Raw genomic sequence first — 113,025 nt, 5'->3', positions numbered from 1 at the left:
AGGTGCTGAAGGCGCTGGCCTCCGAAGTGCGCGTGGCCATCCTCAAGCTCCTCCACATCGAAGGGGCGATGAACGTCAATGACATCGCCGCCAAGCTCCAGCAGCCGCAATCGACGGTCAGCTCGAACATGCAGACGCTGGTCGAGGCCGGGCTGGTGCGCACCGAGACCCAGAAGGCACGCAAGGGCAACCAGAAGATCTGCCACAGCCTGTTCGACGAAGTGCTGGTGATGTTCAAGGAAGACATCCGCCCGCTCAAGGCCAATGTCATCGAAGTGGCGATGCCGCTGGGGCTCTATACCAGCTGCGAAGTCTCGGCGCCGTGCGGGTTGTGCTCCACCGAGGGGATCATCGGGCTGCTCGACGTGCCCGACACTTTCCTCGATCCCGAGCGCATGAAAACCGGCCTGATCTGGTTCACGCGCGGCTATGTCGAGTACCAGTTCCCCAACAATGCAAGGCTGGCGCAGCAGAAGATCAACTCGATGGAGTTTTCCATCGAACTGAGCTCCGAGGTGCCGGGCACCAGCGCCGACTGGCCATCGGACATCACCGTCGGGGTCAACGGCCAGGACATCGGCACGTGGACCTCGCCCGGCGATTTCGGCGACAAGCGTGGCGTCTACACCCCGGATTGGTGGAAGCTGAAGGGCAGCCAGTACGGCAAGCTGAAGAGCTTCCGCGTCAACGGCTCGGGCACCTATGTCGATGGCATGAAGATCTCGCCGGTGTCGCTGAAGGACCTCGATCTCGATACCCACCACTCGATCCGGCTCAGGATCGGGGTGAAGGAGGATGCCAAGCACCCGGGCGGCATCAACATCTTCGGCCGTGGCTTCGGCAACTACGATCAGGACATCGTGCTCCGGATCGAGACCGAATAGCAGGCTTTCGACTGGCCTAAACCGGCCCAAAGTCCACGCCTGGACCGTGAACTTCTGCCGGTGGCTCTGCCCCCTTGACGCGTCGCCGTCGGTTCCATATCAAGCTAGACGATATAAATCACCAAAACGGGTGACATAGGAGGAGCCGATGCGGGCGACGGTCACGGCGCACAAGGACTACACCATTTCGAAGATCGACGATCGCGTCTATGGCGCGTTCCTCGAACACCTCGGGCGCGCCATCTACACCGGCATCTACGAGCCCGGCCACGAGACCGCCGACAAGAACGGCATGCGTGGCGACGTCGCCCAGCTGGTGCGCGAGCTGAAGGTGCCGATGGTCCGCTATCCGGGTGGCAACTTCGTTTCGGCCTATAACTGGGAAGACGGTGTCGGCCCGCGCGAGCAGCGCCCGACCCGCCTCGATCTCGCCTGGCACACCTCGGACAGCAACGCCGTGGGCGTCCACGAATTCGCCGACTGGTGCGACCTCGTCGACACCGAGATGATGCTCGCCATCAACCTCGGCTCGCGCGGCCTCGACGACGCCCGCAACTTCCTCGAATACGTCAACGGCCCGACCGGTTCGTACTGGGGGGACCTCCGCAAGAAGAACGGCCGCGCCGACCCGTTCAACGTCAAGCTCTGGTGCCTCGGCAACGAGATGGACGGCCCCTGGCAGGTCGGCCACAAGACCGCGCACGAGTACGGCCGGCTGGCCAATGAAGTCGCCAAGACCATGCGCGCCTTCGACAAGAAGCTCGAGCTGATCGTCTGCGGTTCGTCCCACGCCAACATGCCGACCTATCCCGATTGGGAACGCGAGGTGCTCGAGCACACCTACGACAACGTCGACCACATCTCGCTGCACATGTACTTCGCCAACCGCGAAAACGAGCAGGCCCTGCTCGACGGCGCCGGCCCGGACGTGCTGGCCAAGAACAGCGCCAACTACCTGGCGCTCAACGAAAAGCTCGACGGCTACATCGCGACGGTCGCCTCGACCATCAACTTCGTGAAGGCGAAGAAGCGTTCGAAGCACAACGTCTATATCAGCTTCGACGAGTGGAACGTCTGGTACCACTCCAACAAGCAGGACCGCGTCATCCTCGACGGCAATGGCGGCTGGCCGCATGCGCCGCGCCTGCTCGAAGACATCTACAACTTCGAGGACGTGCTGCAGGTCGGCCTGATCCTCAACACCTTCATCCGCCGTTCCGACGTGGTGAAGCTCGCCTGTATTGCGCAGCTGGTGAACGTGATCGCGCCGATCATGACCGACCCCAAAGGGCAGGCCTGGCGGCAGACCATCTACTACCCCTACTACTTCGCCTCGGTGTTCGGCCGTGGCACGACGCTGCAGCTCAATGTTAAGTCGCCCGGCTACGACTCCGTGCATGGCGACAATATCGGCTATGTCGACGTCTCGGGCGTCCACAACGAGGAAGACGGCACCATCAGCTTCTTCGCGGTGAACCGCCACGCCACGGAATCGATCGATGTGGACCTGAGCCTCGAAGGCTTCGGCGCTGCGACCGTGATCGACCACCAGGTGATGACCCACGAGAATCTGCGCGCGGTGAACACTGCGACCGCCCAGACCAACGTCGCCCCGGCCAAGGGTTCGGGCGCCAAGGTCGACGGCAAGACGTTGAGCGTGAAGCTGGCGCCCTACTCGTACCAGATGATCCGCGTGAAGGTCTGACCCGACCCGGCTTTTGGTCTAGCTTTTCTGGGGGTCCTCCCGGAAAATGTCCTCCGACGCGCTCTCCCGGCGCGCCGGAGGGCGGCAATTTCGCGGGCCCGTCGAGGTGCCGCGTTGCCGAAATTCTCCGCCAACCTGTCGTTCCTCTATCCCGAGCTGCCGTTCCTCGACCGCTTTGCCGCGGCCGCGGCTGATGGCTTTCGGGCGGTGGAATATGCGGTGCCCTATGTGGCGGAGGTCGAGGAACTGGCAGCGCTGCTCGCCGCGCACGGCCTCGAACAGGCGCTGTTCAACATGCCGGCGGGTGACTGGGACGGTGGCGAGCGGGGCATCGCCTGCCATCCGGATCGGGTGGACGAGTTTCGTGCTGGTGTCGACGTGGCGCTCAGCTATGCGCGGGTGCTCGGCTGCCCCAGGGTGAACTGCCTTGCGGGGATCGTGCCGGCGGGTGTTCCGACTGAGGCGCTGGAGGCGACCTTCGTCGCGAACCTCCGGTACGCCGCGCCACGTTTCGCCGCGGCCGGGGTGCAGTTGCTGGTCGAGCCGATCAACACCCGCGATATTCCCGGGTTCTATCTGTCGACCGAGCGCCACGCCGAGCGGGTGCTGGATGCGGTGGGTTCGAACAACCTGTTGATCCAGTACGACATCTACCACCAGCAGGTGACGGCCGGCGACCTCGTGCCGACCTTTGAGAGGCTCAAGCACCGGATCGGCCACATCCAGATCGCCGATACGCCCGGCCGGCATGAGCCGGGCACCGGCGAGATCAACTATGGCTTCGTGCTCTCCGAGCTCGACCGTCTGGGCTATGGCGGCTGGGTCGGCTGCGAGTACCGCCCGCTGGCCGGGACCAGCGAGGGGCTCGGCTGGATGACGTCCTACCGCTGAACCATGTCCCGAGTTGCCCCGGCCTAGCCCCCGAGTTGCCCCCTCCTGCCCCGAGTGACCAGCTACGACACGGGCGGCGGCCCTCCTAGTCTCGACCCGGTTGGCCGGACGTGGGTAGCTGGGGATGCATCAGTCGAAGGGGGCAGCGCGGCGCGCGTTCGCCGTGGCGATCGCGATTGAGCTGTCGCTTGGAGTGGCGTTGGCGCCGGTGCGGGCGGCCGACGTCGACATCGCCGCCAATGTCACGACCGGGGTGAACCTCAACCTCTATGCCGGCACGACCGTCGACATCCTCTCCGGCGTGTCGGTCAGCGGCGCACCGGCCGTCGGCGGGACCGGAACCTGGACGCTCAGCAACAATGGCAGCGTCAGCGGACAGATCAAGCTCGACGGCGCCGGCTCCAGCGTCACCAATCTGGGCACGCTCACCGGCGGCAACGCCATCACCTTGGTCGGCGGCGGCACGGTGGTCAACGCGCAGGGCGCGACGATAAATGCCACCAGCAGCGCCATCAGCATCGGCAAGTTCCCGAGCGGCGGGAACCCGGGAGTCGGTCCCGGGATCGTGACCAACTCCGGCACCATCACCCAGGTCGTCTCTGGCGGCGACCTGGTGCTGCTGCAGTTCGGCGGCTCCGTCACCAATACGGCGACCGGCGTCATCACCGGCAACAGCGCCGGCAATGCGGTGTCGATCGGGCAGGGCACGGAGCGCACCGTCATCAACTCGGGCAGCATCATCAACACCCGGCTCACCGGCTTCTCGACCGGCGTATTCGTGCAGGGCGGACCGAGCACCATCACCAACGCGGCCGGCGCCGTCATCAAGGGCGGCTACAACGGCGTCTATGCCAGCGCCACCGCGATCCTGACCTTCACCAATGCCGGCACCATCGAGTCGACCGGCAGCAACGCCAACTCCAAGGCCGTGGAGGCGACCGGCGGCGGCACCTTCCTCAATTCAGGCACCATCAAGTCGGCGGCGGGCGATGGACTCTATCTCGCCCGCGCGGGGACAGTGACCAATTCGGGCACCATCACCGGTGCGCTCAACGCCATCAATTTCAGCGGCAACTATGCCCGGACCCTCAACCTCGACACCGGTTCGGTGCTGAATGGGCTGGTGCAGGGCGGCACCGGCACGGACAACCTGGTGCTGCTGGGCAGCGGCAGCGAGAGCCTCGCGAAATTCCTCAGTTTCGAGACGTTCTCGATGCAGGGCGGCGCCTGGAGCATCAGCAATGCCGGTGCCTTCACCACCAGTGCCGAGGTGCAGGCGGGCGTGCTGAACGTGCAGGGCACGCTGACCAGCCCGAGCATCGACATTCGTGCCTTAGGGACTGTGAAGGGCATGGGGACGCTGGTCGGCGCGGTGAAGAATGCCGGCACAATGGACCTGACGGCTGGCACGCTCAACGTTACCGTCACCTATGGCAACGAGGGCGGCAGCACCTTCAGGGTCGGAGTCACCCCGGCGGCCGTTGCCGGGAAGCTCGCCGTTTCAGGCGTCGCGACGCTGAGCGGCGGCACGGTGAGCGTCATCACCGGTTCCGGCTCCTACGCACTCGGCAGCGGCTATCAGATCCTCACCGCTGGGGGCGTTGCGGGCGGCTTCACCGCCGTATCACGAACCTCCCCGCGATCGCCGAAACGCCAAACCAGTTCGCCACCGCCACGACGCTGCAGGCCATGCCGGCGACCCCGGTGTTCGACGCCGTAGTGCCGTTGAGCGCGGCGGATGCGTTGGAGGCGTTCGATGACCTCTCGGGCGAGATCCATGCTTCAACGCTGCGGGTGCTGCTCGACGCCAGCCGGCATCCGCGCGACGCAGTCTTCGATCGGGTCGATGCGGCGTTCGCGGCGATTGCCGAAAGCCAGGTCGGCGCACGCAACATCTGGGTCCGCGGCTATGGCGCCGGCGGTGGAGGGCGACGGCAATGCCGCCGGTTTGGACTACGGCACGGGCGGGTTGCTGGTTGGCGTCGATGGAGTGGTGAGCCGCGAGGTATTCCTGGGCGTGCTGGCCGGCACCGGCGCGGACGCGATCCGGATACCGGAGCGGGACTCGCAGGCCGAGGCGGTGAGCTACCAGCTTGGCATCTATGGCGGTGCGGCGCTGGGCGAGGTGCGTGTGGCATTTGGCGCGACCATGGCCTCGCACCAGGTGTCGGTGACCCGCATGCCTGATTTTGTCGGCTTCAGTGAGACGCTGACCGCGGATTACACCACCACCACGGCGCAGCTGTTTGGCGAACTCGGCTACGCGTTCGAACTCGGCGAGGCGACGCTGACGCCGTTCGTGCGCGCGGCACTGATCGGGCAATCGGGCGGCAGCTTCCGTGAGAGCGGTGGCGACGCGGCGCTTGCCGGCGCCTCGGGCGATCTTGGCGCTGCGGTGCTGATCGCCGGGCTGAAGGCGGCCCAGGATTTTACGCTCGGCGACGGGGTGGTGGTGCACGCCAGGGGGATGGTCGGGATGCAGCACATGGCAGGCGACCAGCCGTCGGCGACGCACGGCTTCGACAGAGGTTCGCCGTTCACGGTGACGGGGGCGGGGATCGGCGATACCGCCTTGCTGCTGGATGCAGGGTTAGGCACCGAGCTCGCACCTGGGGTGAGCCTTGATCTCGGCTATCAGGGGCAGTTCGGCGGCGAGGCCTCGGCGCATGCGGTGAAGTTCACGTTGTCGGGCAAATTCTAGGGACGGCTTGCACCGGTGCGAGCTGACCGCCCTCCTGTCCCCTTAGGGGTCGGGTCGGCACGCATCGCGAGGTGGTTTGTTTCCTGTTTGTTCCTGTGGTAAGGTTCCATCGAACGAAGGAACTGACCGATGGCCAATCGAGGCGGAAGCGCCGATCTGCCGCTGCATGGCGGGCGGGTGCCGAAATGGCTGAGCGAGCGGATGGCGCGGCTCGGGGCGGTGATCTGCCAGGCGATCGTCATGGAATATGGCCGGGACGAGCTGCTGAGCCGGCTGGCGCATCCATTCTGGTTCCAGTCGTTCGGCGCCGTCATGGGCATGGACTGGCACTCCTCGGGCATCACGACCAGCGTCATCGGCGCGCTGAAGGGCGGGTTGCGGCCGCTGGAGCGCGAACTTGGGCTGCATGTCTGCGGCGGGCGCGGGCGGCATTCGCGCAAGACCCCTGATGAACTGGTGGCGATCGGCAACCGCGTCGGCTTCGATGGCGCGGCGCTGGCCAAGGCAAGCCGGCTGGTGGCGAAGGTCGACAGCGCCGCGGTGCAGGACGGGTTCGAGCTCTACCTCCACGGCTTCATCGTTGCCGATGATGGGCATTGGGTGGTGGTGCAGCAGGGGATGAAGGGCGATGCCAAGACCGCGCGGCGCTATCACTGGCGCTCCGAGGGGTTGCGCAGCTTTGTCGAGCAGCCGCATGCGGCGATCGAGGGGGCGGGCCAGGGGACGATCGTTAACCTGACCGACGTGCGGGCGGCGCGCTCGCGGACCTCGCAGGTTGATATCCTGGGCGGCATGGGGCCGGATGCCATCGTGCGAGAGGTCGGCCGTATCGAGGGGATCGCCGAGCCGGCGCCGGTGGCGGATGACCAGCTGATGCTGCCGCACCTGGTGATGCCGGAGCATCACGATATCCGCCCCAAGGACGTGATGCTGCGCCGGCTGCACGGCAGCCTCGCCGCGGCGGCCGACCGCGCACCCACCGATTTCACCGAACTGCTGCTGGTGCCGGGCGTCGGCGCGCGCACCGTGCGGGCGCTGGCGCAGGTGGCCGAAGTGGTGCACGGCGCGCCGCACCGCTTCGCCGATCCTGCCCGCTTTGCCATGGCGCATGGCGGCAAGGACGGCCATCCCTTCCCGGTGCCGCTCAAGGTCTACGACGAGACCATCCGCGTGCTGAAGTCAGCGGTGGGCAAGGCGAGGCTCGGCCGCGACGAGGAGCTCGATGCGATCAAGCGCCTCGACCGCCAGTCGCGCCAGCTCGAAGCCGGCGCCACCGGCCCTAGCTTCCACGAGTTCATCGCCGAAGAACGCCGTCGCGCCCCGGAATATGGCGGGCGAACGGTGATGGACGACCTGCCGAACGCCTATGCCCGCGCCAAGATGCGGTCTGAGCTAGAAGAGGAAGGACGAGGTGGCCTTGAAGCCGCGGGCCGCCGTATCCGGGTCGCTTGAATAGACGAACTCCTCGTAGCTCAACCGCAGCGCAACGGACGGACTAAGCGACAGGCCGAGTGTTGCCCCGAGCGCAAGCGTCTCCAGTGCGTCACCCTGCGCGACGCCGTCGAATGAGGTCTCACCGCCGGCGATGTAGGCACCGTCGAGGGAAGCCCACACGGTCGGGCTGAAGTTGCGGGTGATATGGCCCTCGAGCCCCCATATCGGCTCCTGGCTGGTCACAGTGATCGGGCCGGGCGTATCCTCGTTGTCACCGAAGATCTGCACGAACGGGACGATTTCGAACGTCATCAGCTCGGGGTCGATCATCGAGTCTGCTAGCACGTAGCTGATCGGCACGCTGGCCTGCAGCGACCACCGGTTTTGTCCCAGGTTCACGAACTGGTCCGAGTCATAGGCACCGGTCGGCAGGAACAGCTTTGCGGCAAGGTTGGCGCGAAAACCTGGCTTGTACTGGACGAAATCCATCGGCGAGAGCGATGGCGACCCGACGAGCCCCAACACGCCGCCCACGAAGAGATCGCCCTGGACGAGGCCAGTGCTCTGCTCGATGACGCCCCCCATGAGGGAGCCGGACAAGCCGCCAATCGGCATGCCGATCAGAATGGCGCCAGCGTTTCCGAACACGTTGATCGACTGCCGATACGATGGCGTCACGACGCCCACGTCGTACACGCCAGAGGGAAGTTCCGTGTGCAGGCCCGTCGCAGTCAAGCTGATGATGTCGGTGCCTTCAGGAAGCAGATGATAGGCACGCGCTCCATCCTGAGAGAGCGCACCGGTGATCATCAAGAATGATGCCACCACGAATGCAATTGATCTCGCGAGCACGATTTCCCTCCACAGCCCAAGCGGATGTACAGTGCACCGGCCGCGAAGGAGTACCAAAGAGATTCTCCACGTTCCACAGGCGCAGCGGCGTAGGAGTGGCACGATGTCCACAACAACCGTTCAGCGCCGGAAAGCGAAGGCCCTCACACCACGAACCTGAATGCGTCGCCGTCGCGGACGATGTGGCCGGCGGTGGGGGCCGCGAAGTGGGTGCCGATGACGAGGATCGGCTGGTCGGCCCATTCGGCAAAGAGACGCGAGCGGGTGAGCACGGCGGTCTTGGGGGCGATGTCCGCGAGCATCCAGTCGGGATGCGCCATCTGGCATGGGTGGTGGGTCATGTCGCCGGTGATCACCGCCCGCTGGCCCTCGGACTCGATCATCACGCTGACGTGGCCGGGCGTGTGGCCGATGGACGGCGCGAGCCGGACCTCCGGCGAGACCACATGGTCCTGTTCTACCAGTTGGACGAGGCCGGCCTCGAAGATCGGCTTGATGCTGTCTGCCATCGCCGCCACCTGTTCGGCTTCGTCGACGCCCTTCCAGAAATCGTATTCCTGCCGGCCGATGAGATAGCTCGCCCGAGGGAAGGTCGGCACCCATTTGCCGTTCTCGAGCATGGTGTTCCAGCCGATGTGGTCGACATCGAGATGCGTGCATACCACGGCGTCGACACCGTCGCGCGACCAGCCCGCCTTGCCAAGCTGCTCGAGGAACGGCGTCGACAGGGCCTCACCACCGGTGAACTCGCGCGGCCGGTCGTTGCCGACGCAGGTGTCCACCACCAGCCTTAGCCCTGGAGCCTCGACCAGCAGCGCGTGGACGCTGAGGTTGAGCGTGCTGTCGTCCGCGCTGACAAAGTGCGGATAGAGCCACGGCAACTTGCGCAGCGCCTCAGGCGTCGCCCCTCGCATGAACTCGGCAGGCACCGGCAAGTCCATCTCGACAATGCGGGTGATCTTCACCCGGCCCACCTGCCAGCTCAGCATCGCTCACGCCTCCTCAGGCCGGCACGTAGGTCAGGAGGATCACGTCCTTGTCCACCTGCTCGCTAGCGGCAAGGTGGAGCGGCGGCCGGGGGCCGGCGAAGAAGGGGTCGCCGGACCCGAGCACTACGGGGTGAAGGTAGATGCGATACTCATCGATCAACCCGAGGTCGGTGAGGCTTCGCGCCAGGACCGGCCCGCCAACTTCGATCACGCCGTCATGCTCGGCCTTGAGCTTGCGGACCGCCGCCTCGAGGTCAGGCTCGACGAGCGTGGCGTTGGGACCGACCGACTTCAGGGTTTTCGACACCACCCATTTCGGCGCACGCCGCCATGCCACCGCGAAGTCGCGTTCGTCCGCCCCCCAATCGGCCTGGTCTTCGTCCCAATACTGCATGATCTCGTAGAGGCGGCGACCGTAGAGACTCCCCGCATTGCTCTGCGCCTGTTCGATGAAGTGGCGGAAAAGCTCGGGGCTTGGTGCAAACGCGGTGTAGTCGACATAGCCATCCAGAGACTGGTTCATTCCAAAGACGAGCTTTGCCATGCGCTGGCTCCAATCGATTGGCGGCGGTCCGCCGGGACCGCGTTCATTTGCGCCGAACACTGTGCTAACAGTCGGTCTCGGCCCGGAACCACCTCTATTTTGCAACCAGTTTTGGCGGATGGATGCGATGAGCTACCGACGCGCGGGATGCCCGATCAACAATACGCTTGAGACCTTCGGGGATCGCTGGAGCCTTATCATCCTGCGCGACAGTATGTTCGGCGGCCGTCGCCGCACTTTTCGGTCTTATCTCACCGAGAGCATCGAGGGGATCGCGTCAAACATCCTCACTGACCGCCTCAAGCGCCTGACCGCCAATGGGCTGCTCACGCGCAGTGCTGATCCGGGCCACAAGCAGAGGGTTGTCTACAGCCTGACGGAGAAGGCGATCGAACTCGTGCCCCTGATGGCCGTGATGGGCAGCTGGGGACTGCGTCACACACTACCGGCGGCAGACCTCGCGACGGGCGCACAAGTGCTCGAGGATGGCGGCCCGCAGCTCTGGTTCGAGTTCATGCAGGAGTTGCGGCATATCCACCTCGGAGCGCCGCCGCCCGAGGTATCGGCCTTCGCCAAAATGCAGGTGGCTTACGAAGCTACCCTGACGCCGTAGCGGTGCTCACTCGTCCTGCAGGTTGTAGGTGAGGCGCGGCCAATCATTGCCGGACAGCCATTCCAGCAGAAGCGCCCGGAAGGATTGGTTGGAAACCGCCACGCCCGTGCGCCACCACCAGATGACATCTGCCGATGCCTCGCCGGCGATCGATGGATAGACATAGAGGCACCCGAGGTACGTCCCGTCGGTGTTCTCGATCACCCACGCAAAGCTCCGCTGGGCCTCGAACTCTCGCTGATGCCAGGCGAGATCGACGAGGTTCTTTTCCTTGGTCAGGCCGTCCGGCCACTTCGAACCTGGGTTCGCGGCCTTGATATCGGCCGCGCTTTCCGTGACCGCGCTGAAGTCTCTCTCGAGGTCATTGATCGAGAGCGCCCTCAGCGTGAGATCCCCCAGGGTACGGACGGCGGGAATTGATCTGTTCTTGAACTGCGGGTGCGGCTTCATCTCGTAATGGCTCGCATTGGGGTGTCGCTGCTCAGACCGCTCGAACTTCGGCAAGTCGCTTGATTGAGTACTCGTCGTCCCAGCAGACGGCGGCTTCCCACGCGGCCGACGCTTGCCCGGCGATGTCACGAGCGGCGCCATCGAGGCCGGCGGCGTTGTGGGGCAAAGAACCCAGGTCAAGGTCGGGGACGTCGACATGGGCCTCGTCCCAGTCGATTAGCGCGACCTGGTTCGTAGTCATGCGCACATTGGCGGGACTGTTGGGGTTGCCGTGGACAACGCATGTCTCACGTCCGGCGAGACGCGCCCACGCTGCTCGGCATCGCGCAACGCCGTCGGGCGGCATCGCGGTGAGATCGATCCTCGTTCCGGTCTCGGCGACGAGGAGGTCGGTCGATGATCGCCAGCCCGGGCGCTGCGGCCAGCCCTGCGTCGACCGATGCAGTTGGCGCAGCGTATCGGCGACGCGACGCCAGTCGGCCGCCGTCTCGGGCGGTCCGCCCTCCATGTACTCCATCACCACCAGGCCGTCCGCGAACAGCCGGCCGTCGGTGGTCGGGATCGGCACCGGCACGATCAGACCCGCGCGGTCGAGGTGCTGCATGAGCCCAGTTTCCCACGCGAGATCAGCGTCGCTCCTGCTGCCGAGGCGGCCGACCGCCAGCTGCCCATTGATCCGCACGCTCCACACGTCGTTGGCTACGCCGCCGGTAAGGGGTTCGATGCGCGCTACGTCATCACCCCACCGCGCGAGTGCCCCCCATCCCCCTGACGACATTCCCGATTCGACCCCGATAGTGCTCAACTCGAACACAAGCCTAACGCGGATCAGCCCGAGCGCCACACTCAAAACCGGCCGCAAGGCAGATCCCTGATATTGCGATGGACACCAGCGTCCGTCTCAGTTTCCTCTGACGAGAAATTCGCAAGGACAGTGTCCTTTTCTGAAAGCCCCGTTCGTCGTTCCATTGCTAGGCCGATCAGGGCCGGCTCTGACAAAGGAGACAATCGATGCGTGTGATGGTGTTCGGGAAGGCCACCGAGGGCAGCGAAAAGGGCGAGGCGCCCACGCCCGAGGCGTTTGCGGCGATGGACCGGTTCACCGAGGAGCTGGTCAAGGCGGGGGTCCTCGTGGCAGGCGCCGGGCTCAAGAACAGCGCGGAGTCCAAGCGCATGACCATCGAGGGCGACCGGCGCACGGTCATCGATGGGCCGTTCGCCGAGACCCGCGAGCTGGTCGCCGGCTTCCAGATCTGGGAGGTCAAGGACATGGACGAGGCGGTGGCCTGGCTGAAGCGCTACCCCAACCCCATGCCGGGCAAGAGCGAAGTCGAGATCCGCCCGTTCCTCGAGGCAGCGGACCTGGCCGAGTTCCTGACGCCCGAGGAGCTGGCGACGCCGCGTGACGGCGAGCGCGGCAAGCTCGGGGTCGCGTGATGAGAGAGTTGATCCTGAAGCTGTCCATGTCGATGGATGGCTTCGTGAGAGACCTCGCGGGCACGAACACCTGGATGTACGGCGATGATCCGGAAGCTGTGGCCTTTGGCGTAGCGACCACCTGGAACGCCAGCCTGCACATCATGGGCAGCCGGAGCTTCGAGGTGATGGCGCCCTTCTACCCGACCTCCACCATCGAGTTCGCGCCGCCGATGAACCAGATCCCCAAGGCGGTCTTCTCCAAGCGGGGGTCGGCAGTCGTGAAGGCGGCGACAGAGAGCAAGCGGCTGCCCGGGGCCGAAAGCTGGGCTGAGGCGGATGTGCTGGGCGGCGACCTCGAGGAGGAAATCGCCAAGCTGAAGGCAGGGGAGGGCAAGCCGATCCTCGCCCATGGCGGCGTCGGCTTCGCCCGCAGTCTCGTCGCCCGAGGACTGGTCGACGAGTTCGTCCTGTCGGTGCACCCGATAGCCCTCGGCAACGGCCTGTCGCTGTTCTCGGACCTAGCGGCTCCCCTGCCGCTGAAGCTTGTGGGCGCGAAAGCGTTTCCCGGGGGCATGGTGGCGCAGGTCTATCGGCCGGCCTGACCAGATCCGTGGGCTAGGCGGCTTGTCTCCCCTGCGGTCTTGGCCGACAACAAGGCATGACCGCGGACGAGGCACACCGGGCGATCGAAGCGACCTTTCGCATTGAACGGGCGAGGCTCATCGCGGGCCTCGCCCGGCTGCTGCGCAATATCGATCGTGCCGAGGAGCTGGCGCAGGACGCCTTGGTCATTGCCCTTGCCGAGTGGCCGAGGACCGGCGTTCCCGCCAATCCCGGCGCATGGCTGATGACGACTGCCAAACGGCGCGCCATCGACGCAATCCGCCACGACAGGATGCGCCAGCGCAAGCACGAGGAAATCGCGCGGACGCTGGACGAGGCGTCCGATGACGCCGCCGATGCGATAGCGGCGTCCATGAGCGACGATCTCGGCGACGAGCTGCTAGGCCTCATCTTCACCGCCTGCCATCCCATGCTGTCGGCCGACGCGCGGGCCGCGCTCACCCTGCGGGTGATCGGCGGCCTGACGACGGACGAGATTGCCCGGGCATTCCTCACCAACGAGGCGACGATTGCCAAGCGCATCGTTCGCGCCAAGCAGGCGATCGCCAAGGCAGGATTGAGCTTCGAGGTGCCGCGGGGCGACGAGCGGGCCGCGCGGCTGCCCTCGGTGCTCGAGGTCATCTACCTCATCTTCAACGAAGGCTATGCGGCCACGGCGGGCGATGATCTCGTCCGGCCGGGCCTCTGCCTCGAGGGTCAACGGCTGGGCCGGATGCTGGCCGCGCTGCTGCCCGGCGATGCCGAAGTGCATGGCCTCCTGGCCCTGATGGAGATCCAGGCATCGCGCCTCGTGACGCGCATCGGCCCCGATGGCGCACCGGTGCCGCTGACCGAGCAGAATCGCGCCCGCTGGGACCAGTTGCTGATCCGCCAGGGGCTCGACGCGCTGGCCCGTGCCGAAGCACTGGGCGGCGATGGCCCCTATGTGCTGCAAGCCGCGCTTGCCGCCTGCCATGCCCGCGCGCCCAGCGCGGCCGATACCAATTGGCCCCGCATCGCCGCGCTCTATGACCGGCTGCGCCAGGTGATGCCCTCGCCGGTGGTCGATCTCAATCGTGCCATCGCCCACAGCATGGCCTTCGGGCCCGAAGCGGGCCTCAGGCTGGTGGACGAGATTGCCGCTGATCCGGCCCTGCGCAACTACGCGCCGTTGCCGGCAGCGCGGGGCGACTTTCTGTTTCGGGCCGGGCGGCGCGCCGAGGCCCGCGCCGAATTCGAGGCAGCAGCCAAGCTCAGCCGCAACGCGCGGGAAGCGGCCTTCCTTGTCGCTCGCGCGAACGCTTGTGACGCGTGAGGCCAGGCGGATAACCCCACCGAAATCAGCCTCGATGGCGGGCGGCACGGAAAGGGCCATCGTCGTCCTGCGTCTACCTGGCGCAGGATATGAATGTGAGCCTCATCCCGCCCGCGAGCTGAACGACGATCCGGCTACGCACCCGGAGCGACGCCGCTGGACGATCGGATCTTGAGTTCGACTGGCAGCTGGATGTGCTGCGGGGGGCCGCCGGAGAACAACAGGCGGGTGGCGAGACGAGCCGTCTCGGCGACCGGGGCGGCGATGACGGTCAGCGGCGGGTCGGTGAGGGCTGCTTCCGGCGGATCGTCGAAGCCGACGATTGAGAGCTCAGTGGGGACCGCGATGCCGCGGCGCCTGGCTTCGGCGACCACGCCGATCGCCAACTCGCCACCAAGCGCGATGACCGCCGTGGCGCCGTCCAGCGCATCGAGAACGAGGTCGGCAGCGGCGCCGTAGAGCCGGGTTTCCTCATCACTGCCACAGGCCTCGATGATCGGCATGTCGTGGAGGGACAGGCCCGCCTCGGCAAGCGCGTCGCCGATGCCGGCGATGCGCTGCTCGTCGATCTCATAAGTCGAGACGAAGCGGCGCGGCGCCCCGGTAGGAGGGTGCAGGATCGGCGCGACATAGCTGCGCCCGAGCGTCGTGACCATGAAGCGCCGATGGCCGAGCTCGAGCAGGTGGCGAGCGAGGGCGTAGGCGCCGCCGCGATCGTCGATGCTGACCGAGCTGACGTCGGCATCCTCGATGCGGTCCATCACCACGATCGGCATCTTGGCCCGCAGCGCTGGGTCGACGGCACGGACCTGATCGGCAGTGTGGAGGATCAGGCCATCGACGATGGTGCGCCGGATGGTCTCGGCGCCGGCCTCGCCATAGCCATCGATCAGCTGAATGGCGGTGCGGTGCTCCTGGCACTCCTCGGCAACGGCGGCAAGGAATTGCCGCATGTAGGGATTGTCGAACACCCAGCTGATGCCCTCCCCCGAGGGCACGACGCCGATGACGTTGGCCTTGCCGCTGCTGAGCAGGCGCCCCCGCGGATCGGGCCCGGCAAAGCCGAGGTCACGGGCGATCTGCTCGATGCGGCTGCGGACTTCCGGCCGCACCCGTTCAGGGTGGTTGAAGACATTGGCCACCGTGGACTTCGACACCTGGGCGGCGTCGGCAACATCGAGAAGCGTTACGGGCGATTTCATGCGCGGCACCCTAGCACACGATTGCACCGGTGCAAAATTGTGCTTGACTCTATCCCCGGAAAGGCGCATCTGCCGCGCCAAGGGGTATTGCACCGGTGCAAAAGCGTAGCAGACGCCGTTTGCACGATAAGGAGAAAGCGCCATGCTGCGCCAGATCGTAGACCCGACCACCCGGCGGCTGCCGGATCGCAACGGCTCCAGACGAGCCGTCATCGCTGCAACTCTCGCCGCCGTGCTGATTGCCGGCCCGGCGTCGGCCCACAATGGGGAGACGCATGGCGTCGCCTCCAGCTACATGCCGTATCTGGATGGCGTCGGTGACCCCGCCGGCCTCACCAGCCCGCGCTATCGCGAAGCCGGCAAGGCCGTGTTCGTTGCCCATGCCGCGCATGCCGGGGTCGAAGCGGCAAACCCGCTTGCCGCGAAGGTGCGCGAGGTGAACGCCCGCTTCGCCGACGTCAGCGTGGCGACGGCGGAAGGCTATGCTCCGATCCCCTGCGTCTCGGGCATCGAGGGCGGCGCCATGGGCGTCCACTACGTCAACGGCGCCCTCATCGAGGATGGGCTCGTGGACATCGGTAAGCCCGAGGCGGTGATGTACGAGCCGCAGGCCGACGGCAGCATGCAACTGGTGGCGGTCGAGTACATCACGACCACCGGGCCGGCCAATCTCGACGGCCACCTGTTCAGCTTCACCAACTCGCCCAACCGCTACGGCCTGCCGCCCTTCTACGAGCTGCATGTCTGGGCCTGGCGGGCGAACCCCACCGGCACCTTCGCCGACATGAACCCCAACGTCTCCTGCGACGCCACTGTCGCAGCCACCAACTGAGGAGAACTACCAAATGAAGCGCTATGTGATTGAACGCATGATCCCGGGCGTCGGCAAGCTGTCGGCCCAGGAATACCGCGACGCGGCCGCCGTCTCGAACGAGGCGCTGGCCAAGCTCGCGCCGAAGGTGCAGTGGGTGCACTCGTACTTCGCCGACGACATGACCTACTGCGTCTATCTGGCCGAAGACCCCGAGGACATCCGGCGCCACGCCGAACTCAGCGGTTTCCCGGCCAACAAGATCACCCAGATCAAGGTGGTCGTCGATCCGGCCACGGCCGAAGCGGCCTAGAAATGAGCGGGCCGGGCGGTGATGATCCGCCCGGCCCGAACTCTATTCCAACGGCAATCAGTCGAAGAAGCCGGCGTCTTCTTCCTTGAGGTAGCGCTTGGCGGCCTTGGCATCGATATCGAGGCCGAGGCCCGGGCCGGGCAGCAGGTCCATCATCGAGTCCGTGACCAGCGGGCCGGAGGGCAGGCCCGTGACGATCTCGTTCCAGAAGTCGTCGGAAGCCGATGGGTACTCGAAGGCGATGTAGTTGGCCGGGAGCGTGGCGCACACGTTGATCAGCGCGCCGAGGCCGAGGAGGCCATTGGCCGTGCCGTGCGGCGCCATCATGATCGAGTGCATGTAGGCGTGCTCGGCCACCCACTTGAGCTCGGCGATGCCGCCGATATCCGCCGGATCGGGCCCAACCACGCGGACCGCCTGGGTCTCGATCAGTTCCTTGAAGTTGTGCCGGAGGTAGATCTGCTCGCCGGTATGGATCGGCGTGGTGGTCGAGGTGGTGAGCTCGCGATAGGCCTGTGGGTTCACCCACGGCACGTAGTCGCCGGTGAGCATGTCCTCGAGCCACATCAGGTTGTACTTTTCGACCGCGTTGGCGAATTTGATCGCGTCGTTGAGGAACCAGCCGGGGCCGCAATCGAGTGCCAGCGAGACCTTGTCGCCGAGCACTTCCTTCATCGCGATGACGCAGTCGAGCATGTGGTTGAAGCCGTGCTCGCTGATCTGCCCCTGGTCCATCGCGCCGTGATAGCCGGCCTTCCGGCCGACCGGGCCGTAGTGGAAGTCGGCGACCGAGTCCTTCATGTTGGAGTGGAAGCTGATGCCCTGCTTCACCATGAAGAAGCCCTGCGGCTGCTCCATCATCCACTTAACGTCGGCGGCGTAGTCCTCGGGCCGGTCGCCCTTGCGCTTGCCGCGGATCGAGCCGTTATAGACGCGGACCTGGTCGCGCACCTTGCCGCCGAGCAGCTTGTAGGCCGGGACGTTCGCGGCCTTGCCGGCGATATCCCACAGCGCATGCTCGATCACCGAGACGGCGGCGCCATAAGGCTTGAACGAACCGCGTTGGCGGATTTTCATCATGCAGCGCTCGACGTCGGTCGGGTCCTCGCCGATCAGCGCATCGCGGAAATGCAGGATGAAGGGCTTCAGGTAGGTCTTGGTGTATTCCACCTCGCCGATGCCGTAGAGGCCCTCGTCGGTGACGATGCGGACGATCGGATGCTTGCCGATGACGGCAACGCGCAGGTCGGTGATCTTCATGATGTCTCCTCGTTCCTGCCAGAGCAGGCGTCCCAACTGTCAAACTTCTGCCTTCTCCCCTTGTGGGAGAAGGTGCCCGAAGGGCGGATGAGGGGTGCTCTCCACCCGCACTCAGCCCGTCGCTCTGCTCCGGTCTCGCGACACTTCGTGCCGCGGACCCCTCATCCGGCGGCTCGCACCACCTTCTCCCACAAGGGGAGAAGGCAAACGGCGGTAGCCGTCCGGGTCAGCTCCAGGTGCGGTCCCACGAGAAGTCGTTGTCCCACTGGTCGGTGGGCTGCCAGATGTCGGTGACGCCCGGCTGCAGGTGCTGCCGCAGCAGCTCGTCATTGAGGTCGTCGATGCCGAGGCCGGGCTTGTCGGTCAGCGTGATGAAGCCGTTGTCGACCACTGGGCTACCGACGGCGATGTCGGCCCACCAGTCGACGTCGACCGAGTGATACTCGAGCGCGAGGAAGTTCTCGGTGGCGGTCGCGACATGCGCGGCGGCGATTGCGGCGATCGGGCTTTCGGCCATGTGGATGGCCATGGCGATGCCGTGCTCCTGCGCGGCGTCGCCGATCTTCTTGGTCTCGAGGATGCCGCCGCTGGTGAGGATGTCCGGATGGATGACCGAGATGCCGGCATTGAACAGCGGCTCGAAGCCTTCCTTGAGGTAGATGTCCTCGCCGGTGCAGATCGGGACCGAGGTCGCTTCCTGCAGCCGCCGATAGCTCTCGGCGTGCTGCCAGGGGATCACGTCCTCGAGCCAGGCCGGGGTGTACTTTTCGATCCGCTGCGCGAGGCGGATGCCGTCCTGCAGGGAGATATGGCCCAGGTGGTCGATGGCGAGCGGGATCTCCGGGCCGATCTCGGCGCGGACCTCGGCCATGTACTGATCGAGCAGGTCGAGGCCCTTCTCACTGAAGTGCAGGCCGGTGAACGGATGCATGACGTTCTGCGCGTCGTAGATCAGGTTGCGCGCCTTGCGCTCCTCGAGGGTTTTGGCCTCGATGCCGCCGGCATGGTGGTGGAAGGCTTCCAGCACGCCGGCAGGGCCGACCACCGCGCCCGGGACATCGGCGATCTGCATCAGGCCGAGGTCCATCTTGAGGAAGGTGAACCCCAGGTCCATGCGCTCCTTGAGGCGCTTGCCCATCGCCGTGCCGCTCGGCCGGTCGGCATCGGTGTCGCAATAGACCCGGACCTTGTCGCGGAACTTGCCGCCCAGCATCTGGTAGACCGGCACGCCATAGGCCTTGCCGGCGAGGTCCCACAGCGCGATCTCGATCGCCGATACGCCGCCGCCCTGGCGCCCATGGCCGCCGAACTGCTTGATGCGGCGGAACAACCGGTCGATGTCGCAGGGGTTCTCGCCGAGCAGCCGGCTCTTCAGCATCAGCGCATAGGTGGCGCTGGCGCCGTCGCGCACTTCGCCGAGACCGACGATGCCCTGGTTGGTGTAGATCTTGAGCAGTGCCGATCGGAACGGCGCGCCGGTGATTTCGGCCACGCGAATGTCGGTGATGCGCAACTCACTCGGCCGCGAAGCCGTGCGCACGGAACTATCGATAGTCACTAGTCTCTCCTCCAAAATGACTTGATCGGTTGCCCGCGGGTTTCAGTGCGGAAGCCGGCGACTTATGGTCGCCGCTGTGTTCCGCCCCTCTGGGCAACGCCCATCTGCTCGATGATGTGACGGCCCGAGCCCTCGACGTGCCGGGCCACCACCGCAGCGGCGCCGTCGGCATCCTGTTGGCGGATGCACTCGATGAGTTCGCGATGCTCGCGCAGCACCGCCACGCGCCGGCTGAGCGAGGTCGGAAAGCGCCGGCTGATGGCGCGCAGGATCTCGCGATGCTTCCACCACAGCTCCGCGGCATGCCGGTTGTAATGACGGTCGTAGATGAACTGGTGGAAACGGGTATCGAGCTGGCCGTGCCGCACCCGATCCTCGAAATTGTTGGCTTCGAGCTCGGACTGGATGCGCTCGAGTTCGACGATGTCGGAATCCGACGCGATCGAGACAAACCAGCGCGTCAGCGCCGCCTCGATCAGCACCTCGATCTCGATGATGTCGCGCACGAAATCGGCGTCGATCGGCCGGACCCGCGCCCCGCGATTGGGCTCCATCAGCACGAATCCCTCGCCGCGCAGCTGCTGCAGCGCTTCGCGCACCGGGTTGGTCGATGTCTCGTAATGCTCGGCGAGGTCGGCGACCTTCAGCCGCTCATTGGGCCCCAGCCGTCCCGAAACGATGTCCTCGCGGATCATCTCGTAGACGGAGGCCTGCTGCTGCTCGAGGCTTTCCTCGGGCTGGTCCGGCTTGACGGTTACCTCGCTCATCAGTTCTGTCTATGCATATTTTTTGAGCAAGCCAAGCCCCGTTAGCACGTAAACTCGCCGAAATAATGTACGACTTTGGCAAGGTTGACATACACAGGCTTTGCTGGAACTCTGCCATACCAGTTGGGAAAAGCCGGCGCCAAGTCCGGTTCCGGAGGCGAGGAACAGCGCATGCTGTAGGAGCTGACCGCGGCCATGAGCCGGGCCCGCTACCGATTTGAGGAGGAGTATTCTCAATGCATAACAAGACCGGCCGGCGTCTGCTTGGCCTTTCGATGGCGGTGCTGAGCGCGGCCACCATGCTGACCACCGCGACGACCGCGTCCTACGCGCAGAGCGTGGACCTCAGCAAATGGTCGCCGGAATACGTGAAGTCGATCGCCGGCACCAAGCAGTTCGACGCCGCCAAGGATTGCGGCGCGGTGGTGCCGAACGACTACACCGGCAATGTCAGCTATTGGTACACCGGCCCGTTCGAAGCCGATCCGCAGATCGCGCACGACATGGACAAGGCGTTCTGGGACGCCTTCAAGGCCGCCTATCCGAACATCACCACCGACGTGCAGTCGATCACCTATAACGAGTTGCTCGACAAGTTCCGCACCTCGCTGCTCGGCAACTCGGCTCCGATGGTCATCCGCCTGCAGATCCTGGGTGGCGTCGAATTCGCCGCCAAGGGCTACCTGCAGCCGCTGAAGCCGGAAGATGTCGGCTACACCGCCGCCGATTTCTGGCCTGGCGCGCTGAAGTCGGTGACCTACGAGGGCGTCGGCTACGGCCTGCCGACCAACAACGAAACCATGGCGATGATCTGGAACGCCAAGGTGTTCAAGGATGCCGGGCTCGATCCGGAAAATCCGCCGGCTACCTGGGACGACGTCGTCGCCTATTCCAAGCAGATCCACGACAAGCTCGGTATCCCGGGCTACGGGCTCGTCGCCAAGCAGAACGCCGGCAACACGCCGTTCCGCTTCATGCCGCAGCTCTGGGCCTACGGTGGCGGCGCGCTCGACGAAGCTTCGGCCGAACCGACCTACAAGGATGTCTGGATCAACAACGAGGGCTCGAAGAAAGCCCTGCAGGCCGCCTACCAGATGTACGCGGTCGACAAGTCGGTTCCGACTTCCGCACTGACCAACACGCAGGGTGAAAACCAGGCGCCGTTCATCGCCGGCAAGCTCGGCATGATGATCGCCCACCCGGCCGAATACGCCAAGATGAACGACCTCGCCAGTAAGGCCACTGGTACCGACAAGGCCGTCGCCGACGACGTGGTCGCCAACATGCGCTACGGCCTGATCCCGACCGGCCCCGACGGCAAGCGCGCCGTGGTGTTCGGCGGCTCCAACATCCACGTGGTGAAGCCCGAGTTCGTGCAGGGCGGCAAGGTCGACGAGCAGGCCGTCAAGGCACTGATCTGCTTCTGGGACAGCCCGGAATGGTCGACCAAGCTCGCCTGGGTCGGCTCCAACCCCGGCAACATCAACGGCTTCTTGACCGATGCCATGAAGGAACGCCTCGACACCATCAAGTTCCTCGATGTCACCACCTCGATGCTGCCCAACGGCATCCCGTTCCCGGTGATCCCGCAGGCTCCGGAAATCATGAACATCATCGTTCCTGACATGCTGCAGAACGCCCTCACCGGCAACATGACCGTCGACCAGGCGGTCGAGGATGCGGCCACCAAGGTGAAGGCCATCGTCGACGGCGGCGGCGGCATCTGATCGCCGGACTGCACAATCCCGGACCGGTGGCATCGCCGCCGGTCCTTTATCTTCACAACCAGGGTATGCGCTGTGAGCACCGTTCAGGGACAAGCCATCTTTCGTGACGTGCCCGAGCCCAAGCGCATCGGCCTGCGCCAGAAGGTGTGGAACAGCCGGTTCGACTATCTCTATGTAGCGCCGGCGATCCTGGTGATGCTGGTCGTCATCGGCTACCCGATCTACTACACGATCGAGCTGAGCTTCTTTAATACGCCCGCGAGCCTCGCCCTGAGCGACAAGACGTTCAACGGCCTCGACAATTACATCACCATCCTCACCAGCCCGATCTTCTGGAAGGTCACCTGGCAGACGGTGCTGTGGACGGTGCTTTCCACCTGCTTCGCTTTCCTCCTCGGCCTCGGTGCCGCGCTTGCCTTGCATCGCGAGTTCATCGGCCGCGGGTTCCTGCGTGCGCTCCTCCTCATTCCGTGGGTGGTGAGCGCGGTGGCGGCCTCGTATGTGTGGAAGTGGCTCTATCACTCCGATTTCGGCGCCATCAGCGCGATGCTGAGCCAGATCGGCCTGACCGACAAGCCGATCAACTTCGTCGACAACACCAGCACCTCGCTCTACGCCCTGATCGTCGTGAACGTGTGGAAGGAATTCTCCTTCGCCATGATCATGCTGATGGCGGGCCTGCAGACCGTGCCCGATACGCTGCTGCGCGCCGCACAGGTCGATGGCGCGAGCCCCTGGCAGCGGTTCTGGCACGTGACGTTCCCGCATCTGCAGGGCGTGTCGATGGTCACCCTGCTGCTGCTCGCGGTGTCGAACTTCAACTCCTTCATCATCCCCTGGATCATGACCGGCGGCGGCCCGGCCGGCTCGTCGGACATCTGGATCACCCATATCTACCAGCTCGCCTTCGGGCGGCAGCGCTGGGGCGTCGCCTCGGCCTACGCGGTGATCCTGTTCATCGTGATGATGGTGCTCGGCTACTTCTATGTCCGCGCATTGACCAAGGGCGACGACGCGAGGGCCGCCACATGACCGCCATCACCGAAGCTGCAGTGACCCAGCGCAAGGGCGCGGGCGGCTGGCGCTGGGCCGGACGCATCTTCCTGGTGCTGCTGCTCGGCTTCACCGTCATGCCGATGATCTGGATGTTCATCACCTCGCTGAAGACGGGCTTTGCCGCGATGCAATACCCGCCACAGTGGTGGCCGGCTTCGCCGACGCTGGAGAACTACTGGCGCCTGATCGACCCCTCGGGCAGCGTCGGCCGCGACTTCCTGCAGTATTTCTGGAACAGCGTCTGGGTCTCGACCCTCACGACCATCCTCGCGGTGGTGGTGGCGGTGCCGGCGGCCTATGCCTTCTCGCGGTTCCGCTTCCCGGCCCGCAACTTCCTGTTCTTCGCAGTGCTGCTCAGGAACATGTTCCCGGCCGTGGTGTTCCTCGTGCCGCTGTTCATCCTGATGAAGGCGCTGGGGCTGGTGAATACCCACGGCTCGCTGATCCTCACCTACCTGACCTTCGGGCTGCCGCTTGCCATCTGGCTGCTCAAAGGGTTCTACGACAACATCCCCGTGCAGCTCGAACAGGCGGCCCGCATCGATGGCGCGACGCGCTTCCAGGCGTTCTTCCTGATCGTCATGCCGCTCTCGACGCCGGGCATCATAGCGACCTCAATCTACAGCTTCATCGGCGCGTGGAACGAGTACATCTACGCCTACACCTTCCTCACCCGGCACGATCAGATGACCCTGCCCGTCGGCATCCAGCGCTTCTTTTCGGAGAACGCCACGGACTGGCCGGGGCTGATGGCCGCCACCTTCATGATGAGCATCCCCGTCGTGGTGCTGTTCCTCGTCCTGCAACGCTACTTCGTGCGCGCCCTGACCGAGGGCGCCGTGAAGCACTAACGGAAAGCTCAAGGAAACCCACATGGCTCAGGTTCTCCTCAAGGACGTGGTGAAGAACTACGGCGACGTCTATGCCGTGAACCACGTGTCACTGACCGTCGAGGATGGGGAGTTCGTCGCGCTGGTCGGCCCGTCAGGCTGCGGCAAGACGACGACGCTCAACCTCGTCGCCGGCCTCATTCCGATGTCGGGCGGCACCGTCAGCATCGGCGACCGAGACGTTACCGACCTCGATCCCAAGGACCGGGACATCGCCATGGTGTTCCAGAACTACGCGCTCTACCCGCAGAAGTCGGTCTACAAGAACCTCGCCTTCCCGCTGCAGATGCGGAAGATGAGCAAGGACGAGATCGACCGCCGCGTCCAGGCGGCCGCCAAGACCCTCGACATCACGCATCTGCTCGAGCGTAAGCCACGCGAACTCTCCGGCGGCCAGCAGCAGCGCGTCGCGCTCGGCCGGGCGCTGGTGCGCGAGCCGCGCGCCTTCCTCATGGACGAGCCGCTGTCGAACCTCGACGCCAAGCTGCGCGTTCAGATGCGTTCCGAGATCAAGCGCTTCCACCAGGATCTCGGCGCCACCATCATCTATGTGACGCACGACCAGCTCGAAGCCGTCACCATGTCCGACAAGATGGCGGTGATGAACGGTGGGTTCCTGCAGCAGTACGACAGCCCGGCCAACGTCTTCGCCAATCCGGTGAACATGTTTGTCGCGAGCTTCGTGGGTTCACCGGCCATGAGCCTCGTGCCGCTGACCGCGGTGAGCAAGGGCACCGATGTGGTGCTCAGCAGCCCCGAGGGCTGGGAGTTGCCGCTCTCCGCCGCCAACGCCAGGAAGGCGCTGAGCGCCAAGTCGAACAAGGTGGTGCTTGGCGGCCGGCACTCGACCATCAAGGTGCACAAGGCGCAGGTGCCGGGTTCGGTGCCGGGCAAGGTCTATACCGTCGAGCCGACCGGCGACGTCACCTTCGCCCAGGTCTTCGTTTCTGGCGCCGTTGTCAATGTCAGCGTCGAGCCGACCTTCCAGCTCAGGCCCGACGAACCGGTGTTCCTCGAGTTCGACCAGAACCGGATGCACCTGTTCGACGGCGAGACCGAGATGGCGCTCAAGGCGAGCTGACGATGCGCGCAGGGACTAACGCCACCAGACGGCCCCCTCCCATCCTCCCCAATGAAGGGGGAGGTGCCCCGCCGGTGCGTGCTGCACGATCGAGCCACAGCCTCGACTCTTCACCTCCCCCTTCATGGAGGAGGCCGGGAGGGAGCCGTCTCTCTCCGCCAACCGCCTGAACATCGCCGACCCCGCCGACTACCCGCTTCCATTGCCGGAAGCTCCAGCCAGCATGGACGCCCCATGAAAATCAAAGAGATCAAGGTCATCGTCTGCTCGCCCGGACGGAACTTCACCACGGTGAAGATCATCACCGACGAGGGCGTCTACGGCATCGGCGACGGCACGGTGAACGGCCGCGAGCTGTCGGTGGCGAGCTATCTCGAGGATCACGTTGCGCCGGCGCTGATCGGCATGGATCCGCTCAGGACCGAGGACATTTGGCAGTATCTCTACAAGGGCGCCTACTGGCGTCGCGGCCCGATCACCATGGCGGCGATCTCGGCCATCGACATGGCGCTGTGGGACATCAAGGCCAAGGTCGCCGGCCTGCCGCTCTACCAGCTGCTCGGCGGCCGCTCGCGCGACAAGGTGATGGTCTACCGCCACGCCTCCGGCCTCGAAATCTCCGAGGTGGTCGAGGGTGTGTTGGCCATCAAGGAAACCGGCGTCCAGGCAGTCCGTGCCCAGGTGGCGATCCCCGGCCTGCCGCCGATCTACGGCACCGGCGATTCGACCGACACCGCGGCGCTGAAGGGCCGTGGCGCGATCGTGCCGCACGAGGAAGTGTGGGCGACACACAAGTACCTGCCGCTGGTGCCAAAGCTGTTCGAGAAGGTCCGCGACGCGGTCGGCTGGGACGTGCACCTGCTGCACGACGTGCACCACCGGCTGACGCCGATCGAAGCGGCCCGGCTGGGCAAGGACCTCGAGCCCTACCGGCTGTTCTGGCTGGAGGACGCAATCCCGGCCGAGCTGCAGGAAGGCTTCCGCATCATCCGCCAGCACACCACGCAGCCGCTGGCCGTGGGTGAGGTGTTCAACTCGATCTACGACACCCACACGCTGATCACCGAGCAGCTGATCGACTATGCGCGCGTCACCTCGACCCATGCGGGCGGCGTCACCGGCATCAAGAAGATCTTCGACCTCGCGGCGATCTACCACGTCAAATCGGCCTGCCACGGCCCGCAGGACGTGTCGCCGATCGCCATGGGCTGCAACATCCATGTCGACGTGGCGATCCCGAACTTCGGCATCCAGGAGTTTGCCAACTACACCGAACAGATGTTCGACGTGTTCAAGTGCGCCTGGTCGTATGACCGCGGCTACCTGCAGCCGGGCGAGGTGCCGGGCCACGGCGTCGATTTCGACGAAGGTCTCGCTGCCAAATATCCCTACAAGCAGGCTTACCTGCCGATCGCCCGTCTCGAAGACGGTAGCATGACCAGCTGGTGAGGAGACCAGAGTGAAGATCACCGCCATCAAGCCGTTCCCGGTCTGGGTCGGCCATCGCAACCAGCTGATCGTCAAGATCGAGACCGATTCGGGCATTTTCGGCTGGGGCGAAAGCGGGCTGAGCGGCCGCGAGAAGGCGGTGGGCGGCGCGCTCGAGCACTATGCGCAGTTCCTCGTCGGCCGCGACCCGATGCAGATCGGCGCGTTGTGGCAGGAAATGTACCGCAGCCAGTATTTCGAGGGCGGGCGCGTGCTCACCGCGGCGCAGTCGGCGCTCGACATCGCGCTCCATGACATCAAGGGCAAGGCGCTCGGCGTGCCGGTCTACGAGCTGCTCGGCGGCAAGCACCGCAACGTCATCCCGACCTTCGCCTCGACCGGCTCGATCACCGGCGACGAGACCATCGAGGATGCGCGTAAGCTGATGGATCGCGGCTGGTCCACCATCCGCTTCTTCCCGGCCGAGTGGAACGACGCGCAGGGCATTTTCGAGCCGCGCGAATCGATCGGCAAGACCGCGAAGTTCCTCACCAGGGCGCGCGAGGCGCTGGGCGAGACCGTGGTGCTCGGCATCGACTATCACCACCGGCTGTCGGTGGCCGAGGCCGCGAGCTTCTGCCAGAAGATGCCGTCCGGCACGATCGACTTCCTCGAAGAACCGATCCGCGACGAGACGCCGGAGGCCTACGAGAACCTCAGGAAACTCACCGACGTGCAGTTCGCCATCGGCGAGGAATTCTCGTCCAAGTGGCAGTTCCTGCCCTACATCGAGCGCGGCATCCACCAGTACAACCGGCTGGACCTCTGCAATGTCGGCGGCTTCACCGAGGCGATGAAGGTGGCCGGCTGGAGCGAGGCGCACTATGTCGACCTGATGCCGCACAACCCGCTGGGGCCGATCTGCACTGCGGCGACCATCCATTTCTCGGCGGCAACGCCCAACTTCTTCGCGCTCGAAGTGCGCGCCAACGCCACCGACCTCTATGCCGGGACGCCCACCGCGGACCTGTTCCCGGTGATGCCAATGCTCGATGGCGCAGTGTTCCACGTGCCGGATGCGCCGGGGCTCGGCATCGAGATCAACGAGGCGCTGCTCGACAAGGACAGCTTCAAGTTCTGGGAGGCGCCCCATTTGAAGCGCCGCGACGGTTCGGTCACCAACTGGTAGACCCACATCTCATTTTGGAGGAGACATACATGGTCCACGTCATGCAAAGCCCGATCCCGGCGTTCAAGCGTCCGAGCAAGGACATCATCGCCGCGCTGAAGGATATCGGCACTGCCACCGTCGCCGGCTCGCTCGGCCATTCCGGCTTTCGCAACCCGCACATGGTCGGCCCGGTCAGCCAGTATAAGGGCAAGTCGATCGTTGGCACGGCGCTGACGCTGCAGTTCATGCCGCAGCGCCCGGACCTGTTCAGCGAGGGCGAGTATTCGGATCCCGAAAAGCAGCTGCACCGCCACGTGCTCTACGAAGTCGAGGAGAACGACGTGGTCGTGGTCGACGCGCGCGGCGACCTGAGCTCGGGCGTGTTCGGCGACATGATGTCGACCTACTTCAAGGGCCGTAAGGGCGCCGGCATCGTCATCGACGGCGTGATGCGCGACAAGCCGAACGTGGACAAGCTCGATCTCGCCATCTGGATGCGCGGCTGGACCCCGAACTACCACGTCCAGGTCTCGATCTGGCCGTCGGCGGTGAATGTGCCGATCTCCTGCGGCGGCGTCATGGTCATCCCGGGCGACATCATCATGGCCGATGACGACGGCGTCGTGGTGCTGCCCCAGTCGATGGCCGAAAAGGTCATCGAGGATTCCAAGAAACATGCCGAGTGGGAAGTGTTCAGCCGCGAGAAGCTGACGGCCGGTGAATCGCTCCGCCGCTACTACCCGCTGCACCCCGATGCCGAGGAAGAGTACCAGGCCTGGCGTAAGGCCAAGGGACTGCCGCCGAGCCCGAGCCACTGAGGCAGCGGACTCCACTGAATGAGAAGGGCGCCACAGTGGCGCCCTTTGCGCTTGCGGGAGGATGCGCATGAAGAGCGACACGACCAAGGGCCTGCGCCAGTTTCTCACCCCGGAGCAGCAGAGCGACTGGCTGGACGGCAAGGCGGACTTGCCTGACGCCGAGGAGCGCCCGGAGTCGCTGGAGTTGCGGTTCAAGTACCTCCCACGGTTCGAGAAGCTCCTTCGTCGCCCGCAGGCACAGGACGTCCTCGACATCCTGCGCCGCTACGGCGCGAGCTGCCTCCCCATCCCGCGCCAGACCGAGCGCTATTACTGGTCGGTGTCCTGCCTGCCGTCGACCTCCGACAAGCCGCTGGTGCGGGTCAATGCGAGCTGGATGGAGCTGTTCACTCTCTACGCGGACGGTGAGGGCGTGCGCTCGAGATTCATCCTGCATCTCTCGGATTTCACCACGGACAACTCGCTCGATGAGGCGCGCGTCGACGAGGGGGTGATCGAGCAGAGCGTCGAGAGGCCCGAGGATTTCGGCTATTTCTTCCCGCGCGGCCAGGACATGTTCGGCATCACCGTGCGGGGCGCAGCCTCAATCCGCAAGTTCCTGTCGAACCCCACCGCGTTGCGGGCCATTCGACGATTCAACCTGACCCACATGAACCGGGGACGGAACGCCTATCAGGCGAGCCACAGCTACAGCGTGGCTGACCGCATGCTGGGAGGGTGAGACTACGGGCATCGAGCCCGGCTCGCACCCCCTCCGAGCTGCGCTAGGTCGCAGCGCTCCCAAGCTCCGCTTGCCTCCTCCGTCAAGGGGGAGGTGGGGCTGGTGGGTTTGGCTGGGCCCGGCGATCAAGCCTTCCCGAGGAACTCGGCCATCCTCAACAGCCCCTGCATGTAGCCGATGGCGTGTGAGCGGCCGCGGTGGTTCCAGTCGCTGTCGCCGTCCATCTTGGGGACGTGGTCGTCGAGCAGGAAGCCGTCGAACCCGTTCTTGGCGAGGAGCACGATGACTTCGGCCGGGTCGAAATTGCCGTCGCCGATGAAGCACTCGACGAAGTTCGGCACCGAGCCCTTCACGTCGCGGAAGTGGATGTAGGAGATGCGGCCCTTGGGCGCGAAGTACTCGATCATCTCGTTGACGTTGGCCTTGCCGCCTTCCATTTCCGAGCAGCAGCCGAGGCAGAGGTCGAGCGACCAGGCTTCGGAGCGGCCGACGAGGTCGTAGGCCTTCTTGAAGTTCTCGGGCTTGTAGAAGAGGCGCGCCACGCCGCCCAGCATCGGCACCGGGGGATCATCCGGGTGGAGGGCGAGCTTCAGGCCTTCCTCCTCGGCGACCGGCAGCACGGCCTTCATGAAGTACTCGTAGTTGCTCCACATCTGCGCTTCGGTGATCAACGGGCCGTCCTTGCCGAATAGCGGCATAGAGGATGCGCGGCCGAGCGTGGTCGGCATGAACGAGCGGAGCAGCTCGAGATTGTCGATATTGGCTTCGACCACGGCCATGTCGAACTGTCGGGCCACGGCGCCGCCGCGGGTCGCGGCGTCACGCTTGGTGGTCCACACCGAGTTGGGCATGAAGTGGAGGCCGAGCACCGGAATGCCAGCGCGGGCGACGGCACGGATGGTCGCCTGGTAGTTCTCGATCTGCTCGTCGCGGCCGTCGAGCCCCATCATCGCCTTGTGGTAGAAGTGCGTCGGAACGTTCTCGATCGCCTCGAACTTAAGGCCGGCGGCTTCGACCTGGTCGACCAGCGCCCGCACATCCTTCTCTTCCCAGCGGCTGTCGCCAGGGAGCGTAGGGTTGTTCATCTGCAACCCGGTGGCGCCGATCTGCGCCGCGAAGCGGAGCCTCTCCTCGCTCAGTTCGTGGAACTGGCCTACCGCAACCCTGATACCCATCGTCGTATGTTCCTGTTGGCTTGAGATGTCTCGCCGGGTGTTCAGCCCTTGACCGATCCCTCGGTCATGCCCGCCACCATGAAGCGCTGGGCGACGAAATAGAGGATCATCAGCGGCACCGACGAGATCACCGCGCCGGCCATCAAAGGCCCCCACGGCAACACGTCGCTGGTGATGAGATAGTTGAGTGCCAGCGGCGCGGTGCGCTGGCTTTCGGAGGTGATGAGGACGAGTGCGAAGAGCAGTTCGTTCCACGCCCCGGTGAAGGTGAAGATGGCCACCGCCGCGATACCCGGCGCCGAGAGCGGCAGGACGATGCGGATCAGCGCGCCGAAGCGACTGAGCCCATCGATCATTCCCTGTTCCTCGAGCTCGCGCGGCACGCCGCGGAAATAGCCCTGCAGCAGCCAGGTGGAGAGCGGCAGCGAGAAGGTGAGATAGACCAGCACCAGCCCGACCAGCGAATTGCCCAGGTGCAGCTGCGCCATGACGATCGACAGCGGGATGAACAGCAGTGAGCCCGGCGTGAGGTAGGCGAAGAGGATCAGCCGCCCGAACACGCCACGGAAGCGGTAGCGGAAGCGCACCATCGAGTAGGCGGCGAAGGACGAGATGGTCACCGAGATCAGCGTCACGATGGTCGAGACGATCAGGCTGTTGCGGATGGCGAGGAGGAAGCCGCCGTCGGCGAGGAGCTTCGAGAAATTGTCGAGCGTGAAGGTCTTCGGCCACAGCGAGGGCACGCGGTAGATCTCGCGCGGCAGCTTCAGCGAGGTGATGATCATCCAGTAGATCGGGAACAGCACCAGCAGCACGGCGATGGCGAGGACGAGATAGCTGAGGCCGCGGCCGATCCACAGGCGGCGCAGTGCGGTGTTCGGGCTGGAGGCGGCGGGCGCCACGACGTCTGCGAGGGTGCTCACTCTTCCCTCCGCATCATCAGCGAGGTGGCGAAGAGGACGAGGATGGCGAGCACCGGCAGCATGTAGACCGACACCGCGGCGGCCTCACCGATGCGCTGCGTCTGCATGCCGAAATAGGCCAGCACCGGGAACACCATGGTGGCGTCGGATGGGCCGCCGGCGGTCAGCAGCCAGACGTGCTCGAAGCCGTTGGCGGTCCAGATCGAACTCAGCAGCGTCGTCACGATGATCACCGGCAGGATGCCAGGGAGGGTAACGTTCCAGAAGCGCTGCCAGACATTGGCGCCATCGACGATGGCCGCCTCGTAGAGCTCCTTGGGCACCGATTGCAGGGCGGCGAGCAGGGAAACGAACCAGAACGGGAAGCCGCGCCAGACCGAGGCGGTGATCACCGCGCCCATGGCGGTGGAGCGCGAGCCGAGCCAATCGACCACATGCGGGTAGAGGCCGGTCTGCGTGAGGATGAGATTAATGCCGCCGCCGATCGGCTGGTACAGCACACGCCAGGTGAGGAAGGCGACGAAGGCCGGCATCGCCCAGGGCAGCATCAGGAACGAGCGGAAGATGCCGCGGCCGGGGAGTTTCTGGTGGACGAGCAGCGCGAGGCCGAGCCCGATGCAGAGCTTCAGTCCGTCCGATACCAGGACGATGACGATGGTGTTCCAGATGGCGCTCCAGAACGTCGCCGTGCCGGCGAGATACTGGAAGTTCTTGAAGCCGATGAAGTTACCGACGCTGCCGATCACCTGGTCGGTGAACGACACCCAGATGGCAAAGAAGAACGGGTAGGCGACGAGGCCGATGATCAACAGGATCACCGGCGCGACCAGCGCATAGGCGAACAGCTTGATCCGGAAGCCGCCGCCGAAGCCGGAGCGGGAAGGGGGACCTGGCTCCTGATCGATCGCCGCTGTCATGCGTTCTCTGTCCTCGATGCGGAAGAAGCCCGCGGATGGCGCGAGGCCATCCGCGGCAGGGAGGAACTACGGGATCAGTATTTGTCGTAGATCGCCTGGGCCGAGGCTTGCGCCTCATCCATTGCCTTGTCGAAGTCCCAGCCGTCGACGACCACGCGCTGCGCCATCTTCGGGATGACGAAGTTAGAGCCGACATCGACATAGGCGGCGTTGAGCACGTCCGGGTAAGCCGGCGCAGTGCCCGCCTTGGCGAGGCCGAGCAGGCCCGTCAGGATCGTGTTCTTGCCATCGAAGGCGGCGAGCTGTTCCTGGTTCTTCAGCACCGGGCCATAGATCGCCACGTTGAAGTAGGCGTTCATGAACTCCGGCGAAGACAGGTGCTCGAGCAGGGCCTTGGCCTCGTCCTGGCTGGTGCTGCCCTTGGTGATGGCACGCGTCTGCGGGGTGATCGGCGAGACCTGGCCCTTCGGACCGGCCGGGAGCGGCGAGAAGGCGCTGGCTTCGAACAATTCCGGATCGTCCTTCTTGGCCGCGATGCCGACCGAGCCGGTATTGGCGATGAAGGCGGCCTGGCCCGAGAGATAGGCCTGGTTGTCGCCGGCCCCATCCCACGTGGTGGCGCCGGGCGGGAACAGGCCCTTGTCCCAGGCGTCCTTCAGCCAGGTCAGGTAGGTCCGGGTTTCCTCGGACTTGATGGTGACTTTCTTGCCCGCGTCGTCGGCGATGCGGCCGCCATAGGACTGCAGCACGTTCACCTGCACGTTGGCATCGCCGACATTGGAGAGCGCGAGGCCGAGGCCGGAGACCGGCGGGGCGTTGACGGCAGTGGCCTGGGTGACCAGCTCTTCCCAGGTCTTGGGGGCCTCGGTGAAGCCCGCGGGCTCCAGCAGATCCTTGCGACGGAGCAGCAGGTTGCCGTTGACGCCGAAGGGCAGGCCGGTGCGGCCGCCGACGATTGCCGTGGTGTCGGTGGCGCGATCCGGACCCTCGAACCAGCCGCCCTGGGCGTCGCCGACCTTCTTGTAGAGATCGTCGATGGTGATGAACTGGTCCTGCCGCGACAAGAGCAGCAGCAGGTCGAGGCCGACATCCAGCGCGTCGGGCATGGTGTTGGAAGCGACCGCCGCCGACACTTTCTGCACCGTCTCGTTCTGGTTGATCATCACCACCTCGGTGGCAACGCCGTTGGCGGCGCCCCAGGCCATGATGGTGTCGGTGAGCAGCTTGTTGGCATCATCCGAGAAGATCAGTCCGCCCCAGTAGGTGAGCTTCTTGCCCTGCGCGATGGCGGGCATCGGAAAGCCGCTGGCAGCGGCGAGGGCAAGGCCGCTCGCCGCGGTCGTCAGCACGCGGCGGCGCGACCAGCCGGACGTCTTCTGGGTGTCGGTTTTGTTGGTCATGGGCTCTCCTCCAAGATGAGCTCGTTGCGGCTTGGCAATTGGAAAGAACAGTGCCGGACCGATCGCCCGGGCGATCAGTTTTCGGTGGGCGGCCCGCCTCCCTGCGGGATCCCGATTTGAATGGAGCGGGAAGGGCCAAAACGGCCGGCCGCTCACAGTTTTCTCGCTGCGCTGGCTTTTAAATATATTTAATAGCGCTATTAAGAGCGTATTATGGGGCTCAAACTGCTGTCAATGCGCGCGGGATAGGAGAAAAGGATGAGGGGGGAGATCGAGAATGCCGGATACATGGCATTCTTCGACGCGCTGGTTGCGGGGCGGCTGAAGCTCGGCCAGACGCTGACGCAGGACGAGCTGTGCAAGGTGCTGGGGCTGTCGCTGTCGCCGATGCGCGAGACCACGACGTTGCTCGAGGCCGAGGGGCTGATCACCGTCCGCCGCAAGGTCGGGATCACGATCTTCTATCCGGACGTGAAATTCGTCGGGAACTGCTTCCAGTTCCGCGGCCTGCTGGAGCGCGAGGGGCTGCGCAAGTTCGCCCAGACGGTGACGCCGGAGTGGACCACGACGATGCGCAACGAGCATGTCGAGATCATCGACTTCGTTCGCCGGGTGAATGAGATCGAGCGCTACCGCATCCCGGTGAAGCTGCTGGAGCGGAAGTTCCACGACACCTTCGTTGCGGCTTTCGACAACGACCAGATCCGCGTCAACTACGCCCGGCTGACGCAGAAGATGTACCTGCTGCGGCTGCACAACCTCAACGCGGTCGGGCCGGCCAACACGGTGACCTCGATGGAGGAGCACATGGTGATCATCGACGCGCTGAAGTCAGGGGATGTGGACGCTGCGTGTGACGGGTTGGACCGACATTTGCAGGGCGTGTTGCACCGGGTGCTGACGACGTGAGACCTCTGCGCTCCTAGACTGCGTCGTCGACCGGTCGCCTGCTGCCGCGCCTGAGGTTGGCTTCGTGGTCGTGCAGCACCACAAGCACCGAGGTTATCAGTCCCGCGAACAGGCCGGCCAGGAGGCCGATCATCATGCTGTCCTGGATGCCCATCACCTGGCCGATGCTGCTGGTGGCGAGACCGGCCGCAACGGCGGTAACGAAGGCGCCGACCCACACTGATAGCGGCGCGTTGCGTTCGCGATCGCTGAGGAAGAACTGCGGCAGCGATCGCCCCAGATAGCGGCGGATCAGGATCTCGGCGGCCACGGCGACGAAGGCGGCGACGATGCCGACCGACGCCCGTCCGGCATCAGTATCGGCAAACATCGCACCGATCAGCGCGCCGACAAGCGTGCCGATGATTATCGTGACGATAATGTAGGCTGTTACTTCGTAGCGAGACTTCGATGGACTTGGCATTCCGCACTCCAGTCACTCGCGCTCCTCTCAAATACTAGCCTGAACTATAGCCTCGGACAATGGCGGGGCCGGCGCCTCTCATCCGCAAGTCGAATCTCGGTCCCCGTTGACAAGCACCGACACCGGCGCTTAGCTGTCCCTAATATGAAACGCTCGTTCCAATATTGGAACACAGAGAAGCGTTGGGAGGAAGGCTCATGGGGAACGAGGCGCACTCGCCTGTCCTTGAGGCACGCAATATTTCGCGGCATTTCGGTGCGGTCGTGGCGCTCGCTGATGCATCGCTGCAGCTCTATCCGCGTGAAGTGGTGGGGCTGGTCGGCGACAACGGCGCCGGCAAGTCGACGCTACTGAAAATCCTCTCCGGCATCCTCACCCCGTCGGGTGGCGAGATCGTCATCGACGGCAGGCCGGTGGTGCTGAAGCGCGCCCAGGATGCCATGGATGCGGGGATCGAGACGGTCTACCAGGACCTCGCGCTGGTCGACACCATGTCGGCCTACCAGAACGTCTATCTCGGGCGCGAGGAGCTCTCGAAGAACCCGCTGGCCCGGCTGTTCAACCTCGTCGACGACAAGCAGATGCGCGAACGGGCTCGCCAGGTGCTGGACTCGCTGAAGGTGAAGGTGCCCTCGATAAACGTGTCGGTGAAGGGCATGTCGGGCGGCCAGCGCCAGTGCCTCGCCATCGCCCGCGCCCTGCTCTGGGGCCGCCGCATCGTCATCCTCGACGAGCCCACCGCGGCGCTCGGCGTGCGCGAAACCGGGCAGGTGCTCGAGGTGATCCGGAGCCTGCGCGAGCAGGACGTCTCGGTGATCATCGTCAGCCACAACATGCAGCAGTTGATGAGTGTTGCCGACCGCATCACCGTGATGCGGCTCGGCCGCTCGATCGCCACCCGCACCGTCAAGGACACCGAGGTCAACGAGATCGTCGGACTGATTACCGGCGCCATCCCCGGCGATTCCGCCGAGGCGCGCGCTGCGCAAGCTGCGGCCTGAGGCAACAAGCCCGGGGCCGCAAACACGATCGCATTCCACGTTACCGCAAAGGGAGGAGACCATCTTGCGTAACTCAGCACGTGCATTCGCCATCATGGCGCTATCGATACCCGCGCTCATCGGCTTCGCCGGTGTCGCTCAAGCTCAGGACAAGTTCAAACTCGGCATGATGGTGGGTGGAAACACCTGCTGCGAGTGGATGAAGGCGCAGGGCGACGTCGCCCGGGCGCTGGCCGAGAAAATGGGCTGGGACTATGTCGAACTTTCCAACAACAATGATCCGGCCACGGCGCTGAAGAATGCCCAGATCATGGTGCAGGAAGGCGTCGACGCTGCCATCCAGTTCAACGGCCAGCCCTCGACCAACCCGGCCATCAGCGCCGTGATGAAGGCCGCCAATATCCCGATCGTCACCTACGACATCGCCGATCCCGGCATGTATTTCGTCGGCATCGACAACCTCGCGGCCGGCATTGCCGGTGGCGAGCAGCTCGGCAAGATCATGAAGGAAAAGTGGAACTGCGAACCCGACCTGGTGATCTCGTCCGAGGGTGCCGGCGCCGGCATCGTCAACGAATGGCGTACCGGCGGCATGCGCACCGGCGTCAAGAACATCTGCCCGGACATCCCGGCGGAAAAATACATCTCGTTCGAGGGTAGCGGCGACGCAGCAGTCGCTCTGCCGGCGGCCCGCGATCTGCTTGCCGCCAATCCCAACGCGGTCAAGATGGCCGTGGTCGGCATCAACGACGGCGGCGTGCTCGGCCTGATCAATGCCGCCGAACAGCTCGGCCGCGCCGATGAAGTCATCGGCTGGGGCCAGGACGGCGCCTTCATCACCGGCGACAACGTCAACCCGCACCTCGCCGGGTCGGTGTTCTACTTCCTCGAAGGCTACGCCGTTTACGCCATCAAGGACGTTATCGGGCCGATTGCCGAAGGCAAGGAAGTTGCCCTCAAGGCCGATGCCGGCGATCCGGCGTCGAAGGTCCAGCCGTGCCCGGTCTCGGCCGAGCAGGCCAAGGCCGTGCCGGATATGGCCGAGCGTGTGACGCAGCTGCTCGCCGCCCCGGCCGGCACGACGGAATACGACCTGTTCTGCCCCAATAAGTAAGCTCGCCCAATAGCGGCAGCCGGCGATCCTCGATTGCCGGCTGCCGGCCTTTGTCGTTCAGCCACTCAGGAAGCGCCTATGTCCATGGACCGCGCCATCGATGCTACGCCTGCCCCGACCGCGCTCGGGGTCCGGTTCCAGGGTTGGGGCACGGCAATAACGCTGGTCGCGGTGTGGGCACTGCTGATTGCCGCCACCGGCATCTACCGGCCGGATTTCTTCGCCCACCAGACGGTGCTGGCCATCGCCTTCACCATGTCCATCGTCGGCGTGCTTGCCATCGGCCAGGGCATTATAGGCATCTCCGGCGGCTTCATCGACCTGAGCCAGCCAGCCGGCCTCATCCTCACCAGCCTTGTCGCCGTTCGCCTGTCGGAAGCCGGCCTGCCGCTGCCGTTGGTGTTTGTCGGCTCGGTGCTGGTCGGCATGGCATGGGGCGCATTCAACGCCGCAATCGTCGTTTTCGCCAAGCTCAACCCGGTGATCGTGACGCTGGCCACCAACTTCATCGGCCTCGCAGCGCTCTATCTCGTCTTCCAACTCGCCCAGGTGCCCAATGGCAGCGAAATCTACCACATGGGCCGCGCCAGCTTCCTTGGCCTGCCGGTCATCTGGTGGCCGATGCTGGTGCTCATCGTCATCGTCGGTTTCCTAATGCGCTTCACCCGATACGGGCGCCGCATCACCGCGGTTGGCGGCAACCGGTTTGCGGCACAAGCACGCGGCATCTCGCTGAAGAAAACCCGGTTCGCGACCTTCATGGCGGCCGGTGGGTTCGTCGGCTTTGCTTCGGTGCTGTTCGCCTCTGCCGCCGGCCCGTTCAACCCCAGTTCCGCTAGCACCTTACAGCTCAACGTGATCGCCGCTGTCATCCTTGCGGGGATCTCACTCGCCGGTGGGCGCGGCAGCTTCTGGATGCTGCTGCTCAGCGTCGGGTTCTTGTCCACCATCCCGACCTCGCTCGTCTTCTTCGGGCTCTCGTCCGATACCCAATCCATCTTCCAGGGCATTCTGCTGATGATCGCTGTGGCCATTGACGGCTATCGGGCGCGGAGGGGCACGCCATGACCGACACCGCCGCTGCAAGCCGCACGCTGCCCGCACACCTGCCGCACCACCCGATCCGCGACGCGCTGACCGGGTCGGTAGCGAGCATCGCCTTCACCTTCATCGCGGTGATCGCCGTCGGGCTGATCTGGATCGGGCCGAAGTTCGTCTCCTTCGGCAACGTCTCGATCATCGGCAGCTTCCTCATCGTGCCGCTGGTCGTCGGGGCGTTTTCGGGTTTTGCCCTGCTCGCCGGCGTGGTCGACCTCTCGATCGGCTCGATCGTCGGGATTTCGGCGGCGATTTTCGCCTGGCTCATCACCCATGGTTGGGGCATCTGGCCCGCCGCGGGTGCGACGCTCTCGATCTGCCTCGCGATCGGCGGCCTGAACGCACTGGCCATCGTGCGGTTCGGCGCCGATCCGATCGCTGCGACGCTGGGCATGCTTACGGCACTGCGCGGCATCACCTGGGTGCTATGCGGCAACCAGCGCATGATCCCGGCCTTCGACATCGACTTCTTCACCCTGATCAACCAGCAGGTCTTCGGCCTGCCGCTGTTCTTCCTGCTTGCCATCGTGCTGACGCTGATCGCCGCGGTGGTCGTCACCAAGACGCGGGTCGGCCGCCACATACAGGCGGTTGGCGGCGACGACCGCGCTGCAGCACGCGCCGGTATTTCGGTCAGGGGCGTGCGGACCGCGGCGCTGCTGCTCAGCGCTGTTGGTGGCGGGCTAGGCGGAATGATCTATGTCGGCCAGCTCGGCAGCGCCGCCGGTGCGACCGGTCTCGGCCTTGAGTTCCAGGTCTATGCCGCGCTGATGATCGGCGGCTACTCGATCCTGCGCGGCGGGGTCGGCAACCCGGTGGGCGGGGCGCTTGGCCTGCTCGCCGTGGCCGGGGTCGCCAACATTCTCGATCTGGGGCGCATCAGCCCGTACTACGTGAACATCATTGTCGGCCTGCTGCTGCTTGCCGCGGTCCTGCTCGACCGCCTGCGCGGCGGCGACGCCTACGAATAATAACCAGTTATCACTCGATCCAAGGATACTGTGCCGTGAAGATCTCGGACATCACCATCAAGTCGTTCCGCACCTATGCCGACCGCTGGGATGTCGGCCATGCATTGCCGCTGCCCAATACGCGGATGATGCAGACCGTGCTCACCATCCACACCGACGAAGGCGTGGTCGGGCACTATCTCGGCGGCGGTTCGCACGGCGACAACGAGGGCCTGAACGTCGTCGACCAGCAGCAGATCCTCTGGCGCATCAAGGACCTGCTGGTCGGGCAGGATCCGATGGATCGCGAGATGATCTGGAAGTGGATGTGGGTCGCCAACGTCCAGGAGAATGTCGCTTCGGTGATCGACAACGCGCTTTGGGATCTCGCAGGACGCTACACCAACCTGCCGGTCTACAAGCTGATGGGCGGCGCCGGGCGCGAGAAGGTGAAGGCCTACGCCTCGACCTATCCCAATATCGGCAAGCCGCACGTCTATGCCGAGCACGCGCTCGCCTGCAAAACCGAGGGCTACCAGGCCTACAAGATCCATCCGCACTATTTCTGGAACCCCGAGACCGGCACCCCGACCCCCGGCCGCCCGTCCAACATCAAGGCTGATATCGAGACTTGCCACCTGGTGCGCGAGGCCGTCGGACCCGACTACGTGCTGATGTTCGATCCGTGGGGCACCTACATGACCATGGAAGAGGCGATTCAGGTCGGCCGCGAACTCGAGAAGCTCAACTTCTACTGGTACGAGCACCCGATGCCGGAATACCGCACCGAGAGCTACGTGCGCTTGAGCCGTGAGCTGTCGATCCCGATCCTGTCGCCCGAGATCATCGCTGGTGGCGTGTTCTCGCGCGCCGAGTGGATCCTGCGCGGCGCCGGCGACATGAGCCGCATCGACGTGGTCCGAGGCGGCATTACTGGGGCGCGCAAGACCGCCATCGTCGCCGAGGCCTATGGGCTGCGCTGCGAAATGCACATGGCCGGCTGGGGCAACCTGCAGGTGATCGGCGCGACCTCGGAAGATACGTCCGAGTATTACGAGAAGGGCCTGCTCGCACCGGGCGTCGATTACGACGCGCCGCATCCCTACCTCAAGAACACTGTCGATAAGATCGATTCCGAGGGCTACGTGCACCTGCCGAAGGGCGCTGGCATGGGCTACGAAATCGAGTGGGACTACATTGACGACAATCTGATCGAACCCAACGCCACGACCAAGAAGACCCACTGGTAACGAGCTAGCGAGGCCCTATGTCGAGCATCACCCGGTCAGTCCAGGCCATGGACCTTCTTGCACGCAAGGGTCCGCTGGGAGTGCGCGCCGTGGCGCAGCAGTTGCAGCTGCCGCTCGGCTCGGTGCACCGGATGCTGCTAGATCTCGCCGAGGAAGGGGTGGTCGACCGCACCCCTTCGGGCGAGTGGGAGCTATCGTTCCGCCTGCTCGAGATCACCGGACTGCAGCTCGAGCGCATCGACCTGCCGCGGCTCTGCCGGCCCTTTGCCGAACAGATCGCCGAGGCGACCAGGGAGACGGTCAACGTCAACGCGCTGAGCGGCCTCTACGGAGTGTGTATCGACAAAGTACGCGGCAACGAGGGCATGCAGCTCGACCTGCGCATCGGCTCGCGTGGGCCGCTCAACTGCGGTGGTGCGGGGAAGGCGATGCTCTCATACATGCCCGAGGAACGGCGCGAGGAGGTCTACACCCATCCGCTGCCTGCGCTCACCAGCCACACCATCGTCGATGCCAACAAGCTGCGCGAGGAGATCGGGCGCATCCGCGACCGCTTCTATTCGATCGACGACCAGGAAGTGGTGATGGGCGTCTATTGCGTCGCCGTGCCGTTGCTCGACCGCACCGGCCACTCGGTGGGCGCGATGAGCGTCACCGGGCCTTCGGTGAAAAAACCAGGCGGCGACAACGTGATGCCGATCGTCGCGCAGCTCTGGAACGCCTGCGAGCACGTGAGCCGCCGGCTTGGATATGCCGGTGAATGGCCGCCGGCCGCCGCTTCAGCGGCTGCCCGCCTCGCCGGCTAAGGAGAAGACTTGTGGTTCGCCTCGCCTGGATGATGAAGCTGAAGCCCGGCAACGAGGCGATCTACAAGCAGAAGCACGACGAGATCTGGCCCGAGATGCTCGCGGCCATGAAGCGCGATGGCGTGCGAACCTTCTCGATCTACCGCAACGGGCTCGACCTCTTCGCCTACATGGAGCGCGACAGCGAACCGGTTCCCGGCACGCCGATCAGCGACCTCACCTGGCGCTGGTGGAAGATGATGGCGCCCTACATGGAAACCAATCCTGATTTCTCGCCGGTGCAACGCCCGGTCGAGGAAATGTTCAACTTCGAAAATCGCTGAAAGAGCTATTGTCCATGAGTTCGGCTGCCATCAGGGGCGTAGTGCCCATTCTCGTCACACCCTTTCTTCTCGATGGGTCGATCGACGAGGAGAGCCTTTCGCGCCTGATCGACTTCAACATCGTAGCGGGCGTGCATGGCCTTGGGGTGGCGCTGGGCAGCGAGGTGTTCAAGTTCAACGAGGCCGAGCGGGCGCAGATCACCCGCGCCACGATCGAGGCGGTGAATGGCCGGGTGCCGGTCATCATCAACTCGGGTGCCGCCGGCACCGACCTTGCGGTGTTCTACTCGAAGGCAGCGGAAGCGGCCGGGGCTGACGCGCTGATGGTGATCCCACCCTCGTTTATGCCGGTCAGCTCGGAGGAGATTTTCGACTACTACAAGGCGATCGATGCGGCTGTCGGTGTTCCGATCATCCTGCAGGACGTGCCGCAGGGGCCGATCTCGCCCGGACTGGCGCTCCGCATCGCCGACACCTGCAAGAACGTCAGATACATCAAGGTCGAAACCGTGCCGGTCACCGGCAAGGTGCAGGCCATGGCCGACGCGGTCGGCGATCGGCTGACCATTTTCGGTGGCGCCGGTGGCAGCTACTTCATCGAGGAATTGCGCCGCGGCGCCCACGGCACCATGCCGTTCTGCAGCCAGCCGGCCGATTTTGTCGCGGTGTGGGACGCCTTCAAGAAGGGCGACGAAGCCACGGCGCGCGTGCACTTCGATGCGACGATCATGGCGGTGAACCGGCTCGGCAACCAGGGCGGCGACATCTTCTACGCCATCCACAAGCAACTGCTGGTGCGGCGCGGCATCATCCGCAGCGCGCTGGTGCGTTCGCCGACCACGGCAGTCGATCCGATCACCCAGCGCGAGATCGATGAGTTGCTCGCGACCATCGTGCCGACGCCGGTCGCTTTCGGGGGTTGAGATGGACCCGTTCAAGCTGCGCCGGCTCGGCCGGACCAATCTCGAGCTGCCGCAGCTCGGGTTCGGTGGCGCAGCCTTCGGCAACATCTTCAACGTGATCCCGGATAGCCAGGCCGATGCCACCATGGACGCGGCCTGGGAGGCGGGTGTGCGCTTCTACGATACCTCGCCCTGGTACGGCCGCGGGCTCAGCGAACACCGCACCGGGCGCGGGCTGTATCTCCGTCCACCGGGTGAGGCGATCGTTTCGACCAAGGTCGGCCGGGTGTTGTTCGCGCCCGACGATGTCGCGGCTTTCGAGGTCAGCGAGCGGAGCTGGCCCAACGGGCTGAAATTCGAGCACCGGCACGACTACACCTATGCCGGGGTGATGCGCAGCTACGAGGACAGTCTGCAGCGGCTGCGGCTCAACCGCGTCGATCTGCTGGTCATTCACGACCTCGACCTCGCCAATCTCGGCTCCGAGGAGCTGGTGGCAAAGCACCTCGACGAGCTCGATGCCGGCGGCGGTATGCGTGCGTTAAGCGAGCTGAAGGCGGCGGGGCTGATCAAGGCGATTGGCGCGGGGGTCAACCGCATGGGCACCATCCCGCGCTTCCTCGAACGCTTCGATCTCGATTTCTTCCTCGTGGCGTTGCCTTACACGCTCGCCGAACAGCCGGTGCTCGATACCGAGTTTCCGCTTTGCGAGGCGCGCGGCGTCGGTGTGATCATCGGCGGTGTCTTCGCCTCCGGGATCCTCGCCACCGGCCCGGTGCACGGTGCTCGTTACAACTACCAGATCGCCAACGAGGAACAGTTGGCCCGTATCGGCCGCATGCAGGCGGTGTGCGAGCGGCATGGCGTGCCGCTGGCCGCTGCCGCGCTGCAGTTCACCCTGCATCATCCGATCGTCGCCTCGGTGATCCCGGGCGGGTTCCACCCGGATCACCCGCGCCGCAATGTCGAGAGCATGCGGGTGCCGGTGCCCGACCAGCTCTGGGCAGCGCTGAAGCACGAGGGCCTGTTACGCCCCGATGCGCCGACGCCGTAGCCGCGCTCGCCTGCAATCAGCAGAAAAATTGAGTCAACATCTCTGGCAATGGTCTGATATGTAATTAATGTCGATCTATGCACGTTGGATCACACATTACGCATGTGGAGATGAAGATGTTCAAAAAGATATCGATATCTATCGTCTGCGGCATTGCATTTGAAATTGCGACAACATTGCTGACGGTGCCGGCAATGGCACAAGTCACCAGCGCCACATTGTACGAAAACGTACGAATATTTGACGGAAAGGGCGACGCGTTGACAGAGCCCAGCAATGTGCTGGTCCGCGACGGCGTTATCGAAACCATCTCCGCCGATGCGATAACCGCCGACGACGCTACGGTGATCGACGGCGATGGCCGGGTGCTGATGCCGGGCCTGATCGACGCGCACTGGCACGCCATGCTCATCAGGTCGACGCCCGAGGAAGGTCTTAACAACGACTCCGGCTACACCACCCTGCAGGCCGCCGCGGAGGCCGAGGCGACGCTGATGCGCGGCTTCACCACCGTGCGCGACATGGGCGGCTACAGTTTTTCGCTGAAGCGCGCCATCGATGAGGGGCTCGTCGCAGGTCCCCGGATCTATCCCTCAGGCGCCATCATCAGCGTCACCAGCGGCCACGGCGATTTCCGCCAGCTGCACGAGCTGCCGCGCCGGCCCGGTGAATTGAGCCGGATGGAAGAGCTCGGCATGGCGATGATCGCCGACAGCCCCGATGAGGTGCGGATGCGGGCACGTGAGCAGTTGATGCTGGGTGCCTCGCAGATCAAGCTGACGGCGGGAGGTGGCGTCGCTTCACCCTTCAGCCCCCTCGACGTCTCGACCTTCACCAGCGAGGAACTACGCGCCGCCGTGGAGGCGGCGGAGAACTGGGGCACTTACGTGGCGGTGCATGCCTACACGTCCGAAGCGATCGAGCGCAGCCTGGCAGCCGGCGTAAAGGTCATTGAGCACGGCCATCTGATGAATGAAGCCGACGCGAAGGCGATGGCCGAAAAGGGCGTCTGGCTCTCGACCCAGCCGTTCGATTCGAGTTTCGAGGAGGGCACCCCGCTTTCCGACGAGAGCCGCCGGCAGCTGCGCCAGGTGATTAGCGGCACCGACCGCATCTATGGCTGGGCCAAGAAGTATGGGATCAAGACCGCCTTCGGCACCGATGTCCTGTTCTCGCCCGCCATGGCGCAGATGCAGGGGCACATCCTGACGCTGCTCACCAACTGGTACACCCCGGCCGAAGCGCTGGCGATGGCCACCGGCACCAACGGCGAACTGCTGCAGCTGACCGGCCTCCGCAACCCCTATCCGGGCAAGCTCGGCGTCGTCGAGGAAGGCGCGCTGGCCGATTTGCTGCTGGTCGACGGCGATCCGCTCGAGAACATCCAGCTGGTGGCCGATCCCACCAACTTCGTGGTGATCATGAAGGCCGGCAAGATCTACAAGAACACTCTCGCGCCCTAGCCGGCCCTTCCGTCAGGTGGCCGGACGCGTGTCGTCCGGCTTCGCCTTGGCGTTGTTCGCGTCCTCGCGGAACTCGAACCACATGGCGTTGAGGATGCCAAAGCTGCAGGCGAGGCCGACGCCGAGGATCCAGGAAAAATACCACATCGGAGGGGCTCCCTAATAAGCGTTGGGGTTGCGGCCGAAGCTCTGCGTCGTCACCGGCCCGCGCATCACCCGGTAGACCCAGCCGGTGTAGGCGAGGATGATCGGCAGGAAGACGATGGTGGCGCATAGCATGACGAAGAGCGTCAGCTGGCTCGACGAGGCGTCCCACACGGTGAGGCTCGACTCCGGGTGGATCGAGGAGGGCAACAGGAACGGGAACAGCGTCAGTCCGGCCGTGACGATGATGCCGGTGATCGCAGCGCTGGAGCCGAGTATGCTCACAATTCCAGCGCGGGCGCCGAGCCCCCACCAGGCGACAAAGCTGCCGAGCAGCGCCAGGATCGGCGCTACCGCCATCCACGGCATCGCCGCATAGTTGCCGCGCCAGGCGCCGGCCTCGATGACCACGTCTTTGCCGAGCGGGTTCGACGGGGCGAACGGCTCCGGCGCACTGGCGAGCCGGAAGCCATCGAGTCCGTACATCGCGTAGAGCCCGCCAAGGACGAACAGCACGATGGTGGCCAGCGCCGCCCAGCGGCCATAGCGGCGGGCCCGCGCCGCGATCTCGCCCTCGGTGCGTCCGGCAATGACGGTGGCGCCCTGGGTCACGATCATCGCGAGGCTGGTCAGCCCGGCCAGCAGCGCGAACGGCGTGAGGAGGCCGAAGAAGTTGCCCGAATAGGTGATGCGCAGGGTGGCATCGACCTGGAACGGCACGCCGATCAGCACGTTGCCGACCGCGACCCCCAGCACCACCGATGGCACGAAGCCGCCGATAAACAGCGCAGTATCCCACACGGCGCGCCAGCGCGGATTGCTGACCTTGCCGCGGAACTTGAAGCCGACCGGCCTCAGGATGAGCGCCAGGAGGATGACGATCATGGCAATGTAGAAGCCGGAAAAGCTCACTGCATAGAGCGGCGGCCAGGCGGCGAAGATCGCGCCGCCGCCAAGGATCAGCCACACCTGGTTGCCCTCCCAGGTGGGTCCGACGAGGTTGATCAGGACGCGGCGCTCTTCATCGGTGCGGGCGACGAAGGGCAGCAGTGCGCCGACGCCGAGATCGCGGCCGCCCATGATGGCAAAGCCGATGAGGAGGATGCCGAGTAGCGCCCACCACAGGATGCGCAGCGTCTCGTAGTCGAGAGGAATAGTGCTCATCTTGCTGCTCCTTACTTGGCGGGAATGACGGCTGCCGTTTCGACCGGCTCGACCGACTGATCGAAGTTCAGCTTGTCGGATGGGCCATGCTGGATGGTGCGCACCATCAGCCAGATCATGACGACGAGCAGCGCGGTGTAGAGCACCATGAAGAAGCCCAGCGAGATGACGAGGTCCGAGAAGTGGAGGCCCGAGGCGGCATAGAAGGTGGGCAATACGCCCTCCACCACCCACGGCTGTCGCCCGTACTCGGCGATGAACCAGCCCGACTCGATGGCGATCCAGGGCAGCGGCAGCACGGCCACAGTGATCCACAATAGCCAGCGCGGCCTCTCAATGCGGTTGGTCGAGGCCTTCCAGAACCACAGCGCGAAGAACGCGATGAAGAAGAACCCAGCGCCCACCATGATGCGGAAGCTCCAGAACAGCGGCCAGACGTCGGGTACGGTGTCGAGCGCCGCCTGGGCGATCTCCTCGCCGGTGGCGTTCTCGACATCCGGCCGGTACTTCTTGACCAGTAGCGCATAGCCGAGGTCGGCCTTGCGCTCGTCGAAGATCCCCCGCGCCGTCGCGTCATTGGGGTCGGCCTGGATCGCGTTCAGCGCCTTGTAGCCTTCGATGCCGCTGGCGATGCGCAGCGCCGCATGCTCGGTCAGCTCGGTAATCCCCGGCAGGTCGCGATCGAGCGAACGGGTGGTGATGAGGCCGAGCACCCACGGGAACTGCACCTCGAAGGCAGGCCGTCCGTCGCTGCCTGGAATGGCGAACAGGGTGAGCGCGGCCGGGGCCGGCTCGGTCTCGTACATCGCCTCCATCGCGGCGATCTTCATCTTCTGGTGCTCGGTCGCGACATAGCCCGACTCGTCGCCGAGGACGACCACCGACAGCGCCGAGGCGAGGCCGAAGCTGGCGGCGACCACCATCGAGCGCTTGGCCAATTCAACGTGCTTGCCGCTGAGGAGGAAGATGGCGCTGACGGCGAGCACGAAGATCGAGCCGCAGACATAGCCGGCCGAGACAGTGTGGACGAACTTCGCCTGCGCCACCGAGTTGAACAGCACGGCCATGAAGTCGGTGACTTCCATGCGCATGGTATCGGGGTTGAAGGCCGCGCCCACCGGGTTCTGCATCCAGCCATTAGCGATCAAAATCCACAGCGCCGAGAAGTTTGCGCCCAGCGCCACCAGCCAGGTGACGGCGAGATGCGTCACCGGCTTCAGCCGGTCCCAGCCGAAGAAGAACAGCCCGACCAGCGTCGCCTCGAGGAAGAAGGCCATCAGCCCTTCCATGGCGAGCGGCGCGCCGAACACGTCGCCGACATAGTGGCTGTAATAGCTCCAGTTCATCCCGAACTGGAATTCCATCACGATGCCGGTGGCGACGCCCATCGCGAAGTTGATGCCGAACAACACGCCCCAGAACAGTGTCGCCTTGCGCCAGACGACCCGCCCGGTCATCACGTAGACGCTCTCCATGATGGCCATGATGAAGGAAAGGCCGAGGGTGAGTGGTACGAACAGAAAGTGGTACATCGCTGTCGCAGCGAACTGGATGCGCGACAGATCGACGACGATGGGATCGACCATGGGGAATGCCTCGTGTTGTCCGGCTGTCGCCGGCATGCTTGCCGCAATAGCTGCATTCGCGTCGCATCGCGTTGATCCAGATCAACGCAACGCCGCGCTACTATTACTTATGCTAGGAGACCTTCTCCAGACGGAAGCTTGATGGAAGATAAGGCTCAAATTGCCGCACAGGGCCGCTGGCTGAACCGCCTCGCGGCCGCCGACAGGCCGTTGCTTGCGGCAGTCCTCGGCTTGCCGCTGCTCGCCGGTGCCTTGTTGGTGGCGCAGGCCCTGGTGCTGGCGGCGCTGCTGCATCGGGCCATCGTCGACGGGGCAGGGCTGGCGACGCTGATCCCGCAGGTGCTGCTGCTCGCGACGATCCTCATGATCCGCATCGGGCTCGGCACGGTTGGCGAAATGGCGGCCGTGCAGTTCGGCGAAGCGATCAAGCAGCGGCTGCGCGCCGGGTTGGTGTTGGATTTGCTGCGCCGCTCGCCGACCTGGACCGCGTCGAAAAGTTCTGGCGCGCTGTCGAGCACCGTCCTGGAGCAGGTCGAGGCGCTGGATGGCTATTTCACCCGCTATCTGCCCGCGATGGTGCAGGCGGCGATCCTGCCAGTTGCGTTTGCCGCCATCGCTTTCTCGGTCGATTGGATCGTCGGGTTGCTGTTCCTGATTTCGGCGCCACTGATCCCGGTGTTCATGGCGCTGGCCGGCTGGGGTGCCGAAGCGGCGAGCCGTTCGCAGGCGAGTGCCCTGAACCGGTTGAGCGGCCGCTTCGCCGACCGGCTGCGCGGGCTGGTGACGCTGAAACTGTTCGGGCAGGACGAGGCGGAGACGGCGCGGGTGCGGCTGGCGTCGGAAGAGCTGCGGGTCCGCACCATGCGGGTGATGCGGATCGCATTCCTCAGCTCGGCGGTGCTCGAGTTCTTTGCCGCGCTCGGGGTCGCCGGCGTGGCGCTGTACGTCGGCCTCACCTTCCTCGATCTGGTGACCGTGCGCGGCACCGAACTCACCCTGCAGGCCGGCTTGTTCTGCCTGCTGATGGCGCCCGAGGTATACCAGCCGCTACGCCTCCTCGCCGCCCACTACCACGACCGCGCCTCGGCCAGGGCGGCCGCCGCCGCGATCGAGCAGGAGTTCGATGCATTGCCGGAGGCGGCGCCGCCGGCCGTTGCCGCGGCCCCGGCGATTGGATCGAGCGGGCCGGCGACGCTCGAACTCAGCGGCGTGACGATTGCCGATCCCGCCGGTAGGCCAGTGATCGAAGCGGCCCATCTCCTGCTCGAGCCGGGCGTGCAAATCGCCATCCTCGGCGCCAGCGGCATTGGCAAATCGACGCTGCTCGAAGCCATCGCCGGGTTGCGTGAGTTCACCGGCGATATCCGCATCGACCTCCACCCACTCGCCGCCGTCGCCGAGCCCGACCTGCGCAGGCGCGTCGCCATGCTCGGCCAGCGCCCGCGCCTGTTTGCCGGCAGCATCGCCGACAATATCCGGCTCGGCCGCCGGGATGCTGACCACGCGGCGGTCCGGCTGGCTGCGCAGCAGGCGCGCGTAGCCGATTTCGCGGATGCACTGCCCGAAGGATTGGCGACGCGGCTGGGCGAAGATGGGCTCGGCCTCTCCGGCGGCGAGATCCAGCGCATCGCGCTGGCGCGCATCTATCTCCGTGACCCCGGCCTGGTGCTGCTCGATGAACCGACCGCCCATCTCGATGCCGCAACCGAGGCGCTGGTGCTCGATGGGCTCGCGGAGTTCGCGGCAGGTCGCACGCTGATCGTCGCCACCCACTCGCATGCCGTCGCCGCGCGCATGGACAAGGTGTTCCGCATCGCCGGCGGCAAGCTGCTCCCTGCGCCCAAACCGGTGGTCGCCCACCGCACTGCGGGGGCGGCATGAAAGCCATTCTCGCCTTCGCCCCGCTATTCGCCCGGCTGAAGAGGCCGATGCTACTGACCCTGCTGCTGTCGCTGCTGACGCTTGCAGCGGGCATCGGGCTATTGGGATTGTCGGGCTGGTTCCTCACCGCGGCGGCACTCAGCACCCTGGGCTCGGCCTTCAACATCTTCGCCCCGTCGGCAGGGGTGCGTGGCCTCTCGTTCATCCGCATCCTGTCGCGCTACGGCGAAAAGCTGAGCGGCCACGACATGACGTTGCGGCTGCTCTCCGATCTCAGGGCATGGCTGTTCGCAAGACTGTTCCCGCTGGTGCCGCTGGGCCGCCGCTTCGGCCGCGGCGATCTCGTCAGCCGGTTGCTGGCCGATGTCGAAGCGCTCGACACGCTGTTCCTCGTCGCGTTGGGTCCGATCAGCACCGCCGTGCTGGCCGGGCTGGCGATGACCGTCGTCCTCGCCTGGCTGCTGCCCGGCGCGGCGGTGGTCTATGCGCTGCTGTTCTTCGCAGCTGTGCTGTTGGTACCGGTCGGCCTGGTGCTGGCCTCGCGAGCTGTCGGCGCCGAGGTGGTTGCTGCTGGTGCAGCGCTGCGGCGGTTGGTGCTCGACGGTATCGATGGCCACCAGGACCTCGCGCTGTTCGGCGCGCGCGGCGAGGCGATTGCGAGCTCGGGGCAGGCGGCTGATCGATTGTCCGGCGCGCGACGTCGCCTCGGGCTACACGCGGCAATTGCCGCGGCGCTGGTGCAGCTATTAGCCGGCGCCGCGTTGATTGGCACCTTGGTCGCCGGCTTCGGCGCCCTTGAGGCGCAGCAGATCGGCGGCCCGCTGCTGGCCGGCTTGCTGCTCGCTATCATTGCCAGCTTCGAAGCCTCGGCCTTGCTGGTGCGCAGCGCCACCCGTCTCGCCGGCGCGGCTGCCGCCGCCGATCGGCTGCAGGCCATCGCCACCAGCGCACCGGCGATCACCGAGCCCGCGACGCCCCTGCCGATTCCGCCGGGCGGATCGGTGCAATTCGAAGCCGTCCGTTTCGGCTACGACCCAACCCGCCCGATCGTTGACGACCTGAGCTTCTCCATCCGCACGGGCGAGTGTGTGGCGATCGCCGGCCCAAGCGGCGCGGGCAAGTCCACCATCGCGCAACTGCTGCTCCGCCTCGCCGATCCTGATGCCGGCACCGTCCGCCTCAACGGCAGCGACCTCCGCGATCTGGCGGGGGCCGACCTGCGCAAGCGCATCGCGCTGATGACGCAGGATGCGCCGGTATTCCTCGACACCATCCGCGCCAACCTCCGCATCGGGCGCGACACTGCCGACGATGCAGACCTCTGGCACGTGCTCGAAGCCGTGCACCTCGCCGATTTCGTCCGCACCCTGCCGGCGCAACTCGATGCCGTCGTTGGCGAGGCCGGCCGCACCTTGTCGGCCGGGCAGGCGCGCCGCATCTGCCTTGCCCGCACCCTGCTGTCTGAAGCCGATGTCGTGGTCTTCGACGAGCCGAGCAGCGGCCTCGATTTCGAAACCGAGGCCGCCTTCCTTGCCGAACTGCCCGTGCTGACCCGCGGCCGCACCGCCATCGTCATTACCCACGCTGCGGTGCCGCCAAGTTTCACGCGCGTGCTGGAACTGCGTGCCGGCAAGCTGTCCGAGCGCCGTCACGCGGCGGCCTAGCCGCAGCGCACCCGGAGCGAGGCGAGATCGTCCACCTCGATGGTGCGGTTGTTGGTGATGCTGATCGTCCCGAGCTGGCGCAGCTTGGTCAGCTGCCGCGATACTGTCTCAACGCGGCGCGGCCGTGGTGAGGTTTGTCGCACGCGGCAATCAGTCCCGGGGGCCAGGTTTGGCGTACCACAGCACCCAGGCCAGCGTGCCCATCAGCAGGCTGAAGGCGATGATCACGGCGGTAACGACGATGATGGCTTCGGGCGGCATTTGGCGGTCCTTGCTTGAAGGGGCCAAGGCGATCATGCGCAACGACGGATCGCTTTGATCCAGATCAAAAGTTCCGCCGCTTCCGTCACTTAGCCGGTGCGTGTCGATAACCGACTATCGGACCGGTTGAATGTCCGGCGCCAATTGCAGATGGTGCGGCAGCGCTCGCCTCGGCGCCACACTCAGCAGACAGCAAGGACGGACGACAAATGGTGAAAGCAGCATTCCTCGGGCTCGGCGTGATGGGCTATCCGATGGCGCGCCATTTGCAGGCCAAGGGGCACGAGGTCACCGTTTACAACCGCACCACCGCCAAGGCCGAAAAGTGGGTTTCGGAGCATGGCGGGAAGCTCGCGAAAACGCCCGCCGAGGCCGCCGAGGGCCAAGACATCGTGTTCGCCTGCGTCGGCAACGACAACGACCTGCGCGAAGTGACGCTGGGCGACAATGGCGCCTTCAAGAGTGTTCGCAAGGGCGCGATCTTCGTCGATCACACCACTGCCTCAGCTGGCATCGCGCGCGAACTGCACGCTGCCGCTACCGCAGCCGGCTTCGGCTTTCTCGATGCCCCGGTATCAGGTGGCCAGGCCGGCGCCGAGAACGGTCAGCTTACCGTGATGGTGGGCGGCGACCAGCCGGTTTTCGACGCGGCGCAGCCGACCATCATGAGCTTTGCCAAGGCGGCCCGGCTGCTCGGGCCGTCCGGTGCCGGCCAGCTCGCCAAGATGATGAACCAGATCTGCATTGCCGGTGTAGTGCAGGGCCTCGCCGAGGCCATCCATTTCGGTAAGCAGTCGGGCATGGATATCGAGGCGGTGATCGACGTGATCTCGAAGGGCGCGGCGCAGTCCTGGCAGATGGAAAACCGCTACAAGACCATGAATGCCGGCAAGTTCGATTTCGGCTTCGCCGTCGACTGGATGCGCAAGGACCTCGGCATCGTGCTCGAGGAAGCCCGCGCCAATGGTGCCAAGCTCCCTCTGACGGCGCTCGTCGATCAGTTCTACGCCGAAGTACAGGCAATGGGCGGCAGGCGCTGGGATACCTCGAGCCTGCTCGCCCGGCTCGAGCGCTGAGCGCGCTCGAGTCCTGTCGCGTCGTGTCGGATTACCGGGCGAACGGCACCGAGGCAGTGAGGACCTGGCCGGAATCGTTGAACTCGACCTCGAAGTCGACGGTGATGGAGCCGCCATTCAACAGGATGCGCGAACCGATGCGGACATCGTTTCCGCCGCGATCCTTCTGCTTTTCGCGCAGGTCGAAACTGACCGTGTCGCCAGCGATGCGCCCAACGGCAACGCCGGTGAAGCCAGCGTTCGAGCTCATCGCTGCCTGATAGCGCTGGGCCTTGTCGTCGTAGGCAATCGTGCCGCTGACTGACAGCGTCATGTCGACCAGGCTGCAACGGCCGGCGTAGTTGATCTTGTTCAGGTTACCCTTCGATATGCCAAGCCGGCACTTGAACGGTTCAGGGTTCTGGCCCCCGACCAGCGCTCCCGTGCCCTTCCAGTCGCCGACATAGGACTCCAGCAGTTCTACCGGCCCGGCCAACGCCGGCCCCGTCAGGGCCATCGCTGCCACGGCTACGGCTGCTTGCAAATGCCGTCTCATCTTCACACGCCCTCCATCGGCGCACCGCGTCCCCAAGAACACCGAAATCTGTAAGCGACCGGGTATTCAGCTCGGTTCCATTTTGACTTGCCCGCCCGGCGATGCCAGAGATCATGCCGCGGACCGAAATAAGCAAGATCGGCCGCACATTGTTTTGCTTTGGCCCCTACCGCAAGTCCCAAATGGCACTGATCCAAGACCACAACGCCAGCCCGCTCCCTTCGGCAGCACAGCCGATAGTTGACGCTTCCGGCGTGAACTACACTTTGGAGGTCGCCTCACGCCCGCTGCACATTCTTCGCAATGTCGGGCTTCGGGTCGAAGCCTCTGAAGTTGCAGCGATTGTTGGGCCTTCAGGCAGCGGCAAAACCTCGCTGCTGATGCTGCTGGCGGGGCTCGAGCGGGCCACCTCCGGCAAGGTGGTCGTCGCCGGACAGGATCTTTCCTTACTGACCGAAGATGAACTGGCGGTGTTTCGGCGCAACACTTTGGGAATTGTTTTCCAGAGCTTCCATTTGATCCCCTCGCTGACAGCCTTGGACAATGTTGGCCTCGCCCTCGAGATCGCCTCGCCAGACCTGCCATTGGCCCAGGTGCGCGAGGCTGCGGCTGCGGCGCTGGCCGCCGTCGGCCTCGGCGATCGGCTCGATCACCGGCCTGCCGCGCTCTCGGGCGGCGAGCAGCAGCGCGTCGGGCTGGCCCGCGCCATGATCGCCAAGCCGCGCCTGTTGCTGGCCGACGAGCCGACCGGCAATCTCGACCAGCAGACCGGTGCCGTCGTGGTCGACCTGATGTTCGACCTAGCCCGCCGCCAGGGCACAGCGGTGGTCCTCATCACCCACGATCCGTCGCTCGCGGCGCGCGCCGACCGGGTGTTCACCATGACCCAGGGCGACCTGGTCGAGACGGTCCGCGCCTGATGCGAGCCCTGCTGGCAGCCATCCGCATCGGCCTGCTCGATATGCGCGGCGACATGCGCCGCTTCGGCTTGTTGATCATCTGCCTCGCCGTCGGCACGGCGCTGATCTCCGGCGTCAGCTCGGTCGGCGCCAGCATCCGCCAGGCAGTCGAGGAGAACGCCGCGGTGCTGATGGGCGGCGATGTCGAGTTGTCCCGCGCCGACCGCCAGGCGACCCCCGAGGAGCTCGCGCTGATCTCGGGCTTCGGCAAGGTCTCCAGTGTCATCGACACCAACGTGCGCGCCGAAGTCGGGGACGCGGACGCCTTTGTCGATCTGATCTCCGTCGGCGACAGCTACCCGCTGCTCGGTGCTGTCGGCAGCGCGCAATTGCCGGCAGGTGAAACCCCGTTCGATTTCCTCGCCTACCGCGACGGCATGTTTGGCGCGCTGGTCAATCCGCTGATGCTCGATCAGCTAAGCATCTCCATCGGCGACACGCTGCAGATCGGCGGCACCGATTTCCAGGCCCGCGGCGTGCTGGCCAGCCTGCCCGATGCCGCAGTGCGCGGCTTCCGCCTCGGCCTCCCCGCCGTCATCACCACCGACGCCCTTGCCATCCTCTCCGATCGCACCTCGCCGCTACCCGGCCTCGGCACCTTCTTCCGCTACAAGGTGCTGCTCACCGAAGGCGATGCCGATTCCGGCAAGGCTGCGCTCGAAGCCGCGCTCGCCGACCCCAGCTGGACCGTGCGTTCCGCCCGCGAAGGTCTGGGCCCGATGGTGCGCTATTACGACCTGTTCATGCGCTTCCTGGTCATCGTCGGCCTTGCTTCGCTGCTGATCGGCGGCGTCAGCGTCTGGACCAGCATCTCGGCTTATGTCGCCGAACGCGCCAATGTCATCGCGGTGCTGCGCAGCATGGGCTCCGGCAAGGCACGCATCTTCATCCATTTCTTCGCCCAGATCGCCGCCCTGGCCGCCATCGGGGTCGGCATCGGCCTCGTGATCGGCGCCGGCACCGCGCTCCTCGCGCTGCCGATCATCGGCGGCGCCGTCGGAGTGCATCTGGCGCCAACCCTGCATGTACAGCCGCTGCTGGTCGCCGCGGGCGTCGGCCTCATCACTGCCTTTGCCTTCTCTTACTTGCCGCTGCAGCAGGCGCAGACCATCAGCCCGGTGACGCTGTTCCGCTCCAAGGGCCTCGCCGCCCCGCCGATCGAGTGGGGCAAGCTGCTGCTCTCCGCGCGCATCCTGCCGCTGCTGTTCGCCGGCGCGCTGTTCCTGTGGCTCGCGATCGTCATGACCGACGACCCGATGCTGGTCGCCGCCTTCGGCATCGTCAGCATCCTGTCGGTGCTGCTGTTCCAGCTCGGCATCGTTGTCGCCCGCTACGCGCTGCACCGCCTGCCCGAGCCCCGCAACCGGGTGCTGCGCTACGCCCTGCGCAATATCGCGACCACCGGCAACAACGCCTCCTCCGTCGTCGTCTCGGTCGGGCTGGCGCTTGCCATGCTGGTGGTCGTGCTGGTGCTGCAGGTGAACCTCCGCAACGAATATCTCGGTGCCTCGGTGTTCGACGCTCCCACGCTCGTTGCCTCCGACCTCTTCCCCGACGAAGTCGAAACCCTGCAGGCCATGGAAGACTCCGGCGGCGACGTCACCGCCTTCTCCGCCACCCCGATGCTGCGCGGCGCCCTCGGCGCGTTGAACGACAAGCCGGCGGCCCTGCTGCAGCCGCGCGGACCCGAAGCCTCGTTCCTGCTCTCGGGCGAAATCCCGCTGACCTACCGCCAGCACCTCCCGACCACCTCCAAACTCGTGGCCGGCCAGTGGTGGGCCGACGACTACCAGGGCCCGCCGCTGGTTTCGCTGCACCAGAGCCTCCGCTCCGGGCTGGGCGTCAACCTCGGCGACAAGCTGTCCTTCCAGATCTTCGGCGAAACCATCACCGCGGAAGTCGCGAACTTCCGTGACTATTCCTGGCAGGGCGGCATCGATTTCCTCGCCACCTTCTCGCCCGGCGTGCTCGAGGCCTACCCCTCGACCCTGCTCGGCGCCGTCACCGCCGCCCCCGGCCGCGAAGAGGCGGTGGAGCGCATGCTCGCGACCACGCTCCCCGATGTCCGCTTCATCGCCATCGGCGCCACGCTCGAGCAGATCACCCGGGCCCTGGGCCAGCTGTCCCTCGCCGCCTCGCTGGTCGGCGGCCTAGCCGTCGGCAACGGGCTGCTCGTCCTGATCGGCAGCCTCGCCACCGGACGCCGGCAGCGCCAGGCCGATGCCGTGATCACCAAGGTGCTCGGCGCCAAGCGATTCGACGTGCTCGTCGTTTCCGTGCTGCACTACGTGCTGCTGGCCGCCTTCGCGGCCTTGCTGGCGACGCCGCTCGGCATCGCCCTCGCCTGGATCCTCACCATGGTGCTGCTCGACGTCGATTTCGCGCTCGACGCCGCAACGCTGGCCGCCGTCGACCTCGGCGCTATCGTCATCACCGGCTTCCTCGGCGCCACTACCATTATCGGCGTGCTGTCCGCCCGCTCGGCCGGTTTCCTGCGCGAGCCGTAAGCTCCCGCCCCGCAAGCGTTTCCTACTCGAAGCGAACATATCCGCGGCGAACGCTGAGGTACGTGTTGCAGCGGAAGGAAAACTGTTCAATGTTGCAGAGGCTACGATCAGCAAGGCGGGCACGAAGAACCGCCAGATCGAGCCGTGACTAGGAGAGACTGCTACACCAGGAGGAGAAATCTTAATGACTTTCAAGAAGTTAAGCCGTCGCGACGTCCTGAGGGGGACAGTTGCTACAGGCGCCGGCCTTCTCGCCGCGGGAAGCGGCCTGCCGGTTTTCGCTCAGGATGCAGCCAAGCCCGCACCTGACGCGCCGCTTCCGGTGGGCTCGGCCGACAAGCTGACCGTCATCCACCGCACCGAATATTTCGAAGCTGCGCAAACCGCCTTCCGCGACACCGTCAGTGCTTTCGCGAAGGCCAACAATGTCGAGCTCGATATCTCGACCACCAACCCGGAATCGTTCGGCGATTTCCTCGGCAAGATGTCGGCGGCCGTCAAGGCCGGCAATCCGCCCGATTTCGCCTACACCAGCAACGTCTCCATCTCGCAACTGCACCTGCTCGACCTGGTCGAGGACATGACCGACGTCGTCGACGAAGCGGTCAAGCTTTATGGCGACATCATGCCGGGGCTGAACGCGGCCAAGACCGCCCAGTTCGACGGGCGCTGGGCGGCGGTTCCGCTCATCGGCACCACCACGGGCTACTATATGCGTGGCGACAAACTGAAGGAAAAGGGCATCGATCCGGCCTCGCTCAAGACCTTCAGCGATCGTCGCGAAGCGGCCCTGGCGATCTCCGGCCCGGATTTCTACGGCTGGGGCGTTACCCCCAACCAGTCCGGTGACGGCTTCGGCTTCCTGATCCTCCTGATCCAGGCCTTCGGTGGTCACTTCACCGATAAGGCGGGCCAGATCGTGCAGTTCGACTCGCCCGAGACGGTTGCCGCTTACGAGTGGCTCAAGGAGACCTACGACCGCAACGGCAAGTACGCCGCCATGCTGCCGCCGGGCGTCGAAAGCTGGACCGATACGTCCAACAACGAGGCCTTCCTCGCTGGCCAGATCGGCTACACGCATAACGCGTTCAGCGTCTATGCGCAGTCGAAGCGCGACAACAACCCGGTCTATCCGAACATCGTGCTGCTGCCGGCTCCGACGGCCAACAACGGCGACAGCCGCAATGGCGGCCAGGTCGGCGGGTGGATGACCGTGTTCAAGGGCGCCAAGAACGCCGACCTCGCCAAGAAGCTCGCCCTCGACCTGCTCGATCCGGTGAACTTCGGCAAGATCGCGGCGCTCGGCAGCGTGCTGTTCACGCCGGCCTACAAGAACCTGTGGACCGACGAACTGCTGGCGGGCGACCCGAACCTGAAGGTCATCAAGGAGCAGGTCAGCGTCACCGACCCGTTCCTCGGCCAGTCCTGGCCGGCCGATCCGAACGCCGGTGTCGATGCCATCCGCGCCCAGGGCGTGGTGGAGCAGTCCGTCGCCAACGTCATCTCCGGGCGCATGGCCCCCGCCGATGCGGTGAAGGATGCGCACCAGAAGATGCGCGATATCTTCGAAGAAGGCGGCATGACGCAGCCGTAGGACTGATGTCCGATGCGAGGGAGGGCGGCGCGACCGCCCTCCCAATTTCGATAGCACAGCGTCGACGACGGCCATCCCCCTCGCGGGGCGTGAGCGCGGCTGTCTGCAACGGTTCACAAAGCCGTCACATCCGGTTCGGCCGAAAGCGCGATATACAAGACTTTGAAGGGAACAGTTCATGGTTGATCAGGCTCAGGTAGACAGCGCGCCAGTGCGGGCAGCACGGCCAATGTCCACCGCGCGCCGCCTGCAGGCGATACTCGGGCGCGATTGGAAAATCGCGATCCTGTTCATCCTGCCGATGGCGGTGATCATGGTGGGGCTGATCTTCTGGCCCTTCGTCAACGCCATCCTGATGAGCATGACCACGCTGAACTTCCAGACCGGCGACACCGTCAATGTCGGTCTCAAGAACTTCCAGCGCCTGTTCACCAACTCCGACTACCTGCTGGCGATGGGGAACACGATCACCTTCACGCTGTGGTCGCTGAGCATCAAGTTCGTCACCGGCATGACCATTGCCATGATCCTCAACAGCAAGCTGCCGACCCGCGACCTGCTCGCGGCGATCATGCTGCTGCCCTGGATCGTCCCCGAAATCGTCACGGCGCTCGCCTGGAAGAGCATTTACGATCCGCTGTTCGGCGGCCTCAACCCGATCCTCCAGGGCCTCGGCGTCATCGAAAAGCCGCTGGGCTGGCTGTCCGACCCGAAGATGGCGATGGGCAGCGTCATCGCGGTGAACGTCTGGAAGGGCATCCCGTTCTTCACGCTCCTCCTGCTCGCCGGCCTCAAGGCGATCGACAACGAGCAGCTCGAAGCCGCCGAGGTTGATGGCGCGAGCGCCGTGCAGCGCTTCCGCTACGTCACCCTGCCGGGGCTCAAATACGTCATCATCGTCGTGCTGCTGCTGAGCTTCATCTCCACCTTCAACCAGTTCGGCCTCATCTTCCTGATGACCGGCGGTGGCCCGGGCGGCGCGACGAAACTCTATTCGATCCTTGCCTACGAGAAGGCCATCGGCTCGCTGCAATACGGCCCGGGTAGCGCGATTGCGCTGAGCGTGGCGCCGCTGATGGCGATCCTTATCTACTTCCTCGCCAAGACCATGCGGCGCGAAGAGCGTGCTGCCGCCATCGACAGCAAGCCCAGCTTCGGCGCGCGGGTCGCCCGGGTGGTGCAGGCTGCCTTCGGCAGGGTGCTCGATGTCCTGTTCTGGCCGTTCGACATGCTGTTCCGCGGCTTCGGGCTCGTCGCGACGGCAGTTGGCCGCCGCTTCCCCGTCCCACCGGGCAAGAAGTATGTCGCCAAGCAACGCAACGAGCGCATCTATATCGGGATAAGGCTGCTGGTGCTGCTGCCGATCCTGATCTTCGTCTTGTTCCCGTTCTTCTGGGTGATCATCACCTCGTTCAAGACCACGCCACAGATCAGCGCCCGCACCTCGATCTTCTGGCCGGAGCCATTCACGATCGATCAGTACGTCTCGCTGATCCGCGACTCGCAGTTCCTCACCTGGCTGCGCAACTCGGTGCTGGTGGCGGCGGTGAGCACGCTCGTCTCGGTGACGTTCGCGGCGCTTGCCGCCTACGCGCTGACGCGGTTGAAATTCACCGGGGCAGGGCTGCTGACCACGTTCATCCTGATCACTTACCTCTTGCCCGGCACGCTGATCTTCATCCCGCTCTACCAGACCCTCAGCGACCTGGGCCTCATCAACAGCTACGGCTCGCTGATCGTCACCTACCCAACCTTCCTGATGCCCTTCGCCACCTGGGTGCTGATCGGCTATTTCCGCACCATCCCGGTCGAGCTCGAGGAAGCGGCGATGATCGACGGGGCGAGCCGGATCTACGCGTTCTGGAAGATCACCCTGCCGCTGGCGGCACCGGCACTGCTGTCGGTGACGCTGTTCGCCTTCACCAACGCGTGGAACGAGTTCCTCTTCGCCTTCGTGTTCATCACCTCGGAGTCGCTCCGCACGCTGCCGATCGGCCTCCAATCGATGGTGGTGGGCGACATCCTGCCCTGGGGCAAGCTGATGGCGGCGTCGCTGCTGACGGCGGTGCCGGTGGCGGTGCTCTACATGTACACCCAGCGCTTCCTCGTCGGCGGTCTCACCGTCGGCGGCGTCAAGGGCTAGTAAACAAACCGGGGGGCGCCGTCGGTGCCCTCCGCTTCCTGTTCGAGAGATCCCAGAGTGACGACCGCCACACCCATCGTCACCGGCATGCGGGTGGTGCCCGTCGCCGGCGAGGACAGCATGCTGCTGAACCTCAGCGGCGCGCACGCCCCGCTGTTCACCCGCAACATCGTCATCCTCACCGACAGCCTCGGGCATACCGGGCTCGGCGAGGTGCCGGGCGGCGAGGCCATCGCTAGCACGCTCGAGGACAGCCGCGAGCTGATCGTCGGGCGCGAGATCGGCGCCTATCGCACCCTGCTGCGGCAGGTTGGAGAGACCTTTGCGGCCCGCGATGCCGGTGGCCGCGGCGCGCAGACCTTCGACCTCCGCATCACCATTCACGCCGTCGCCGCCCTCGAATGCGCGCTGCTCGACTTGATGGGCCAGTTCCTCGGCGTGCCGATGGCCGAGCTGCTCGGCGATGGCCAGGTCCGCGACCGGGTCGAGATGCTCGGCTACCTGTTCTATGTCGGCGACCGGACCCGCACGCCGCTCGGCTATCGCGCCAACCAGGTCGGCGACGACTGGATCCGGTTGCGCGACGAGCCGGCGCTCGATCCGGCAGCGATCGTTCGCCTCGCCGAAGCGGCGGAGGCGCGGTACGGCTTCCGCGATTTCAAGCTCAAGGGCGGCGTGCTGGCCGGTGAGCAGGAGGCGGACGCGATCGAGGCCATGGCCGCGCGCTTCCCCGATGCGCGGCTGACCATCGACCCCAACGGCGCCTGGTCGCTGCAGGAGGCGATCGGCATCGCGAAACGGCTGGCGCCGATCCTCGCCTACGCCGAGGATCCGTGCGGTGGCGAGAATGGTTTCTCAGGGCGCGAGGTATTGGCAGAGTTCCGGCGCGCCACCGGCATCAAAGTCGCGACCAACATGATCGCCACCGACTGGCGACAGATGGGCCATGCGATAACGCTAGGCAGCGTCGACATCCCGCTCGCCGACCCCCACTTCTGGACACCACGCGGCTCGATCGACGTGGCAAAGCTCTGCGCCCGCTGGGGCCTCACCTGGGGCAGCCACTCGAACAATCACTTCGACATTTCGCTCGCCATGTTCACCCAGGTCGGCGCCGCCGCGCCCGGCGCCATCACGGCACTCGACACCCACTGGATCTGGCAGGACGGCCAGCGGCTGACAGCGGAACCACCGCTGATCCGCGACGGGCATGTCGCGGTGCCGGAGCGGCCGGGGCTAGGGGTGGAGCTTGATGAGGCGGCGCTGGAAGCCGCGCACCAGCGCTATCGCGCGCTGCCGGCCGGGAGCCGCAATGACGCAGCGGCGATGCAGTACTTGATCCCGGGCTGGACGTTCGACCCGAAGCGGCCAGCGCTGGTGAGGTAGGGCACCGGTCTGCCTTCTCCCCTTGTGGGAGAAGGTGGCACGAAGCGCCGGATGAGGGGGCCCGCAACCACGGGTTGCGCGATCGGAGCGAAAGCGACGAGCGACGGAGTGCTCGGAGAGATACCCCTCATCCGCCCTTCGGGCACCTTCTCCCACAAGGGGAGAAGGCAATCCCCGCTAGGTCAATGCTAACTCAAGCAAACCAGGTCGTCCCCGGATACTGGTGCGCCTTAGCCACTTCTTCATTCAGCTCCAGCCCGATGCCCGGGCGATCCGTCAGCGCGATGCGCCCGTTCTTGATGATGTCGCCGCCATCGGTGATCGTCGACCAGTAGTCGCGGTTGAACCAGTGGAACTCGAGGATCAGGAAGTTCGGCACCGTCGCGCAAACCTGTGCCGAAGCCATGGTGCCGATCGGCGACGACACGTTGTGCGGCGCAAACGGGATCGAGTAGAGGTCCGCCATCTCGGCGATCTTGCGGCACTCACTGAGCCCGCCGCATTTCGGAATATCCGGCATGATGATGTCGAGGGCCTGCTGCTCGAACACCTTGCGGAAGCCGTGGCGCAGGTAGAGGTTTTCGCCGCCGCAGATCGGCACGCTGGTCGAGCGCGTGATCTCTGCCATGGCGTCGATGTTTTCCGGCGGGATCGGCTCTTCCAGCCACATCAGCTGCAAGTGCTCGAGGTCCTTGGCGAGCCGGATGGCGGAGTGCTTGTCGAGCCGGGTGTGGAGGTCGCAGGCGACATCCACCTCCTTGCCGGCCGCCTTCACCACCATCTCGGCCAGCTCGACCATGCGGTCATGCTCCCACTTGTTGGGAGTCATGTTGAACTTGTCCTTCTCGTACCAGCCGGTCTCCGAACCGGTGTGGCCATAGGCGCGGATGTCGAGATCGACCTTGAGCGCGGTGAAGCCGGCCTCCAGCACCTCGTCGACCACCGCCTGCACTTCGCCCATGTTCATGCCGGGCGAGACTTCGCAGTCGCAATAGACGCGGATGTCGTCGCGGAACTTGCCGCCCATCAGCTCGTAGATCGGCACCTTCAGGGCCTTGCCCTTGAGGTCCCACAGCGCAATCTCGATCCCGGTCAGCGCAGTGATCAGCGCCCCCGCGAAGCCGCCCTCGAACACCAGGCTGCGCCGTGTCTCCTCGAAGATCGCGTCGATGGCAAAGGGGTCGCGGCCCACCAGCCTCTCGGCCAGTTCCTGGATGATGGCGATGGCCTGGTGGCCGCCATGCACGCATTCGCCGAGCCCGGTGATCCCCGCGTCGGTCTCGATCTTCACCCACAGATGCATGCAATGGCCGCTCGTCGCCGCCGTCTTCACCGAAGTGATCTTCACGTCACGTCTCCCTCACTCTGCCCGCAATCCTCCGCGCGAGCCCGGGGCAGGTTACAGCCCGAGCCAACCTTGGCAACCCTCCGAACGGGTTAGAGAAATCGTTGCCCGGCCGCCTCCGCCACACCCCGCCTCACACCGCCGCCGTTGACAGGCCCGTCACCGCGGCGTAGAAAAACCGGACGGTTTAACGTAAAACCAATTCAAGCCTCTCCGCGCAGTTCGATCGAACCAAGAATCGTCGCGCGGAAACATGGCTTAGAGGTTTAACGCGAAACCAGGGGAGGATTTCGACTTTGGCGCGAGCTACCATCAAGGACGTAGCACAGGCTGCGAACGTGTCGCCGATGACGGTGTCCAACGTCATCAACGGCCGCCGCGCCAAGGCCTCCGACGACACGGTCGAGCGCATCATGACGGCGGTGAAAACCCTCGGCTACCGCCCCAACATGAGCGCCCGCAGCCTCGTCTCCAACGCCTCGCGCATGGTCGGGGTGATCATCCCGTTCACCGAAAACCAGAACCAGCTGCTGCTCGATAACCCGTTCTATGCCGAGATGATCTCCGGCATCGAAAGCGCCCTGCGCGCCAACGGCTACTACATGATGCTCAGCGGGGTAGGGGAGAGCAATGCACAGCTCGATACCCTGTCGCACTGGAACATGGACGCGCTGATCGTCCTCGGCGTCTACCGCGAAGCCCTCTACGAGCGGCTGCGCGAACTCGACCTGCCGACGCTGCTGATCGACAGCTACATCGACGACCCCGCCTTCCATCGCCTCGGCGTCGACGACGAAGCCGCGGCCTACCAGGCGACGCGCTACCTGATCGGCAAGGGCCATCGCGGCGTGGCGCTGATCACCGGCGTCATCCGCACCGATGGTGTCATCGAGCGCCGCGTGGCCGGCTACAAGCGGGCGCTAGCGGAAGCCGGCATCGGTTTCGATCCAGCGCGTATCCTCTCCGGCTCCGTCACCTTCGACTGGGGCGCCGAGGCGGCCGAGCAGCTCGTCGCGCTACCCGGCACCACCGCCGCCTTCTGCACCGCCGACCTGATCGCCGCAGGCCTCCTCGCCGGGCTGCACAAACTCGGCAAGCGCATCCCCGAGGACTATTCCGTGATGGGTTTCGACAACCTGTCGATCTCGCGCATGGTCTATCCGGCGCTCACCACGATGGACCAGTCGATCCTCGGCAAGGGCCAACTCGCCGGCCGGCTGATCAGCGCCATCCTCGGCAAGACCGACGCCCCGCGCGAAAGCTTCATCGACGTCGCCATCGTAGAGCGCGACAGCGTCGCCACGCGGAGCCCGTCATGAGCCCCGCGGCCGACCGCTCGAAGTATGTCGCGCTGGCGGTGCTGCTGCTGCCCAGCCTCGCCGGCATGGTGGTGTTCCTGATGGCCCCGGTGCTGTCGTCGCTGGTGCTCAGCTTCTCCGAGTGGGATCTGATCGGCGAGATCAACTGGGTCGGTATCGACAACTACGTCACCGCGCTCGCCGATCCGGCGGTGCTCGGCGCGCTCCGCAACACCCTCACCTTCATTCTCGGCTACTTGCCGTCGGTGGTGATCATCGCGCTCGGCCTCGCCTTGCTGCTCAACCGCCGCATCAAGGGACGCGTGGTGTTCCGGGCGATCTATTTCGTCCCGGTCGTCACCTCCTGGGTCGCGGTGTCGTTGATCTGGAAGTGGCTGCTCAACCCGCAATACGGGCTGGTCAATTTCGCGCTCGGCGCCATCGGCATCAAGGGCCCCGGCTGGTTGTTCGACCCGGCCTGGGCGATGACCGGCGTCATCCTCACCTCGGTGTGGAAGGACATCGGCTTCGTCACGGTAATCTACCTGGCGGGCCTGCAGGATATCCCCGAGCCGCTCTACGAGGCCGCCGCGCTCGATGGCGCGACGCCCTGGCAGCGCTTCTGGTCTATCACCTTCCCGATGCTGGCGCCGACCACGTTCTTCGTCACCACCATCTCGCTGATCTCGTCGTTCCAGGTGTTCGACCAGGTCTGGATCATGACCCAGGGCGGCCCCGCTGGCGCCACGTCGGTGATGGTCGAGCTGATCTACAAGAACGCCTTCAGCTACTACAAAATGGGCTACGCCTCGGCGATTTCCTGGGTGCTGTTCGCGCTGATCTTCGCCGTCACCATCGCCCAGAACCTCTTGCAGAAGAAGCTGGATCGGTCCGATGGCTGACGCGACCCTTCTCACCGCGAACTCGCTGAGTCGCGCCGCCGAGCGCAAGCGCCCGCCGGTCCGGATAGCCGACCTCGCTACCTACGCCATTCTCATCCTCGGCGCAGTCGTCATGCTGCTGCCCTTCGCCTGGATGGTCTCCACCTCGCTGAAGACCGCCGGCGCCACCTTCGTCACCCCGCCGCAATGGCTGCCCGACCCCGCGACGCTCGACAACTACGCCAGGGTCTTCGACTCCGCGCCGGTCGGCCAGTTCCTCATCAACTCGATCTTCGTCTCGGTCACCTCGACTGCGCTGATGGTCCTCTTCTGCGCCATGTCGGGCTACGCCTTCGCCCGCATCGAATTCCCAGGCCGCACCGTGCTGTTCTACGCCTACCTCGCCACCCTGATGATCCCGCAGCAGGTGACCCTCACCCCGCTGTTCATCATCATGAACTTCCTCGGCTGGACCAACACCTACCAGGCGCTGATCCTGCCCTCGAGCTTCGGTGCCTTCGGCACGTTCCTGCTCCGCCAGTTCTTCCTTCGCCTCCCCAAGGAGATCGAGGAAGCCGCCTTCATCGATGGCGCCGGTTACATCAGGATCTTCTTCACCATCGCCATCCATCTGGCGCGCCCGGCGCTCGCGACGCTGGCGGTGTTCGCCTTCATGGCCAGCTGGAACAGCTTCCTGTGGCCCCTGATCATCACCACAGACCAGTCGATGATGACCCTGCCGCTCGGGCTATCCGCCCTGCAGGGCCGCTGGACCACCGACTGGAACGTGCTGATGGCCGGCACGGTGATCGCCACCCTGCCGATCATCGCCGTCTACATCTTCGCCCAGCGCTTCATCATCAAGGGCCTGTCCCATACCGGGCTCAAATAACGGACCAAAGGTCCCAAGGAGGAGAACGACCATGCTGCGTAGGACTTTTACCGGACTGTTGCTCGCAACCGCCCTCATCACCCCGGCGCTCGCCGAGGACGTCACCGTCAAGTACATGACCTTCTCGGCCGCGCCGAACTACCTGAAGGAACTCGACGCCACCATCACTGCCTTCGAGGCCGATCACCCCGGCATCAAGGTCACCTACGAGACCGCCGCCTGGGACGCCTATTTCACCAAGCTGCAGACCCTCGTTGCTGCGAAGCAGGCGCCCGACGCCTTCGAGCTCAACTTCGAGAACTTCGTCACCTATGCCGACAAGGGCGCCCTCGCCGACCTCACCCCGCTGATATCGGCTGACACGGGCTTCTCGACCAGCGTCTACAACCCGACGGCGCTCGCCGCCTTCCAGCAGGATGGCAAGCAGTACGGCCTGGTCGAGAGCTTCTCCAACGTCGTGCTGTTCTACAACAAGGACCTGTTCGACGCGGCTAGCGTCGCCTACCCGACCGCCGACTGGACCTGGACCGAGGAGCTCGAGGCAGCGCAGAAGCTGACCAATGCCAGTGCCGGCGTGTGGGGCGACTTCGCCCCGATCCAGTTCTGGGAATTCTACAAGACCATCGCCCAGAACGGCGGCTCGATCCTCTCGCCCGACAAGAAGACCGTCACCATCGACAGCCCGCAGAATGTCGAGACGCTGCAGTGGATGATCGACAAGGTGAGCAAGTACAAGGTCACCCCGTCGGACGTCGAAATGGCGGGCCAGTCCGGGTTGGGGCGAAGGACTGCCTCTGCGATCGCCTCGGCATCGTTGTAGTCGTTCTTCTGACCTTCACGAAGGGCTTCCCGCAAATCGCCGGGATGAAGTGCGGCTCATGGCCGAGCTGACGCAGCGCACGGCTGACCAAATGGGCGCTGAGGCACGCTTCCATGCCGACGATGCATGGTGGCAGCTTCTTGAACGCCTCGATCAGCGCCAGCCGCTTTATCTTACCGCGGACGCGATCTTGGCGTCCGTGCCGAAGCCAACGAGGTGGAAGACTTCCTTGCCGATATCGACGCCAATCGAGGCGAGTGGCGCAACCGTCGTATCCATGAGCTGCTTCTCCGGTTGATGCGGAGCAGTCTAGGACCGCGCCGGGGGGAAGCAGCCGGTCCATCCCATTAGCGGACTTTCGTTTTGACGGGTGACCGCTGTCTTGAACTCGGCTGATGCGGGACCCCGCCGAACAACGGGGCCCGCTCACAATGCAGTCTCAGGTGATGGAGCCGACCACACCCTCGATCAGGTAGTCCGTGCCCCACAGTGCGCCGTCGTAGAGGCCGAGCGTACCCTCGACGACGAGCTTGCCGGTATTGTCCTTGAGCGGGCCGACGAAGATCGGGGCTCCGAACTTGGTCTCGGCGATGGCCTTGGTGGCGGCGGCGATCGCTTCTTCGGTGGCCCCCGCGCCGAACGCGGTGGACGCGACCATGTCCTTGTCGTAGCCGCCCTCATTAACGTTGGGCAGCTTCTCGCCGGCGGCAATCAGTTTGGCGTATTCGGTGTAGACCGTGCCCCATTTCAGCTCGGCGCCAGTGATGAAGCCCTTGGGCGCCAGCGAAGCCTGATCGGCATTGTGGCCACAGCTCTTGACCCCGCGCGCTTCGGCCGTCTCGACGATAACCTTGGGGCTGTCGACGTGGCAGGCGATGACATCGCAGCCGGCATCCACCAGCGCATTGGTCGCTTCGGCCTCACGCACCGGCAGGCTCCACTCGCCGGTGATGATGAGGCGCACCTCGGCGTTGGGGTTCACCTTTTTGACGCCCAGCGTGAACGCGTTGACGTTGCGCAGCACCAGCGCGATCGGCTTGGCGGCGATGAAGCCGATCTTGTTGGTCTTGGTGGAGAGACCAGCGGCCACGCCGTTCACGTAGTGGCCTTGGTCGAGGTAGCAGAAGTAGCCGCCCAGATTGATCGGATCGGTGTCCTTGTTCCACAGCGAGGTCGGGTGGCGGAACTCGACATCCGGGTGCTTCTTCGCCGCCTCTTTCATGAACGGGTCGAAATAGCCGAACGAGGTCGGAAACAGGAGTTTTGCGCCATCAAGGCTGATCATCGATTCCATCGACTGGGCGACGGCATCGGTCTCGGGGACATTCTCCTCCTCGACCACGGTGACATCCGGCAGGGCCTTGAGCGCGGCGGCGCCGACGGCATGGGCCTGGTTCCAGCCGAAATCGGTGACCGGCCCGACATAGATCATGCCGATGGTGAGCGGCGTCGCGGCCTGTACCTTCAGTCCGCTCGCGAGCAGCAGCGATCCGGCAGCGGCGCTGCCGAGAAAGTGACGGCGGTTCATTGAGAAGTTGGACAAGGTTGCACCCCCATGAGTCCGGGTTTCATCGTCCGGGGAGCGCGGCATGCGCCCACCGTCTCGGCCGCGCGGCGGCGCGGCGATTGGTCTAGTCGGTTAGCTCCGGCGCGCTGTCAGGCGGCGCCGGCTTCAGTCACAAGGCGGTCGGCCTTGAGCTGTTCGTATTCGCCCACGCTGAGCGTCTTGATGTCGAACTGGTCGCGCGTGCGGGCATAACCATGGCCGCCGAGGCGGCCGATCGCGTCCATCTTGATCTGGTCGACGTAGAGGCGCGCCGGATCGATGATGTCGGCGCGGATATGGATGCCCAGCACCTCGCCCAAGACGATTTCGCGCGCCTTGCCGACCTCGATCGTCATGTGGCGGCGGCATTCCAGCGCCGCGGGCGCAGAGACGATGCGCGGGCTGCGCACGGCCTCGCCCGGGACTGTTTCGAGGCCAGCCTCGGCCAGTTCATCGACATCGGGGCCGAACTTGATGGCGCAGATCTCCATCTGCGCGGCGAGCGCGTCGTCGACGATGTGGACGGTGAACTCCTCGGTCTCGCGGATATTGCGCGCCGTGTCCTTCAACCGCATGTCTTCGTAGTTCTCGATACCGATGGCGACGATCGCAGGATCGTGGGTGAGGACGTTGAAGAAGCTGAACGGTCCGGCATTGCGCCGGCCATCGCGGCTCAGCGTGGTGATGAACGCGATGGGCCGTGGGATCACCGTGCCGATCAGCAGCTTGTACCGCTCGCGGGCGCTCAGTTCGGCAAAGTCGAAATGCAGATGGCCGCTCATTTGGCGCGTTTCCGCTTGAGCGGGATGGCGCTGCCGCGGCCCGCGATGGCGCCGGCATAGCGGGACAGCACGTCGCCGAGCGCCACGCTGGCGGGGTCGGTATCGTGCAGGGCCCGGCGCTCCACGGCGGCCATGTGCACGTCCATGATGGCGATGGCCTTGACGGCGTCGCCGGCCCGCAGCGCGGCGATGATCTCGGTGTGCTCGTTGGGGCCGCCGTGATCGTGGGTATGCGGCGAGCCATAGACGGCAAGGATCAGCGAGCAACGGGTCACGAGTTCGGACATGTAGCGCTCGAGCAGCACATTGCCGCTGAGCTTTGCCAACCGGATATGGAACTCGCCGCCGAGACGCCCGGCAACATGCTCCTCGTGCCGCTCGCGCGCCGCATCTTCTTCCCGCACCAGCCCCTCGAGTTCGGCGCCGAAACTGGGTTTCCAGCGCTTGATGACTAGGTCGACGGCCTGGGCCTCGAGCGCACGCCGGACCTCGAACACGTCGCGGGCTTCCGCCAGGGTCGGCTGGGCGACGATCGCCGTGCGCTTGGGGCGGGCGTCGACCAGCCCCTCCGACTGGAGCTTTGCCAATACCGCGCGCACCAGCGTCCGGCTCATGCCGAAATGCGCGCCGATCTCGTCTTCGGGCAGCTTGGTACCCGGCTGCAGCGCCCGCTCGAGGATCGCCTGTTTCAGCGCCTCATGAGCGATATCGATGCGGGGAGACGGTCGGGTCATCGGGGCCTCATGTTATTCGCACATTCATGCATACGAGATTGCAGGTGACAAGTATGCAAGATTTCGGCGTCGATCAGGCAAAAGCTCTATGAATCTGAGCAGGTTGTGACCAACATGCAGGAAATGCATGGCTGATCTGCAGGATTCTGGATCGCCGATCGTCCAATCATGTATACAGTTTTGGTATCCGAGACACGGAGGGACGCATGCCGGCCAGGACCATTATCCTCAAGCTCAACCAGCAACAGCTCGAACTGATCGACCGCACGATCACGCAGGGCGCCGCTCCCGACCGTGCAGCGCTGGTGAAGCTCGCCATTCGCGAACACGCGGAGAAGCACGCCAAATGAGAACGGTGCTTCAGACCCGCGTTCTGGAGCCCGGCACCGGCAAGGCGATCGAATTGCTAGCCGGCCAAATCCTCCGCATCGAGCAGGTGGAGGGCGGTCAATGCGTCGATTTCAACGCCTTCAACCTCCACGACTACAAGGAGTTCATGCATTGCGGGCGCACTCGCACGGTGCACGGCTTCAACCCCACCGAGGGCACGTTCCTGTGGAGCCAGCCGCCGCGCGAGCGCGCGCTTCTCTACATCCTCAAAGACACCGTCAAGCGCAACGACGTACTGTTCCCGCGCTGCTCGGCCTATCTCTACGAAAGCGCCTACGGCTTTCACGACCACACCAACTGCCACGACATCCAGTCCGAGGCGCAGCGCGAGTACGGCCTGACCCCGGACGACGTACATGACAGCTTCAACTTCTTCATGAACACCGAAATCGGCGCCGACGGGCGGGCGACGATCACCCGTCAGTCGAGCCGGGCAGGGGACCACGTCGATCTCCTGGCCCTCACCGATGTGCTGGCCGTACCCAATGTCTGCGGCGCCGACGTCATGCGCACCTCGAACTTCTCGCTGAAGCCGATCCGTCTCACGGTGTTCGAGGCGACGGAGGCGGACCTCGCGAGTGTCCCGGCGACGCCGATCCTCCGCAGCCAGCGGACGCCGAAAGACTTCCGCCAGCCCAACATCAAGGCCGACCGCGAACTCTACCGCGATCCCGCCTACGCGCCGGCCTTCACCAACGTGCCGATCCGTATCGAGGAGCTTGCCGTCACGCTGACCGAGCAAGAGGCGGCGATGTTCGACGCGGCACGGTTGCCGCTTTACGGCGACGACGAGGGCGCGGCACTACGCGACATGCTGTTTTCCTGGTGGGAGGAGCGCTACCTCGGGACCAACGCCGGGTCTCCAGCCATCACCAAGTGACCAGCGCTTCGGTGCTTCTGCACCGCCTGCTGGACGGCCTCGCCGCCCGCAAAAGCATTGTCCTGCCAAGCGAATTCCCGATGGCGGAGTGGCCCTCCGATCCAGTGTCCCATGCCTACTTGAATTGTTTAGTGAATAGTGCATTACTAAACACAAGAACTAAACACGCAGAGGCGTGTCGAGGGAGCCATACGGAGCGCTGAGGGGCGCTCGTATCAGGGGCTGCGTGGCAGTCCCGCATTGGGAGGACAGCATGAATCCGACGTTGAGGACCGCTTTTGCGGGCGTAGCACTATTGTCTCTAGGAACCGTGGCGCCGCTGGTATCTGCGGGCGCCGCACAAGCCGAAGAACTGACCCTTTGCTGGGCTGCGTGGGACCCGGCCAACGCACTGGTCGAGCTCAGCAAGGACTTCACCGCCGAGAGCGGCATCGACATGAAGTTCGAGTTCGTACCGTGGACCAACTATGCCGAACGCTTCCTCAACGAACTCAACAGCAAGGGCCAGCTCTGCGACCTGATCATCGGCGACAGCCAGTGGATCGGCGGCTCGGCCGAGAACGGCCACTACATCAAGCTCAACGACTTCTTCGATGCCAACGGCATCAAGATGGACGACTTCGTCCCCGCCACCGTCGTCGGCTATTCCGAGTGGCCCAAGAACACCCCGAACTACTGGGCGCTCCCCGCCATGGGCGACGTCGTCGGCTGGACCTACCGCAAGGACTGGTTCGAAAACCCCGAGCTCAAGGCTGAGTTCAAGGCCAAGTACAACTGGGACCTCGCCGCCCCCACCACCTTCGACCAGCTCAAGCAGATCGCCGAGTTCTTCCAGAACCGCCAGATCGACGGCAAGACCGTCTACGGCGCCTCGATCTACACCGAGCGCGGCTCCGAAGGCATCACCATGGGCGCCATGGACGTGCTCTACAGCTACGGCTTCAAGTACGAGAACCCGGACAAGCCCTACGAGATGGAAGGCTTCGTCAACTCTGACAAGTCGGTGGCCGGCCTCGAGTTCTACAAGTCGCTCTATGATTGCTGCACCCCGCCGGGCGCCGCCAACAGCTACATGGGCGAGGGCGTCGATGCCTTCAAATCCGGGCAGGTGGCGATGCACATGAACTTCGCCTTCACCTGGCCGGGCCTGCAGAAGGACGAAGCCGTCGGCGGCGACAAGATCGGCTACTTCGCCAATCCCAAGGGCCCCGATGGCGAGCAGTTCGCCCAGCTCGGCGGGCAGGGCATCTCGGTGGTGTCGTACTCGACCAAGCAGGAAGCGGCGCTCAAGTATATCAAGTGGTTCGCCAACCCCGACGTGCAGAAGAAGTGGTGGTCGCTCGGCGGCTTCTCGTGCCTCCGCGCCGTGGTCGAGGACCCGGGCTTCGCCGCCAGCCAGCCCTACGCGCAGACCTTCCTCGACTCGATGTCCATCGTGAAGGATTTCTGGGCCGAGCCCGCCTACGCCTCGTTGCTGCAGGCCAGCCAGAAGCGCTTCCACGACTATGTCGTCGCCGGTCAGGGGACCGCCAAGGAAGCCCTCGACGGCCTGGTCGCGGATTGGACCGAAGTGTTCGAGGACGACGGCAAGCTCTAGCCGTCCGTTTCTCCTCCCCGGCGCCGCGTACTAGTATGCGGCGCCGTCACCTCCTCCAAGCGAGTAGTTCCGTGACCGACACCCGAACATCGATGCTCGATCGCACGGCGGATGTCGCCGCCCGCTCGACCCCGCTGGGGATCAGCAAGCGCGTCACCGGACTTTCCGACCGGATGGTCGCCTGGCTGTTCATCGCGCCGACCATGCTGCTGCTGCTCGCCATCAACATCTTTCCCCTGTTCTGGGCGATCGGGCTGAGCTTCACTAATTACCGCGCCAATCGCCCCAACGAGGCGATCGACAATGTGGGCCTACGCAACTACCAGCGCATCCTCACCGATCCCGACATCTGGATCGCCATGCAGACCACGGCCAACTTCGTGTTCTGGACCATCGCGCTGCAGACGCTGATCGGCTTCGGCCTCGCCTACCTCCTCGATCGCAAGTTTCGCGGCCACGCCTTCTGGACCACCATCATCCTCGTGCCGATGATGCTGAGCCCCGCCGTGGTCGGAAATTTCTGGCGCTTCCTGTTCGAGCCGCAGATCGGGCTCTTCGCCTATGCCGTCAGTTTCGTGAGCGGCATCCCGGCGACACAGATCACCATGCTTTCGAGCGTGCAGTTGGCTCCCTGGGCCATCGTCATCGTCGATACCTGGATGTGGACGCCTTACGTGATGCTGATCTGCCTCGCCGGGCTGCGCTCCATCCCCGACTACATTTACGAGGCGGCCGAGGTCGATCGAGCTTCCCCGCTCCGGCAGTTCCTGTCGATCACCCTGCCGATGGCGCTGCCCTTCATTATGCTCGCGGTGCTGTTCCGCGGCATCGAGAACTTCAAGATGTTCGACATGGTCAACCTGTTGACCGGCGGCGGGCCCGGCTCGACCACCGAGGTTGCCTCGATCACGCTGAAGCGCGAGGCCTTCGAGAAGTGGCGCACCGGCTACAGCTCGGCCTTCGCCATCATCCTCTTCGTCGCCGTGTTCGGCCTCGCCAACATCTACGTCAAGGCGCTCAACCGGGTGAAGCAGAGATGAGCCTCACCACCGCCCATTCCGTCGTCGAGCCGAGCCGGGTGTCCAAGCGCATCGCCGCAGCGCTTGTCATCGCCTACGCGCTGATCTCGATCGTGCCGCTGTTCTGGATCTTCGCCACCAGCTTCAAGACGCCGCCGGATTCGATCGCCTATCCGCCCAAGATCGTGTTCCAGCCCTCGATCGAGGGCTACTGCAACCTGTTCACTACGCGCACCCGGCAGGAACCGGGCTATATCGAGAAGCTGCCGCCGGCCACGAACTTCTGCGACGAGGTCACGCGCAAGCGCAACATGGTGATCGCCGGTCCATCCAACTTCCTGCCGCGCTTCATCAATTCGCTGGTCATCGCCTTCGGTTCGACCTTCTGCGCTGTGTTCCTCGGAACGCTCGCCGCCTATGGCTTCTCACGCTTCAAGGTGCCGCTCGCCGACGACCTCTTATTCTTTATCCTCTCGACCCGGATGATGCCGCCGATCGCCGTGGCGATCCCGATCTACCTGATGTACCGCGAGCTGGGTCTCTCGGACTCCGCCCTCGGGATGATCCTGCTCTACACGGCGGTCAACGTTTCGCTGGCGGTGTGGCTGCTCAAGGGCTTCATGGACGAGATCCCGCGTGAGTACGAGGAAGCCGCGATGATCGACGGCTACACCCGGCTGCACGCGTTCTGGAAAGTGGTGCTACCGCAGGCCACCACGGGCATCGCCGCCACCGCCATCTTCTGCCTGATCTTTGCGTGGAACGAGTATGCCTTCGCGGCGCTCCTCACCTCCGGGCAGGCACAGACGGCGCCGCCCTTCATCCCGCAGATCATCGGCGAGGGCGGGCAGGACTGGCCGGCCGTCGCCGCCGGCACCACCATCTTCCTCGTACCGATCCTGGTGTTCACGATCTTGCTCAGGAAGCAGCTGCTGCGCGGGATCACCTTCGGGGCGGTGCGGAAATGACCCGCTGGCCAAAACTCCTCCGCCGCGGGCCGATGGAGATGCTCGCCATCGTGCTGATCGGGCTTGGGTTCTTCATGCTGTTCCAGCCGTTCGTGCTCGAGCTCTACTCGTACTCCTTCATCACCATGCTGGTGGGGACGCTGATGTTCGTCGTCGTCACCAAGTTTCCGGAGTAGGGCGATGGCTGAGATCCGCGTCGAGAACCTGCGCAAGGAATTCACCGGCTTCGTGGCGGTAGAGGACTCGAGTTTCACGGTCGAGGATGGCGAGTTCTTCGTCATGCTCGGGCCCTCGGGCTGCGGCAAGACCACGACGCTGCGGATGATCGCCGGCCTCGAGCTGCCCACCTCCGGCCGCATCCTGCTCGGCGGCGAAGACGTGACGATGCGGCGCGCCCGTGAACGTGACATCGCCTTCGTGTTCCAGCTTTTCGCGCTCTACCCGCACATGAACGTACGCCGGAACATCGGTTTCCCGCTGCTCGCGCAGGGCATGCCCAAATCCGAGATCCGGACCCGCGTCCAGGACGTCGCAAAACTCCTTCGCATCGACCACATCCTCGACAAGCCCGTGTCCGGCCTCGCCGGCGGCGACCGCCAGCGCGTGGCGCTGGGGCGCGCCATCGTCCGCCGCCCGATGTGCTTTCTGATGGACGAGCCGCTTGGAACACTCGATGCCGAGTTCCGCGACCTCATGGTGCACGAGCTGCGCGAGTTGCATAACCGGATCGGCGCGACCACCGTCTACGTCACGCACGACCAGCTCGAAGCCATGTCGATGGCCGACAAGATCGCCGTGATGAACCATGGCATCATCGAGCAGTTCGGCACGCCGCGCGAAATCTACGACCGGCCGCGCACCATGTATGTCGCCGATTTCATGGGTTCGCCACCGATGAACTTCCTGCGTTTCCACGCCGGCCTCGCGCGCGGCAGCACCAGCGTGCGAATCAACGGCGCCGAGGTCGCGGTGCCGGAGCTGCGCGAAGATCGCGCCCCGGCGGACCTGGCGCTGGGGGTGCGGCCCGAGCACATCCGCCTCGACGACAGCTCGAAGCTGCGCGGCGAGGTGCTTGGCGCCGAGTATCTGGGCACCACGCAGATCGTCGTCGTCGAAACCGGCGAGGGCACCGTCAAAGCCCGCATCCCCGCCAGCGCCCAGGTCGCCACCGGCGAAACCGTCGGCTTGAGCCTGAGCGGCCAGCACCTGTCGCTGTTCGACAAAGCATCGGGTCGCGCGGTTGAGACAGCGTTGTACGAGGGAGCCACCCATGGCTGAAATCACCCTCCGCCACATCACCAAGCGCTTCAAGGGCACCACGGCGGTCGACACTGTCGACCTCACCATCGCCGACGGCGAGTTCGTCGTGCTCCTCGGCCCCACCGGTGCCGGTAAGACTACGACGCTGCGCCTCATTGCCGGGCTCGAGAGCCCTGACACCGGCCAGGTGACCATCGCCGGCGAGGACGTCACTGCGCTCCCGCCTTCGGCGCGCGACGTGGCCTTCGTGTTCCAGCAATATTCGCTCTACCCGCATCTTTCGGTGTACGAAAACCTCGCTTTCCCGCTGCGCTCGCCGGCGCGCCGGCTGGACAAGGATGAACTCGATCGCCGCGTTCGCCACACCGCGAAGCTGGTGCGCATCGATCACAAGCTCGACAACCGCGCCACCCGCCTGTCGGGCGGCGAGATGCAGCGCGTCGCCATCGGCCGGGCGCTGGTCCGCCAGCCGTCGATCTACCTGATGGACGAGCCGTTGAGCTCGCTCGACGCAAAGCTTCGCGCCGATATGCGGCTCGAACTGAAGCGCATCCAGCGGGAGCTGGGCGCGACGCTGCTCTACGTCACGCACGACCAGATCGAAGCCATGACCATGGCCGACCGCATCGGCATCCTCAAAGAGGGCCGCCTGATCCAGATCGGCACGCCCCGCGAGATCTACACTGCGCCGGTCAGCTCCTATGTCGCGACGCGCCTCGGCCAGCCGGCGATCAACCTGTTGCCGCGCGGTCTTCTGCCCGATGCCGGCCTGCCCGACACGGCGCAGACCATTGGCGCCCGTACCGAGCACCTGAGCATCGAAAAGGCCACCAACGGCCATGCCGACGGCACTGTGGATTGGATCGAGCATTTGGGCGACCAGAACCACCTCCATGTCCGCATCGGCGAGCGCAAGTTGATCACGCTCTCCCCGCCTGATACGCCTCTTGCCGCCGGCGACAAGGTGATGGTCCGCTACACCAATCCGCTCTGCTTCGATGCCAATGGCGACCGTGTGGGAGGGGCCGCGCTATGATTTCAGAAGCGCAACTGCACGCGCTCGTTTCCGCCGTCGCGGCCAGCGTCGCGGCCCATGCCGAGGAGCTGACCGCGCTCGATTCGGCTATCGGCGACGGCGACCACGGCGTCAACATGAAGCGCGGCTTCGATGCGGTGGCCGCCGACATCGACCAGATTGCCAGCAAGCCGCTGCCCGATGCGCTCAAGGCCATCGGCACCAAGCTGGTGATGACCATTGGCGGCGCTTCCGGACCGCTCTATGGCACGCTGTTCCTGACCTTGGGTAAGGAGCTTGCGGTGTCACCGGATGATTATGCCGGCGCCTTCCGCCGCGCCGTTGATGCGGTCGCCGCCCGCGGCAAGTCGGAGATTGGCCAGAAGACTATGCTCGACGTGCTCTATCCGGTCGCCGACGCCCTGGGCGCCGGCAAACCGCTGCCCGAGTTGCTGGCCATCGCCAATGCCGAGGTGGCCGCCACCGGTCCGCGAAAGGCCATCCGCGGCCGCGCCTCGTTCCTCGGCGACCGCTCGATCGGCCATATTGATCCGGGTGCGCGCTCCAGCGCCCTCATCCTCGAAGCGGTTGCAGGAGCGCTGCAATGAAGAATGTCGGTATCGTCATCGTCTCGCATTCGCCGCTGGTCGCCGAGGGCGCCGCCGACATGGTGCGCCAGATGGTTGGCGACGAGGTGCCGCTCGCCTGGTGCGGCGGCAACCCTGAAGGGGGACTCGGTACTTCGGTGGAAGCGATCATCGCCGCCATCGACCGCGCCTGGTCCGATCGGGGCGTTGCGATCCTCGTCGACCTTGGCGGTGCCGAGACGAATTCCGAAATGGCCATCGAGATGCTCGATGGCGACCGCAGCCGCAAGGTCGTGGTGTGCAACGCGCCAGTGGTCGAAGGCGCTGTCATGGCGGCCACCGAGGCCTCCGGCGGCGCCTCGCTCGCCGAGGTTCGCGCCACCGCAGAGGAACTGTCACCGGCATGAAGAAGGCAACCGACTTGGCCCAGGCAAAAGTGCTCATCACCCACGATGTGGGCCTGCACGCACGCCCCTCGGTGAAGCTCACCAAGCTGGCGAAAGGGTTTGGTGCGCGCATCGTCCTGGCGCTGGCCGAGGAGGGCCCGTGGGTCGACGCCAAGTCGATCGTCAAGGTGATGGCCACCAAGGCCCCCAAGGGCTCGACGCTCTACCTTCGCGCCGAGGGCGATGACGCCGAAGATGCCATCGAGGCGCTGGTGGGGCTGGTCGAGCGGGATTTCGACGAGGGCGCGACCCATGCCGACGCATAGGGCCACCGGCACCGTCGCTTCCATCGGCTACGCCTCCGGACCGCTGTTCCTGATCGAGCGGAGCACCGCGAACTATGTTGGAAGCGGCAACGCCGCCATCGAGGGCGAACGCCTGCAAGCCGCCATTCGCCGCGCTTCGGATGCCGTTGCCGAACTGATGGCGAAATCCGAGCCCGAGTCCGCGGCAATCCTCGAATTCCAGGTCGCCATGCTGGAGGACGAAAGCCTTGCTGCGCCGGCGTTTGCTGAGATCGCTACCGGCGCCGATGCCGCGACCGCATGGTCCGACGCGCTCGCCGGGCAGATCGCTGACTACGAGTCCGCCGACGATGCCTATTTCCGCGCCCGCAGCGCCGACCTGCGCGATATCCGCGACAGCGTGCTGAGGGCGCTGTCCGGCGCGAAGTCCGGCAAGGCGCCGGCCGGGGCAGTCCTGCTTGGCAACGACATCACCCCGACCCAGTTCCTGGCGATGGACTGGAAACAGGGCGGCGGGATCGTCCTTCGCAATGGCAGCTCGGCCAGCCATGTCGCCATGCTTGCCCGCTCGCGCGGCGTGCCCATGCTGGTCGGGGTCGGGACGATCGAGGCGGCAAACGACGACCTGGTGCTGGTCGATGCCGAGCACGGGCGCATCATCGTGTTGCCCGACACCGAAGCGCAGCGAGAGTTCCTCAAGGCCTCGACGGCGCACCACCAGCTGCTCAACCTGGCGCGCAGCCACCTGCGCCGGCCCGCTGTGACCGCCGATGGCCTGCAGGTCGAGGTGCTGGTCAACATCGCCGAGCCCGTGGACGTCGACACCACCGATATCGCGACCTGCGACGGGGTGGGGCTGATGCGGACGGAGTTCCTGTTCAGCCGCGGTCTCCCCGATGAGGAAACGCAATACCAGGCCTACCGCAAGGTGCTGGAATGGGCCGCGGGCAAGCCTGTCACCATCCGGACCGTCGACGCCGGCGGCGACAAGCCGGTTCGCAACTACACCATCGAGGAAACCAACCCATTCCTCGGCCTGCGCGGCATTCGCCTGTCGCTGGCCCGTCCGGATGTGTTCAGGGCGCAGGTCCGCGCCTTGCTGCGCGCCGCTGTGCACGGTCAGCTCAAGGTCATGTTCCCGATGATCACCCTAGCCGGCGAATACCGCGCGGCCGAGGTGATCTTCCGCGAGGAGGCCCTGGCGCTGTCCGATAGCGGCATCCCGCACCGGCTCCCGCCGCTTGGCATCATGGTGGAGGTCCCCGCCGTCGCCATCGATCCGTCGCCCTTCCTCGACGTGGCGTTCTTCTCGATCGGCTCCAACGACCTGACGCAGTACGTGCTGGCGGCCGGGCGCGACAGCGCCGCTGTCGGTGGCTTGAACGACGTCCGCCACCCGGCCGTCGTCTCGCTGATCCGCAATGTCACCCAGTTTGGCGAAGCCAATGCCATCCCGGTCAGCCTCTGCGGCGATGCTGGCGGCGACCCGGCAGTCATCTCGCTGCTGATCGGTGCCGGCCTGCGCACCCTGTCCGTCGCGCCGGCGCAGTTGCCGCTGGCTAAGGCGGCCATTGCCCGCGCCGTCAGCCGGGACGATGCCGATGGCCGACGATAAGGCCCCGCGCGAGGCCGCCGACGAGGCGATCCGCGCTTACAAGCTGCTGCTCGCCAATGTGCTCGACACGCGCCCGTCCGGCGCCCGGCAGCGCCTCGCCGATGCCCTGGGCAAGCACCGCAGCTTCATCACCCAGATCACCAGCCCCACCTACACCACGCCGATCCCGCAAAAGCACCTCGCGACCATCTTCGCCGTTTGCCATTTCAGCCCGGCCGAGCGCGACGCCTTCGTTACTGCTTACCGCAAGGCACATCGCGGCAAGGTCGACATCGGCCAGCCGATGCGTACGCGCCACCTGACATTGTTGGTGCCGGACATCGGGGACAAGCAGAACGCCGCATTCGACAAGGCGGTGGCCGAGTTCATTTCAAGGATGGGTGCCTTGATGCACCCCGGGGGAGGGGACGAATGAAGAAGCTGATCAATGGGGTCGACACGATCCTCACCGAGAGTCTCGACGGCCTCGTCGCCGCCCATTCCGACATCCTCGAACTCGGCGCCGAGCACAAGTTCGTCCGGCGCAAGGCGTTGAAGCCGGGCAAGGTCGCGCTGATCTCGGGCGGCGGCTCCGGGCATGAGCCGCTCCATGCCGGGCTCGTCGGCTCGGGCATGCTCGATGCCGCCTGTCCCGGCCAGGTGTTCACCTCGCCCACCCCCGATCAGATGCTGGCGGCCGCCGAGGCGGTGGATGGTGGCGCGGGCCTCCTGCTCATCGTCAAGAATTACGAAGGCGATGTGATGAACTTCGAGATGGCGGCCGAGATGATGGCAGGGCCGGTTGAGCGGGTGCTGGTCAACGACGACGTTGCCGTCGAGGATTCGACTTATACCACCGGCCGCCGCGGCGTTGCCGGCACGCTGGTGGTTGAAAAGATCGTTGGCGCGGCGGCCGAACAGGGCAGGAACCTCGCCGGCCTCAAGGCGCTGGGCGATCGCGTCAACGCAGCCACCCGCTCGATGGGCGTGGCGCTCACCTCCTGCACGGTGCCCGCCTCGGGCAAGCCGCTCTTCGTGATCGGCGAAGACGAGATGGAGTTCGGCGTCGGCATCCACGGCGAACCCGGCCGCCGCCGCGACAAGCTCAAATCCGCCGATGCCATCGCCGAGGAGATCTGCGGCGCGATCGCTGCCGATTTCGGCTCGATCGCCGGCAAGCCGGCGCTGCTGTTCGTCAACGGCTTCGGCGCCACCCCCGCGATGGAGCTCTACCTCATGTACAATGCTGCTCGCCGACTGTTCGAAAAGAGCGGCGCCCGCGTCGTGCGTTCCCTCGTTGGCAACTACGTCACCTCACTCGACATGGCCGGCTGCTCGATCACGCTCAGCATCCTCGACGACGAGACCACGAGCCTATGGGACGAGCCGGTACACACCGCCGCCCTGCGTTGGTAGGGCGGCTGGCAGGCTTCATGGCGTGAGCCCGCAGCGGCTTCTAAAACCAAACCAGCAAGAAGGTGCCACCGAGCGCCAGGGTTCCGCCTGCGACCTGCGCAGCCGTTCGGCCATAGCGGCCCGCCAAGTGGCCAACGCCGAGGGCGCCGGCAATGCCCGCGACATGCAGGAGTGCCGTGGCGATGACGAAGCCCAGCGCATACTGCAAGCCGCTTGCGCCCGCTACCATCTCGGAGCCGTGCGCGTGGCCGTGGAACACTGCGAATGCGCCGACCAGCGCCACTGCCACGGCCGTCGGGATTTGCCGGCCCATCGCCGCGGCGCCGCCGATGGCGATGCCCGACAGCGCGATGCCGAGCTCGACGAACGGCACGTCCAGCCCCGTGCATCCGAGCAGGAAGCCCACCACCATCATGACGATGAAGCTCGCCGGCAGCAGCCAGCGGGCCCGACCACCGATGACAACCGCCAACACGCCCACCGCCACCATGGCGATGATGTGGTCGAGGCCGGCAAGCGGATGCTCTAAGCCGAGCAGCAGCCCAGAGGTCTCACCGGCGCCGGGATGGGCGAAGGCGACTGTCGGGAACAGGGTGGCGATAAGGATGAGTGGCAGTTTGCGCATGATGCCCTTTCGGAGGCGAGGCTCCAGTACGGTCAGTCGATCAGGCGGGCTCGGTCGCCTGCCGCTTATCCTCGGCGGCCTGAGGGGCGACGAACGGCGTTTCCTCGAGGCTCGGAACAATGCGGTGGCCGGTCGCCTGCTCGTAGTCGAAGGCGTAACCGAGGAGCTCCGCCTCGCTCCACATCCGGCCGACGAAGATCAGCGCGAACGGCCCGCCATTGGCGTACTGGCCGGCAGGGACGGTCACCCCGGGCAGGCCAGCGATGTTGATCTCGGACACCGTCGTGGCGGGGTACTCGGCCTTGTCGAACACACCCGGCAGTTCGGCGAACGATTGCGGGTAGGCCAGCACGTCGATCCGGTTGTCGACCATTACCTTGTTGAACAGCCGCAGGTAGCTCTGCCGCGCTGCGAGGAAGTCGCTGAGGTCGGGAACGTCGGTCGGGTCCTCGAGCGATTTTGCGAGGATCGGCATGTTCTTGGCATGCGCCCCTAGGATCCCCTCGGGCCCGAACGGATCGCTTGGCAGCAGTGCCTTGAGGGCGGCGAACGAGCTGGCCTTGGCACTGGCACCCAGGCGCCGGAGATAGTTTTCGAGATCGTGGGCGATCGATTCCATGCCGCGCGGATCGAACTCACCGTCATTGGCGGCGAGCCGGTCGAACTCGGTGCCGGCGAAGGGATCGTCGACCAGCACCGCGCCGAGCGCCTCGATCTCCTTGATGGCGGCCTCGTAGAGTTTCATGGCCTCCGCCGAGAGGGGCTTACGGCGCCAGCCGGCTCCGTAGAGGCCGACGCGCTTGCCCTTCAGCGCCCCGATGCTCAGCCTGCTGGTGTAGCCGCCCTCGGGCAACATGCCGATCGAGGCGACGGTCTTGGGGTCTTCCGGGGTATAGCCGGCGAGCACATCCATGAGGATGGCGGCATCGGTGACAGTCCGCGCGTGTGGTCCGACCACGTCGCGGGTCGAGCCAGCCAGCGGCGTGACGCCGCTGTTCGGGATCAGCGCGAAGGTCGGTTTGACGCTGACGAGGCTCTGCGCCGCGCCGGGGTTCTGGATCGATCCTCCGGTCTCCTCGGCGAGCCCGACCACGGCAAAACTCGCTGCAATCGCCGTCGCCGTGCCGCTGGAGCTGGCGCCCGGCGCGATGGCGCGGTCGACCGCGTTGAAGGTCGGGCCGTCCCAGCTGGTGTTGGCGCGTGCCCCATCATGGCTGAAGGCCGGAATATTGGTCTTGCCCAGGATGATGGCGCCAGCCGCCTTCAGCCGGCTGACCACCGGCGCATCCTTTTCCGGCATCAAATCGAAACCGCCAGCCGCGCTCGAGAGCGGCGCCCAGCCGCCGGTCGAGGGCAGGCCGACGAAATCCATCGCCTCCTTGATTACCACCGGCACGCCGGCCAATGGCCCCAGCGCTTCGCCAGCCGCGCGGCGGGCGTCGATCGCCTTGGCATCAGCCAATGCCGAGGGGTTCATGAAGGTGAAGGCGTTGTAGTACGGCTCGTAGCGCGCGATGCGGGCAAGATGCGCGAGGGTAAGGGTCTCCGAGTTGAAGCGCCCCTCGGCGAAGCCGCGCTGGATCTCGGCGACGGTCAGTTCGGCGACCTCGATTTCGGAAGTCTGGGCAGTCTGGCCTAGGGCATTCATGGGAAGCTCCCGATAGCGCGGAGGGGCAGGTGGGAAGCGCCCGGACTGTGGCCCGCCCGGGCGCCGGGTCGCCTCAGGCCGCGGCCCGGGTCGCGGTGGACTTGCCGATTAGGTCGAGCAAGTACCCCGTGTCCATCACGTCGGCGAAGATCGTGTACATGCTGATCAACGTCGCGTTGTGCTCCTCGTCCGACAGCGTCGCGTTGGCGTCGTTGAGGAAAATCACCTTGTAGCCCATCTGCAGCGCGTCCCGCGCCGTGCTCTCGCAGCAGCAATTGGTCAGCGTGCCGGTGATAACAAGCGTGTCGATGCCGCGCGCTTTGAGCTGGGCATCCATGTCGCAGGTCTCGGGGATCAACGCCGAGAAGCGGGTTTTGTCGACGATAATGTCGCCGGCCTCGACCTCCATCTCGGGCGCCACTTCCCAGTCGGGCATGCCGCGCGACATCTTGGCTTGGCCATCCAGCTGGGTCGTCCCGAGTGTCTTGAACCAGTAATCCCAGCTGTGTTTCTCGGCCGGGTCGTAGGTGTAGCGAGTGAACACGTTGACGCCGCCGGTTTCGCGCACGGCCCTGGAGATGGCGTTGATCGTGCTGGTGATTTCGCGAGTGATGGGCACTTCGATCGGCGCACCTTCGTGAACGAAGCCGACCTGCATGTCGACGCAGACGTGCGCCACCTTGCTCATGTCGAGGCTGGCATAGATGTGGTCGCTGCCGCGGATGCTACGCATCCGGTCGACGATGTGCGAGGGAATGGAAACCTTGTGCATTGTCTGGCTACCTTTCGGTTGAAATCGTCAATGTGGCAGGCGATCGGCTGCGTCTGTTCAAGACGCGTTCATCTCCCGTTCAGGAGGTGTTCATCGTCGCGGCAATCCAGCGGCCGTTTGGTGTGGCCGCGTCGCCTCAAACCATCCGCCTGCTATCAATGCAGATAGTCAAATACGAAAATATCGAAATTGCAATGGTCATTCTCGATGGGTGTTTGCCCAAATGGTAGGCATATTGACCGTTCGATCAAAGTTTCAGCAATTGTTTGACAGAAGCCCTGAGCCGTAGCAGTGTGCCCCGTCCAGCTTCGCCCGGTTGCTTTCCTCGGCAACCTTTTCGCCGGTCGCTCAACAGGCCGGCGGCGAAGCTGGATGACGGCGGACTTGGGCGGGAAGGGCGAGCGATGAAGATCGGCATGTTGCATCCGAGATCCGGCGTGACGGGCATGTGGACCCCGTCCATGGATGCCGCCGCACTGGTCGGAGCCTCCGAGATCAACGCCGCCGGCGGCATCCTTGGCGAGGAGATCGAATTGGTGTTCGCCGACTGTGGCTTCTCGGTCGGCGATGCGCTCTCGGCGGTCGATGCTCTCATCGAAATTGAGGGTGTCGGCGCCATCATCGGTGGCCACACCAGCAATAACCGCGATGCCGTCAGCCGGCGGGTGGCGAGCCGCGTACCCTACATTTACACGGCGCAATACGAGGGCATTGCCGTCGGTCCCTCTACCGTGGCGATCGGCAGCGTTGACGACGAACTGATGGCCCCGTCGCTGCAGTGGATGAAGGACAACAGGCGCGCCGACCGCTACTTCTTCGTCGGCAACGACTACATCTGGCCGCGCATGGCGCTCAGCACCACGCGGCGCCTGATGCGCCAGCAAGGCTCTGAACTTGTTGGACATGCGCTGGTCGCGACCCGCGAGTACGACTACACCGAGGTAGTGAAGCAGATCGCCAGGAGCGGTGCCCAGGTGGTGGTCCAGGCGCTGGTCGGCATGTGCTCGGTTGAGTTCAACCGCGCCTTCGCCGCCGCCGGTCTCGATGAGAAGATGCTGCGCTTCGGGCTGATCGTCGACGAGACCGTGGTCTGCGGCATCGGCGCCGAGGCGACTACCAACCTCTTCACTGCGGCCAACTACTTCGCCGGCCACCAGTCCCGTTTCAACGATCATTTCCTTGAGCTCTACCACGATGCCTTCGGCGCCTATGCTCCGCCGGTGTCGGCGGCGAACGTCGGTTACTACGAGGGCCTGCATGTCCTCGCCGGTCTGGCTCGCGAACTCGGCGCCACCGACAGCCGGCAACTGGCACATCACCTCGCACGCCCTTCGCGGCAGGCCGCCGCGCGGCATCTGCTCGACGACGACGCGGCCGGACGGCGGCCTACCGTCTATCTCGGCCAGGCCGACGGCGTGACCCTCCAGGTGGTCACCGCGTTGACCCACTAAGCGCCAAAACTATTTAATAATGAAATATTGTCAGTATCCGGCTGCGGTGGTATCCACTGCGCCGGACAGCTACGCGATTCAAGCGCAGCGCCAAGACTGAGCCGACTCGTCAAGGCGATCCGGCAACGACAATGGTAGAAAAATGAATCGTTCTGACGAGAAGTGAGGGGGAGGCTATGGCTACCACACGCATGAAGGATCAGCTGGCCTACATGATCGCCAGCGTGAACCGTCAGCTCGAAAACGAGCTGGAAGAGCGGCTGCGCCCGGGTGGCGTGCCGATCGAGCAATATCGCATCCTCGAGGTGCTCGATACGAGCGAGCCCTGCGCGATGGGGGAGATCGCCGCGCAGTCGCTGATCGAGCCGCCGACCCTGACCAAGATCATCGACAAGATGGTGGCCGAGGGGCTGGTCTATCGCGCTCCCGATCCGAACGATCGCCGGCGTGTGCTGATCCTCACCGCGGCTGGCGGTAAGACGCTGTTCAAGCGCCTGCGTGGTGTCTCGACGGCGCAGGAGCAGCGCATCGTCGAGTTGCTCGAGTCCGAGCGGGCCACAGAACTTCGCAATCTGCTGCGCGAACTCATCCAGTAGGTGGACGCGCCAACGCATGAACTTCGCCTCCGCCAGCGATGGCTGGGCGCCGTTCTGTTTCTGAGGACCGAACGAGAAGGGGCGCCGCGACAGGAACGGCGCCCCCCGCTGTCCGAGGATTGGTGCAAACCTCCGACGGGCCGGAAAGCCTCAGAAACCGGGCGGCCGGCGTGTATGCCAGTCCGTTGCCTGCTGGTAGGCGTGCGCTACCTTGAGCAGTAGCGCCTCCGATCCCGGCGCGCCGGCGAGTTGCATCGCGACCGGCCGGCCGTCATCGGTGTAGCCGACGGGTAGTGTGACGGTCGGCGTGCCGGTGGCGTTGAACGGCGAGGTGAATTTTCCAATAATATCAAAGCTCTCGGCCACTTGCGCCCGCATCTCGCTCCAGGTCGGTGTGCCGAGTTTGAAGACCGGCATGATGAACACATCGATGTCGTCGAACATGCGGATCACCGCGCCGCGGAACTTCCGCCGCTCGATGATGCCCTTGCCGATATCGACGGGGCTGGCGGTGCGGCCAAGCTCGATCATCGCTTTGACCGATGGGCCGTATTTGTCGGCCTGCGAGGGATAGGTTGCGTCGTGATGCGCCGCTGTCTCGGCCATGGTGGCGGCCATGTTCATCTTCAAGAGGTTGGCGATCGAGGGGAACTTAACCTCTTGAGTCAGCGCGCCAATTTCCTCCAGCACCTCGACCGCATCCTTGATGAAGCCGATGGTCACCGGATCGGCGTCGTCTGCGACGTAGCTCCAGTCGAGCCCGATCTTGACGCCTCTCGCGCCGTAGATGCCGTCGAACTCGGCGAGGTAGTTCGGCACCGGCGCGGAGAGCGAGGTCGAATCATTGGGGTCCCAGCCGGCCAGCGTCTGCAGCATGGCGGCAGCGTCCGCGGCCGAACGCGCCATCGGACCGAGGTGGTCGAAGGTCGCTGCAAGATCGAAAATGCCGTAGCGGCTGATCAGTCCCCAAGTCGGCTTTACCCCGGTTAGCCCATTGCAGGCAGCGGGAAATCTGATCGAACCGCCGGTGTCCGAACCGATCGTCGCGTAGGCCAGCCCCGCGGCCGCGGAGACGCCGGAGCCGGAGGAGGAGACGCCAGTCCACAGGTCCTTCTTCCACGGATTGACCGGCTCGGGCAGGTCCGGATGGTGCTCCAGCATGGCGCCTTCGGTCATATGGAGTTTGCCGAGCATCACGGCGCCGGCGTCGTTGAGCTTGGTGACGACTGTGGCGTCGTGGTCCGGCTTGAAATCGGAATAGATGGTCATCCCGCCGGTGGTGGTTATCCCTTTGGTAAAGCAGAGATCTTTGACCGCGATCGGGATGCCGTGCATTACCCCGCGATAGATCCCTTTCGTGATCTCGACCTCGGCTTTCTTTGCCTGTTCGAGCGCAAGGTCGGCGGTGACGGTGGTGTAGCTTTTGAGGCCCTGGTCGTAGGTTTCGATGCGGGTGAGGATCGCCTCGGTTACCTCGACGGGGGAAATGTCGCCCGCCTGGATGTGCTTTGCGACGGTTGTAAGCGCTTGAAAATGGATGGTGTCGAGCGACATGAATTGGGGTCTCCGCTAGTTGTAGGTCGTGAAATTCTGTGGGCGGCGCAAATGCCAGTCGGTCGCCTGCTGATAGGCGTGCGCGGCCTTGAACAGCGTCGCCTCGCTGAGGTGCGAACCGATGAGCTGCATGGCCAGCGGCAGCCCGATCGCATTGCTGCCGACCGGGAAGGTGATGGTGGGGGTGCCGGCCATGTTGTAGGGGCCGGTGAAGCGGCCGAAGGTCGGCAGCTCCTCGAACAACTTGTCGAGTTCCTCGTAGCGCACGCCGACCCACGGCATGATCGGCGCGGGGATGACGTCCACCGTCTCGAACACTTTGCTTAGGGCGCCCCGGAAGCGCTCCTTCTCGATATAGGCGCTGGCGACAACGGCCGGGTCGTAGTGGAGGCCGCGCTCGATGGTCTCGCGCAGCCGGCCGAACCCCGCGGGGTCGGCGGCGTAGCGCTCGCGGTGATAGTTGGCGCACTCGGTCTCCATGATGAAGCGCTGCATGCGCGTCACCTTGTCGATCGGCGGCAGGGTGATCGGCACGATCCTGGCGCCGATCGATGCGAACATGTCGAGCGCGGCGCGGATGCCTTCGACCAGCTCGGGGTCGACGCCGTCGGTCAAATAGCCCCAGTCGACGCCGATCTTGAGGTCGCGGGCGCCAAACACGCCCTCGAGCGCTGCCGAGTAATTGGGAACCGAGGCCGTGAGGCTGGTCGGGTCGTTGTCGTCGTGGCCTGCGATGACGTCGAACATCGCTGCGGTGTCGGCGGCTGACCGGCACATGGGCCCGACTGAGTCGAGCGAGTCGGCGAGCGTGAACACGCCGTAGCGGCTGACGCGGCCCCAGGTCGGCTTCAGGCCGGTCAGGCCATTGGTGGCGGACGGGAAGCGGATCGAGCCGCCGGTGTCGGACCCGAGGCTGCCGAAGCAGAGGCCGGCCGCGGTGGCGACGCCCGAGCCGGACGAGGAACCGCCCGGCCAGAACCCGGCCACATAGGGGTGGGTCGGCGGCGGGCCGAAGCCCGGATGGTGATCGGCCAGCGCGCCCTCGTGCAGCGCCAGGCGCCCGAGGATCACGGCGCCGGCGGCGAGCAGCCGATCGACCACTGTCGCCGAGTAGTCGGACTCGAAATCCTTGTAAGCCATCGAGCCGAAGGTCGCCGGCGTGCCCTTGGTGAAGAACAGATCCTTTATGGCGATCGGCACGCCGTGCAGAGTACCGCGATAGCGGCCAGATCGGATCTCACTCTCGGCCTGCCGCGCCTGGGTCATGGCTTCGTCGGCCGTGACGGCGATGAAGCTGTGGAGTTCGGGATCGACCGACGCGATGCGCGCCAGCATCGTCTCGGTGAGGGTGACGGGTGAAACCGTCCCCTCCTTGATGCTGGCGGCGATGTCGGTCAACGCCATGAAGGGGATGTCGCTGGTGCTGAGCATGTCTCGTGCCTTGTGGGGAGTTCAGTGGAGGGACGGGCGCTGCAGGTGCCAGCCGGTCGCCTGCTGATAGGCATGGGCGGCCCGGAGCAGGCTCGCCTCGCCCAGGTGCGGCCCGATCAGTTGCACCCCGAGCGGCATGCCGACCCCGGCGATACCGCAGGGCAGGGTGATGCTGGGAACGCCCGCCAGGTTGAACGGCGAGGTGTAGCCGAGGAAGGCGTGGAGGTCGGATAGGTGCGCGTCCATCTCGTCGTAACGCGCCCCGACCATCGGGTAGACCGGCGAGATCAGCGCATCGATGCCGCCGGCGAACATCGCCGTGAGCTCGCCCTTGAAGCGGTCCTGCGTGATGTAGGCCTTTGCCAGCACCATCGAGTCATAGCTCAGCCCCCGCTCCATGGCCTTGGCCAGTTGCGGGCCGAACCGGGACTTGTCCGCCTCGTAGACCGGCTTGTGAAAGAAGGCGCTCTCGGTGTCGGTGATCACCATCTGCGCGGTGATCGCGTCGCCGCGGGCGGGAACCTTCACCGGCACGATGATGGCGCCGAGGTCGCGGTAGACGGCGATCACCGCCCGGATCGCGGCGATGGTTTCGCCGTCGACGCCGCTCTCGAGATAGGCCTCGTCGACACCGATACGGAAGCCGCGGGCGCCGAGGATGCCGTCTAGCCCGGCCAGGTAGTCGGGCACCGGCTCGGTGAGGCAGGTCGGGTCCATCGGGTCGGCGCCGGCAAAGGCCGAGAGCATCGCCGCACAGTCGGCCGCATCGCGGGCCATGGGTCCGATGGTGTCGAGCGAGTCCGATAGCGGGAACACACCGTACCGGCTGGTCCGGCCCCAGGTCACCTTCAGCCCGGTGACGCCGCAGGCTGCGGAGGGAAAGCGGATCGAGCCGCCAGTATCGGTACCGAGGCTGGCAAAACACAACCCCGCGGCCGTCGCCGAGCCCGAGCCAGAGGACGAGCCGCCGGGCCAATAGTCCTTGTTCCAGGGGTTGAGGCACTTGGGCAGCGCCGGATGGTGCTCGCCGAAGGCTCCTTCATGGAGGTGCAACCGCCCGAGGATCACCGCGCCGGCCATCTTCAGTCGGTGGACGATGGTCGCGTTCTTATCCGAGACGAAATCCTTGTAAGCAACCGATCCGAAGGTCGAGGCGACGCCTGTGGTGTGAAACAGGTCCTTGATGGCGATCGGCACGCCATGTAGCGGGCCGCGGCGCCGGCCGCTGTCGATTTCCGCCTTCGCAGCCTCGGCGTCCGCCAGGGCGCTCTCGGCAGTGACCGAGAGGTACGAATTGAGCGACGGATCGACCTCGGCGATGCGCTCGAGCATCATCTCGGTGACGGTGACCGGCGAGATCTCGCCGGATGAGATCAGGCCGGAGATTTCCAGCAGCGAGGCGTAGTGGAGGTCGTCGGTCCGGGGCAGGCTCTTCAGCATGTCAGGCGGCTTTCGCGATGAGAGGGAACTCGGGCCGGCGCGCCACGACGCCGGCTGCGGCCTCATAGGCAGCGCCGATGCGCAACACAGTGGGTTCGTCGAACGGCCGGCCGACAATCTGCGCACTGAGCGGCAGTCCATTGGAGGCGAAGCCGATCGGCAGGGCGAGGGCAGGGTGGCCGGTAACGTTGAACGGCCCGGTCAGGATGCCGCCCCAGCGGTTGGCATCGAGCCCGAAACTCGAGAACGGCGCCGCGGTGTCGAGAGCGTTGGGCGCCAGGAGCGCGTCATAGCTCGTGAGCAGTCCGTTCACCGCGGCGGTCAACTCGCGCCGCAGCCGCTGCGCCTGCATCACGTCGGCCGCCGACAACACCGCGCCCGAGACGAGGTGCTGGTAGGCATAGCGGCCATAGGCGTTGGGCCGGGTCTTCAGGTCCGTCTCATGGATCGCATAGGCTTCGGCGAACAGGATGGTCCGCACGCAGGCGTCGAACTGCTCGAACGGCGGCATGTCGACTTCCACGACATCGGCGCCGAGCGCCGCCATCTGCTCAGCCGTGGCGTCGAGCGCCATGGTGGCTTCGGCCGAGAGGAACGGGTTCTCGATAAAGAACTTTCGCGTGTAGCCGAGGCGGAGCCCGGTCAGGTTTGCGCCGATCGAGGCCGTGAAATCGGGCACCGGCACGTTGGCGGATGCCGGATCGAGCGGGTCGTAGCCGGCGATCACCTGCATGGTGAGCGCGGTGTCCAGCACAGTGCGCGACAGCGGCCCGCAGTGGTCGAGCGAATAGGCGAGGGGATAGACACCGCGCCGCGACACCCGGCCATAGGTGGGCTTCAGCCCGACCGTACCGCAGAACGCTGCTGGTCCGCGGATCGAGCCGCCGGTGTCGGAGCCCATCGCCATCCGCATCATGCCGGCAGCGACCGCCGCGGCGGAGCCGGACGACGAGCCACCGGTGAAATGATCGAGGTTCCACGGGTTGCGGGCCGGCGGAAAGGGCAGGTCGAAGCTCGGGCCACCGATGGCGAACTCGAAGGTCCCCAGTTTGCCCAGCAGGACGCCTCCGCCTGCAGCGAGCTTTTCCTGGACCGCGCTGTCGGCGGACGGGACATTATCGCGGAGGAGGTTGGAGTGGCAGGTCGTGCGGATACCCGCCGTGCAATAGATGTCCTTGAGCGCGTAGGGGATGCCGTGCATCGGACCGTGATCGCGGCCGGCGGCAAAATCCCCATCGGCCTGGTCCGCGTCGGCGAGCGCTCGCTCCGCCGTCAGCAGCACGAAGGCGTGGACCAGCGGATCAAGTTCGGCGATCTGGCCGAGCGCGGCTTCGGTGAGCGCGCGCGAGGTGACGTCGCCGGCTCTGAGCGCTGCGCCGGCTTCGGCAATCGAAAGCTCGTTAAGTGGACCGAGGGCTGCCATCTCACTTGCCCTCCACGAGACTGAAGACGTTCGACGGCTCGGCCGCCACTGTGCGAGGCTGCCGCAGCCAATGCAGCGTCGCCATCAGCCGCTGCGCGTTGGCATAGGTGCCGTGCGCCCGCTCATCGGGTGGAACCACACCCGCGAGGCGGAAGCGCAACTCGGTTTCGGGCGCGAACAGCGGGGGCGTGGTCATAGGTTGGCTCATGGCGCGGCTCCTCGGCGAACCGGCTTCATATACTACACCACAAAATATTTGAAAACGATAATATGGAGAGATAAAATAATGGTCAGCTTGCTTGTTTTTTGCGCAGAGAAGTCCCGGCAGGTCGGCCTATCTCTTTGCTCAGGAGGGCGCTTTTGCGACGCCTGAACCTGATGCTCCAATTCGCAACTGCAGCGAAATCGTAGAGATTTGAATATTTTAGCTCAACGCTAGTCTGGCATGCGTCCACCGCTGACAACGCTGGCACGGCCCTTGCAACGCTGTCCTGGTGCGCCTTCCCGATGGGCGCTCCCCGTTTGCAGGAGAGAAGCATCATGAGATCGACTGGACTGCGAGGCGTGTTCAGGGCCGCCGCGTTCGCCACCCTGGCGAGCGTTGGTGCGGCCGGGCATGCCGCCGCGCAAGAGACTGTTCTGCGCGTCGCAATGACCGCGGCCGATATTCCGGATTGGACCGGCGCCCCGGACCAAGGCTACGAGGGCTACCGTTTCGCTGGCTACACCATGTACGATGCGCTGGCGCTGTGGGACCTGTCGAGCTCGGACAAGGCGGCGGATATCGTCCCCGGCCTCGCCACCAGCTGGGAGGTCGATCCGGCCGACCCGCTGACCTGGACGTTCCACCTGCGCGAGGGCGTCAGTTTCCATGACGGCTGCCCGTGGAATGCCGATTCCGCCATCTGGAATCTCGAGCGCGTGAAGAACTCGGCCTCGCCCCAGTACAATGCGCGCCATGCCGGCATGCAGGGCTGGGCGGTTGGCAGTGTCGCCTCCTACGAGAAGGTCGACGACTACACCATCAAGCTGCACTCCACCGTGCCGTCCTCGATGCTGCCCTACAGCATGGCCATGCTGTACATGATCTCCAACTGCGGCGTGGAGAAGCTCGGCAACGACTACGTCAAGTACGCCGAACACCCGGCGGGCACCGGACCCTACATGTTCGACAAGCTCGTCCCGCACGAGCGGCTCGAGCTGGTCAAGAACCCCAACTACTGGAACCCCGACCGCATGCCCAAGCACGATCGGCTCGTGCTGCTGCCGATGCCGGAAGCCTCGACACGTGCCGCCGCGCTTCTTTCGGGCCAGGTGGATTTCGTCGAAGCCCCCTCGCCCGACACCATCCCGGCGCTCAAAGGCGCGGGCATGCAGATCATCACCGTGCCCTATCCGCACAACTGGGACTACCTGCTGCGCGTCGACAAGGGACCGTTCGCCGACCTCAAGGTCCGCCAGGCCGCCAATATGGCGATCAACCGCCAGGACTTGGTTGACATGCTGCAGGGCGTGGCCACCCCCGCCTTCAACACGCTGATCGACTCCCAGCCCTGGTATGGCTCGCCGCCGGTCTACGAGTACGATCCTGAGGGGGCCAAGGCCTTGCTGACCGAGGCCGGCTGCCTGCCGTGCAAGATCAAGATCGGCATCTCCACTTCGGGCTCGGGCCAGATGCAGCCTCTGCCGATGAACGAGCTGGTCAAGGAGCAACTCGACGAGGCCGGCTTCGAGGTCGAACTGGTCCCCATGGATTGGAACGCCCTGATCAGCGTGTTCTTCCAGGGGGCGGAAGCCTCTGGGTTTGACGGCATCAACTTCTCCATGGCGCCGATCGATGCCTCCCAGGGGGTGATCGGCAAGTGGATGAGCACCATGCAGCCGCCGAACTGCTGCAACTGGGGCTTCTACAAGAACGAAGCGGTGGACAAGCTCGGCTTCGAGGCCATGGCCGAGTTCGACAGCGCCAAGCGTGACGCCCTGCTGACCGAGATGAACACCATGGTCATGGCGGACGCGCCCGAGTTGTTCATTGTCCACGACCTCAACCCGCGCGCCCTGTCGCCCAAGCTCACCGGCTTCGTGCAGGCCCAGAGCTGGTTCCAGGACCTGACTCCAATAGTGGTCAATCCCTGATCCTGATCGTGGGCGCTGCAAAGCGCCCGCGATCCTCCCGTGGTGTCCAAAGCCGGAGATAGTGACGTGTGGCTCTACGCATTGCGCCGCCTGCTGATGACCATTCCAATCCTGCTCGGGGTCACGGTGATCTGTTTTGCCCTGGTCAAGCTTGCCCCGGGCGATCCGGTTCAGAACCTGGTTCGGCCTGAGACCAGCCCGGAAGATATCGCCAAGCTGCGAGCTTACTACGGGCTCGATCAGCCGGTGGTGATCCAGTACTTCGTCTGGCTCTGGCGCGTGGTGTGCGGCGACCTGGGCATGTCCATCGCCAACAACATGCCGGTGGCCGGCGAGGTGCTGCGGGCATTCTTCAATACCCTCACAGTGGCCCTGATTTCGGTGGTGCTGGCGTTCGTGGCTTCGATGGTCCTCGGCGTCATCGCCGCCACCCGGCAGGGCGGTGTCGTCGACCGCCTGGTGACGGCGATCGCGGTGTTCGGCATCTCGGTGCCCACCTTCTGGCTCTCGGTGGTGCTGGTGATCCTGTTCGCCGTCAACCTCAACTGGTTGCCGGCGACGGGCATGGGCGCGGGCGGCTCTGACGTCTTCAACTATTTCGATTGGAACGACTTCAAGTTCGCGGTGATGCCGATCATCGCGCTGGCGCTGCCGCCGCTCGCCATCATGACGCGAACGACGCGCTCGTCGCTGAGCGAGATCCTGAACCAGGATTTCATCCAGACGCTCCGTGCCAAGGGGCTGAGCGAGTTCGCGCTGGTCACTCACGCGGTGCGCAACATCATGCCCTCGGCCATCGCCATGCTGGGGCTGCAACTGGGCTACCTGATTGGCGGCTCCGTGCTGGTGGAAACGGTCTTCACGTGGCCGGGCACCGGGTACCTGCTGAACAAGGCAATCCTGACGCGCGACATCCCGTTGCTGCAGGGCACGATCCTGGTGCTCGCGACGGTGTTCGTCCTCATCAACCTCGTCGTCGACCTGCTGCAATCGCTGGTCGACCCTCGCATCAAACGCATCTGAGGCAGAGCAATGAGCGATATCCCTGCCGGCAGCATCAAGATCGACCCCACCCAGACGAGCCCCGCCAACAAGGTGCGCGGCTACTGGGGGAACGTCTGGAGCCGCCTCCGCTACGACTACGTCACGCTGTTCTGCCTGGCGCTGATCATCGTCATCGTGCTCCTGGCGGTGTTCGCGCCGTGGCTGTCGCCAATGGACCCCGAGAAATCCAGCATGGCCAACCGGCTGCGGCCGATCGGCTACAAGAAGTATCTGCTCGGCACCGACGAGCAGGGGCGCGACATGCTGAGTCGCATGCTGTGGGGCGGTCGCGTCTCGCTGATGATGGGTATCCTGCCGGTGGTCTTCGCCACGCTGATCGGCGGCGGCTTCGGCGTCGTCGCCGGCTACTACGGCGGCAAGGTCAACATGGTGATCATGCGCACTATGGACGTGTTCTTCGCCTTTCCGTCGGTGCTGCTGGCGGTTGCCATCGCGGGCAGCCTCGGCGGGGGCATCGGCAACCAGATGCTGACCCTGACAGTCGTGCTGATCCCGCCGATCTGCCGGGTGGCGGAGACCGCGACCAGCCAGGTCCGCTCGCTCGATTTCGTCGATGCGGCGCGGGCCAGCGGCGCGTCGACCATCTCGATCCTGTTCAACCACGTGTTGATCAACATCCTGTCGCCGGTGCTGGTCTATTCCTCCACGCTGGTCTCGATCTCGATCATCCTTGCCTCGGGCCTGTCGTTCCTAGGCCTGGGCGTGTCGCCGCCGACGGCGGACTGGGGCCTAATGCTGTCGACGCTGCGGCAGTCGATCTACGTCCAGCCGCTGGTCACGGCGATCCCCGGCGTCGCCATCCTCATCACCTCCATTGCCTTCAACCTGGTCAGCGACGGCCTGCGCCAGGCGATGGACGTCAAAGCCTAGCTCGAAAGGAAGCCCCGCAATGACCGACCTGATCGAAGCTTCCGATACACCGGCTGCCGACCCCCGCGATCGCGGCGGCCCGGCCCAGCCGATGCTGATCGTTGAGAACATCAAGAAGTACTTCCCGATCCGCGCGGGCCTGCTCAACCGCAAGGTCGCCGAGGTGAAGGCGGTCGACGACATCTCGTTCTACGTGCTGAAGGGCGAGACACTCGGCATCGTCGGCGAGAGCGGATGCGGCAAGTCCACGCTGGCGCGGCTGCTGATGTACTTGCTCGAAAAGGACGAGGGACACCTGATCCTCGACGGCGACACGGTGGGTGAGAAGACCGGCATGGCGCTCGACGGGCTGCGCCGCTCGCTGCAGATGGTGTTCCAGGATAGCTATTCGTCGCTCAATCCGCGGCTGCCGATCGAATCCTCGATCGCCTATGGCCCCAAGGTGCAGGGCGCCACCACCAAGTCCTCCAAGGAACAGGCCCGGGCGCTGCTCGAGAAGGTTGGGCTCAAGGCCGATCGCTTTGGCCAGCGCTATCCGCACGAGTTGTCGGGCGGCCAGAAGCAGCGCGTCAACATCGCCCGGGCGCTGGCGCTCGATCCGCGGCTGCTGATCCTCGACGAGGCGGTGTCGGCGCTCGACAAATCGGTCGAGGCGCAGGTGCTGAACCTGCTCGGCGAGCTCAAGGAACAGCTCAACCTCACCTACATCTTCATCTCCCACGACCTGCACGTAGTCCGCTACATCTCGGACCGGGTGCTGGTGATGTATCTGGGGCAGGTGGTCGAGATCGGGCCGGTCGAAAAGATCTATGACAACCCCAAGCACCCCTACACCAAGGCGCTGCTGGAGTGCCGGCTGAGCATGGACCCCGACGAGCGGGTCGAGGCCGCGCCGCTCGCAGGCGATCCGCCCAACCCGGTCAACCCGCCGGCCGGCTGCCGCTTCCACACCCGCTGCCCCTATGTCGAGGACGTCTGCATGTCCAAGGCGCCTGCACTGGGCAATGCGCTGAAATCGGACCCCAGCCGGCATCTCGCCGCCTGCCACATGGTGCATGCCGGTTCCGGGCACAGCCGTGCACCAGCCGGCACGCCTTTTAATTGATACTTCAACTGATGCGTGCCTGAACGAAGAGGCGAAAGATGAACGACATGAAATTCTCCCACCCGACCCTCGCCGAACCGATCAGCACGGGAGCTGAACCCTACGTGCAGGTGAGGGACCTGAAGGTCCGCTTCGTCAGCCGCGAGGCGACGGTGAAGGCGGTCAACGGCGTTTCCTTCGACCTCGAGCGCGGCAAGGTGCTCTGCGTCATCGGCGAGTCTGGCTCCGGCAAGTCGGTGATGATGCGCTCGCTGCTGCGGCTGCATCCCAAGAAGCGCACCGTCATCGAAGGCTCGATGAAGATCGGTGAGCACGAGATCACTACTGTCACCGACAAGGTGATGCAGGAACTGCGCGGCTCGACCGTGTCGATGATCTTCCAGGAACCGATGACGGCGCTCGACCCACTCTACACCATCGGCGACCAGATCGCCGAGACGGTGATGCGGCACGAAAAGGTCGACCGCGATGCGGCGTGGAAGCGGGCGTTCGAACTGCTCGAGCTGGTGCGCGTGCCCTCGCCCGAGCGGCGGCTGAAGGCCTATCCGCACGAGCTTTCCGGTGGCCTCAGGCAGCGCGCCATGATCGCGGTGGCGCTCTCCTGCCGGCCGAGCCTGCTGCTCGCCGACGAGCCGACCACGGCGCTCGATGCGTCGGTGCAGATCCAGGTGCTGGTGCTGCTGCGGCGGCTGCAGCGAGAAATGGGGATGTCGATGATCTTCGTCACCCACGATCTGGGCGTCGCGGCGCAGATCGCCGACAAGGTGGCGGTGATGTATGCCGGCCGGATCATCGAATATGGCGAAGCACGCGACGTGCTGCTCAATCCGCAGCACCCCTACACCAAGGCCATGTTGTCTTCGACGGTGAAGGACCAGGTGCGCGGGGCGCCGCTCGAAGCCATCGCCGGCACGCCGCCGGACCTGCGGGCGCTGCCCCACGGTTGCAGCTTCGCGCCGCGCTGTAAGCATGCCGGTCCAGAGTGCTCCATCGCCATGCCCGAGCCGTTGAGCGACAGCCGTGGCCACATGGCCCGCTGCATCCGGCTGGGCCTTAGTTCCGGCGAGCTGCGCTTCGACGCGCCGGTGCTCGAGCCCGCCTGAGACTGGTCGATTGGGCGGAGGAGCCTGGACGATGGGCGACTGGTGGCTGGCGCGTTCTCCCACGGAGAAGGGGACGCTGCTGATGCTGACGGCGGTGCTGCTGTTTTCGGCGCTGCTGTTGCTGATCCGGCTGGCCGGGCAGGGCGTGTCGGTGGTGACGCTGGTGGTCGTCCGCCAGCTGATCATGCAGGCGCTAGTGATGGCGCAGGCAGGTCGCGAGAGCCGCCACATCCTGAGGACCAGCAATCTCACGCTGCAGTTGTGGCGCGCCGGGCTGTCGCTCGCAGCGACCGTCGCCACCTATGCCAGTTTCATCTACCTACCGCTGGCGCTGGCCAGTGCCATCAGCTTTTCCGCGGTGCTGTTCGTCACCATCGGGGCGGCGCTGTTCCTCAAGGAGAGGGTCGATAGCAAGACATGGCTGGTGACGTTCATCGGCCTCGGCGGGGTTTTGCTGATGCTGAGCCCACGTGAGGGCGGTGACCTGTTCTTCATCGTCGTGTCGATCGCGGGAGCGATCGTTTCGGCGGCGACGATCCTCACCGTCAGGGTGTTCAATGCCTCGGAATCGATTGGCACGGTGCTGACCTACCAGGGGTTGTTCGTGCTGCCGGTACTGCTGGTGCCGATGCTGCTGACTTGGCAGACGCCGACCCCCACCGAGTGGCTGCTGCTCGGCGCCATCGGCGTGCTGTCGACCTTCGGGCACTGGACCTTCGTCGCCGCCTATCGTCACGCCGAGGCAGCGCGTCTCGCGCCGCTGGATTTCCTCCGGCTGGTGATCCTCTCGCTGGCCGGGCTCGCCTTCTTCAATGAGCAGCCCGAGCCGACGCTGCTCGTCGGCATGGCCATCGTCATCGCCACGACCTCCTACACCATCCGCGCCAACGCTCGCGCCGCGGCCGCCGCAGCATCATCGGTCGCCAGCTGACTTATTTCGAATTTCAGTATTTGAAATATTGACTATTTGGCTTTTTCGATGCGACAGTCCGATATGCAAGCCGGTCCCGAGACACCGGCGTGGGGTCAGAAACCATCAATGGCGACGCACCATCTCAAACCGAGTGTCGAGACCTGCCACTGGGGCTATTTCGATGCCAAGCAGAAGCCGGCGCTACACGTGAACAGCGGTGACTTCGTCACCATCGATACGGTCACCGGCACGCCCGAAGTGGTGCCCGACAGATCGCAGTTCCACGTTCCACCAGAACTCGGTGACATCCACGCCGGCCTTCGTCCGGAGGGGCCGCACATCCTCACCGGTCCGGTCTTCATCGAGGGGGCGAAGCCCGGCACCGTGCTGGAGGTGCGCATCCACGAGGTGACGCTGCTGCAGGATTGGGGATTCAACATCATCCTGCCGCTGCTGGGCACGCTTCCGCACGATTACGACGTGCCGCGCAACGTCAACATACCGCTCGATCTCGAGCGCAACGTCGGCATCATGCCGTGGGGGCTAGAACTCGAGCTGGCGCCATTCTTCGGCGTCATGGGGCTGGCACCACCCAATGGCTGGGGCCGCATCAGCTCGATCGCCCCGCAGGCTACCGGCGGCAATCTTGACAACAAGGAACTGATCGCCGGCTCGACGCTCTACCTGCCGGTATTCGTCGAAGGCGGCCTGTTCTCCTGCGGCGACGGTCACGGCTGCCAGGGCGATGGCGAGGTCAACGTCACCGCCATTGAGACGGCCCTGCGCGGTACCTTCGAGTTCATTGTCCGTGATGACCTGCGCTTCACCTGGCCACGTGCCGAGACCCCGAGTCACCACATCACCATGGGCATGGACCCTGATCTCGACCAGTGCGCCATCAAGGCACTGCGCGAGATGATCGCGCTGCTCGGCGAGAAATCCGGCCTGTCCGATGCCGACGCCTACATGCTGTGCAGCCTCGCCGGTGACCTCCACATCACCCAGACCGTCAACGGCTCCAAGGGCGTGCACATGATGATGGACAAGAAGAACTTCGTATCCAGAGGACTGCAGTGAGCAAGATCCGCATCGCCCACCTGGCCGGCCCGACGGCCACCATCCAGAACACCCCGCCGCTAGTGACCTCAAACAAGGCGCGCGCCAGGAAGGGCCTGCCGCCGATCACCGCCGGCAGGGGCAACGCCGCCGCGTTCGACCCGTTGCGCGCGCAGCGTCTGGCGGCGCCGGTGAAGCTCTATGTCGAGCAGTTCTCTGCCCATCCGCTGGAGGCCGACACTGCCGAACTCTACGATGCGCCGGACGGCTATGTCGGCGCCGATGGCGCCTTCTCGAAGGAGAGGCACTCGGAGGCGGACAAGCCGGTCTACGAGATCGAACTCAGCCCCGAGGACGGGCTCTATCCGCTGCCGTACATGGCGCTGCAGGCCGACGGCTCGCCTTGGGAGGAGGAGACCACAAAGCCCGGCGGCAAAGTCACCCGGCAGGGGTTCTTCCCCGACGGCTCGCGTAGCTTCGAGGAGATCGACCGGTTCTCGATCGGCGCCGACGGCAAGGTCAACTTGATCGGCGGCCGGGCCGAAGTGGATTTCTACCGCGTCATGCCGCCCGGCGGCTTCACCAAGGGGCTCGCGAATGGCAAGCGTGCCGACATCGGCGATGGCGATACTCCGGCCGAGCGGCTGGGGCACGACTTTTTCGCCTACAAGCCGTTCCACCTCGCCAAGTCACCGCCACGCCCGGTGCTCGCCAAGATTACCAACGAGGTCCAGGCGATCATGTCGTCGGGCAAGTACGACGGCGCGATCTGGACGCAGGGCTCGCCGCAGGTCGAGGAAACCGCCTACTGGTTCAACCTGCTGATCGACACCAACCTGCCGATCGCCTGCAACGCCGCGCAGCGGCCGCAGGGGCAAATCAGCAATGACGGCCCGGCCAACATCGTCGACAGCGTCACCTATATCGAGAGCGGCATCTGGAAGGACGGCAAGGGTGGCAATCGCGCCGGCACCGTGGTCATCCAGGAGCAGCAGTTCTTTGCCGCACGCGAAGTCGCCAAGGTCGATGCACGCCCTGGCGGCTACGTCGCAACAGGAGGGCACGGCGGCATCCTGGGGCAGGTGACCCATATGGGCACGCCGTACATGATGTACGTGCCGGCTTATAGGCACACCGGGACATCGGATGTGAACATCACCAAGCTGCCGGCCGGGGTGAAGGCCACGCGTTCCGGCCGCACCGGCATCGAGACGTTCGAGCTGAAGATCAAGGACCCGTCGGGCAAGCTCCTCGCCGATGCCATCCCGTCGGTGTCGATCGTCAAGGAAGGCGGCTACTTCGCCGACAGCTTCGGCGACGATCCGGCGCCGGAGGCCGATCTCGATTTCCTCATCCAGCACAAGCTGGGCAGCGGCCGGCTTGGTGGCTTCATCATCGAGGGACTGGTGCCGTATGGCGCCGCGACCTCGGAACTGCGGGCCTCGATGCTGCGCCGGGCTAGCTTTTGTGGCCTTCCGGTGGCGCGGGTTGGCCGCGGCTATCCGGAAGGGTTCTCGGACCCGGATCCCTGGACCATTTCGGGCATGAACCTCACTTCGACCAAGGCTCGGCTGCTGCTGATGGCGTGCCTGATGAAGTTCGGCAGCCTGCCGGTCGCCGCCGACCCGGCCAACCCGACCGGCGCCGAAATCGCGGCGCTGCAGGCGGGGCTCGCCACCTACCAGCAGGTCTTCAACACCCACTAGGAGGGCACGGTGCTTCGGCTGCACGGCATCATCGGCACAGCTGAGGACCCGGTCTATGCCGGCCTGCTGCATGAGCTCGAGCACGGTGACGGGATCGAGCTGCTGTTCGTGCCTCCCTCCGATGCGGGCAGGAAGCGCTTCCGGCTGTTGACCGACCGGGGCACCGATTGCGCCGTGAGCCTCGACCGCGAGGAGGAACTGACCGACGGCGCGCTGCTCTACATCGATCCCGAGCGGGCGATCATCGCCCGCTTCGGCGAGCAAGAGATCTGGCGGTTGAAGCCGGTCGACCAGGCCGCGGCGCTGAAGCTCGGCTGGAATGCTGGGAACCTGCATTGGCGGGTCCGGTTCGAGGGCGATTGCCTCGCGGTGCTACTCGATGGCCCGCTCCACACCTACCGCGCCCGCGTCCTGCCACTGCTGGATGGCGGCGAGGTCGAAGAGCTGGCCGATGTTTGACACCGCCGCCGCCCTGGCACTGCTGCAGTATGGCGACAGCGCCTATCCGGCCGGAGGTTTCGCATTCTCGTGGGGCATCGAGGGACTGGCTGCGGACGGCTTCCTCGCTAGCCGCGAAGATCTCGATGAACTGGTCGCCGAGCACCTGACGTTTCGCTGGAACAGCATGGATCGGCCATTGCTGGTCGAGGCCTACCTTGCGCCCGACCTCGAGGGGCTCGCGAGCGTTGACCGCTACACCGAAGCAGCGACACCTTCGGCGCAGATGCGGGACGGCTCGCACCGCGCGGGGCGGGCGCTGCTGGGCGTTTCGGCGCGGCTGGGTGGACTGCTTTCCACCGCCTACCGCACGTACGCCACCACCGACCTGCGGCTTGGGCACTTGCCAGTGGCGCAGGCCATCGGCTACCGCGATGCCGGTTTTGGCTGCGAGGCGGCGCAACTGGTTTCAGGCTGGACGCTGGTCACGGGGCTCGTCAGCGCCGCGGTGCGGCTCGGCAGCGTTGGCCATCTTGAGGCGCAGGCGAGCCTCGGCACGGCGCGCGGCGCGCTGGCGGAGCTGCTGGCCGAGCCTGTGCCTGCCGGCCTGCGCCCCCACAGTTTCACCCCGCTGATTGATATCGCCGTGTCCCGCGGCCCCTCGCGGCATGTCCGCATGTTCGCCACCTAGAGCCGGAGGCCCAGATGAACCTGACGCCCACCGAAATGGATCGCCTGACCATCTTCACCGCCGCGGAGATGGCACGCCGCAACCGGTCGCTGGGCATTCGCCTGAGCCATCCCGAGGCAGTGGCGCTGCTCACCGATGAGGTGATGCTCGCGGCACGGCGCGACATGCCCTATGCCGAGATCCGCGACATGGCGAGCCGGCTGCTGACCACCGACGATGTCGAGCCCGGCGTCGCCGAGATGATCCCGATGGTCTACATCGAGTGCGCCTTCGCCGAGGGCACGAAGCTGCTGGTGCTGTTCGAGCCGATCAGCCAGGGCGAACTGCCGCTCTTGGAGACCACCTACCCAGGCCAGATCTTTTCGCCCGAGGGCGAGATCGAGATGTTCGAGGACGCGCCCTCGGTCACTATCGACGTCATCAATACCGGCGACCGCGACATCCAGGTGCGCAGCCACACGCACTTCTTTGAAACCAACAAGCAACTCGAATTCGATCGCTCCCAGAGCTGGGGCATGAAGGTTGATCGTCCCGCCGGCATGGGCATCCGCTTCGAGCCGGGCGTCGTCAAATCCGTCCGGCTGGTTCCCATCGCGGGCGGCCGCGTCGTCCAGGGCCAGGCCGGTCTCGTCAACGGTCCGCTTGAGGCGGAGGGCGCCAAGGCGCGTGGCTTCGAACTCGCCCGCAGCCGTGGCTACAAGGGAGCCTGAGCACCAATGAGCAAGATCTCTCGCGAAGCCTATGCCCGGCTCTATGGTCCCACCACGGGCGACGTCATCCGGCTCGCCGACACCGAACTCTTGGTCGAGATCGAGCACGACTACGCCATTCATGGCCATGAACTGGTGGTGGGCGCGGGCAAGAACCTGCGCGATGGCGAGGGCATCGACCCTTACGCCAGGTCAAGCGACGGCATCCTCGATATCGTCATCTACAGCGCCACCATCATCGATGCGGTCACTGGCATCATCAAGGCCGATATCGGCATCCGCGACGGCAGGATCGTCGGCATCGGCAAGGCCGGCAACCCGCATACCATGCCCGGCATCACTCCCGACATGCTGGTCGGAAGCACCACCCAACAGATCCCCGGCATCAACTACATCGTCACCGCCGGCGCCATCGAAAGCCATGCCCATATCGGCTCGCCCGAGCAGTCGGAGCACGCGCTGGCCGGCGGCACCACCACGCTGGTCGGCGGTGGGCCGCTCGATGTGGGCAGCGGCACCACCCGCTCCTTCGGCCTGCTGTTGCAGGGCATGGAAAGCTCGCCGGTCAACTATGCGCTGTTCGGCCGGGGCAGCACCAGCCCCGAGGCGGTCGAGGAATCGGTCGCTGCCGGCGCCGCCGCCATCAAGATCCACGAGGATTGGGGCGCCGCGCCTGCGGTGATCGACGGTTCGCTGATCGCCGCCGACCGCCACGATTTCGCAGTGCACCTGCACACCGATACCATCAACGAATTCCTGTTCGCCGAAGACACGATGGCCGCCTGCGCCGATCGCACCATCCACATGTATCACGTGGAAGGGGCAGGGGGCGGGCACGCGCCGGATCTGCTCAAGGTCGTCTCCTACGACAACGTCATCCCGTCATCGACCAACCCCACCAACCCCTACACGCAATATGCGATGGAGGAGGGGCTGCCGATGGCGATGATCGCGCACAACCTCAACTACAACACGCCGGAAGACCTGCTGTTCGGCGAGGCGCGCGTACGCGCCGGCACCGTCGCCGCCGAGGACCTCCTGCACGATATGGGAGCCATCTCGATCTTCGGCACCGACACCCAGGGCATGGGCCGCCTCGCCGAGAACGTCGCCAAATGCTGGCAGCTGGCCTCGGTGATGAAGGAACGCGTCGGGCGCCTGCCGGAGGAGACTACGGTGCGGGCCGACAACGAACGGGTCAAGCGCTACATCGCCAAACTCACCATCAACCCCGCGATCGCCGTCGGCATCGACGACCATGTCGGCTCGATCGAAGTAGGCAAGATTGCCGACCTGGTGCTGTGGCCGCGTGCCTCGTTCGGGGTGAAGCCGTGGATCGTGATGAAGAATGGTTCCATCACCTGGCAGGCTATGGGTGATGGCAATGGCAGCCTCGGTCTCGCCGAGCCACAGGTGCAGAAGCGGATGTGGGGCGGGCTGGGTCTCGCCAAGCAAAGGGTCAGCTTCAACTTTATGTCGAAGCTCGCGATCGATGCCGGCGTCTCCGACCGGCTGGGGCTGAGCAAGACCACCCTGCCGATCAAGTCCGTCCGGCACCTGCGCAAGAAGCACATGCTGCACAACGACGCGCTGCCCTGGATCGAGGTCGATCCGCAGACTTTCGAGGTGCGCGCCGACGGCAAGCTGCTGATGTGCGAACCGGCCAGGAAAGTCCCGCTGATGCGCAGGTACATGCTCAGATGAACCAACTCGCGCGTCCCCCCATCACCACCAAACGCATCGCTGCCGCCCGCGTCGGCATCGGCGGCCCGGTTGGCTCGGGCAAGACCGCCATGGTCGAGCGGCTGATTCCGGCGCTGCTGGGGCGCGGCATCGACATCGCGGTGATTACTAACGACCTCGTCACGGCTGAAGATGCCGAGCGCGTCCGCCGCTCCGGCCTGATCGATCCCGCGCGGGTTTCGGCGGTCGAGGCAGGCGCCTGCCCGCACACGGTGATCCGCGAGGACCCGACGCTCAACATCGAGGCCGCCGACGAACTCGAGCGGCGCTTTCCCGGGGTCGAATTGATCCTTTTGGAAAGCGGTGGCGACAACCTCGCCTCGACGTTCTCGCGCGATCTGACCGATTTCTGGATGTTCGTCATCGACGTCGCCGGCGGTGATGACATTCCGCGGAAGCGCGGGCCCGGGGTCATCCGCTCCGATCTTCTCGTCATCAATAAGACCGACCTCGCGCCTTATGTCAGCGTAGATCTCGAGCGCATGCACAAGGAGGCGCTAGCGGTGCGCGACAACCGCCCGGTGCTGATGACCAACTGCCGGCAGGGCGACGGCATCGACGCGGTGGTCTCGCTCATCGAGCGCGACGTCCTGTTTCGCGCGTGAAGCACACCGTCATCGAACAACCCGCGCAACTGGACCTGAGCTTTGCCCGCCGGGGCGAACGAACAGTGTTCGACCGGCGCCTGTTCACCTGGCCCTTCGTCCTCACCCGGACGTTCTTTCTCGATATCGCGCCGGCGCATCAGCTTACCGCGATCGTCCAGACTAGCAGCGGCGCCATCCATGGCGAGGACCGGCTGGTGCAGCGGGTCAGCGTCGGCAGCGGTGCTGCGGTGCATCTCAAGACTCAGGGCGCGACCGCGGTGCATCGCGCTCCGCCGGGTCTGCTGACTCACGAAGCAGTCAGCCTGCGGGTAGCCGAAGGTGGCATCCTGCAATACCTGCCAGAGCCGCGTATCCTGTTCCCCCATGCGGCCCTGGCCCAGACGATTGATCTCGATTGCGCACCTGGCGGCACCGCGATCGTCTCGGATACCTTTACCGTGCACGACCCCACCGGCGCCGGGCGAAACTTTCGGTCACTCGAGTCGACCATGACCCTGCGCCGGAGCGGGGCCGAGCCGGCAATGATCGACCGCATGCAGATTGCCGGCCTTGTGTCGCGCCAGTCCCGCCGGCACACGGCGTTCGGCACGCTGGTCGTGGTGACGTCACTCCCCGCGGAGGCGCTGGAGCCCATTGCTCTGGACCTTTCCGGGCACCTCGCGGGCGTCCCCGACCTCTACGCTGCTGCCAGCCTGCTCCCCGGCGAGTTAGGCCTCGGCCTGCGCTTCGCCAGCTCCAGCCTCCGTAGCCTCAGGGCCGGTATCGACCTGGCATTGGCCTCGCTTCGGTCTCGCGTCCTCGGGCAAGCGCCGAGCTTTGGGTAGATAGTGAGCCATGGGGTGACTCAGTGCGCTGCGACTCCTGCGGGCCGACGCAACCGTAGCGCTAGGGGCAGGGCCATCGCCGTCGACGCCAGCACGGGTCAGCCCAGCGGCGCGAAGACGCTGCGAGGCGTCGTCCTCTGGTCCGGATGACACAGGAGGTACTAGGCTCGCGCCAACTCCTGAACCGGTGGAAGCACCTGGACCAGCTCCACTTCTCCATCTCCGATCGACGAAGCCGGAAGCGACGATGCGGAAAGTACCGGCTCCGGGCAAGTGAGACGGACGGTGCCGGTGAGTTCGTGTTGGAGGCCAAGAATGGCTCGCCACAATTTCGCGACGCTTCCTTCCACATCGGCGAACACCGGTAGTAGTTGCTCACCCATTTCGGTCGGCCGGTAGCCTGTCGGGTGTCGATGGACCAGCCGCAGCCCTACTTGCGGTTCGAGTTCGGCAACGCGGCGGTGGACCGTCGACTGATTCACGCCAAGCTCACGGGCGGTCGCGAGGGTCGAGCCCCGCCTTGCAACCGCAAGCAGATGCCGCAGGTCGTTCCAGTCGAACATTCAGCGCCCGCCTTTCATGGCTTTGCTGATGCCGAACTGGCCGAGCAGGAGATCGTCGCGCAGCCTCGGCGGCAACTTGGCAAGAAAGGCAAGAAAGGCAAGGCTGGACGTACCCTTGCCCGCCAGCACGCGCGGATTGGCGTGCGGCAGCATCCCTGTCCCGGCCGGTATCGAACCTCAGCCCGAGCACGACGAGCAGCGCCCCTTGCCCGTCGCGGCCCATCCGCAAGGAATGCGTCGGCTGGTCAATACCGAGGAACATGCCGTCGATGAGGTCTCGATCGGCACGGAACGCCATGGCAGTATGCTTGCGCGGACGCGTTCGCCCGGCCATGCCACATGACTCTTGATGGTCAGGGTTGGCTACCACCACGACGTGCTCGGCGTGGACGCTCCCAGCAACGAGTGCCGTCTTCCACGACTTCGATAGTTTGCCCGTATCCTTCCTCCCAGAAATTCGTGCACGATAGCGCTCGACTTTCGGAACGCTCATCCTGAAGCCGAGCGCCTCGTCGCTCGATCGTCTTATGCGACCGGCATCAATCCCACGCCGTCAACGATGGGAACCGGCTTGGGCAACCGGGCTGCTGCCGGCGCGAGTGGGGGATCGTCGTCGTCATCATCATCGCGGTGAGCCCACCCCTTCCAATGCCACTTCGAGTGAGCGCCTTTGAGGCGACGTTCGTCCTGCTCGCTGTCGTATTCGTCCGATGGATAGAACGCTCTTTTCATCTCCATACCTCCACACATGGCCTCCCGGGAGAGCYCGGGAGGCGCAACTGGCCTCAGTCTCCGATGGTTAGTTCAGATTKGAGCTCTGACCAATCTGTGCGGGAGGGGCCTGTTCAGAGAAGCTGCCGGCTGTGCCGATGGCGATGCGCCGGGGCTTCARCTGCTCGGGCAGCTCCCTGACCAGCTCGATCACCAGAAGGCCGTTCTCAAGTGCGGCCTTGGTCACGCTGACGTGGTCGGCCAGGCTAAAGCTCTGCTTGAACGTCCGGYTGGCGAGGCCGCGATGCAGGAACTCCTGATCTGAGTTTTTCGCTGCCTTCTGGCCTGTCACCAGCAGGTCGCTGCCCTGCTGGGTAATCTCGATGTCGTCGGAACTGAAGCCGGCGACCGCCATGGTGATCCGGTATTGGTCCTCGCCGACCTTCTCGATGTCATACGGGGGCCAGTCCGCCCGGGTTCCGCTGTCGAGTAGGTCGAACAAGCGATCGAACCCGACGGTCGAGCGATAGAAGGGAGTGAAGTCGTAGGTTCTCATAGCCACATTCTCCTTAGAGCAACATAGATACGAGGGGTGCGCCGCGAGGCTCACCCCGGGGCTKCCGGCCCCTATTAGGCGACCAGCGAAAATCGATTTGGGCAGGGTAGACCGGCCCTTCAAGAGGCYGAGCAAGATTTTTTCGGCCCGTGCGGCCGGCCCAACGGGGACGCGAAAACCGCGCGTCCATCCAGCCGACGCCGTGGCGTCCCTTGAGAATGTGATCGCGTCGCCGCGCTGCAGGAGGCGGCGGACCATCTGACGTCCGAACCGACCCCCTCAAGACTTTTCGGAGACCCATGAGATCGATTGCCGGTTGGCGCCGGGGGGAGTTTGGCGACAGTTGAATCAGGGGTTCCTTCGGCGATCCGGGAGTGACTGGCTGCCGGGGTCCCTAGATGGATGTCGGGGTTACCGCGAGGCCTTGGCGCTGGCGCGTGCAAACGTGCATTAATGCCCTCGGCATCGCCCGTTGCACCAAACGCAAACCAAGCTAATGTTCCGCTCTGATGCTCCGGGTCCAGCAGAGTTCAGCGCCATGGGCCCATGTTGGAGGGTCGCGTGCTCAGGGGGCGTTACGGCATTGGTTGGATGGTTGCAGCTTGGCTGGCCATCGTCGTTCTAATCGCTCTTGGCATCGTGCTGGTGGGGCAGTTCGCCAACTGGCGATAAACACGCAGCGGCCGGCATTGCCTGGCAAGCACTGAAGGTCACATCGGCCGGTCCGATGGTGACTGAAGTCGCTATCCGGAACTCAGGCAGTCCGCTCAGGTTTGACTCTCCGTGAGCGATGGCTGACCCCAAATACACATGTGCCCTCCACTGGCCGACCATCGCTCCGACTACAATCGGAGCTGAAAATGGCCCGCACCTTTATGTCCTTGGCACTCTTCGCATCCGTCATGCTGCTCTCCGGCGTCATGACCGTCACCGGCCTAGCTTCACAGCCGACACACGGTTGCTAGGATTGCCGCCGCGACACCCGTCAAGACCACAAATCTGAAACCGAGCTACGTGGCCGTACTGCCCGCGGCCAAGCCCGACGATCTCGACGCGAAATCGGTGCCGGTGGCGTCCCTTTCGCAAGAACCAGGTCCGCTGGCCAAGCCGCTGGCATCGACGCTCAGGCACACGGTCGCAATCGAGTCCTTACGTGTCCGGGCCGCCCCAAGAAGACAGCGCGACAGCTATTCTCACTGAAGGGCGGACACCGGTTACGGTCATCAAGGAGGACCGTGGGTGGGTACTGATCACGGTTGGCGGAGATCGGATCGGTTGGGTTCACAGCAAGTTGTTGCGTAGGGTCGAAGAAAAACAGGCCAGTATCCAATAACTAAGTTCCCCGCCCCTATTGGGAACTTGGTACGCAGCGGCCGGCAGCTTGATGTTACGGTGCGTTTCTCCAACGGTGCGCGCTCGACACTACCGCCGCTCACATCGAGGATGTCGTCGACTGGCCAATCCGCACCGACGAGCAGGGGCTGACGATCGAGTGGAAGACGCCGGTGATCGCCGGTCTCGCCTGGTTGACCTCGGCGAAGGAGCGACACTTCTAGCCGACATTGCGCCAGTGCGGTCCGGAACCCAACGGCACCTCGGCCTCGCCGGGGAAAAAACGCCCTTTGATGCTATGCGCAACCCCGGATGACTTGCCCGGGTTCCCTTAGGAAGGCTGGGCCTTTTCTCGCTGTAGCGCATCGTAGCTCTGTTTGATGCCGAGCGGCATGTGTTTAGGTCGGACGGCCAACGGCGTCGCGTGAAGCCAACGATTGTGGGGGATGGGCCGACGCTCTGGGACGAACACGCGCCACCACGCGTTGTCGATCACCGCCGCGGAGTATCCTGCGCTACTCAGCACCTCGATACATTCCGCCTCGAGGAGTTGGCTATGCACCTCGATTACGTAGTCCGCGCAGTGCGACCCAAGTAACCTGGCTCCGGATCGGAGCACCTCCATCTCGGCACCGTCCACATCGATCTTGACCAGCCCTTTTTGTGATCGATCGACAGGAACTTCGTCGAGGGCGAACCGGTCTCCGATCCCTTCGGCGGAGAGATGGAGGGTGCCCTCTCGGTTGTAATGCCGGTTTCGATCAAAGGCATCTCTCGCCGCACCGCTTGGTTCGTAGGCGTAGACCGTTCCATTCGTGCGCCGGAGAAACCACAGGGCCAACTCACCGACCCCCGCTCCGATGTCTATCATCCAGGCGGCTTCCGCCGCGGACATCGTCAGCGCATGGGCGATCTCGGTTTCGTACAAACCAAGGAACAGTTGCGTCTGCTTCGCAAAATCGATCTCCAGCGTCAGCCCCTGGAACAGCCCGAGAGGCACCCGCCGCATCTTCGGACCTGACGGAAGTATCGCGCGCTTGATTGCCCTCAGCGGCGAGGTGGCAGTAGAGTTTATCGACAAGATCAATCCCCAGCCCGGTAGACCTTGTCTCTCCTTATCTCCCATCGGCCCGAGCGTCCACACCGAAGTATTGATCACGCGTGGCAAGACGACTCCGACGCCGACTGAGATGCTGACATCACGGCTCGGGTGACTGGCGGCGGCCGTGTGCAATCGCAGGGTCTGGCCGGTAGGTCTTGCCAGTCCATCAGAGAGTCCAACGGCTCCCGTTGCTTGATCGACTGAGGCGTGAACTTCGGAAGCGGTGCTGCGTTGTCGGACCGAAAGGGGGCGATGATGACAGAGCGGGTTTTCGGCCCCGATAGACGGGACGGCAAATGGTACTTCTATACGTATGGTGATGGGCAACAGGTCGAGTGGGGACCGTATTCGAGCGAGGAGTTTGCTCAGGGTGCCAAGGCGGCTATCCAACGTCGCCTTGAGGCTGAGGACCCGCAGGAGGTGAAGGAGGCGGCCAGTGAGTCGTCGAGCCGCCCATGACGGTAGACGGCAACGGAACGGCAAAAGAAAACGTCGCGCCGCTTTAGGGACCGGCGCGACCGCGAGTATGACTTTAGAGTGTGCGTAGGGACTGGGCTGTTAGGCTCGGTCAACCAATCCAGTTCCAGTTCGCGGAGTATTGCGTCACCTATCTCGAACCAGACCTTTAAGGCTGGCGTGGCGAAGTACGCCATCGCCCTCGGCTGGCGATCACTGATTCGTTTCCTGGAACTCCATCGGTCCGGGCAAGTTTGAATCGCCTGCGGCGCCTAGCTTCGGAGGAAGTTCATGACCATCTCGATCAAGCCGTCCGCTGCCTCTCAAGTGCGGGCCCTGGTGGCCAAGCAGCCGAACCTGACCCCTGAAGAGATTCACCGGATCTTGGGCATTCCCTTGGTGAATGTTAAGTCCGCGTTGGCGGCAAAGCCCCGCGACAAGCCGAAGAGGCGGAGCCTGGGCGTGCATACGTAGGCGCTCGATGCCCCACTCAAAGCCGATACAAAGAGCCCCGGCCGCTTGGGGTGGCCGGGGTTCCTTTTTTGCGCGGGGAATGGGGGCGACATCGCCCTGCGCGGGATGAGGACGGGGGCGCCCTCATCGTACGCTCTCGCGGATTGCACCATCAATGCCGATGGCGGACTTTGGTTCCGAGCTTGGGGGGACGCACTTTGGACAGACATAGCGGGCGCCCGCACTCGGACGTCCGCCACATCATGAACTTCTAGTGCTGACCCCTACGGGTCGACCGCGTCAGTTCAGGTTGTCGAGATAGTCGCACGTCTCTCGGGTCTGTCGGTCGGTACCGTAATCGAAGATAGCGCGCCGATC

Annotated in this window: 112 protein-coding genes and 1 pseudogene (1 of these 113 only partly in view); 76 read left to right on the top strand and 37 right to left on the bottom strand. The window is 65.0% G+C overall.

The window, feature by feature from the left end:
- The 6 genes from AC1DWU_RS21040 to AC1DWU_RS21015 all read left to right on the top strand — a co-directional run.
- Window positions 1–884 carry the 3' portion of an ArsR/SmtB family transcription factor gene (locus AC1DWU_RS21040; protein WP_477151961.1) on the top strand. Its footprint begins 43 nt before the window's first position, so the window shows 884 of its 927 coding nt (coding positions 44–927); its start codon lies off the left edge, out of view; it ends in the stop codon at window positions 882–884.
- A 148-nt stretch (window positions 885–1,032) separates the two neighbouring features.
- The gene (arfA, locus tag AC1DWU_RS21035; RefSeq protein ID WP_477151960.1) at window positions 1,033–2,589 is read left to right on the top strand and encodes an arabinosylfuranosidase ArfA; all 1,557 of its coding nucleotides are present in this window, start codon (window positions 1,033–1,035) and stop codon (window positions 2,587–2,589) included.
- Between the two features lie 114 nt (window positions 2,590–2,703).
- On the top strand, window positions 2,704–3,480 hold the full coding sequence (gene hyi / locus AC1DWU_RS21030; RefSeq protein WP_477151959.1) for a hydroxypyruvate isomerase: 777 nt from the start codon (window positions 2,704–2,706) through the stop codon (window positions 3,478–3,480).
- Between the two features lie 124 nt (window positions 3,481–3,604).
- A complete protein-coding gene (locus AC1DWU_RS21025; RefSeq protein WP_477151958.1) occupies window positions 3,605–5,200 on the top strand; it encodes an autotransporter outer membrane beta-barrel domain-containing protein in 1,596 nt (531 codons plus the stop codon).
- A gap of 189 nt (window positions 5,201–5,389) precedes the next feature.
- Entirely contained in the window at window positions 5,390–6,181 is a 792-nt protein-coding gene (locus tag AC1DWU_RS21020; protein ID WP_477151957.1) for an autotransporter outer membrane beta-barrel domain-containing protein, read from the top strand.
- A 129-nt stretch (window positions 6,182–6,310) separates the two neighbouring features.
- Window positions 6,311–7,633, top strand: coding sequence for a DUF763 domain-containing protein (locus AC1DWU_RS21015; protein WP_477151956.1), 1,323 nt, complete (start codon window positions 6,311–6,313; stop codon window positions 7,631–7,633).
- On the opposite strand, the gene AC1DWU_RS21010 is transcribed toward AC1DWU_RS21015, so the two are convergent.
- From AC1DWU_RS21010 to AC1DWU_RS21000, 3 genes are all read right to left on the bottom strand, one after another.
- On the bottom strand, window positions 7,574–8,467 hold the full coding sequence (locus tag AC1DWU_RS21010; RefSeq protein ID WP_477151955.1) for a transporter: 894 nt from the start codon (window positions 8,465–8,467) through the stop codon (window positions 7,574–7,576). The two genes, AC1DWU_RS21015 and AC1DWU_RS21010, sit on opposite strands and share 60 nt — an antisense overlap.
- A 143-nt stretch (window positions 8,468–8,610) precedes the next feature.
- Entirely contained in the window at window positions 8,611–9,456 is an 846-nt protein-coding gene (locus tag AC1DWU_RS21005; RefSeq protein WP_477151954.1) for an MBL fold metallo-hydrolase, read from the bottom strand.
- A 13-nt stretch (window positions 9,457–9,469) separates the two neighbouring features.
- A complete protein-coding gene (locus AC1DWU_RS21000) occupies window positions 9,470–10,000 on the bottom strand; it encodes a dihydrofolate reductase family protein (protein ID WP_477151953.1) in 531 nt (176 codons plus the stop codon).
- A 127-nt stretch (window positions 10,001–10,127) separates the two neighbouring features.
- Between AC1DWU_RS21000 and AC1DWU_RS20995 the strand changes: the two genes are divergently transcribed.
- A complete protein-coding gene (locus AC1DWU_RS20995) occupies window positions 10,128–10,613 on the top strand; it encodes a winged helix-turn-helix transcriptional regulator (RefSeq protein WP_477151952.1) in 486 nt (161 codons plus the stop codon).
- Between the two features lie 6 nt (window positions 10,614–10,619).
- On the opposite strand, the gene AC1DWU_RS20990 is transcribed toward AC1DWU_RS20995, so the two are convergent.
- Together AC1DWU_RS20990 and AC1DWU_RS20985 are read right to left on the bottom strand one after the other, a co-directional pair.
- Window positions 10,620–11,063 carry a hypothetical protein gene (locus AC1DWU_RS20990; RefSeq protein ID WP_477151951.1) on the bottom strand — a complete coding sequence of 148 codons (444 nt, stop codon included), beginning with the start codon at window positions 11,061–11,063 and terminating at the stop codon, window positions 10,620–10,622.
- Between the two features lie 31 nt (window positions 11,064–11,094).
- Entirely contained in the window at window positions 11,095–11,841 is a 747-nt protein-coding gene (locus tag AC1DWU_RS20985) for a phosphotransferase enzyme family protein (protein WP_477151983.1), read from the bottom strand.
- Between the two features lie 233 nt (window positions 11,842–12,074).
- Here AC1DWU_RS20985 and AC1DWU_RS20980 point away from each other — a divergent pair, with 233 nt between their 5' ends.
- Genes AC1DWU_RS20980 through AC1DWU_RS20970 form a run of 3 tightly spaced genes read left to right on the top strand, consistent with a single transcriptional unit; the run spans window position 12,075 to window position 14,400 of the window.
- Window positions 12,075–12,500: a YciI family protein gene (locus AC1DWU_RS20980; protein WP_477151950.1), complete on the top strand. Its 426-nt coding sequence runs from the start codon at window positions 12,075–12,077 to the stop codon at window positions 12,498–12,500.
- Window positions 12,500–13,084: a dihydrofolate reductase family protein gene (locus AC1DWU_RS20975; protein ID WP_477151949.1), complete on the top strand. Its 585-nt coding sequence runs from the start codon at window positions 12,500–12,502 to the stop codon at window positions 13,082–13,084. Before AC1DWU_RS20980 ends, AC1DWU_RS20975 begins: the two co-directional genes overlap by 1 nt.
- A gap of 56 nt (window positions 13,085–13,140) precedes the next feature.
- The gene (locus AC1DWU_RS20970) at window positions 13,141–14,400 is read left to right on the top strand and encodes an RNA polymerase sigma factor (protein ID WP_477151948.1); all 1,260 of its coding nucleotides are present in this window, start codon (window positions 13,141–13,143) and stop codon (window positions 14,398–14,400) included.
- A 134-nt stretch (window positions 14,401–14,534) separates the two neighbouring features.
- On the opposite strand, the gene AC1DWU_RS20965 is transcribed toward AC1DWU_RS20970, so the two are convergent.
- A complete protein-coding gene (locus AC1DWU_RS20965) occupies window positions 14,535–15,602 on the bottom strand; it encodes a LacI family DNA-binding transcriptional regulator (RefSeq protein ID WP_477151947.1) in 1,068 nt (355 codons plus the stop codon).
- A 295-nt stretch (window positions 15,603–15,897) separates the two neighbouring features.
- Between AC1DWU_RS20965 and AC1DWU_RS20960 the strand changes: the two genes are divergently transcribed.
- Both AC1DWU_RS20960 and AC1DWU_RS20955 read left to right on the top strand, forming a co-directional pair.
- Window positions 15,898–16,434, top strand: coding sequence for a hypothetical protein (locus tag AC1DWU_RS20960; protein ID WP_477151982.1), 537 nt, complete (start codon window positions 15,898–15,900; stop codon window positions 16,432–16,434).
- 13 nt (window positions 16,435–16,447) lie between these two features.
- A complete protein-coding gene (locus AC1DWU_RS20955; RefSeq protein ID WP_477151946.1) occupies window positions 16,448–16,726 on the top strand; it encodes a DUF4242 domain-containing protein in 279 nt (92 codons plus the stop codon).
- A gap of 57 nt (window positions 16,727–16,783) precedes the next feature.
- Here the strand turns inward: AC1DWU_RS20955 and AC1DWU_RS20950 are convergent, their stop codons facing one another.
- From AC1DWU_RS20950 to AC1DWU_RS20940, 3 genes are all read right to left on the bottom strand, one after another.
- Window positions 16,784–17,986: a mandelate racemase/muconate lactonizing enzyme family protein gene (locus AC1DWU_RS20950; RefSeq protein WP_477151945.1), complete on the bottom strand. Its 1,203-nt coding sequence runs from the start codon at window positions 17,984–17,986 to the stop codon at window positions 16,784–16,786.
- A 226-nt stretch (window positions 17,987–18,212) separates the two neighbouring features.
- A complete protein-coding gene (locus AC1DWU_RS20945) occupies window positions 18,213–19,544 on the bottom strand; it encodes a mandelate racemase/muconate lactonizing enzyme family protein (protein ID WP_477151944.1) in 1,332 nt (443 codons plus the stop codon).
- A 62-nt stretch (window positions 19,545–19,606) separates the two neighbouring features.
- Window positions 19,607–20,311 (bottom strand): GntR family transcriptional regulator, encoded by a 705-nt coding sequence (locus tag AC1DWU_RS20940; RefSeq protein WP_477151943.1) that lies wholly within the window; start codon window positions 20,309–20,311, stop codon window positions 19,607–19,609.
- A gap of 275 nt (window positions 20,312–20,586) precedes the next feature.
- Here AC1DWU_RS20940 and AC1DWU_RS20935 point away from each other — a divergent pair, with 275 nt between their 5' ends.
- From AC1DWU_RS20935 to AC1DWU_RS20900, 8 genes are all read left to right on the top strand, one after another.
- Window positions 20,587–22,038 carry an extracellular solute-binding protein gene (locus AC1DWU_RS20935; protein ID WP_477151981.1) on the top strand — a complete coding sequence of 484 codons (1,452 nt, stop codon included), beginning with the start codon at window positions 20,587–20,589 and terminating at the stop codon, window positions 22,036–22,038.
- Window positions 22,039–22,110: 72 nt separating this feature from the next.
- Complete coding sequence (locus AC1DWU_RS20930; protein WP_477151942.1) at window positions 22,111–23,070, top strand: carbohydrate ABC transporter permease; 960 nt, start codon at window positions 22,111–22,113, stop codon at window positions 23,068–23,070.
- Window positions 23,067–23,945, top strand: a complete 879-nt coding sequence (locus AC1DWU_RS20925; protein WP_477151941.1) for a carbohydrate ABC transporter permease — start codon at window positions 23,067–23,069, stop codon at window positions 23,943–23,945. Before AC1DWU_RS20930 ends, AC1DWU_RS20925 begins: the two co-directional genes overlap by 4 nt.
- 22 nt (window positions 23,946–23,967) lie before the next feature.
- Complete coding sequence (locus tag AC1DWU_RS20920; protein ID WP_477151940.1) at window positions 23,968–25,065, top strand: ABC transporter ATP-binding protein; 1,098 nt, start codon at window positions 23,968–23,970, stop codon at window positions 25,063–25,065.
- 234 nt (window positions 25,066–25,299) lie between these two features.
- Window positions 25,300–26,514 (top strand): D-mannonate dehydratase ManD, encoded by a 1,215-nt coding sequence (manD, locus tag AC1DWU_RS20915; RefSeq protein WP_477151939.1) that lies wholly within the window; start codon window positions 25,300–25,302, stop codon window positions 26,512–26,514.
- Between the two features lie 10 nt (window positions 26,515–26,524).
- Entirely contained in the window at window positions 26,525–27,682 is a 1,158-nt protein-coding gene (locus AC1DWU_RS20910) for a mandelate racemase/muconate lactonizing enzyme family protein (protein ID WP_477151938.1), read from the top strand.
- 29 nt (window positions 27,683–27,711) lie between these two features.
- Window positions 27,712–28,482, top strand: a complete 771-nt coding sequence (locus AC1DWU_RS20905) for a ribonuclease activity regulator RraA (protein ID WP_477151937.1) — start codon at window positions 27,712–27,714, stop codon at window positions 28,480–28,482.
- A 67-nt stretch (window positions 28,483–28,549) separates the two neighbouring features.
- Window positions 28,550–29,203 carry a hypothetical protein gene (locus AC1DWU_RS20900; RefSeq protein WP_477151936.1) on the top strand — a complete coding sequence of 218 codons (654 nt, stop codon included), beginning with the start codon at window positions 28,550–28,552 and terminating at the stop codon, window positions 29,201–29,203.
- Between the two features lie 125 nt (window positions 29,204–29,328).
- On the opposite strand, the gene AC1DWU_RS20895 is transcribed toward AC1DWU_RS20900, so the two are convergent.
- From AC1DWU_RS20895 to AC1DWU_RS20880, 4 genes are all read right to left on the bottom strand, one after another.
- Window positions 29,329–30,378, bottom strand: coding sequence for a mannonate dehydratase (locus tag AC1DWU_RS20895; RefSeq protein ID WP_477151935.1), 1,050 nt, complete (start codon window positions 30,376–30,378; stop codon window positions 29,329–29,331).
- Between the two features lie 41 nt (window positions 30,379–30,419).
- Window positions 30,420–31,301: a carbohydrate ABC transporter permease gene (locus tag AC1DWU_RS20890; protein ID WP_477151934.1), complete on the bottom strand. Its 882-nt coding sequence runs from the start codon at window positions 31,299–31,301 to the stop codon at window positions 30,420–30,422.
- Window positions 31,298–32,218 (bottom strand): carbohydrate ABC transporter permease, encoded by a 921-nt coding sequence (locus AC1DWU_RS20885; RefSeq protein ID WP_477151933.1) that lies wholly within the window; start codon window positions 32,216–32,218, stop codon window positions 31,298–31,300. Before AC1DWU_RS20885 ends, AC1DWU_RS20890 begins: the two co-directional genes overlap by 4 nt.
- Before the next feature lie 74 nt (window positions 32,219–32,292).
- On the bottom strand, window positions 32,293–33,618 hold the full coding sequence (locus AC1DWU_RS20880) for an ABC transporter substrate-binding protein (RefSeq protein ID WP_477151932.1): 1,326 nt from the start codon (window positions 33,616–33,618) through the stop codon (window positions 32,293–32,295).
- Between the two features lie 258 nt (window positions 33,619–33,876).
- On the opposite strand from AC1DWU_RS20880, the gene AC1DWU_RS20875 reads away from it, so the two are divergent.
- Entirely contained in the window at window positions 33,877–34,527 is a 651-nt protein-coding gene (locus tag AC1DWU_RS20875) for a GntR family transcriptional regulator (RefSeq protein WP_477151931.1), read from the top strand.
- A gap of 13 nt (window positions 34,528–34,540) precedes the next feature.
- Here the strand turns inward: AC1DWU_RS20875 and AC1DWU_RS20870 are convergent, their stop codons facing one another.
- A complete protein-coding gene (locus AC1DWU_RS20870) occupies window positions 34,541–34,990 on the bottom strand; it encodes a hypothetical protein (protein WP_477151930.1) in 450 nt (149 codons plus the stop codon).
- A 197-nt stretch (window positions 34,991–35,187) separates the two neighbouring features.
- On the opposite strand from AC1DWU_RS20870, the gene AC1DWU_RS20865 reads away from it, so the two are divergent.
- The 10 genes from AC1DWU_RS20865 to AC1DWU_RS20820 all read left to right on the top strand — a co-directional run bounded on the left by AC1DWU_RS20865 (window position 35,188) and on the right by AC1DWU_RS20820 (window position 44,951).
- A complete protein-coding gene (locus AC1DWU_RS20865; protein WP_477151929.1) occupies window positions 35,188–35,991 on the top strand; it encodes an ATP-binding cassette domain-containing protein in 804 nt (267 codons plus the stop codon).
- Between the two features lie 64 nt (window positions 35,992–36,055).
- Complete coding sequence (locus AC1DWU_RS20860) at window positions 36,056–37,105, top strand: sugar ABC transporter substrate-binding protein (RefSeq protein ID WP_477151928.1); 1,050 nt, start codon at window positions 36,056–36,058, stop codon at window positions 37,103–37,105.
- 78 nt (window positions 37,106–37,183) lie between these two features.
- The gene (locus tag AC1DWU_RS20855) at window positions 37,184–38,173 is read left to right on the top strand and encodes an ABC transporter permease (protein WP_477151927.1); all 990 of its coding nucleotides are present in this window, start codon (window positions 37,184–37,186) and stop codon (window positions 38,171–38,173) included.
- Window positions 38,170–39,174, top strand: a complete 1,005-nt coding sequence (locus tag AC1DWU_RS20850; protein WP_477151926.1) for an ABC transporter permease — start codon at window positions 38,170–38,172, stop codon at window positions 39,172–39,174. The genes AC1DWU_RS20855 and AC1DWU_RS20850 overlap by 4 nt, the downstream gene beginning before the upstream one ends.
- A 35-nt stretch (window positions 39,175–39,209) precedes the next feature.
- Window positions 39,210–40,403 (top strand): enolase C-terminal domain-like protein, encoded by a 1,194-nt coding sequence (locus AC1DWU_RS20845; protein ID WP_477151925.1) that lies wholly within the window; start codon window positions 39,210–39,212, stop codon window positions 40,401–40,403.
- Between the two features lie 17 nt (window positions 40,404–40,420).
- Window positions 40,421–41,209, top strand: coding sequence for an IclR family transcriptional regulator (locus AC1DWU_RS20840; RefSeq protein WP_477151924.1), 789 nt, complete (start codon window positions 40,421–40,423; stop codon window positions 41,207–41,209).
- Between the two features lie 11 nt (window positions 41,210–41,220).
- Complete coding sequence (locus AC1DWU_RS20835; protein ID WP_477151923.1) at window positions 41,221–41,532, top strand: L-rhamnose mutarotase; 312 nt, start codon at window positions 41,221–41,223, stop codon at window positions 41,530–41,532.
- Window positions 41,533–41,546: 14 nt separating this feature from the next.
- Window positions 41,547–42,455, top strand: a complete 909-nt coding sequence (locus tag AC1DWU_RS20830; RefSeq protein ID WP_477151922.1) for a dihydrodipicolinate synthase family protein — start codon at window positions 41,547–41,549, stop codon at window positions 42,453–42,455.
- Window position 42,456: 1 nt separating this feature from the next.
- The gene (locus tag AC1DWU_RS20825; RefSeq protein ID WP_477151921.1) at window positions 42,457–43,488 is read left to right on the top strand and encodes an aldo/keto reductase; all 1,032 of its coding nucleotides are present in this window, start codon (window positions 42,457–42,459) and stop codon (window positions 43,486–43,488) included.
- Between the two features lie 194 nt (window positions 43,489–43,682).
- A complete protein-coding gene (locus AC1DWU_RS20820) occupies window positions 43,683–44,951 on the top strand; it encodes a metal-dependent hydrolase family protein (protein ID WP_477151920.1) in 1,269 nt (422 codons plus the stop codon).
- A gap of 12 nt (window positions 44,952–44,963) precedes the next feature.
- Here the strand turns inward: AC1DWU_RS20820 and cydX are convergent, their stop codons facing one another.
- Genes cydX through AC1DWU_RS20805 form a run of 3 tightly spaced genes read right to left on the bottom strand, consistent with a single transcriptional unit; the run spans window position 44,964 to window position 47,845 of the window.
- Window positions 44,964–45,098 carry a cytochrome bd-I oxidase subunit CydX gene (cydX, locus tag AC1DWU_RS20815; RefSeq protein ID WP_477151919.1) on the bottom strand — a complete coding sequence of 45 codons (135 nt, stop codon included), beginning with the start codon at window positions 45,096–45,098 and terminating at the stop codon, window positions 44,964–44,966.
- A gap of 12 nt (window positions 45,099–45,110) precedes the next feature.
- A complete protein-coding gene (gene cydB, locus AC1DWU_RS20810; RefSeq protein WP_477151918.1) occupies window positions 45,111–46,259 on the bottom strand; it encodes a cytochrome d ubiquinol oxidase subunit II in 1,149 nt (382 codons plus the stop codon).
- An 11-nt stretch (window positions 46,260–46,270) separates the two neighbouring features.
- Window positions 46,271–47,845 (bottom strand): cytochrome ubiquinol oxidase subunit I, encoded by a 1,575-nt coding sequence (locus tag AC1DWU_RS20805; RefSeq protein ID WP_477151917.1) that lies wholly within the window; start codon window positions 47,843–47,845, stop codon window positions 46,271–46,273.
- A gap of 141 nt (window positions 47,846–47,986) precedes the next feature.
- Between AC1DWU_RS20805 and cydD the strand changes: the two genes are divergently transcribed.
- Window positions 47,987–49,726, top strand: coding sequence for a thiol reductant ABC exporter subunit CydD (cydD, locus tag AC1DWU_RS20800; protein ID WP_477151916.1), 1,740 nt, complete (start codon window positions 47,987–47,989; stop codon window positions 49,724–49,726).
- The gene (cydC, locus tag AC1DWU_RS20795; protein ID WP_477151915.1) at window positions 49,723–51,390 is read left to right on the top strand and encodes a thiol reductant ABC exporter subunit CydC; all 1,668 of its coding nucleotides are present in this window, start codon (window positions 49,723–49,725) and stop codon (window positions 51,388–51,390) included. Before cydD ends, cydC begins: the two co-directional genes overlap by 4 nt.
- Here cydC and AC1DWU_RS20790 read toward each other — a convergent pair.
- Window positions 51,387–51,533 carry a helix-turn-helix domain-containing protein gene (locus AC1DWU_RS20790; protein WP_477151914.1) on the bottom strand — a complete coding sequence of 49 codons (147 nt, stop codon included), beginning with the start codon at window positions 51,531–51,533 and terminating at the stop codon, window positions 51,387–51,389. The genes cydC and AC1DWU_RS20790 overlap by 4 nt on opposite strands.
- Before the next feature lie 327 nt (window positions 51,534–51,860).
- Between AC1DWU_RS20790 and AC1DWU_RS20785 the strand changes: the two genes are divergently transcribed.
- The gene (locus AC1DWU_RS20785; protein WP_477151913.1) at window positions 51,861–52,727 is read left to right on the top strand and encodes an NAD(P)-dependent oxidoreductase; all 867 of its coding nucleotides are present in this window, start codon (window positions 51,861–51,863) and stop codon (window positions 52,725–52,727) included.
- A gap of 31 nt (window positions 52,728–52,758) precedes the next feature.
- Here the strand turns inward: AC1DWU_RS20785 and AC1DWU_RS20780 are convergent, their stop codons facing one another.
- Window positions 52,759–53,250 carry a hypothetical protein gene (locus tag AC1DWU_RS20780; protein WP_477151912.1) on the bottom strand — a complete coding sequence of 164 codons (492 nt, stop codon included), beginning with the start codon at window positions 53,248–53,250 and terminating at the stop codon, window positions 52,759–52,761.
- 194 nt (window positions 53,251–53,444) lie between these two features.
- Between AC1DWU_RS20780 and AC1DWU_RS20775 the strand changes: the two genes are divergently transcribed.
- The 5 genes from AC1DWU_RS20775 (at window position 53,445) to AC1DWU_RS20755 (ending at window position 61,851) form a co-directional block, all read left to right on the top strand.
- Window positions 53,445–54,182, top strand: a complete 738-nt coding sequence (locus AC1DWU_RS20775) for an ABC transporter ATP-binding protein (protein ID WP_477151911.1) — start codon at window positions 53,445–53,447, stop codon at window positions 54,180–54,182.
- Window positions 54,182–56,728 (top strand): ABC transporter permease, encoded by a 2,547-nt coding sequence (locus tag AC1DWU_RS20770; RefSeq protein ID WP_477151910.1) that lies wholly within the window; start codon window positions 54,182–54,184, stop codon window positions 56,726–56,728. The genes AC1DWU_RS20775 and AC1DWU_RS20770 overlap by 1 nt, the downstream gene beginning before the upstream one ends.
- A gap of 184 nt (window positions 56,729–56,912) precedes the next feature.
- Complete coding sequence (locus AC1DWU_RS20765) at window positions 56,913–58,322, top strand: ABC transporter substrate-binding protein (RefSeq protein ID WP_477151909.1); 1,410 nt, start codon at window positions 56,913–56,915, stop codon at window positions 58,320–58,322.
- A gap of 229 nt (window positions 58,323–58,551) precedes the next feature.
- Entirely contained in the window at window positions 58,552–60,465 is a 1,914-nt protein-coding gene (locus AC1DWU_RS20760; RefSeq protein WP_477151908.1) for an ABC transporter permease, read from the top strand.
- 87 nt (window positions 60,466–60,552) lie between these two features.
- Window positions 60,553–61,851 (top strand): enolase C-terminal domain-like protein, encoded by a 1,299-nt coding sequence (locus AC1DWU_RS20755; RefSeq protein WP_477151980.1) that lies wholly within the window; start codon window positions 60,553–60,555, stop codon window positions 61,849–61,851.
- Between the two features lie 193 nt (window positions 61,852–62,044).
- Here AC1DWU_RS20755 and AC1DWU_RS20750 read toward each other — a convergent pair whose 3' ends face one another.
- Complete coding sequence (locus tag AC1DWU_RS20750) at window positions 62,045–63,199, bottom strand: mandelate racemase/muconate lactonizing enzyme family protein (protein ID WP_477151907.1); 1,155 nt, start codon at window positions 63,197–63,199, stop codon at window positions 62,045–62,047.
- A 293-nt stretch (window positions 63,200–63,492) separates the two neighbouring features.
- Here AC1DWU_RS20750 and AC1DWU_RS20745 point away from each other — a divergent pair, with 293 nt between their 5' ends.
- From AC1DWU_RS20745 to AC1DWU_RS20730, 4 genes are read left to right on the top strand one after another with little or no spacing between them, the layout of a single operon-like run.
- Window positions 63,493–64,515 carry a LacI family DNA-binding transcriptional regulator gene (locus AC1DWU_RS20745; protein WP_477151906.1) on the top strand — a complete coding sequence of 341 codons (1,023 nt, stop codon included), beginning with the start codon at window positions 63,493–63,495 and terminating at the stop codon, window positions 64,513–64,515.
- Window positions 64,512–65,396 carry a carbohydrate ABC transporter permease gene (locus AC1DWU_RS20740; protein WP_477151905.1) on the top strand — a complete coding sequence of 295 codons (885 nt, stop codon included), beginning with the start codon at window positions 64,512–64,514 and terminating at the stop codon, window positions 65,394–65,396. The genes AC1DWU_RS20745 and AC1DWU_RS20740 overlap by 4 nt, the downstream gene beginning before the upstream one ends.
- Window positions 65,389–66,267, top strand: a complete 879-nt coding sequence (locus AC1DWU_RS20735) for a carbohydrate ABC transporter permease (RefSeq protein WP_477151904.1) — start codon at window positions 65,389–65,391, stop codon at window positions 66,265–66,267. The genes AC1DWU_RS20740 and AC1DWU_RS20735 overlap by 8 nt, the downstream gene beginning before the upstream one ends.
- Before the next feature lie 31 nt (window positions 66,268–66,298).
- Window positions 66,299–67,087 (top strand): ABC transporter substrate-binding protein, encoded by a 789-nt coding sequence (locus tag AC1DWU_RS20730; RefSeq protein ID WP_477151903.1) that lies wholly within the window; start codon window positions 66,299–66,301, stop codon window positions 67,085–67,087.
- Here AC1DWU_RS20730 and AC1DWU_RS20725 read toward each other — a convergent pair.
- From AC1DWU_RS20725 to AC1DWU_RS20710, 4 genes and pseudogenes are all read right to left on the bottom strand, one after another.
- A pseudogene (locus AC1DWU_RS20725) lies at window positions 67,039–67,366 on the bottom strand (IS110 family transposase); the annotation flags it as partial. The gene AC1DWU_RS20730 and the pseudogene AC1DWU_RS20725 overlap by 49 nt on opposite strands.
- A 160-nt stretch (window positions 67,367–67,526) precedes the next feature.
- Complete coding sequence (locus tag AC1DWU_RS20720; protein ID WP_477151979.1) at window positions 67,527–68,615, bottom strand: BMP family ABC transporter substrate-binding protein; 1,089 nt, start codon at window positions 68,613–68,615, stop codon at window positions 67,527–67,529.
- Between the two features lie 128 nt (window positions 68,616–68,743).
- Entirely contained in the window at window positions 68,744–69,415 is a 672-nt protein-coding gene (locus AC1DWU_RS20715) for a flavin reductase family protein (RefSeq protein WP_477151902.1), read from the bottom strand.
- Window positions 69,412–70,149 carry a GntR family transcriptional regulator gene (locus AC1DWU_RS20710; RefSeq protein ID WP_477151901.1) on the bottom strand — a complete coding sequence of 246 codons (738 nt, stop codon included), beginning with the start codon at window positions 70,147–70,149 and terminating at the stop codon, window positions 69,412–69,414. Before AC1DWU_RS20710 ends, AC1DWU_RS20715 begins: the two co-directional genes overlap by 4 nt.
- A gap of 206 nt (window positions 70,150–70,355) precedes the next feature.
- On the opposite strand from AC1DWU_RS20710, the gene AC1DWU_RS20705 reads away from it, so the two are divergent.
- The 14 genes from AC1DWU_RS20705 (at window position 70,356) to dhaK (ending at window position 81,566) form a co-directional block, all read left to right on the top strand.
- The gene (locus tag AC1DWU_RS20705; RefSeq protein WP_477151900.1) at window positions 70,356–70,499 is read left to right on the top strand and encodes a hypothetical protein; all 144 of its coding nucleotides are present in this window, start codon (window positions 70,356–70,358) and stop codon (window positions 70,497–70,499) included.
- Window positions 70,496–71,419, top strand: coding sequence for a DUF1989 domain-containing protein (locus tag AC1DWU_RS20700; protein ID WP_477151899.1), 924 nt, complete (start codon window positions 70,496–70,498; stop codon window positions 71,417–71,419). The genes AC1DWU_RS20705 and AC1DWU_RS20700 overlap by 4 nt, the downstream gene beginning before the upstream one ends.
- Before the next feature lie 253 nt (window positions 71,420–71,672).
- Complete coding sequence (locus AC1DWU_RS20695) at window positions 71,673–73,016, top strand: ABC transporter substrate-binding protein (RefSeq protein WP_477151898.1); 1,344 nt, start codon at window positions 71,673–71,675, stop codon at window positions 73,014–73,016.
- A 92-nt stretch (window positions 73,017–73,108) separates the two neighbouring features.
- The gene (locus AC1DWU_RS20690; protein WP_477151978.1) at window positions 73,109–74,056 is read left to right on the top strand and encodes a carbohydrate ABC transporter permease; all 948 of its coding nucleotides are present in this window, start codon (window positions 73,109–73,111) and stop codon (window positions 74,054–74,056) included.
- Window positions 74,053–75,003 (top strand): carbohydrate ABC transporter permease, encoded by a 951-nt coding sequence (locus AC1DWU_RS20685; RefSeq protein ID WP_477151897.1) that lies wholly within the window; start codon window positions 74,053–74,055, stop codon window positions 75,001–75,003. The genes AC1DWU_RS20690 and AC1DWU_RS20685 overlap by 4 nt, the downstream gene beginning before the upstream one ends.
- Window positions 75,000–75,179, top strand: coding sequence for a hypothetical protein (locus AC1DWU_RS20680; protein ID WP_477151896.1), 180 nt, complete (start codon window positions 75,000–75,002; stop codon window positions 75,177–75,179). The genes AC1DWU_RS20685 and AC1DWU_RS20680 overlap by 4 nt, the downstream gene beginning before the upstream one ends.
- 4 nt (window positions 75,180–75,183) lie before the next feature.
- Entirely contained in the window at window positions 75,184–76,281 is a 1,098-nt protein-coding gene (locus AC1DWU_RS20675) for an ABC transporter ATP-binding protein (RefSeq protein ID WP_477151895.1), read from the top strand.
- A complete protein-coding gene (locus tag AC1DWU_RS20670) occupies window positions 76,274–77,299 on the top strand; it encodes an ABC transporter ATP-binding protein (RefSeq protein WP_477151894.1) in 1,026 nt (341 codons plus the stop codon). Before AC1DWU_RS20675 ends, AC1DWU_RS20670 begins: the two co-directional genes overlap by 8 nt.
- The gene (gene dhaL, locus AC1DWU_RS20665) at window positions 77,299–77,886 is read left to right on the top strand and encodes a dihydroxyacetone kinase subunit DhaL (RefSeq protein ID WP_477151977.1); all 588 of its coding nucleotides are present in this window, start codon (window positions 77,299–77,301) and stop codon (window positions 77,884–77,886) included. Before AC1DWU_RS20670 ends, dhaL begins: the two co-directional genes overlap by 1 nt.
- A complete protein-coding gene (dhaM, locus tag AC1DWU_RS20660) occupies window positions 77,883–78,272 on the top strand; it encodes a dihydroxyacetone kinase phosphoryl donor subunit DhaM (protein WP_332812765.1) in 390 nt (129 codons plus the stop codon). Before dhaL ends, dhaM begins: the two co-directional genes overlap by 4 nt.
- Complete coding sequence (locus AC1DWU_RS20655; RefSeq protein ID WP_477151893.1) at window positions 78,269–78,577, top strand: HPr family phosphocarrier protein; 309 nt, start codon at window positions 78,269–78,271, stop codon at window positions 78,575–78,577. Before dhaM ends, AC1DWU_RS20655 begins: the two co-directional genes overlap by 4 nt.
- Entirely contained in the window at window positions 78,564–80,171 is a 1,608-nt protein-coding gene (ptsP, locus tag AC1DWU_RS20650; protein ID WP_477151892.1) for a phosphoenolpyruvate--protein phosphotransferase, read from the top strand. The genes AC1DWU_RS20655 and ptsP overlap by 14 nt, the downstream gene beginning before the upstream one ends.
- Complete coding sequence (locus AC1DWU_RS20645) at window positions 80,158–80,586, top strand: hypothetical protein (RefSeq protein WP_477151891.1); 429 nt, start codon at window positions 80,158–80,160, stop codon at window positions 80,584–80,586. Before ptsP ends, AC1DWU_RS20645 begins: the two co-directional genes overlap by 14 nt.
- Window positions 80,583–81,566, top strand: a complete 984-nt coding sequence (gene dhaK / locus AC1DWU_RS20640; RefSeq protein WP_477151890.1) for a dihydroxyacetone kinase subunit DhaK — start codon at window positions 80,583–80,585, stop codon at window positions 81,564–81,566. The genes AC1DWU_RS20645 and dhaK overlap by 4 nt, the downstream gene beginning before the upstream one ends.
- Window positions 81,567–81,606: 40 nt before the next feature.
- On the opposite strand, the gene AC1DWU_RS20635 is transcribed toward dhaK, so the two are convergent.
- The 3 genes from AC1DWU_RS20635 to AC1DWU_RS20625 all read right to left on the bottom strand — a co-directional run bounded on the left by AC1DWU_RS20635 (window position 81,607) and on the right by AC1DWU_RS20625 (window position 84,611).
- Window positions 81,607–82,191: a HupE/UreJ family protein gene (locus AC1DWU_RS20635; protein ID WP_477151889.1), complete on the bottom strand. Its 585-nt coding sequence runs from the start codon at window positions 82,189–82,191 to the stop codon at window positions 81,607–81,609.
- 40 nt (window positions 82,192–82,231) lie between these two features.
- Window positions 82,232–83,839, bottom strand: a complete 1,608-nt coding sequence (locus AC1DWU_RS20630; RefSeq protein WP_477151888.1) for an amidase — start codon at window positions 83,837–83,839, stop codon at window positions 82,232–82,234.
- Window positions 83,840–83,912: 73 nt separating this feature from the next.
- Window positions 83,913–84,611 carry a cysteine hydrolase family protein gene (locus AC1DWU_RS20625; protein ID WP_477151887.1) on the bottom strand — a complete coding sequence of 233 codons (699 nt, stop codon included), beginning with the start codon at window positions 84,609–84,611 and terminating at the stop codon, window positions 83,913–83,915.
- Here AC1DWU_RS20625 and AC1DWU_RS20620 point away from each other — a divergent pair.
- The 3 genes from AC1DWU_RS20620 to AC1DWU_RS20610 all read left to right on the top strand — a co-directional run bounded on the left by AC1DWU_RS20620 (window position 84,611) and on the right by AC1DWU_RS20610 (window position 86,658).
- On the top strand, window positions 84,611–84,841 hold the full coding sequence (locus tag AC1DWU_RS20620) for a hypothetical protein (protein ID WP_477151886.1): 231 nt from the start codon (window positions 84,611–84,613) through the stop codon (window positions 84,839–84,841). The two genes, AC1DWU_RS20625 and AC1DWU_RS20620, sit on opposite strands and share 1 nt — an antisense overlap.
- A gap of 186 nt (window positions 84,842–85,027) precedes the next feature.
- On the top strand, window positions 85,028–86,062 hold the full coding sequence (locus AC1DWU_RS20615; protein WP_477151885.1) for a substrate-binding domain-containing protein: 1,035 nt from the start codon (window positions 85,028–85,030) through the stop codon (window positions 86,060–86,062).
- Between the two features lie 176 nt (window positions 86,063–86,238).
- Window positions 86,239–86,658, top strand: a complete 420-nt coding sequence (locus AC1DWU_RS20610; RefSeq protein ID WP_477151884.1) for a MarR family winged helix-turn-helix transcriptional regulator — start codon at window positions 86,239–86,241, stop codon at window positions 86,656–86,658.
- 150 nt (window positions 86,659–86,808) lie between these two features.
- Here the strand turns inward: AC1DWU_RS20610 and AC1DWU_RS20605 are convergent, their stop codons facing one another.
- Genes AC1DWU_RS20605 through AC1DWU_RS20585 form a run of 5 tightly spaced genes read right to left on the bottom strand, consistent with a single transcriptional unit; the run spans window position 86,809 to window position 92,714 of the window.
- Window positions 86,809–88,212: an amidase gene (locus tag AC1DWU_RS20605; RefSeq protein WP_477151883.1), complete on the bottom strand. Its 1,404-nt coding sequence runs from the start codon at window positions 88,210–88,212 to the stop codon at window positions 86,809–86,811.
- A gap of 15 nt (window positions 88,213–88,227) precedes the next feature.
- Window positions 88,228–89,643, bottom strand: a complete 1,416-nt coding sequence (locus AC1DWU_RS20600; protein WP_477151882.1) for an amidase — start codon at window positions 89,641–89,643, stop codon at window positions 88,228–88,230.
- A gap of 21 nt (window positions 89,644–89,664) precedes the next feature.
- On the bottom strand, window positions 89,665–91,083 hold the full coding sequence (locus AC1DWU_RS20595; RefSeq protein WP_477151881.1) for an amidase: 1,419 nt from the start codon (window positions 91,081–91,083) through the stop codon (window positions 89,665–89,667).
- Between the two features lies 1 nt (window position 91,084).
- A complete protein-coding gene (locus tag AC1DWU_RS20590) occupies window positions 91,085–92,506 on the bottom strand; it encodes an amidase (RefSeq protein ID WP_477151880.1) in 1,422 nt (473 codons plus the stop codon).
- 1 nt (window position 92,507) lies between these two features.
- Window positions 92,508–92,714, bottom strand: a complete 207-nt coding sequence (locus tag AC1DWU_RS20585) for a hypothetical protein (protein ID WP_477151879.1) — start codon at window positions 92,712–92,714, stop codon at window positions 92,508–92,510.
- A gap of 332 nt (window positions 92,715–93,046) precedes the next feature.
- Here AC1DWU_RS20585 and AC1DWU_RS20580 point away from each other — a divergent pair, with 332 nt between their 5' ends.
- The 14 genes from AC1DWU_RS20580 (at window position 93,047) to AC1DWU_RS20515 (ending at window position 107,474) form a co-directional block, all read left to right on the top strand.
- A complete protein-coding gene (locus tag AC1DWU_RS20580; RefSeq protein WP_477151878.1) occupies window positions 93,047–94,642 on the top strand; it encodes an ABC transporter substrate-binding protein in 1,596 nt (531 codons plus the stop codon).
- 66 nt (window positions 94,643–94,708) lie between these two features.
- A complete protein-coding gene (locus AC1DWU_RS20575) occupies window positions 94,709–95,665 on the top strand; it encodes an ABC transporter permease (RefSeq protein ID WP_477151877.1) in 957 nt (318 codons plus the stop codon).
- A 9-nt stretch (window positions 95,666–95,674) separates the two neighbouring features.
- On the top strand, window positions 95,675–96,577 hold the full coding sequence (locus AC1DWU_RS20570; RefSeq protein ID WP_477151876.1) for an ABC transporter permease: 903 nt from the start codon (window positions 95,675–95,677) through the stop codon (window positions 96,575–96,577).
- Between the two features lie 19 nt (window positions 96,578–96,596).
- Window positions 96,597–97,682, top strand: a complete 1,086-nt coding sequence (locus tag AC1DWU_RS20565) for an ABC transporter ATP-binding protein (RefSeq protein ID WP_477151875.1) — start codon at window positions 96,597–96,599, stop codon at window positions 97,680–97,682.
- A gap of 47 nt (window positions 97,683–97,729) precedes the next feature.
- The gene (locus AC1DWU_RS20560; RefSeq protein WP_477151976.1) at window positions 97,730–98,785 is read left to right on the top strand and encodes an ABC transporter ATP-binding protein; all 1,056 of its coding nucleotides are present in this window, start codon (window positions 97,730–97,732) and stop codon (window positions 98,783–98,785) included.
- 31 nt (window positions 98,786–98,816) lie between these two features.
- On the top strand, window positions 98,817–99,716 hold the full coding sequence (locus AC1DWU_RS20555; RefSeq protein WP_477151874.1) for a DMT family transporter: 900 nt from the start codon (window positions 98,817–98,819) through the stop codon (window positions 99,714–99,716).
- Between the two features lie 108 nt (window positions 99,717–99,824).
- Window positions 99,825–100,775, top strand: coding sequence for an acetamidase/formamidase family protein (locus AC1DWU_RS20550; RefSeq protein ID WP_477151873.1), 951 nt, complete (start codon window positions 99,825–99,827; stop codon window positions 100,773–100,775).
- On the top strand, window positions 100,772–102,460 hold the full coding sequence (locus AC1DWU_RS20545; RefSeq protein WP_477151872.1) for an asparaginase domain-containing protein: 1,689 nt from the start codon (window positions 100,772–100,774) through the stop codon (window positions 102,458–102,460). Before AC1DWU_RS20550 ends, AC1DWU_RS20545 begins: the two co-directional genes overlap by 4 nt.
- A gap of 9 nt (window positions 102,461–102,469) precedes the next feature.
- On the top strand, window positions 102,470–102,919 hold the full coding sequence (gene ureE, locus AC1DWU_RS20540; RefSeq protein ID WP_477151871.1) for an urease accessory protein UreE: 450 nt from the start codon (window positions 102,470–102,472) through the stop codon (window positions 102,917–102,919).
- Window positions 102,912–103,589: an urease accessory protein UreF gene (locus tag AC1DWU_RS20535; RefSeq protein WP_477151870.1), complete on the top strand. Its 678-nt coding sequence runs from the start codon at window positions 102,912–102,914 to the stop codon at window positions 103,587–103,589. The genes ureE and AC1DWU_RS20535 overlap by 8 nt, the downstream gene beginning before the upstream one ends.
- Window positions 103,590–103,603: 14 nt before the next feature.
- Window positions 103,604–104,299 carry an urease subunit beta gene (gene ureB, locus AC1DWU_RS20530; protein WP_477151869.1) on the top strand — a complete coding sequence of 232 codons (696 nt, stop codon included), beginning with the start codon at window positions 103,604–103,606 and terminating at the stop codon, window positions 104,297–104,299.
- 6 nt (window positions 104,300–104,305) lie between these two features.
- A complete protein-coding gene (gene ureC, locus AC1DWU_RS20525; RefSeq protein WP_477151868.1) occupies window positions 104,306–106,003 on the top strand; it encodes an urease subunit alpha in 1,698 nt (565 codons plus the stop codon).
- Complete coding sequence (ureG, locus tag AC1DWU_RS20520) at window positions 106,000–106,647, top strand: urease accessory protein UreG (RefSeq protein ID WP_477151867.1); 648 nt, start codon at window positions 106,000–106,002, stop codon at window positions 106,645–106,647. Before ureC ends, ureG begins: the two co-directional genes overlap by 4 nt.
- Complete coding sequence (locus AC1DWU_RS20515; RefSeq protein ID WP_477151866.1) at window positions 106,644–107,474, top strand: urease accessory protein UreD; 831 nt, start codon at window positions 106,644–106,646, stop codon at window positions 107,472–107,474. The genes ureG and AC1DWU_RS20515 overlap by 4 nt, the downstream gene beginning before the upstream one ends.
- A gap of 161 nt (window positions 107,475–107,635) precedes the next feature.
- Here the strand turns inward: AC1DWU_RS20515 and AC1DWU_RS20510 are convergent, their stop codons facing one another.
- From AC1DWU_RS20510 to AC1DWU_RS20495, 4 genes are all read right to left on the bottom strand, one after another.
- Complete coding sequence (locus AC1DWU_RS20510; protein WP_477151865.1) at window positions 107,636–108,037, bottom strand: LysR family transcriptional regulator; 402 nt, start codon at window positions 108,035–108,037, stop codon at window positions 107,636–107,638.
- The gene (locus AC1DWU_RS20505; RefSeq protein ID WP_477151864.1) at window positions 108,038–108,190 is read right to left on the bottom strand and encodes a hypothetical protein; all 153 of its coding nucleotides are present in this window, start codon (window positions 108,188–108,190) and stop codon (window positions 108,038–108,040) included.
- Window positions 108,191–108,562: 372 nt separating this feature from the next.
- Window positions 108,563–108,769, bottom strand: a complete 207-nt coding sequence (locus AC1DWU_RS20500) for a hypothetical protein (protein WP_477151863.1) — start codon at window positions 108,767–108,769, stop codon at window positions 108,563–108,565.
- Between the two features lie 67 nt (window positions 108,770–108,836).
- Window positions 108,837–109,304, bottom strand: a complete 468-nt coding sequence (locus AC1DWU_RS20495; RefSeq protein WP_477151862.1) for an Hsp20 family protein — start codon at window positions 109,302–109,304, stop codon at window positions 108,837–108,839.
- Between the two features lie 1,153 nt (window positions 109,305–110,457).
- Between AC1DWU_RS20495 and AC1DWU_RS20490 the strand changes: the two genes are divergently transcribed.
- Entirely contained in the window at window positions 110,458–110,637 is a 180-nt protein-coding gene (locus AC1DWU_RS20490) for an SH3 domain-containing protein (RefSeq protein ID WP_477151861.1), read from the top strand.
- A 330-nt stretch (window positions 110,638–110,967) separates the two neighbouring features.
- Here the strand turns inward: AC1DWU_RS20490 and AC1DWU_RS20485 are convergent, their stop codons facing one another.
- Window positions 110,968–111,795, bottom strand: coding sequence for an FkbM family methyltransferase (locus AC1DWU_RS20485; RefSeq protein WP_477151975.1), 828 nt, complete (start codon window positions 111,793–111,795; stop codon window positions 110,968–110,970).
- 690 nt (window positions 111,796–112,485) lie between these two features.
- On the opposite strand from AC1DWU_RS20485, the gene AC1DWU_RS20480 reads away from it, so the two are divergent.
- A complete protein-coding gene (locus AC1DWU_RS20480) occupies window positions 112,486–112,668 on the top strand; it encodes a hypothetical protein (RefSeq protein WP_477151860.1) in 183 nt (60 codons plus the stop codon).
- Window positions 112,669–113,025: the final 357 nt, after the last annotated feature.

The sequence above is a fragment of the Devosia sp. P2_G7 genome, assembly GCF_056403495.1.
Note: the sequence above shows the minus strand (reverse complement) of the source record. Positions and strands in the feature narration are given on the sequence as shown.

Coding starts and splice junctions, on each gene's coding strand:
- arfA (WP_477151960.1), top strand. CDS start 1,033: ATGCGGGCGACGGTCACGGCGCACAAGGACTACACCATTTCGAAGATC.
- AC1DWU_RS21025 (WP_477151958.1), top strand. CDS start 3,605: ATGCATCAGTCGAAGGGGGCAGCGCGGCGCGCGTTCGCCGTGGCGATC.
- AC1DWU_RS21020 (WP_477151957.1), top strand. CDS start 5,390: ATGGCGCCGGCGGTGGAGGGCGACGGCAATGCCGCCGGTTTGGACTAC.
- AC1DWU_RS21015 (WP_477151956.1), top strand. CDS start 6,311: ATGGCCAATCGAGGCGGAAGCGCCGATCTGCCGCTGCATGGCGGGCGG.
- AC1DWU_RS21005 (WP_477151954.1), bottom strand. CDS start 9,456: ATGCTGAGCTGGCAGGTGGGCCGGGTGAAGATCACCCGCATTGTCGAG.
- AC1DWU_RS21000 (WP_477151953.1), bottom strand. CDS start 10,000: ATGGCAAAGCTCGTCTTTGGAATGAACCAGTCTCTGGATGGCTATGTC.
- AC1DWU_RS20995 (WP_477151952.1), top strand. CDS start 10,128: ATGAGCTACCGACGCGCGGGATGCCCGATCAACAATACGCTTGAGACC.
- AC1DWU_RS20990 (WP_477151951.1), bottom strand. CDS start 11,063: ATGAAGCCGCACCCGCAGTTCAAGAACAGATCAATTCCCGCCGTCCGT.
- AC1DWU_RS20985 (WP_477151983.1), bottom strand. CDS start 11,841: ATGTCGTCAGGGGGATGGGGGGCACTCGCGCGGTGGGGTGATGACGTA.
- AC1DWU_RS20980 (WP_477151950.1), top strand. CDS start 12,075: ATGCGTGTGATGGTGTTCGGGAAGGCCACCGAGGGCAGCGAAAAGGGC.
- AC1DWU_RS20975 (WP_477151949.1), top strand. CDS start 12,500: ATGAGAGAGTTGATCCTGAAGCTGTCCATGTCGATGGATGGCTTCGTG.
- AC1DWU_RS20970 (WP_477151948.1), top strand. CDS start 13,141: ATGACCGCGGACGAGGCACACCGGGCGATCGAAGCGACCTTTCGCATT.
- AC1DWU_RS20965 (WP_477151947.1), bottom strand. CDS start 15,602: ATGAAATCGCCCGTAACGCTTCTCGATGTTGCCGACGCCGCCCAGGTG.
- AC1DWU_RS20960 (WP_477151982.1), top strand. CDS start 15,898: ATGCCGTATCTGGATGGCGTCGGTGACCCCGCCGGCCTCACCAGCCCG.
- AC1DWU_RS20955 (WP_477151946.1), top strand. CDS start 16,448: ATGAAGCGCTATGTGATTGAACGCATGATCCCGGGCGTCGGCAAGCTG.
- AC1DWU_RS20950 (WP_477151945.1), bottom strand. CDS start 17,986: ATGAAGATCACCGACCTGCGCGTTGCCGTCATCGGCAAGCATCCGATC.
- AC1DWU_RS20940 (WP_477151943.1), bottom strand. CDS start 20,311: ATGAGCGAGGTAACCGTCAAGCCGGACCAGCCCGAGGAAAGCCTCGAG.
- AC1DWU_RS20935 (WP_477151981.1), top strand. CDS start 20,587: ATGGCGGTGCTGAGCGCGGCCACCATGCTGACCACCGCGACGACCGCG.
- AC1DWU_RS20925 (WP_477151941.1), top strand. CDS start 23,067: ATGACCGCCATCACCGAAGCTGCAGTGACCCAGCGCAAGGGCGCGGGC.
- AC1DWU_RS20920 (WP_477151940.1), top strand. CDS start 23,968: ATGGCTCAGGTTCTCCTCAAGGACGTGGTGAAGAACTACGGCGACGTC.
- manD (WP_477151939.1), top strand. CDS start 25,300: ATGAAAATCAAAGAGATCAAGGTCATCGTCTGCTCGCCCGGACGGAAC.
- AC1DWU_RS20905 (WP_477151937.1), top strand. CDS start 27,712: ATGGTCCACGTCATGCAAAGCCCGATCCCGGCGTTCAAGCGTCCGAGC.
- AC1DWU_RS20900 (WP_477151936.1), top strand. CDS start 28,550: ATGAAGAGCGACACGACCAAGGGCCTGCGCCAGTTTCTCACCCCGGAG.
- AC1DWU_RS20895 (WP_477151935.1), bottom strand. CDS start 30,378: ATGGGTATCAGGGTTGCGGTAGGCCAGTTCCACGAACTGAGCGAGGAG.
- AC1DWU_RS20885 (WP_477151933.1), bottom strand. CDS start 32,218: ATGACAGCGGCGATCGATCAGGAGCCAGGTCCCCCTTCCCGCTCCGGC.
- AC1DWU_RS20880 (WP_477151932.1), bottom strand. CDS start 33,618: ATGACCAACAAAACCGACACCCAGAAGACGTCCGGCTGGTCGCGCCGC.
- AC1DWU_RS20875 (WP_477151931.1), top strand. CDS start 33,877: ATGAGGGGGGAGATCGAGAATGCCGGATACATGGCATTCTTCGACGCG.
- AC1DWU_RS20870 (WP_477151930.1), bottom strand. CDS start 34,990: ATGCCAAGTCCATCGAAGTCTCGCTACGAAGTAACAGCCTACATTATC.
- AC1DWU_RS20865 (WP_477151929.1), top strand. CDS start 35,188: ATGGGGAACGAGGCGCACTCGCCTGTCCTTGAGGCACGCAATATTTCG.
- AC1DWU_RS20855 (WP_477151927.1), top strand. CDS start 37,184: ATGTCCATGGACCGCGCCATCGATGCTACGCCTGCCCCGACCGCGCTC.
- AC1DWU_RS20850 (WP_477151926.1), top strand. CDS start 38,170: ATGACCGACACCGCCGCTGCAAGCCGCACGCTGCCCGCACACCTGCCG.
- AC1DWU_RS20840 (WP_477151924.1), top strand. CDS start 40,421: ATGTCGAGCATCACCCGGTCAGTCCAGGCCATGGACCTTCTTGCACGC.
- AC1DWU_RS20830 (WP_477151922.1), top strand. CDS start 41,547: ATGAGTTCGGCTGCCATCAGGGGCGTAGTGCCCATTCTCGTCACACCC.
- AC1DWU_RS20825 (WP_477151921.1), top strand. CDS start 42,457: ATGGACCCGTTCAAGCTGCGCCGGCTCGGCCGGACCAATCTCGAGCTG.
- AC1DWU_RS20820 (WP_477151920.1), top strand. CDS start 43,683: ATGGCACAAGTCACCAGCGCCACATTGTACGAAAACGTACGAATATTT.
- cydX (WP_477151919.1), bottom strand. CDS start 45,098: ATGTGGTATTTTTCCTGGATCCTCGGCGTCGGCCTCGCCTGCAGCTTT.
- cydB (WP_477151918.1), bottom strand. CDS start 46,259: ATGAGCACTATTCCTCTCGACTACGAGACGCTGCGCATCCTGTGGTGG.
- AC1DWU_RS20805 (WP_477151917.1), bottom strand. CDS start 47,845: ATGGTCGATCCCATCGTCGTCGATCTGTCGCGCATCCAGTTCGCTGCG.
- cydD (WP_477151916.1), top strand. CDS start 47,987: ATGGAAGATAAGGCTCAAATTGCCGCACAGGGCCGCTGGCTGAACCGC.
- cydC (WP_477151915.1), top strand. CDS start 49,723: ATGAAAGCCATTCTCGCCTTCGCCCCGCTATTCGCCCGGCTGAAGAGG.
- AC1DWU_RS20785 (WP_477151913.1), top strand. CDS start 51,861: ATGGTGAAAGCAGCATTCCTCGGGCTCGGCGTGATGGGCTATCCGATG.
- AC1DWU_RS20775 (WP_477151911.1), top strand. CDS start 53,445: ATGGCACTGATCCAAGACCACAACGCCAGCCCGCTCCCTTCGGCAGCA.
- AC1DWU_RS20770 (WP_477151910.1), top strand. CDS start 54,182: ATGCGAGCCCTGCTGGCAGCCATCCGCATCGGCCTGCTCGATATGCGC.
- AC1DWU_RS20765 (WP_477151909.1), top strand. CDS start 56,913: ATGACTTTCAAGAAGTTAAGCCGTCGCGACGTCCTGAGGGGGACAGTT.
- AC1DWU_RS20760 (WP_477151908.1), top strand. CDS start 58,552: ATGTCCACCGCGCGCCGCCTGCAGGCGATACTCGGGCGCGATTGGAAA.
- AC1DWU_RS20755 (WP_477151980.1), top strand. CDS start 60,553: ATGCGGGTGGTGCCCGTCGCCGGCGAGGACAGCATGCTGCTGAACCTC.
- AC1DWU_RS20740 (WP_477151905.1), top strand. CDS start 64,512: ATGAGCCCCGCGGCCGACCGCTCGAAGTATGTCGCGCTGGCGGTGCTG.
- AC1DWU_RS20735 (WP_477151904.1), top strand. CDS start 65,389: ATGGCTGACGCGACCCTTCTCACCGCGAACTCGCTGAGTCGCGCCGCC.
- AC1DWU_RS20730 (WP_477151903.1), top strand. CDS start 66,299: ATGCTGCGTAGGACTTTTACCGGACTGTTGCTCGCAACCGCCCTCATC.
- AC1DWU_RS20720 (WP_477151979.1), bottom strand. CDS start 68,615: ATGAACCGCCGTCACTTTCTCGGCAGCGCCGCTGCCGGATCGCTGCTG.
- AC1DWU_RS20715 (WP_477151902.1), bottom strand. CDS start 69,415: ATGAGCGGCCATCTGCATTTCGACTTTGCCGAACTGAGCGCCCGCGAG.
- AC1DWU_RS20710 (WP_477151901.1), bottom strand. CDS start 70,149: ATGACCCGACCGTCTCCCCGCATCGATATCGCTCATGAGGCGCTGAAA.
- AC1DWU_RS20705 (WP_477151900.1), top strand. CDS start 70,356: ATGCCGGCCAGGACCATTATCCTCAAGCTCAACCAGCAACAGCTCGAA.
- AC1DWU_RS20700 (WP_477151899.1), top strand. CDS start 70,496: ATGAGAACGGTGCTTCAGACCCGCGTTCTGGAGCCCGGCACCGGCAAG.
- AC1DWU_RS20695 (WP_477151898.1), top strand. CDS start 71,673: ATGAATCCGACGTTGAGGACCGCTTTTGCGGGCGTAGCACTATTGTCT.
- AC1DWU_RS20690 (WP_477151978.1), top strand. CDS start 73,109: ATGCTCGATCGCACGGCGGATGTCGCCGCCCGCTCGACCCCGCTGGGG.
- AC1DWU_RS20685 (WP_477151897.1), top strand. CDS start 74,053: ATGAGCCTCACCACCGCCCATTCCGTCGTCGAGCCGAGCCGGGTGTCC.
- AC1DWU_RS20680 (WP_477151896.1), top strand. CDS start 75,000: ATGACCCGCTGGCCAAAACTCCTCCGCCGCGGGCCGATGGAGATGCTC.
- AC1DWU_RS20675 (WP_477151895.1), top strand. CDS start 75,184: ATGGCTGAGATCCGCGTCGAGAACCTGCGCAAGGAATTCACCGGCTTC.
- AC1DWU_RS20670 (WP_477151894.1), top strand. CDS start 76,274: ATGGCTGAAATCACCCTCCGCCACATCACCAAGCGCTTCAAGGGCACC.
- dhaM (WP_332812765.1), top strand. CDS start 77,883: ATGAAGAATGTCGGTATCGTCATCGTCTCGCATTCGCCGCTGGTCGCC.
- AC1DWU_RS20655 (WP_477151893.1), top strand. CDS start 78,269: ATGAAGAAGGCAACCGACTTGGCCCAGGCAAAAGTGCTCATCACCCAC.
- ptsP (WP_477151892.1), top strand. CDS start 78,564: ATGCCGACGCATAGGGCCACCGGCACCGTCGCTTCCATCGGCTACGCC.
- AC1DWU_RS20645 (WP_477151891.1), top strand. CDS start 80,158: ATGGCCGACGATAAGGCCCCGCGCGAGGCCGCCGACGAGGCGATCCGC.
- dhaK (WP_477151890.1), top strand. CDS start 80,583: ATGAAGAAGCTGATCAATGGGGTCGACACGATCCTCACCGAGAGTCTC.
- AC1DWU_RS20635 (WP_477151889.1), bottom strand. CDS start 82,191: ATGCGCAAACTGCCACTCATCCTTATCGCCACCCTGTTCCCGACAGTC.
- AC1DWU_RS20630 (WP_477151888.1), bottom strand. CDS start 83,839: ATGAATGCCCTAGGCCAGACTGCCCAGACTTCCGAAATCGAGGTCGCC.
- AC1DWU_RS20625 (WP_477151887.1), bottom strand. CDS start 84,611: ATGCACAAGGTTTCCATTCCCTCGCACATCGTCGACCGGATGCGTAGC.
- AC1DWU_RS20615 (WP_477151885.1), top strand. CDS start 85,028: ATGTTGCATCCGAGATCCGGCGTGACGGGCATGTGGACCCCGTCCATG.
- AC1DWU_RS20610 (WP_477151884.1), top strand. CDS start 86,239: ATGGCTACCACACGCATGAAGGATCAGCTGGCCTACATGATCGCCAGC.
- AC1DWU_RS20605 (WP_477151883.1), bottom strand. CDS start 88,212: ATGTCGCTCGACACCATCCATTTTCAAGCGCTTACAACCGTCGCAAAG.
- AC1DWU_RS20600 (WP_477151882.1), bottom strand. CDS start 89,643: ATGCTCAGCACCAGCGACATCCCCTTCATGGCGTTGACCGACATCGCC.
- AC1DWU_RS20595 (WP_477151881.1), bottom strand. CDS start 91,083: ATGCTGAAGAGCCTGCCCCGGACCGACGACCTCCACTACGCCTCGCTG.
- AC1DWU_RS20590 (WP_477151880.1), bottom strand. CDS start 92,506: ATGGCAGCCCTCGGTCCACTTAACGAGCTTTCGATTGCCGAAGCCGGC.
- AC1DWU_RS20585 (WP_477151879.1), bottom strand. CDS start 92,714: ATGAGCCAACCTATGACCACGCCCCCGCTGTTCGCGCCCGAAACCGAG.
- AC1DWU_RS20580 (WP_477151878.1), top strand. CDS start 93,047: ATGAGATCGACTGGACTGCGAGGCGTGTTCAGGGCCGCCGCGTTCGCC.
- AC1DWU_RS20570 (WP_477151876.1), top strand. CDS start 95,675: ATGAGCGATATCCCTGCCGGCAGCATCAAGATCGACCCCACCCAGACG.
- AC1DWU_RS20565 (WP_477151875.1), top strand. CDS start 96,597: ATGACCGACCTGATCGAAGCTTCCGATACACCGGCTGCCGACCCCCGC.
- AC1DWU_RS20560 (WP_477151976.1), top strand. CDS start 97,730: ATGAAATTCTCCCACCCGACCCTCGCCGAACCGATCAGCACGGGAGCT.
- AC1DWU_RS20555 (WP_477151874.1), top strand. CDS start 98,817: ATGGGCGACTGGTGGCTGGCGCGTTCTCCCACGGAGAAGGGGACGCTG.
- AC1DWU_RS20550 (WP_477151873.1), top strand. CDS start 99,825: ATGGCGACGCACCATCTCAAACCGAGTGTCGAGACCTGCCACTGGGGC.
- AC1DWU_RS20535 (WP_477151870.1), top strand. CDS start 102,912: ATGTTTGACACCGCCGCCGCCCTGGCACTGCTGCAGTATGGCGACAGC.
- ureB (WP_477151869.1), top strand. CDS start 103,604: ATGAACCTGACGCCCACCGAAATGGATCGCCTGACCATCTTCACCGCC.
- ureC (WP_477151868.1), top strand. CDS start 104,306: ATGAGCAAGATCTCTCGCGAAGCCTATGCCCGGCTCTATGGTCCCACC.
- ureG (WP_477151867.1), top strand. CDS start 106,000: ATGAACCAACTCGCGCGTCCCCCCATCACCACCAAACGCATCGCTGCC.
- AC1DWU_RS20510 (WP_477151865.1), bottom strand. CDS start 108,037: ATGTTCGACTGGAACGACCTGCGGCATCTGCTTGCGGTTGCAAGGCGG.
- AC1DWU_RS20505 (WP_477151864.1), bottom strand. CDS start 108,190: ATGCTGCCGCACGCCAATCCGCGCGTGCTGGCGGGCAAGGGTACGTCC.
- AC1DWU_RS20500 (WP_477151863.1), bottom strand. CDS start 108,769: ATGAAAAGAGCGTTCTATCCATCGGACGAATACGACAGCGAGCAGGAC.
- AC1DWU_RS20480 (WP_477151860.1), top strand. CDS start 112,486: ATGACCATCTCGATCAAGCCGTCCGCTGCCTCTCAAGTGCGGGCCCTG.